Origin of the sequence: Streptomyces sp. cg40 (assembly GCF_050320165.1) — a bacterium.
Classification (GTDB): domain Bacteria; phylum Actinomycetota; class Actinomycetes; order Streptomycetales; family Streptomycetaceae; genus Streptomyces; species Streptomyces hokutonensis.
On record NZ_CP190128.1, the window covers coordinates 9,606,231 to 9,718,500 of the forward strand.

Sequence of the window (112,270 nt, forward strand, 5' to 3'; positions counted from 1 at the left end):
CCTACGGCGTGGCGGTCGCTTGCGGCGAGCGGAGCACGAGCAGGGTGATCTCGCTGGGGGCGAAGACGCGGAACGGCGGGCCCCAGAAACCGGTGCCTCGGCTGGTGTAGAGCAGCGTGCGCGTGCCGTGGCGGCTGAGGCCCGCCAGGGCGGGCTGGTCCAGGCGGACCAGGTGGTGGAAGGGCCAGATCTGGCCGCCGTGGGTGTGCCCGGAGAGCTGGAGGTCGATGCCCGCGGCCGCCGCCCGGTCGACGAACTTGGGCTGGTGCGCCAGGAGCAGGACCGGCAGGTCGGGGTCGGCGCCGTCCAGGGCTCCTTCGAGGTGGGCGCGGTGGCCCGCCAGGCCGGAGGACTCGGCGGTGACGTCGTCCACCCCGGCGACCACCAGGGTGTCGCCGTCGCGTTCGAGCAGCACATGGCGGTTGCGCAGCGGCTCCCAGCCCAGCTCTCCCATCAGGTCGACCCAGCCCTGCGCCTCGCTGTAGTACTCGTGGTTGCCGGTGACGTAGACCCGGGCCTTGGTGGCTCGCACGGTGCCGAGCGGGACGGCCTGCGCGCGGCGGCGTTCGGCGGTCCCGTCCGCGATGTCGCCGGTGTGGCAGACCAGGTCGGCCTCCAGCGTGTTCACGGTCTCGCACACCCGCTCCGACCAGCGGGCGCGGTCGAGCGGGCCGTAGTGGGTGTCGGTGATGAGGGCGACGCGGGTGCCGTCCAACCCGGCGCCCAGCCGGGGGAGTCGGACGTCGAGGGTGCGCACGCGGGGCACGCGGCGGGCCTCGGCGTATCCCCAGCCGAGCAGTACGGCGGTGGTGCCGAGGACGGCCCAGGCGACGATGCGGGCCCGGTCCTGGCTGTCGCCGACGCCGGCCACGGTCAGGGCGAGCCGCAGCAGGACGCCGAGCAGGACGGACCAGGTGAACAGGATCCAACTGCCGCCGAGGAGGGTGTCACCGACGATCGCCGCCCGGTCCTGCTGGCGCCGGCCGTGGCCGCGCCCCATCGCCAGCGGCATCCCGACCAGACCGAGGACGAACAGGGCGGTGCCGGTCAGCGTGACGGGCAGCGGCCAGTGCTGGCCGGTGTACAGGAGCACCCCGCACGGCACCGCCCACAGCAGGACCGGGGCGATCAGTGGGAGGTAGCGCATCAGGCGGAGCAGGGGGCTCCGCCGTGGGGCGTGCGCCTCGCTGTCGGCGGGGAGGGTGTCGCTGGTGTCGGTCACTCGTCCACTTTAGGTAGGGCCACCGCCACCGGACACGCCCAGGGTGATGTCGTCGGCGTGGTAGTCGCCCTGCGCGTACCAGCCGTGGACGTAGATCGTCGCGCTGGTCTGGGACGGGCCCGTGGTGAAGGAGACGGTCAGGAGGCTGTAGCCGGCGGGGGAGTCGGTCCAGGTGGACGTTCCGCCGTTCACGCCCAGGTAGACGTAGGACCCGCGGACCCAGCCGCTGAGCGAGTAGGTGGTGTCCGGCCGTACGGCGACGGTCTGGTCGCACTGCGCGGTGTCGCTCGAACTCACCGTCCCCTTAAGGGCTTTCGAGCCCGAGTGGACGGGGGAGGAGACGATCGAGCCCGGGGTGCCGGTGCAGTTCCACGGTGAGACGGCACCCGACTCGAAGCCTGGGTTGGTGAGCATGTCGGAAGTCCCGACCGCACTGGGGGCGGCGGACGTCGGGGCGGTCGACGCGCTCGGCGAGGGTGCGACCGGGGCGGTGGCCGCGCTGGAGCCGGGGATCAGGAGGGAGCACCCGAAGCCGGCGACGGCCGCCGCGGCGACCGCGATCAGCACGGCCGCCCGGCGCTGTCCGGGGCCCAGGCGCGGGCGGACCGCGGGGAGTTGCTCGGTCCTGCGGCCGGGGACGGGCGGAAGTTCCTCCGTCTCGCCGTCGGGAGCGGTGTGCGGGACTGGCGCGGTCTCGGTCGCGTGGCCGCGGTAGTGCTCGTCCTGGCGTATGTCGTCGAGGAGTTGGGCCAGCGCGGAGGTGCTGCGCGGGCGCAGCACGCGAATGGGCTCCAGCGCGGTGCGGTCGTCCGCCGAGTCGGACGAGGGCGGTGTGGGCACGGCGCTCTCCTTACGTCACATCCCGTGGCAGAGACCGGAGTTGTCCCTGCGGATGGATACGCAACGTCCGCCACGGAGGTTCAGCAGGGATCCCCCGCCTCCGCCGCACGGGCCGCGCCCACCGGCGCGGCGTCGCCCGCACTGCACGGGCGTGGCGCCGAAGGCGGACAACGCGGTCGCCGGTGCGAGCCCGGTCGTCGCGCTCGTCTCCGTGATCGCCTTCAGACTCCGGCGTTGGAAGGCCCGGCGGCGGCATCCTCGAATGTGACCGCGGCGTGGCTGTCGACTGTCGCGCTCGCCGCTCACTCGCCCAGGCGGTTCAGGAGGCCGGGTGAGGGACGTTGGGCCGGAGCTTCGGTGCGGTGATGAGCAACGGTTCTCTTTCCGGCCGCACCATCCGGCTCATCCCGCTGTCCGTCGATCACATGGTGCGGCAGGACGGCCGGGACTTCGGCCGTGTCATCCGTTGGACGGGCCCTGGCGCAGGGCGGCGGCCATCCACTCGCGGACGGCCGCCGCCCGCTCCGGGTCCGGCTTGGGGGTGCCGTTGATCGTTGCCACCAGGGAGTGGTATCTGGTCAGCAGTTGCAGGCCGGTTGAGCCGGCCAGCTTCTGCGCCGAGCTGCCGTTCGGGTCGAAGTCGACGATGTGGCGCCTGGCCTTCGCGGCGTCGTATCCGTGGTCCCCGGTCATCGCGGTGACCAGCCTCGCCGAGTCGGCGGCCACGCGCTCGGCGATGTCCCGTGCCTGCGGTGAGTCCGCCGGTACGCCCGCCTGTTGGGAAGCCTGCGCCTCCAGGAAGAGCTGCCGATGCCGCTCGATGCGGGCCATCATCTCCGGCGACGCGATCAGCCGCCCCTGCTCGGTGCCGAAGGTGCGGTGCAAGAAGTCCCGCAGCGCTGTGCGGAACTCCAAGTCCCTTACGATCTCGGCGAGTTCGATCCAGGCCTCCAACTGCTCGGTGGACGGTTCCTCGGGCAGCCGCGGCCGTCTGCTGCGCAACTGCTCGATGTAGGTGGGATGGACGTCCAGGCCCTCGGTCACGTAGTCCCAGAACTCGCCGACGATCCGGTCGCGGTCGTCGTCGGACATCGACACCAGCTTGTGCATCAGGCTCACCTGTTCCGTCGTGGTGTGCTGCCGCACGATGGTCCGCAGCACGGCCGAGCGCGCCCGGAACTGCCGTAACCGGTCCTCGACCAGCCGCAGATGAGCGACCGCCAGATCGTGCAGGGTGGTCTCGGCGCCGAGTACCCGGCGGATGTCGTCCAGGCCGGCGCCCAGGTCGCGCAGGGTCCGCACGAGTTCGAGCCGGGCGATGGCGTGCACGTCGTACTGCCGGAAGCCGCCCCCGGTGACCCCGGTGGGTGCGACGACGCCCTCGTCGGCGTAGAACCGGATCGCGCTCACGCTCAGGCCGGTGCGGCGGGCGACGTCTCCGATGGAGTAGAGCTCGTTCATGCCGATCACTATGGGATCTCAAGCGGCTTGAGAGTCAAGGGGGAGCGGTCGGAGTGCGCGGGCGCTTGGGCCGATGGATGGATCGCTGGAATTTTCGTATAGTGATTGGACTGACTGTCTAAGTTTGAGAGAGGGGAAGCGTGGACGGCGACCCTGCCCTGGACGCCCAACGGGACGCGATCATCGGTGCGTTGGGCTCCGTCGTCGAGGGGATCGCGGCCACCTTCGGGCCGGTGTGCGAGGTGGTGCTGCACGACTACCGGCACCCGGAGAAGTCCGTGGTCGCCGTCGCCGGAGCTGTCACCGGGCGCTCGGTGGGCGGTGCGATGAGTGAGATCGGGCTGCGGGTGCTGGCGCGCGGGGACGAGGCCGGCGACGAGTTGAACTACCTCACCCGGACCAAGGGCGGTCAACTGCTCAAGTCGTCCACGATGGTGCTGCGCGACTCGACGGGCGCGGTGTTCGGCGCGCTGTGCGTCAACGTCGACGTCACCGCCGTACAGCAGGCGCAGGCCGTGCTCACCGGGCTCGGCGCGGGAGCCGGGACCGGGACGGGAGCCGGGACCAGGACGGGCGAGGCGTCGGGTACGACCACCTTCGGCAACGACATCGACTCCGTCGTCGAGGCCATCGTCGACGCCCATCAGCTGCGGCGGAGCGGGACCTGGGTCCAACTCGGCCGCGCCGAGCGGCTGGAGCTGTTCCGCAGCCTCGACGAGCACGGGGTCTTCGCCGTGCGCCGGGCGGTCGAGCAGGTCGCCGCCCGGCTGGGCATCTCCCGCGCCTCCGCCTACACCTACCTGTCCCAGGCCCGCGCCACGACCGGCACACAGGCCGCCCCATCCGACTCCGCTCCTTCCGATGGAGGACCCGCGTGACGACCACCATTCCGCCCATCACCCTCGACGACGTCCGCGACGCCGCCGCGCAGATCAAGGGTGTCGCCCACCGCACACCAGTGCTGCGCTCGCGCACTCTTGACGAACTCGTCGGCGCCCAGGTCTTCCTGAAGTGCGAGAACTTCCAGCGGATCGGCGCGTTCAAGTTCCGCGGCGCCTACAACGCGGCCTCCCGGCTGACCCCGGAGCAACTCGCCCGGGGCATCGCCGCCTACTCCTCCGGCAACCACGCCCAGGCCGTCGCCCTCGCCGCCCGTGAACTCGGCACCACCGCGGTGATCGTCATGCCCGAGGACACCCCGGCCTCGAAGCTGGCCGCCACCGCGGGCTACGGCGCCGAGATCGTCACCTACGACCGCTACACCGGCGACCGGGTGGCCATCGGCGAGGCCCTGGCGACCGAGCGCGGACTCTCCCTCATCCCGCCCTACGAGCATCCGCACGTCATGGCCGGACAGGGCACGGCGGCACTCGAACTCGTAGAGGAGGTGGGGGAGTTGGACGCCGTACTGACGCCCGTGGGCGGCGGCGGGCTGATCGCCGGGACGGCCACCGCCGTCAAGGGGCTGAACCCGGGCACCCGCGTGATCGGCGTCGAACCGGAGGCCGGGGACGACACCAAGCGGTCCCTGGAGGCGGGCCGGCGCGTGACCATCCCGGTGCCGCGCACCATCGCCGACGGGCAGGCGGCCGAGACGCCCGGTGAGCTCACCTTCTCCGTGAACCGGCGGCTGGTCGACGAGATCGCGCTGGTGAGCGACGAGGAGATCAAGGACGCCATGCGGTTCGCCTTCGAGCGGCTGAAGATCGTCGTCGAGCCGAGCGGCGCCACCCCGCTGGCCGCGCTCCTCGCCGGCCGTGCGGGCCCGGTCACCGGCCGGGTGGGAGTGATCGTCTCGGGCGGCAACATCGGCGCCGAGCGGTTCGCGCAGCTGTGCGCGAGCGGTTCGGCGTGACCGTGCCCCGGGGCCGGTGATTTCCCGCGGCCCGATCCGCCGGACCGGCCCCGGCCTCCGTTCCCCCGAATGGCGCTCCCGGGTGGACAGGCAGACGATGGAGTGGTGGGGCGCGGCCCCCGCCGGAGCGCCGGTGCCGTTCGGGGTCGCCGGGAGACGGAGACCGGCCCCGGTCGTGCTGTGCGCGGCCGGAATGGAGGCACCCGTCATGCTGGAAGTGAAGACGGTCGAGAAGCCGGACGAGCGGCGTGACTTCCCCCGCGGCCACCTCGAAGCGGTCCACCTGACCGGACTCGACTTCGCGGTGGGCACGTTCGAGCCGGGCTGGCGCTGGTCCGAGTCCGTGGCCCCGATCGCGGGCACCAAGAGCTGCGAGATCCATCACAACGGTTATGTCGTCCAGGGGCGGATGCATCTCCGCATGGACGACGGCGGCGAGAGCGAAGTCGGCCCCGGTGACGTCTTCGTGTGCCCGCCGGGACACGACGCGTGGGTCGTCGGCGACGAACAGGTCATCGTGTACGACTTCGCCGGCGCCATGGCCACGGACTACGCGAAGGCTCCGTAGCCCCTCCGGACGTACGCGCCCCGCGGCCCGCACCCGCCGGGCGCGTATGTCATGCCCGGTACTCGACGACCTGCCCCTCCGCGTACGCGACACCCTCCCCGTGTCCGAAAAGGCCGGGCAGTCCGCCCGTGTGCACGAACACCGTCCGCTCGCCCGGCCTGATGTCACCGTCCCGGACGGCCGCGATCAGACCGGCCATCGCCCGTCCCGTGTACGTCGGGTCGAGTACGAGCCCGGCGGTGCGGGCGGCCAGCGTGAGCGCTTCGGCGGTCGGCGCGGTGAGCGAGGCGTAGCCGTCGCCGACCTGGTCGTGTCGGATCCGCAGTCCCTCCGTCGTGGGCAGATCCGCGAACTCGCTTACGGCGGCGGCCGGTTCGGGCAGCGCGCCCACGTCGACGCCGAGCACCGACGAGGCCCCCAGCGCGATCACCAGCCCCGCCATCGTGCCGCCCGAACCGAGCGCGACCACGGCGGTACGGAGATCGGGGAGCCGCTCGCGCAACTCCTCGCCGCAGTGCGCGTACCCGCGTGCGCCGAGCGCGCTGGAACCGCCGAACGGGATCAACGCCGGCTTGGCGCCGGTGCCGCGCAGTTGCTCGAAGACCTCGGCCGCCGCCCGGTCCAGTCCGGCCTGGTCCACCTCGCCGGCCCAGGCGACGCGGGCGCCGAACAGCCCGTCCAGGGCGAGGTTCCCCGAGCGCGAGACACCCGGTGATCCGCGCAGCACCAGCACCACGGCAAGGCCCAGCCGGGCTCCGGCGGCGGCCGTCAGCCGGGCGTGGTTGCTCTGCGGGGCGCCCGTGGTGACCAGGGTGTCCGCGCCCTCGGCGAGCGCCGCGCCCACGGTCCACTCCAGCTTGCGGATCTTGTTGCCGCCGCCTCCGAGGCCGGTCAGGTCGTCGCGCTTGATCCACAGGTCGTCCGGGCCGAGCCCGATCGCGGCGGCCAGCCGGGGCGCCGGTTCGAGGGGGGTGGGGAAGGTGGCCAGGTCCACGCGGGGGTCGCTCATGGCGTACATCATCGCGCGTTTCGGCGGCATGCCCGCTTGTGGTCCGGCCTGCGGGCTTGCCCATGGAAACCGATCGGTTTACTGTGGTCGACGTGAGGAAACCGATCGGTTTCCGCATCTGTCGGGTGCTCTGCGGCATCCCCTCATCCCGGAGATCTCCATGACGAACATCGAAGGTTCCGTCGTCCTCGTCACCGGCGGCAGCCGTGGCATCGGCCGCGCACTGGTGGAGGCCCTGTACGAGCGCGGCGCCAAGAAGGTGTACGCCACCGCCCGCGACCCGAAGACGGTCACCCACCCGGACGCCGTACCGCTGGCGCTGGAGGTCGGCGACCCCGCGTCCGTCGCGGCGGCGGCCGAGCAGGCGCAGGACGTCACGATCCTGATCAACAACGCGGGCGCGTCCGTGAACGCGAACTTCCTGGACTCGCCGGTCGAGGACATCCGCCGCGAGTTCGAGACCAACTTCTACGGCCCGCTGCTCGTCACGCGCGCCTTCGTGCCGATCATCGAGCGCAACGGCGGCGGCCACATCCTCAACTTCCACTCGGTGCTGTCCTGGGTCGGCATCGCCGGCTCCTACAGCGCGTCCAAGGCAGCCTTCTGGTCGCAGACCAACTCCCTGCGCCTGGACCTGAAGCCGCGCGGCATCGAGGTCACCGGACTGCACGTCGGCTACGTCGACACCGACATGGCCGCACACGTCGACGGGCCCAAGTCCACCCCCGAGAGCGTGGCGGCACAGGCCCTCGACGGCATCGAGTCCGGCGCCTTCGAGGTGCTGGCCGACGAGCTGACCCGCCAGGTGAAGGCAGGGCTGTCCGCCGAAGGGGGCGCCCTCTACCCGCAGTTGACCGCTGTCTAGTTCAGATCGGCAGCAACCGCCCGACCAGCGCGCTGAGTTGCTTCGCGTTCCGGCACTCGTGCATCTCGACCAGTTCAGCGTAGTCCGGCGCTGCCGAGTCGCCGGTGCCCCACTGGGAGCGCTGCTCGGGGTTCAACCAGTAGACCCGGCGGGCCCGTTGGGCGATGTGCCGGACGGCCGGGAGATTCGGGTCGCTCATGTTGGTGCGGGCGTCGCCGAGCACGAACACGGTCGTGCGCGGGCCGACCGCGTCGCCGTAGCGCTCGGCGAACTCGCCCAGGGCGACGCCGTAGTCGCTGCTTCCGTGCCAGCCGGTGAGGGTGGCCTCGGCGCGGATGCGGGTGCCCAGGCCCTCGGGGTCGGCCGTGCCGTGCGCGAGCAGCCCGGTCACCTCGTCGAGGCGGTTGACGAAGGCGAACACACGGACCTTGCTGAACTGGTCGTGCAGCGCCTGCACCAGCAGCATCGTGAAGTCGGAGAAACCCGACACCGAGCCCGACACATCGCACAGCAGCACCAGTTCGGGCCGGACCGGCCGACGTCTGCGCAGCACTGGCCGCATCGGAACCCCGCCCGTGGACAGCGAACCGCGCAGCGTGCGGCGCAGGTCGATCGTGCCCCGGGAGGCGCGACGCCGGCGGGCGGCGAGACGCGTGGCGAGCTTCCGGGCCAGCGGCTGAACAGCCCTCCGCAGTTCGGCGAGTTGGGCCCGTCCGGCGAACAGGAAGTCGACGCGGTCGGCCGTCGGCGCCACCGCCCGCCGGGCGATCCGGTCCCGGCCGCGCCGCTCGGCGACCCGGCGCCGCGCCTCCCCGGCGACCTGCCGCCGGAAGCCCTCGATGCGCTGCCGGATCTCGTCGTCCAGCAGCCGGTCGGTGAATCCGGCGTCCCCGCCCTGCGCCCGGATGCTCGTCCGCACCCGGGCCAGCAGCGTCTGCGGGCGCAGCCACTCCAGCGTCTGGTGCGAGGACCAGCCGTCCGTGGTGGGGGAGTTGCCGTAGCCGCCGAAACCGTCGACGGCCTCCGCCGCCAACTGCCCCATCAACGCCCGGTCGTTGGCGGCCAGCGCCGCCGCGAGCCGGTCGCGGAGGTCGTCGCGGCCGGTGGCCTCGCCCTGGGGTGCGCCGATGCCGCGCGGGAAGTAGAGGTCGAAGACCGGGTCGAACACCGGGCGTTGGGTCGTCCCGTGCAGCAGCGTCGCGGCCAGTCCCTCGCGCAGCAGCTCCCGGTCCGTGAACCCGAGGGCCTCCATCGCCAGTGCCGCGTCGACGGTCTCGCCGGTCCCGATCCGCAGACCGTGCGCGCGCAGCGCCGCGACAAGGCCCGTCAGCCGCTCGGCGACATCGGTGACCCCGGCGGCGGTCACACCGCGTCCAGGTCGAGCTTCGCCGCCGCCCTGAGGATGTCGTCCTGGTGCTTGAGGAGCACGCCGAGGGTGTCCCGTACGACCGTCTCGTCGAGCGTGTCGGCGCCGAGGGCCAGGAGGGTGCGGGCCCAGTCGATGCTCTCGGCCACCGACGGCACCTTCCGCAGCTCCATCTCCCGCAGCGCCCCGACCACCCGGACCACCGACTCGGCCAGCGTCTCGCCGAGCCCCGGCACCTTCAGCCGTACGATCCGGCGCTCCAACTCCTCGTCGGGGAAGCCGATATGGAGGAACAGGCAGCGGCGGCGCAACGCCTCGGAGAGTTCACGGCTCGCGTTCGAGGTGAGGACGACGAAGGGGCGGCGGGTCGCGGTGATGGTCCCCAACTCCGGGACGGTGACCTGGAAGTCGCTGAGCACCTCCAGCAGCAGGCCCTCGACCTCGACGTCCGCCTTGTCGGTCTCGTCGATCAGCAGGACCTTGGAGTCGTCGCCCCGGATCGCCGTGAGCAGCGGGCGGGGGAGCAGGAACTCCTCGCTGAAGATGTCGGTGCGGGTCTCGTCCCAGCTCTCGTCGCGGCCCGCGCTGATGCGCAGCAGCTGCTTGGCGTGGTTCCACTCGTACAGCGCGCGGGACTCGTCGACGCCCTCGTAGCACTGGAGCCGGACCAGCTCCGCCCCGGCGACCTCGGCGACGGCCTTCGCCAGCTCCGTCTTGCCGACGCCGGCCGGGCCCTCGACCAGGAGCGGTTTGCCGAGGCGGTCGGCGAGGAACACGGTCGTGGCGACGGCGGGCGAGGCCAGATAGCCGGTCTCGGCGAGGCGCGCGGCGACTTCGTCGACGGAACGGAACAACGGGGCCTCCGGCGGATCGGGAGCGGTGCGTCGAGGACATCGAGGACGGCGCATCGACATCCCAGCTCATCCAGCTATATGTCTAAGCGCTTGTTCACCTCCACTGTCGCCCGTGATCGGGCCGCCGCGCAAGCCTGTACACCGATCGGTTTCCTCTCGGCTTCCGGCGCGGTAACCTCGCGGTATGGCCACGACAGACAAGGCGTCCCCCCGAGACCGGCTGCTCGACGCGGCGGCCGAGCTCTTCTACCGCGACGGCGTCTCCATCGGCGTCGAGGCGCTGTGCCGGTCCGCCGGAGTCTCTAAACGGTCGATGTACCAGCTCTTCGACAGCAAGGACGAGGTCCTGGCCGCGAGCCTGGAGCGCCGCGCCCCCGGTTACGCGGCGCGGCTCATGCCCATCCCGGACGACGCCGGTACGCCCCGCGAACGCATCCTCCACGTCTTCGAGCAGGCGGAGAAGGCGTCGGCCGAACCCGAGTACATGGGCTGCCCCTTTCTCGCCGCACTGGTCGAGCTGAAGGACCCCGAGCATCCGGCGAGCGTGGTGGCCCGCGCCGCGAAGGAGTCGTTGCAGGAGGCGTTTCGAGGCCAGGCTGAGTTGGGGGGCGCGCACGATCCCGCCCTGTTGGCACGCCAGTTGATGCTGATCTTCGACGGCGCGAGCGCCCGCGCCGGAGCGAGGTTGGAGAGGCTGGACGGGCTCACCCTGGAGACGGTGACGATACTGCTGGACGCGGCCGGCGTCGCCTGAACGCCGGTCGCTATGGCGGCTGCCCCGTTCTGCGCGCCCTGAAGGGGCGCGGGGAACTGCGCGACCAGCCACGACGGCGCCGCGGACAAGCGACAGCCCGACTGCCCCTGACCCGTCCGGCAGGACTCACGCCGCCAACCCCACCGCCTCCACCGCCGGCGTCCGCAGCACCCGCCGTGCCGTAAGCAAGCTCGTCCCCAATGTCACCGTCGCCGCCACCGCGACGACCGCCAGCCAGATGCCGAGCCCCTGGTGCGGCAGCACCGAGTCGCTCCGGACCATGGTGAACGGGATGATCCCCGCCAGCGCGGTCACCGTGCCGGACAGCACTCCGGTGATCGTGAGGATCGCGGTCTCGGTGCCCACCGTGCGCAGCACCTGTCCCGGAGTCGCGCCCGCCAGGCGCTGTCCGCCGAACTCCCGGGCCCGGTAAGTCGTCGCCGCGTACAGGGAGTTGACGAGCATCACGCAGACGAAGACCACGATGATGCCGACGACCGTGAAGTTGAGCGTCTCCAGGTTCTTCGCGTCCACCGACTTCGTCAGCCCCGAGGCCGTCACCGCGTCGCTCTCCACCGCCTGCATGTAGAGCGTCGCCGTGGACACCGCAGTGAACAGGATGAGCGACATCAGGATCCCGGCCGACTCGGCGGCCCGCTCGCGCAGGTTGCGGACGGCCAACCAGCCGCTCGCGCCCGCCAGTTCGAGGCGGTCGAGCAGCGACTTCAGCAGCCGGGGCGCCAGTAGCGCCAGCCCCACCGAGAGCAGGATCGCCCCGTACGCCGGTGCCGCCATCAGCGCCGCGTCCGTCGCGGAGAACGCGAAGGTCGACGACACCGACAGCACACCCGCGACCAGCGCGCCGTACGCGAGCAACGTCCTTGCCCGGCCCGGCTGTCGACGCCCGCGCGTCGCCCGCCGTACGGCCAGGAACGCGGCGCCCGCCGAGGCGAGCAGGGTGATGCCGAGGCCGGACTGGAGGGCGAAGGGACCGAAGGAGTAGTCGACGGACCGCGCCACCTGGCCGCTGTCCTGGAACACCCCGAACAGTGCCCGTCCGCCGAGCATCGCCGGACCGACGGCGAGCAGCGCGCCCAGCAGGGCGACGGCCACCGCCTCACCCACGACCATCCGCCTGAGCTGCGCCGGGGTCGCCCCTGAGCGGCGCAGCGTCTCCAACTCCCTTGACCGCTGTCGCACATTGACCGTCAGCGTCGAGGCGACGGCGAAGAACACCAGCAGCGTGCCGTAGCCGCCGACGACACTCGCCGACGTGGACAGCGTCTCGGCGCTCACCGAGTCGATGCCGTGCTGTGCCGCCGTGTCGTGCAGCGAGTTGAACGTCATGATGATCGCCGCGCCGAGGAACGCGGCCAGCAGGGTCGCCAGGAACCGCCCCGGCCGCTGCCGGACCGAACGCATCGCCAGTACGAACATCGCTCACACCCCCACCGTCACGTCGTCGCCCAGGTGCGCCAGCCGCTCGGCGACCGCGTCGACGGTCGGCGCGTGCATCCGGCCGGCGAGCCTGCCGTCCGCGAGGAACACCACCGAGTCGGCGTACGAGGCCGCGACCGGGTCGTGCGTCACCATCACCACGGTCCGCCCGTGCACCCGCACCGCCTCCCGCAACAGCAGCAGCACGTCCCGCGCGCTGCGCGTGTCCAGGGCGCCGGTCGGCTCGTCCGCGAAGATCACCCGGGGCTCGGTGACCAGCGCGCGGGCGATCGCGACCCGCTGCCGCTGACCGCCGGAGAGCTGCTCGGGGCGGTGGCCGAGCCGGTCCCCGAGACCGACCGCCGTCAGCACCTCCCGGACCCGCGTACGGTCGACGCGCCGCCCGGCCAGCTTCAGCGGCAGCACGGTGTTCTGCGCCACGGTGAGCGTGTCGAGGAGGTTGTACTGCTGGAACACGAACCCGATCCGCCCCCGCCGGAACCGCGTCAGCTCCGCCTCGCTCCCGCCCGTCAGCTCCGCGCCGTCGACCATCACGATCCCGCTGTCCGGCCGGTCGAGCCCCGCCGCGCACTGCAACAGCGTCGACTTCCCGGACCCCGAGGGCCCCATCACCGCCGTGAAGGTGCCGCGCTCCAGGCTCAGCGTGACCCCGTCCAGCGCGGTCACGGCGCTGTCGGCACGGCCGTAGGTCCTGCTGACCTTGACCAGCCGCAGCGCCTCGGCTGCGGGTCCCTTGTCGTGCGTGCGTCGTGCGGTGCGAAACATCGCCATCACCCTCCGTGCGGCACGCCCTGTGCCTCGCCCACGACGCTACGGAGCGGGCGGGCGGCGCACATTGGGCGCAGAACCCGTATCGAGGGGTGTACCCAGCGACACCCCGTACGGGTCAGCAGAACGAGCCGCCCACCGGCCCGCCCGATGCAATGGTGGGGTGACCGCGCCCCCGGACGACTGCCTCGCCCGCAACGAGTGGATCTGCGGCGAGTATCTGAGCACCCGCCGCCACATCCTCCTCGACGCGGTCGGCCAGCACCTCCAGCTCACCGCGATGTCGGTGCTCATCGGCCTGGCGGTCGCCCTGCCCCTCGCGGTCGTGGCCCGCCGCTGGGGCTGGGCCGCGGGACCCGTACTCGCCGTCACGACGATCCTCTACACGATCCCGTCCCTGGCGATGTTCTCGCTCCTGCTTCCCGTCTACGGCCTCTCGGCCACCCTCGTGGTCGCCGGACTGGTCCTGTACTCACTCACCCTGCTCGTCCGCAACATCCTCGCCGGCCTGCGCGCCGTACCCGAGGAGACCCGACAGGCCGCACGCGGCATGGGCTACGGCCCGATCCGCCTCCTCCTCACCGTCGAACTGCCCCTCGCCCTCCCCGCCGCGATGGCCGGCCTGCGCATCGCCACCGTCTCGGCGGTCTCGCTGGTGACGGTCGGCGCGATCGTCGGCTTCGGCGGTCTCGGCAACCTCATCTACGCGGGCATGAACACCTACTTCAAGGCACAGGTGCTCACCGCGTCCGTGCTGTGCGTGGTGATCGCGATCGTCGCCGACCTGCTCCTGCTGCTCGTACAACGGCTGATCACCCCCTGGACCAGGGCGGTGCGCGGATGAACACCCTCACCGACGCCTGGCACTGGCTCACCGACTCCGCCCACTGGAGCGGCGACGACGGCATCTGGCACCGCCTCGCGCAGCACCTCGTCCTCACCGTCGTCTGCCTGGTCATCAGCTGCCTGATCGCGCTCCCGGTCGCGCTCGTCCTCGGCCACCTCGGCAAGGGCGGCGCGCTCGCCGTCAACATCTCCAACATCGGCCGCGCGGTACCCACCTTCGCCGTCCTGGTCCTGCTGCTCCTGACCCCGATCGGCAACTGGGGCGAGGGGCCCACGGTCGTCGCCCTCGTCCTGTTCGCCGTACCGCCGCTGCTCACCAACGCGTACGTCGGCATGCGCGAGGTCGACCGCGATGTGGTGCGGGCCGCGCGCGGCATGGGGATGACCGGCCGTCAGATGCTGTTCCGCGTCGAACTGCCCCTCTCGCTCCCGCTGTTGCTGAACGGCGTACGGATCGCCGCCGTCCAACTCGTCGCGACCGCCACCATCGCCGCACTCGCCGGCGGCGGCGGACTCGGCCGCATCATCACCGCCGGCTTCAACCTCGCCAACACCGCACAGGTGGTCGCCGGAGCGGTCCTCGTCGCCGTGTTCGCGCTGCTCGTCGAGGGCGTCTTCGAGGTCGCCGAGCGACTGTCGCCCCGCTGGGCGAGGGGAGCGCGATGAGGCGGCACACCGTCGCGGCCGTACTGCTCCTGGCGGCCACCGGCTGCTCGACCGGACCCTCCCTGGAGAACCGGAGCGCCGTCACCGCGCCACCCGGCGACAGCCACCACCTCACCATCGGCTCGGCCGGATTCACCGAGAGCGACCTGCTCGCCCAGATGTACTCGCTGCTGCTGAAGCAGGCCGGCTACAAGACGTCCCTGCTCACCGTCGCCAACCGCGAACTCTACGAACCCGCCCTGGAATCAGGGCAGATCGACGTCGTACCCGAGTACGCGGCCACCTTCGCCGACTGGCTCAACGCGAAGACCAACGGCCCCGACGCCCCGGCCGTCGGCTCACCGAATCTCGCGGTCACGATGAAGGCACTGCGCCAACTGGCCACCCCACGCGGGCTGACCGTCCTCGACCCCGGAAAGGCCGTCGACCAGAACGCCTTCGCCGTGGCCCGCTCGTACGCGCGGGAACACCACCTCAAGACCCTCAGCGACCTCGGCGCGTCGGGACTTGAGGTACGGCTCGCGGCGGGCGACGAGTGCGTGCAACGGCCTTACTGCGAACCGGGGTTGAAGAAGACCTACGGCATCGACGTCACCGCCGTCGACCCCAAGGGCGTCGGCACGACCCAGGCCAAGAGCGCGGTGCGGAGCGGCCAGGACCAGATGGTGCTGACCACGACCACCGATGCCACCCTCGACGAGTTCGGCCTGGTCCTCCTCGCCGACGACAAGCACCTCCAGAACGCCGACTACGTCGTCCCGGTCGTCAACCGCTCCCGTGCGGGGAGTCCCGGCGTGACCAAGGCGCTGGGGAAACTCAACGACGTCCTTACCACCGCCGATCTGGCATCGATGAACCAACAGGTCGACAGCTGGCGGCGGTTGGCACAGGACGTGGCGCGGACGTATCTGAAGGACAAGGGTCTGTTGAAGTGAGGTTCGGGCCGTTGTCAGTGGCGGGTTGTAGCTTTCGGGCATGGGTGTCTATCTGATCGATGTCGGTGTTGGAGAGTGGCTGCGTGAGGACACGGGGGAAGGGGGGATGGGGGCGATCGCCAAGGGGCTCGACGCGGAGTTGACCCGGCGCGGGCTGCCGCCTTACGCGGCTGAGGCGGAGCGGGAGGGGGCCCTGGGCTTCGAGGAGAAACTGAGCCCGCCCATGAAGGGTTTCGACGCGCTCTGCCGCGCTCGGCTGACGCCTGAGGAACGTGCGTTGATCGGCGACTGGACGGTCCTGGTGCCGGTCTCGCTCGACGCGGAGATACGGCTGCCGATCGGCTCCGCGTACACGGACGAGACGGTGATCGCGGGAGCGCCCCAGGTGCTCGCCCTCGCCGAACGGCTGGCGGCGGCCCTGGAGTTGCCCGCCGAGGTACCGGAAGCGACCGAGAACCTCGCGCTCACCTTCTGGTTCCTGGAGGGCGAGGCGGAGGAACTGGCCGCTGCCCGCCCCGGCCGCTGGAGCGAGGACCTGGACACGGCCTTCTACGTGGCCCTGTACCTGCGAGCCGCCCAGCACTCGCTGCGACAGGGCTGCCCCATCACCTACTCCTGAGCCCTCCTGGGCCGGGAGCCGACCCTCACGCGTCCGCAACCGAGTCGAAGTCCACCTGTCCGCGCGGCACTCCGAGGGCGTCCGCGTCCACGGAGCGCCGCAAGGCCTCGTGCAGCTTCGCCGGAGTCAGCACACCGAGGAAGCGCGCACCGTCCAGCACGGCGACCCACCCGGCATCGTGCTGGAGCATCACACCGAACGCCTGCTTCAGCGGGGCGCCCACCGGCACCCACGCGTTCATCCGGTGCGCGCGTTCCCCGACCGTGCCGCCTGCCGTGAGTTCGTCGGCCTTGACCCACCCCTGCAATTCGCCCTGCGCGTCGAGGACCACGGCCCACCGCGCGCCCTCGACCCGCAGCCGTTCCGCTGCCCGAAGGGCCGGTTCGTCGACGCGAGCCACCGGCGGCTGCTCCAGGTCGTCGGGCTCGATCGCGGTGACCGACAGCCGCTTCAGCCCCCGGTCCGCGCCCACGAACGACGCGACGTACGGCGTCGCCGGCTTGCCGAGCACCGCGCCCGGAGTGTCGTACTGCTCGATCCGCCCCTGCCCGTACACGGCGATACGGTCCCCGAGCCGTACCGCCTCCTCGATGTCGTGCGTGACCAGCAGCACCGTCTTGCGCACAGTGGCCTGCATCCGCAGGAACTCGTCCTGCAACTGCTCCCGCACCACGGGGTCGACGGCACCGAACGGCTCGTCCATGAGCAGCACCGGCGGATCGGCGGCCAGTGCCCGCGCCACCCCGACCCGCTGCCGCTGACCGCCCGACAACTGCTCCGGGTAGCGCGACCCGTAGGTCTTCGGGTCCAGGCCCACCAGATCGAGCAGCTCGGCGGCCCGCGCCCGCGCCTTGGCCCGCTTCCAGCCGACCAGGGACGGCACGGTCGCCGTGTTGTCGAGGACCGTGCGGTGCGGGAAGAGCCCCACCTGCTGGATGACGTATCCGATACGGCGCCGCAGCTGCACCGGGTCGACGGAGGCGATGTCCTCGCCGTTGACGAGGATCCGGCCGGAGGTGGGCTCGATGAGCCGGTTGACCATCATCATGGTCGTCGTCTTGCCGCAGCCGGACGGGCCCACGAGCGTGACGAGTTCGCCCTCGGACACCTCGAAGGACAGCCCGTCCACGGCCGTCGTACCGTCCGGATACCGCTTGCCGACCTGCTCGAACCGGATCATGACCTCACGCTAACGGCGCCGGTCCGACACCGCCCATCAACGGGGGCCTACTGGCTGGTGACGTGCCCGCTCCGGTTTTGAAATGTTTCAAATCGTGTGCTGTCGAGGAGGTGGACACACGTTTTTCACCGCACTATTTTCGACCATCGAACGCACTGAACCGATACAACTCCGTCTCTCGGCGGGTCGAAGGGACAGGGCATGAACGACGCAGTCGCCGTTGCCGGCACCACCGTCTCGGGCCTCACGGTGGAGCACCGCACCGACCCGCTCGGCGTGGACGCGGAACACCCGAGGTTCGGGTGGCGCATGACGTCCGGCGCGCGTGGCCGCCGCCAGACCGCGTACCGCGTCCAGGTCGCCTCCTCACCCCGCCACCTGGCCGACGACCGGACCGACCTCTGGGACACCGGACGCGTCGACTCGGCGGACTCGGTCGCGATCCGCTACGCGGGCCCCGGACTCCACGCCTCGACCCGCTACCACTGGACGGTGACGGTGTGGGACGAGCACGGCCGGGCCACCTCCGCCACCGCCCACTTCGAGACCGGCCTCCTCAGCACCGACGGAGTCACCGGCTGGGACGGCGCGCGGTGGATCGGCATGGCCGGCAAGCGGCCGAACAGTGCGGGCGCGCCCCTCCTGCGCCGCCGGGCCGAACCGACCGGCGAGCGGGTGAGCGAGGCCCGGCTGTACGTGTCCGCACTCGGCGTGTACGAGGCCTACGTCAACGGCCGCCGGGTCGCGGTGCCGCACGGCGACGGCACGACCCACGAACTCCTGACCCCCGGCTGGACCAACTACGAGACCACCGTCGACTACTTCACCTACGACGTCACCGACCTGCTGACGGACCCGTCACAGGACCCGTCCCAGATCACCCTCGCCGCCGTACTCGGCAACGGCTGGTACAACAGCCGCATCTCCGAGAACACCCCCTACTACGCGGTCGACGGCAACTCCCTTGCCCTGAAGGCGAAACTGCTCATCCGCTACGCCGACGGCTCCACCCAGACGATCGTCACCGCACCAGACGACGAATGGCGAGCCACCGACACCGGCCCCTACCGCGCCGACGACATCTACGACGGCCAGACCTACGACGCCCGCCGGGAACTCCCGGGCTGGACAGCCAACGGCTACGACACCACCACCTGGTCCGCCGTCGAGGAGCTCAACCACCCCTTCCCCGAAGCCCGGTTGGTCGCCCACCCCGGTGAGAGCGCCCGCCTGGTGCCGAGTTGGGACCGCGAGCCGTGCTCGGTCACCGTCTACACCGGTGTGACCGACGAAGAGGGCAGCGCGAACGGCCGCGGCCGGATCGTCATCGACCCGGCCCGCACGGTGACCGACCCCGACCTCGCGGCCACCGCCTCCGTCACCCTGCACCCCGGCGACACCGCCGTCATCGACCTCGGCCAGAACCTCGTCGGCGTGCCCCGCTACACCGTGCGCGGCCCGGCGGGCGCCCAAGTGGTCTGCGCACCGGGGGAGATGCTCAACGACGACAGCGCGGGCGCGGACGGACCCGTCGGCTCGGTCTACCGCGCCAACCTGCGCACCGCCCGGGCGACCAGCACCTACATCCTCAAGGGCGACCCGGCCGGCGAGACCCACCAGGACTCGCTGACCTTCTACGGCTTCCGCTACGTCTCGGTCACCACGACCGACACCGTCACCCTCTCCGAGCTCACCGGCAGGGTCGCCACCTCCGCCCTCCGCGACATCGGCACCGTCACCACCGACGACACCGACGTCAACCAGCTGATCAGCAACGTCCGTTGGGGCCAGCGCGGCAACTACCTCTGGATCCCCACCGACTGCCCCCAGCGCGACGAACGCCTCGGCTGGACCGGCGACACCCAGCTCTTCGCCAACACCGCCCTCTGCAACGCCGATTCGGTCACCTTCCTCAGCCACTTCCAGGACACCCTGATCGACTCACAACGCCGCTACGGCGCGGACGGCGCCCAGTTCCCCTGGGTCGCCCCCGGCAACCGCTACAGCCAGCCGCTCCCGGCGAGCGGCTGGGCGGACTGCGGAGTGGTCCTGCCCTGGACGGTCTGGCAGCTGACCGGCGACACCACGATCATCGACCGCAGTTGGGCGGCGATGACCCAGTACGTCGACTGGATCCGGGACCGTACCGGCGACACCCACGCCGGTCAGGGCGCGATCTTCGGGGACTGGCTCGCCTTCCAGATCACCAGCACCCAGCTCATCAGCGACGCCTACTACGGCTACAGCGCCCGCCTGATGGCCGACATGGCCCACGCCACCGGCCGCACCGCCGAAGCCGCCGCCCATGAGGAACTCTTCACCCGCATCAAGCGCGCCTTCATCACCAAGTACCTTGCCACCGACCCCGGTTCGGGCCGCATCACCGTCCGCTCCAGCCTCGGCGAGCCACCGCCGTACACACCCGGCAACAGCGCGGGCAAGACCGAGGACGACACCCAGACCGCCCTGCTCTGGATCCTCAAACTCGGCTTCTACGACACGGAGGACCAGCGCCGCCAACTGGTCGCCCTGCTCGCCGACAACATCGGCAACAGCGAGGCCTACAAGGCGGCCCACCCCGACAGCACCCGCGTCCAGTACGCCGAGAACACCCTCTCCGTCGGCTTCCTCGGCGTGAACGTCATCGCGCCCGTCCTCACCGACGAGGGCCGCGTCGATCTGGCGTACCAACTCCTCCACCAGAAGGCGATGCCGTCCTGGCTCTACTCGGTGGCCAACGGCGCCACCACCGTCTGGGAGCGCTGGAACTCGTACTCCGAGGAAGACGGCTTCGGTCCGGTCGACATGAACTCCTTCAATCACTACTCCTACGGCGCGATCATGGAGTGGATGTACGAGAGCATGGCCGGCATCGCCAAGGACCCGGCCCACCCGGGTTTCCGCCACTTCTTCCTCCGGCCGCACCTCGACCCCACCGGCAGGATCACCCGGGTGACCGGCTCGCATCTCTCGCCCTACGGCGAGATCGTCAGCGAATGGAGCGTGCGGGAAGAGGAGTTGACGTACCGGGCGGTCGTCCCCGCCAACAGCACGGCGACCCTGCGGATCCCCGCCGCCGACCCGTCGGCCGTCCGCGAGCACGGCACGCCCCTGGCGGAGGCGGCGGGCGTGCGGTTCCTCGGCTTCGCGGACGGCATCGCCTCCTTCGAACTCCCCTCGGGGAGCTACGAGTTGACCTCCGCGATCGGCTGACCGGTCACCAGCACCACCTCCAGGGTGCGCGGACCGTGCACCCCCTCGACCCGGTCCAGCTCGATGTCGCTGGTCGCCGAGGGACCGGAGATCCAGGTCAACGGGCGGGCGGGGTCGAGGCGTTGGAGCGCCTGGGGCACCGAGGAGACCACCTGGTCCGGCACGCGTACGACACAGATGTGGTGGTCCGGGATGAGGGTGATCCGGCGGCGGCCCTGGTCGGGGCTGCCGTCCAGGACGATGGTGCCGGTCTCGGCGGCGGCCACGGCGCACGCAGTGACCACACTGTCGACCTGGTCCAGCTCGTGCGGGGTGGTCTCGGCCCGGTCCTCGATCCGCTCGACGTCGGCCGCCGCGAGCCAGGAGGGCTCCAGACCCGGCGGCACGACGACCGTCCCGGCACCGCGCTCGGTGAGCAACCGCCCGATGACGGCGGCGAGTTCGGCCTCCGCGCACCGGTGCACGATCGCCCGGTAGTCCGCCAGGTTCTCGGCCAGCAGCTCGACCGTCTGCTCGACGGTCCGGTTCCCGTGTTCCGTCAGATAGTCCCGCCGAACCGCCTGTCCGTACGGCGTCTCATCCTTACGCACATCCGCGAGCGCGCGCTGCACGCGGCCCAGGATCCGTTCCCTGCTGCTCACTCGGCACCGTCCTTTCCGCCGTGCGTGCGCTGCCACCAGTCGCGGAACGGCTCCGCGGGCACGGTCGGCAGCTCCCGGGTACCGCTCCACGCCTTGCCCGGGCCGGGCAGCGTCCGGGGATGGAAGCGGCGGGTGCGGGAGGCCAGCCGCTGGCCTGCGCGCAGGGCGCCCGGGTGGGCGAACGTCCAGCGTGCCGCCCGCATGGCGGCCCGCTCGGCGGCATGCCCCTTCGCTGGCCGCAGCACCACCTTGTTGCCCTCACGGGTCACCGGCCCGCCCTCCACGACCCGCTCCCGCAGATGCACGAGCACCTCGGGGATGTCGATGGCGACCGGGCACACCTCGTAGCAGGCGCCGCACAGCGACGAGGCATACGGCAGCGAGGCGTCGATCTCGCTTGCGGTGCCCCGGAGTTGGGGGCTGAGGATCGCGCCGATCGGGCCCGGGTAGACCGAGCCGTAGGCGTGGCCGCCGGCCCGCTCGTACACCGGGCAGACATTGAGGCAGGCCGAGCAGCGGATGCAGCGCAGGGCCTGGCGGCCGACCTCGTCGGCGAGGGTGTCGCTGCGGCCGTTGTCGAGCAGCACCAGGTGGAAGACGCGCGGGCCGTCGCCGTCGGTCGTGCCGGTCCAGGTGCTGGTGTACGGGTTCATGCGCTCGGCGGTCGAGGAGCGGGGGAGGGTCTGAAGGAACACCTCCAGGTCCTGCCAGGTGGGCACGATCTTCTCGATGCCGACGACCGAGATCAGCGTCTCGGGGAGGGTGAGGCACATCCGGCCGTTGCCCTCGGACTCGACGACGACGAGGGTGCCGGTGTCGGCGACCATGAAGTTGGCGCCGGAGACGCCGACCTTGGCGCGCAGGAACTTCTCGCGGAGGTGCAGGCGCGCGGCCTCGGCGAGTTCGGCCGGGGTGTCGGTCAGACCCTCCGGTGCGGGGCGGCCCCACTCGCTCATCTCGCGGGCGAAGATCTCCCGGATCTCACCGCGGTTGCGGTGGATCGCGGGCACCAGGATGTGCGAGGGCCGGTCCTTGCCCAACTGCACGATCAGCTCGGCGAGATCGGTCTCGTAGGCGTGGATGCCCTCCGCCTCCAGCGCCTCGTTGAGCCCGATCTCCTGTGTGGCCATCGACTTGACCTTGACGACCTCCGACTCGCCCGTCTCCTGGACGAGTTGAACGACGATCCGGTTGGCCTCCTCCGCGTCGGCGGCCCAGTGGACGACACCGCCGGCGGCCGTGACCGACTCCTCCAACTGGACCAGATAGCGGTCGAGATGACGGAGCGTGTGGTCCTTGATCTGCTTGCCGGCCTCGCGCAGCGCGGCCCAGTCCGACACCTCGGCGACGGCCTTGGCGCGTTTGGCGCGGATCGTGTGGGTGGCGTGCCGCAGATTTCCGCGCAGGGTCTGGTTGTTGACGGCCTCGTGCGCGGCCACGGGGAAGGCGGGCATCCCCACGAACGTCCCGCTCATGCTGTCGGCTCCTCTTCCGTGGCGGCCAGGATCTCGGCGATGTGGACGGGCCGCATGTCGGTGTGGAGCCGGGCCATCGTGCCGCCGATGTGCATCAGGCAGGAGTTGTCCGCGGCGCACAGCACCTCGGCGCCCGTCGACTCGGCGTTGCGTACCTTGTCGGCGCCCATCGCCGCCGAGACGTCGGCGTTCTTCACGGCGAACGTCCCGCCGAAGCCGCAGCACTCGTCTGCACCCGGCAGCTCGACCAACTCCAGCCCCTTGACGGCCTGGAGGAGCCTGAGCGGCCGGTCGCCGAGTCCCAGGCTGCGCAGCCCGTGGCAGGTGGGGTGATAGGTCACCCTGTGCGGATAGCAGGCACCCACATCCGTCACCCCGAGCACGTCCACGAGGAACTCGGTCAGCTCGTACGTCTTCGGCACGACCGGTGCCAGCGTGGCCGCGAGGGCGTCGCCGCGCCCTTCCGCCCGGGCCCGTTCCCCCATCCGGGGATACAGTTCCCGCACCATCGCCCCGCACGACCCGGACGGCGTGACGATCGCCTCGTATTCCCCGAAGACATCGGAGAAATGCCGGGCGAGCGGCTCGGCCTCATGGCGGTAGCCGGTGTTGTAATGCGCCTGTCCGCAACAGGTCTGCGCCATCGGGAAGTCGACCTCGACGCCCAGTCTGGTCAGCAGTTTCACCACGGCGCGCCCGGTGTCCGGATACAGCGTGTCGTTGACGCAAGTCAGGAACAGGGCGACACGCATCGCGGCTCCTTAGTGGTCGATCATCGGATGGATGCAGCGTAGTCGGAGGGCACCGTCTGGGGGAGCCCCCACTTCAACGGGCGGCGAGCCGGGCCTGTGCCGCCCGCCACCGGGCCGTGTCTCCCTGGGGCTCGTACCGGGTCGACGGCTGGGTACGGGCGAGCAGCCCCCGCATCCCGGCCAGGTCACCGACGAGCCCGTGGGCCCGCGCCTGAACGAGCACATTGCCCAGCGCGGCGGCCTCCGTGGGCCCCGCCACCACCGGCAACCCGCAGGCGTCGGCGGTCAGTTGGCACAGCAGCGCGTTGCGCGTACCGCCCCCGACGATGTGCACGACGTCGACCGGATGATCGGCGAGCGCCTGCGCCTCATCGACCGCCCGCCGATGAGCGAGCGCGAGCGAGTCGAGAATGCACCGCGTGATCTCGGCGCGGGACTCCGGCACCGGCTGCCCCGAGCCACGACAGGCGTCCGCGATCCGCTCCGGCATCCGCCCCGGTGCCAGAAACACCGAGTCACCCGCGTCCACCACCGACCGCAGCGCCGGCACCCTGGCCGCCTCGCGCAGCAACTCGCCCAACTCCGGCTCGCCCCAGGCCCGTACACACTCCTGAAGCAGCCACAGCCCCATGATGTTGCGCAGATAACGGACCGTGCCGTCGAGCCCCAGCTCATTGGTGAAGTTGGCGGCCCGACTGGCTTCGCTGAGCACGGGCGCATCGAGCTCCAGCCCGGCCAGGGACCAAGTCCCGGTGCAGATGTAGGCGAACCGCTCCGCCACGGCCGGAACGGCGGCGACGGCGGAGGCCGTGTCGTGGGACCCGACCACCGTCACCGGCACGGGCCCGCTCAGCCCCGTCTCCTCCAACACCTCGGCCCGCAGCACACCCGCCGGATCCCCCGGCTGCCGCAGGGGCGCGAACAGCCCGAGGTCGATACCGAGCCGCGAGGCGATGTCGTACGACCAGTCGCGCGTCCGGGGATCGACGAGTTGGGTCGTGGAGGCGTTGGTCAGCTCGGTGCCCTGCTCCCCGGTGAGCCAGTACGACAGCAGATCGGGGATGAGCAACAGCCGTGCGGCGTTGGCGAGTTGAGTCGAATCACGGGCGGCCGTCAGTTGGTACAGGGTGTTGAAGGGCGCGTACTGCAACCCGGTCGACGCGTACAACTCACCCGCCGGCACGGTCGCCCACACCTTCTCGGCGACCCCCTCCGTGCGGGCGTCCCGATAGTGCACGGGGTTGCCCAGCAGCGCCCCGTCCGCGTCCAGCAGGCCGTAGTCCACGGCCCAGCTGTCGATACCCACGGAATCGATCCGGCCACCGGTGGCCGCTCCCGCCGCCCGGAGTCCGTCGAGGACCCCCGCGTACAGCGCGAGGATGTCCCAGCGCAGCCCTTCCGGAGTCCGGACGGGCCGGTTGGGAAAGCGGTGGGCCTCCGCCAACTCAAGGGAGTCCGGTCCGACACGGCCGACCATGACCCGCCCACTGGACGCGCCGAGATCGACCGCCGCGTACGCCTTCACGTCGGCGCTCACCGAAGGAAGGCTGCCGCAACGCCGGCGTCGACCGGGACGTGCAGCCCGGTGGTGTGCGTCAAGTCCCCACCGGTGAGGGCGAAGACGGCGCCCGCGACATGCTCCGGCAGCACCTCCCGCTTGAGGATGGTGCGTTGGGCGTAGAACTCGCCGAGCTTCTCCTCCTCGATCCCGTAGGTAGCCGCCCGCTGCGCGCCCCAGCCGCCCGCGAAGATGCCCGAGCCACGTACGACACCGTCCGGGTTGATCCCGTTGACCCGGATCCCGTGCTCGCCCAACTCGGCTGCCAGCAGCCGTACTTGGTGGGCCTGGTCGGCCTTGGTGGCGGAGTAGGCGATGTTGTTGGGCCCGGCGAACACGGCGTTCTTGGACGCGATGTAGAGGATGTCGCCGCCGAGCCCCTGCGCGATCATCGCCCGCGCGGCCTCACGCGAGACGAGGAACGATCCACGGGCCATGATGTCGTGCTGAAGATCCCAGTCCCGCGCCGAAGTCTCCAGCAGGGGCTTGGAGATGGAGATCCCCGCGTTGTTGACGACGAGATCGACCCCGCCGAAGGCGAGCAGCGCGGCCTTGAAGGCGTCGGCGATCTGCCCTTCGTCCGTTACATCGACAGTCACGGCGACAGCCTTGTCGGGCCCGCCCAGTTCCTCCGAAACGGCCTGCGCGCTCTCGGAGTTGAGGTCAGCGACGACGACACAGGCCCCCTCGTCGACGAGTCGCCGTGCGATGGCCTTCCCGATCCCACTGCCCGCGCCGGTCACGAGTGCGATGCGCGTGGCGAGCGGCTTGGGCTTCGGCATCCGCCGCAACTTGGCCTCTTCCAGGGCCCAGTACTCGATGCGGAACTTCTCCGACTCCTCGATCGGCGCGTACGACGACACGGCCTCGGCCCCGCGCATCACGTTGATGGCGTTGACGTAGAACTCCCCGGCCACCCGCGCCGTCTGCTTGTCCTTGCCGAACGAGAACATGCCCACACCCGGGATCAGCACGATCGCCGGGTCGGCGCCGCGCATCGCGGGGGAGTCGGGCACGGCATGCCGCTCGTAGTACGCGGCGTACTCCTCGCGATAGACGGCGTGCAGTTCCTTCAGTCGCGCGATCGCCTCGTCCAGCGGAGCGGTGGGCGGCAGATCGAGAACGAGCGGCCTGACCTTGGTCCGCAGAAAGTGGTCGGGGCACGAGGTCCCGAGCGCCGCGAGCCGGGGATGCTCGGCCCGCGCGAGGAAGTCGAGCACGACATCGGAATCGGTGAAGTGCCCCACCTGCGGCCGGTCTTGAGAGGCGACGGCACGAACGTACGGCGCGAGCGCGGCGGCCCGTTCCCGCCGCTCATCGTCGCCGAGCGGACCGTACCCCTCGACGACTGGCCCGAAGGGCTCGGGCCTCCCACGCTCGACGAGGAACGCCTCGGCGGTCCGGATGATGTGCAGCGAATTCCGCTCGCACTCCTCGGAACTCGCCCCCCAGGCGGTGATCCCGTGCCCCCCGAGCACACACCCGACGGCCTGCGGATTGGCCTCCTTGACGGCGGCGATGTCCAGCCCGAGCTGGAACCCGGGCCGCCGCCAGGGCACCCACACGACCGTGTCCCCGAAGCACTCGGCGGTCAGCTTCTCCCCGTCGGCGGCACAGGCGAGCGCGATCCCGGAATCGGGATGCAGATGATCGACATGAGCCGCGTCCACGAGCCCGTGCATGGCGGTGTCGATGGAGGGCGCCGCACCCCCCTTGCCATGCAGGCAGTAGTCGAACGCGGCGACCATCTCGTCCTCGCGATCCACACCCGGGTAGACGTCGACGAGCGCGCGCATCCGGTCCAGGCGCAACACGGCGAGCCCCGCCTCGGTGAGCGTCCCGAGGTCACCCCCGGACCCCTTCACCCACATCAACTCGACATCACCCCCGGTGACGGGGTCAGTGTCCACGCCCTTGGCGGAAGCGTTCCCGCCGGCGTAGTTGGTGTTACGGGGATCAGCGCCAAGCCGATGGGAACGGGCGAGGAGAGAGGCGGCTTCGGGATGCGGTGCCATGAACGTCCAGTCCTTCTGTGAGAGAGGGTGACTGCATTCCTTTAGGGGCGCGGGGAACTGCGCGACCAGCCACAACGGACCCGCACCCGCAAACAACGAATTCTCGGCAGACGCTCAGGCGCCCCAACCCGCCTGCTGCCCCCCAACCCGCTCAGCCACAATCCGCTCCTGCCACCCACTGGCGCGATACGCCGCGATCGGATCAGGACTAAGCCCCTGCTCCTCCCGCAACTCCCGCAGCAACGGCCGCACATCCGTGTTGTACGCGTCCATGACCACGGCGTTCGCGCCCAGCACGTCCCCACTCCGCTGCGCGACACCCAACGCATCCCGATCCACGAGCAACGCCTTGGCCGTGGCTTCCTGCACATTCATCACCGACCGAATGATCGCCGGAATCTTCGCCTCGATGTTGTGGCACTGATCGAGCATGAACGCCACATCAGGAGTGAACCCCCCACCCCGGATCACCTCGTACATGATCCGGAACAACTGGAAGGGATCCGCCGCCCCCACCATCAGATCGTCGTCGGCGTAGAACCGCGAGTTGAAGTCGAACGCCCCGAGCTTCCCCTCCCGCAGCAGCGTCGCCACGATGAACTCGATATTGGTGCCGGGAGCGTGATGCCCGGTGTCGACCACGACCTGCGCCTTGGGCCCGAGCTTCAGGCAGTGGGCGTAGGCCGTCCCCCAGTCGGGAACATCGGTCGCGTAGAACGCCGGCTCGAAGAACTTGTACTCCAGCAGCATCCGCTGCCCGTCCCCGAGCCGCGTGTACACCGCCGCGAGTGCCTCGGCCAGCCGGTCCTGGCGCGCGCTCAGGTCATCCTGCCCGGGATAGTTCGTCCCGTCGGCGAACCACAGCTTCAGGTCGGCGGACCCCGTCGCGTCCATGATGTCGACGCACTCCAGCAGATGGTCGAGCGCCTTGCGCCGCACCGCCGCGTCGGGATGGCAGACGCTGCCCAGCCGGTAGTCGTCGTCCTGGAAGGTGTTGGAGTTGATCGCGCCGAGCTTCAGCCCGTGGTCGTCCGCGAACTTGGCCAGCGCCCCGAAGTCGTCGACCCGGTCCCAGGGAATGTGCAGGGCCACCGTCGGCGCCACGCCCGTGAACTCGTGGACCTTGGCCGCGTCCTCCAGTTTCTCCTGCGGGGTCCGCGGCACACCCTCCTGGGCGAACACCTTGAACCGGGTCCCGGAGTTCCCGTACGCCCACGACGGCGTCTCGACTGCCTGGGTCCTGAGCGCGGCCTTCACCGCGGCGAGATCGGTCACTTGTGGGCTCCTGTGACATGCGACGAAACGATGTGTGTATGAAACGATTCAGAGAGCGAAGTTATGAGCCTCCCGAAGGGGTGTCAAGCCCTACGGCGAAGCCTGTGCTCCGTGACTTCAATGTGACCTTTGGCTATCGAAAGTTTTTCGATGCGGACCCATTGACGTGACAAGGCTGGCGAGCCTAACGTCCCGGCAACCAAGTTGAAACCTTTCACGACGTCGTGGCGGCTCACCGCCGACGTCGTCGAGGAGCCCCTCATGACCCACCCGTCAGACGCGGGTCCGGCCCCGGTGCTCGCGCTCAAGGGCATCTCCAAGTCCTTCGGCGCGGTACGCGCCCTGCGGGACGTGTCCCTCGAACTGTTCCCCGGTGAGGTGCACGCACTCGCCGGTGAGAACGGCGCGGGCAAGTCCACTCTCATCAAGACCCTCGCCGGTGTGCACCGGCCCGACGCCGGCCAGGTGCTGCTCGACGGCGAACCCGTCCTCTTCCACGGCCCCGGTGACGCCCGCGACGCGGGTATCGCCGTGATCTACCAGGAACCGACCCTCTTCCCCGACCTGTCGATCGCCGAGAACATCTTCATGGGCCGCCAGCCGCGCCGCGCGCTCGGCCGGATCGACCACAAGGCCACGCACGCGGCGACCGCCGAGCTGATGAAGCGGCTGGGCGTGGAACTGGACCCCGACCGCCCGGCGCGCGGCCTGTCCATCGCGGATCAGCAGATCGTGGAGATCGCCAAGGCGCTCTCCTTCGACGCCCGGGTCCTCATCATGGACGAGCCGACGGCCGCCCTCACCGGCAGCGAGGTGGCCCGCCTCTTCGGTGTGGTCCGCACCCTGCGCGAACAGGGCGCGGCCGTCCTGTTCATCTCGCACCGCCTGGAGGAGATCTTCCAGATCTGCCGGCGGGTCACCACCCTCCGTGACGGCGCGCTGATCTCCAGCGAACCGCTCGACGGGATGACCGAGGACGATCTCGTCCGCCGCATGGTCGGCCGCGATCTCGACGAGCTGTATCCCAAGCAGGACGTCGAACCGGGTGAAGTCGCCCTGAGCGTCAAGCGGTTGACCCGCGAGGGCGTCTTCACCGACGTTTCTTTCGACGTACGGCGCGGGGAGATCGTCGGTCTCGCCGGGCTCGTCGGCGCCGGCCGTACCGAGGTGGCGCGAGCCGTCTTCGGCATCGACCGGTGGGACGCCGGCGGCGTCGAGGTCGACGGCAAGGCGCTGACGAACGGCGCTCCTTCCACCGCGATGGCCGCGGGCCTCGCCCTGGTCCCCGAGGACCGGCGCGCCCAGGGCCTGGTGATGGACATGTCGATCGAGCGCAACATCGGACTGACCGGCCTGCGTACGACCGTGAAGGCGGGCCTCGTCGATCGCGGCGCCGAGCGCAGCCGTTCGCTCGACTGGGCGGTGAAGCTGCACGTCAAGTACGCGCGGATCGCCGACACCGTCAACACGCTCTCCGGCGGCAACCAGCAGAAGGTCGTCCTCGCCAAGTGGCTCGCCACCGGGCCCAAGGTGCTGATCGTCGACGAGCCGACCCGTGGCATCGATGTCGGGACCAAGGCCGAAGTGCACCGGTTGCTCAGCGAGTTGGCGGCCGACGGGGTCGCCGTCCTGATGATCTCCTCCGATCTGCCCGAGATCCTCGGCATGGCCGACCGCGTGCTGGTGATGCACGAGGGCCGGCTCACCGCAGAGATCCCCCGTTCCGAAGCCACCGAGGAATCCGTGATGGCCGCAGCCACCGGGAGGGCCGCCGCATGAGCCCGGCCTTCATGACGATCGAGTCCTTCGGGAGGGCCGCCCTATGACGGTCACCGCGCCCAATCCCGCGCCCGCCGCCGAGGCCCCCGAGTCGAGCGGCACCCGGCTGGTCGACCGGGTCTTCAAGATGCGCGAACTCGCCATCCTGGTCGTCTTCCTGGTGATGATCGGCATCACCCAGGCGGGCAACAGCGAGTTCCTGTCCGAGCAGGGCATCAAGGACCTGCTGCTCAACGCGACCATCCTGGTCCTGGTCGCCACCGGCCAGTCGCTGGTCGTCATCACCCGCAACGTCGACCTGTCGGTCGGCTCCACCCTCGGCATCACCGCCTTCGCCACCGGCGACTACCTCCACAGCGGCGGCAACGCTGTCGTCGCGATCCTGCTGGCAGTGCTCCTCGGTGTCGGACTGGGCCTGGTCAACGGGCTGTTGGTGAGTCTCGGGCAGGTACCCGCCCTCGTCGTCACGCTCGGCACGCTCTACATCATCCGGGGCGTCGACTCCATCTGGGTCGGCTCCCGGCAGATCACGGCCGCCGATCTCCCGGGCGGATTCGTGGACTTCGGCTCCGGCGGACTGTCGGCGGTGCCCTGGCTGGCGCTGATCGCACTCGCCGTACTCATCGCCACCGCCTACTACCTCAAACACTTCGGCAGCGGACGGGAGTTGTACGCCCTCGGCTCCAACCCCGAGGCCGCGCGGCTCGCCGGCATCCCCGTCCGCAAGCGGATCCTCGCCGCGTACACCTTCTGCGGCGGCCTGGCCGGACTCGCCGGCGCGATGTACCTCGCCCGCTTCGGCAACGTCGACTCCGGCACCGGCACCGGCTACGAACTCACCGTGGTCAGCGCGGTGGTTGTCGGTGGAGTGGTCTTCACCGGCGGCTCCGGCAGCGTCTACGGCGCGGCCCTCGGCGCCCTCCTGCTGACCTCGATCAACAGTGTGCTGCCCGCCCTCGGCGTCAGCTCCGTCTGGGTGCTCGCCATCAACGGCATCCTGCTCATCCTCGCCATCGCCGTCGACCGGATCGTCGCCCTGCGCGTGGCCACCGCACTGAAGAAGAGGAACGCCCGCCATGCCTGAGTCGTTGACGCGCGCGATCCGCTGGGACACGGTCGTCGGCGCCCTCCTCGTCGTCCTGCTGCTGTTCTCCTTCACCTCCGTCGACGGTTTCGGCAACGCGCTGAACCTGTCGTTCCTGATCGGCAACACCCTGCCCATCGCCCTGATCGCGCTCCCGATGACCCTGCTGGTCGTCGCCGGCGAGATCGATCTGTCGGTCGCCTCGACGGCCGGCCTGTCGGGCGCGGTGATGGGCAAACTGTGGAACGACGGCATGGCGATCGAGACGATCATCCCGATCTGCCTGCTGCTGGGCCTGGTCTGCGGCCTCGTCAACGGGCTGCTCGTCACCCGGCTCGGACTGCCGTCCCTCGCCGTCACGATCGGCACGCTGGCCGCGTACCGGGGCATCGCGCAGATCGTGCTCGGTTCCGACGCGGTGACCGACTTCCCCACGCAGTACCTGGACTTCGCGGCGGGACGGCTCGGCAACACGTTCCTTCCGCGAGCCTTCCTGCCCTTCCTGGTGCTGCTCGCCATCGCCGTCGTAGCGCTGCACGCCACGCCGTTCGGGCGGTCGTTGTTCGCGATCGGGGCGAACGAGGAGGCGGCGCGGTTCGCCGGTATCCGGGTCAAGCGGCAGAAGCTGATCCTGTTCACGGTGACCGGGTTGATGGCCTCGCTCACCGGGATCTTCTGGGCGCTGCACTACGCCAGCGCTCGCTATGACAACGCGACCGGGCTCGAACTCTCCGTAGTGGCCGCGGTGTTGCTCGGCGGGATCGACTTCGACGGCGGGAAGGGGACGTTGGGCGGGGCGGTCGCGGGTGTCTTTCTGCTCGGGGCGTTGCAGAACGTGATGAGTCTGCTGAATGTCTCCGCGCAGTCGCAGATCGTCGTGACCGGTGTGTTGCTCGTCGTCTCCGTACTCGGCCCGCGGGCCGCACGGCAGATCTCCATCGCAAGGGCGGGGCGTAGAGCCGCCGCGACTCCGACCTCATAACTCCGTTCTCCCGTAAAGGACTTTCACCATGCGCAAAGCATCCCTTCGTCGTGCCTGTGCGGCCGTCGTCGCCGTCACTTCTCTCACCCTCGTCGCCACCGCCTGTGGTGGTACCACCAAGAAGGATGTGAAGGACGAGAACACCGGGTCGGCCGTCACCGGGGGCAAGGCGGACCCGAACGCCGCGCTCAAGAAGGGGCTCACCGTCGGGTTCCTGCCCAAGCAGGTCAACAACCCGTACTTCACCACGTCGGACAAGGGCGGCGAGAAGGCCCTCACCGAACTGGGCGAGAAGTACAAGGAGGTCGGCCCGAGCAGCGCCACCGACACGGCGGGACAGGTGAGTTACGTCAACACGCTCACCCAGCAGCAGGTGAACGCGATCGCCGTCTCCGCGCAGGACCCGGGCGCCCTGTGCACCGCGCTCAAGCAGGCGATGAGCAACAAGATCAAGGTTGTCACCTACGACTCCGACACCAACCCCGACTGCCGCAACGCCTTCGTCTCGCAGGCCAGCGCCGAGGACCTCGGCCGCACCCAGGTCCAGCTGCTCGCCCAGCAGATCGGCTACAAGGGCGAGATCGCGATCCTGTCGGCCGCGCAGACCGCGACGAACCAGAACACCTGGATCGGTTTCATGAAGGACGAGCTGAAGGACCCCAAGTACAAGAACATCAAGCTGGTTAAGGTCGCCTACGGCAACGACGACGCCCAGCAGTCCTTCCAGCAGACCCAGGGCCTCCTCCAGCAGTACCCGGACCTGAAGGGGATCATCTCCCCGACCACCGTCGGCATCAAGGCCGCCGCCCAGTACCTGTCCAGCTCCAAGTACAAGGGCAAGGTCAAGCTCACCGGTCTCGGCACCCCCAACGACATGCGCAAGTACGTCAAGAACGGCACTGTCGACGGCTTCGAGCTGTGGGACCCGGCGAAGCTCGGCGCCCTCGCCGCGCAGACGGCGGTCGCGCTGGTGTCCGGGCAGATCACCGGCAAGGAGGGCGAGACCTTCAAGGCCGGCGGCACCTCGTACACCATCGGCAAGGACGGCGTGATCAGCCTCGGCAAGCCGACCGTCTTCGACGCGAAGAACATCGACCAGTTCAACTTCTAGTCCCCGAAGTTCCTTTCGTCCAAGGGGTGTTGATGCAGCGCGTGTGCTTCCTGCTGAAGGTCCGGGCGGACCGCCTCGACGAGTACCGCGAGCGGCATGCCGCCGTGTGGCCCGAGATGCTCGACGCACTCTCGGCCACCGGCTGGCACAACTACTCGCTCTTCCTGCGCGAAGACGGCCTGCTGGTCGGCTACTTGGAGACCGAGGACTTCGCCGCCGCCCAGGCCGGCATGGAGGCCACCGACATCAACTCCCGCTGGCAGGCGGAGATGGCGCCGTTCTTCGAGTCCCTGGACGGCGCCCGTCCCGACGAAGCGATGAAGCCCCTCACCGAGGTCTTCCACCTCGCGTGATCCCCCCCACAGGAGCCGCTCACATGAGAAGACGTGCCGTGCTCGCCACCGCCATACTCGCTGCCGTGGCAACGCCGGGAATCGCACGGGCGGCCGACCCCGGCCCGTCCGTCACCAAGAAGAGCACCACCCAACTGGACGCCCAGGCTGTCTACTTCGTCTCCTACGACGGCCTGGTCAACAACAACTCGTTCCAGAAGAACGGCCTGTTGACCTACAAGGGCTACCAGTACGCGGCCTGGTACACGTCCACCAAGTACGCCGTCGTCGCCCGGCGACTCCTCGGCGCCACCACCTGGTCGACCATCACCCTCTCCCATCAGCTCAAGAGCGACGACTCCCACAACGTCATCTCCATGGGCGTGTCCAAGGTCGACGGCCGGCTCCACCTCAACATGGACTCCCACAGCGACGGCTTCTTCTACGTCAAGTCCGTCGCCGGTCTTCTCGACAATCCGGCGTCCACCGCCTGGAGTTCGGCCGTCCTCGGCGCCGTACAGACCTCACTGGACGGTGTGGCACTCACCTCGCAGTTCACGTACCCGCAGTTCATCGCCACTCCCGAGGGCAGGCTCCAGCTCAGCTACCGCGTCGGGATCTCCGGCAACGGCCGCAACGCCCTCGCGGAGTACGACGGTTCGGCCTGGACCGCGCTGGGGGAGTGGAGCAGTTCCACGGGCACGTACACCAGCACGCACGGCTCCAGCACCGCCCGCAACATGTACCTCCACGGCATCGACTACGACGTCAACGGCCGACTGCACTCCTTCTTCACCTGGCGCGAGCAGTCCGCCGCCGTGATGTGCAACAGCGGCGGCATCACCAACCACGACACCGGTTACGTCTACTCGACCGACCGGGGCCGCAGTTGGCGCAACGACGCCGGAACTGTCGTAGGAACAACGGGTAGTTCGGACACCGTCGCTGTCACGGACGGCGGGTTGGTCGTCGACTCCCTCAACCCCGACCACTCCCTGATGAACCAGGAGAGCCAGTCCACCGACTCCACCGGCCTCCCGCACGCGATCATCAGCTACGTCCCCGGCCGCTTCGGCCAGTGCACCACCAACTACGTCACCGACCGCACCGCCAACGGCCGCGCCTTCCACGTCCGCAAGAACTCCGCCGGGACCTGGCAGAAGACCGAGATCCCGATCGCCCTGAACTCCAGCCAGCGCACCAAGCTGGTCCTCGACAAGTACGACAACGCCTACGCGGTCCTGCCCTACGGCCGTATCGCCGGCGCCTCGAAGGCGTCCGGGTACTCCGACTGGGCGCTGCTGTACGACGCGAGCGACCTGAACGCGTTCGGCGAGGTGGTCGTCGACGAGCTGCGGGTGAAGGCCGACAACGTGCTGTCGGTCATGTACCAGGAGAAGTCGAGCGGTACGACCCCCTCGGCACTCCACGTCGTCGACTTCGCCCTGCCCGCGTGAGTGGGGCCGCCGCCGGAGTCGGCAAAGGTCATGACGGTAATGTGAAGGCCTTCCCGCCGCCCCACGTCACCCTGGAGGTCTCCGCCTGATGGCCCAGCCGGTGGGTATCAAGGACGTCGCCCGCGCCGCCGGAGTCTCCGTCGGCACGGTCTCGAACGTCATCAACCGCCCGGACACCGTCGCCACGGAGACCCGGGCCCGGGTGCTGTCCGCGATCGACCGCCTCGGCTATGTCCGCAGCGAGTCCGCACGCCAGCTGCGCGCGGGACGCAGCCGGATCATGGGGCTGCTCGTCCTCGACATGGGCAACCCGTTCTTCGTGGACGTGGCCCGCGGCGCCGAGCGGGCCGCCCGCGAGTCCGGGCTCGGCGTGATGGTCTGCAACAGCGCGCAGAGCCCCGGCGAGGAGGCCGAGTACCTGTCGCTCTTCGCCGAACAGCGGGTGCGGGGCGTGCTGTTGACCCCGGCCGACGCGACCGGACGCAACATCGAGTCGTTCCGCAGGCACGGCATCCCCTTCGTGCTGGTCGACCGGGTCGCCGAGGGCACCACCGAGTGCTCGGTCTCCGTCGACGACGTCGCCGGCGGCGCGCTCGCCGTGCGGCATCTGATCGACGCGGGGCACCGCTCCATCGCGTACGTCAGCGGTCCGCCCGGTTTCAACCAGGTGCGGGACCGCCGTACGGGTGCGAAGAACGCGCTCGCGGAGGCCGGTCTCGACCCCGGCACGCTGCGCGAGCTGCCCACCGACCGGCTCGACGTGGCCGCCGGGAGGGACGCCGGCGCCCGCCTGCTCGGCCTCGCCGACCGGCCCACCGCCGTCTTCTGCGCCAACGACCTGCTCGCCCTCGGCGTGCTCCAGGCCATGTTCGCCGCCGGGGTCGGTGTCCCGGACGACCTCGCGATCGTCGGCTACGACGACATCGAGTTCGCTGCCGCGGCCGCCGTACCGCTCACCTCGGTCCGGCAGCCCGCCGTCACCATGGGCGCCCTGGCCGCCGAGCTGCTCCTGGAGGAGACCGAGGCGGAGGCGGACCCGACGGCCCGCCCGCACGAGCACCGGCGGGTCGTGCTCCAGCCGGAACTGGTGGTGCGCCGCTCCAGCCTCGCCGCCCGCTGATCGGTCGGTCAGTAGGATTTCATGATCCAGGGGGTCGGATATCGGACGCACATGTGCTGGACTGTGACGCGGCCCGTCATTCGTCCGTACCAGGAGTCGCGTTGTCCGTCAGCTACCGCCAGCCCGGCGTCGTCCTCACCGACCGCCGCTTCACCGTGCCCCTCGACCACGAGGACCCCGCGGGCGAGACCATCGAGCTCTACGCCCGTGAGGTCGTCGCGAGCGACAAGGCCGGCCGGGAGGACCTGCCGTGGCTGCTCTACCTCCAGGGCGGACCCGGATTCGGGGCGAATCGTTTCGTCGGCCGACAGGCCTGGCTCGACCGCGCGCTCGACGAGTACCGCGTGCTCCTCCTCGACCAGCGGGGCACCGGCCACTCCACCCCGCTCAACCGCCAGACCCTCCCGCTGCGCGGCGGCCCCGCCGAGCAGGCCGAGCACCTCACGCACTTCCGCGCCGACTCGATCGTCCGGGACTGCGAGACCATCCGCCCGGCTCTCACCGGCGGCGCCCCCTGGACCGTCCTCGGCCAGAGCTTCGGCGGCTTCTGCACGGTGAACTACCTCTCCACCGCCCCCGAAGGCCTGCGCACCGCCCTCCTCACCGGCGGCCTGCCGTCCCTCGACGCCCACGCCGACGACGTCTACCGCGCCGCCTACCCGCGGATCGAGCGCAAGGTCGTCGCCCACTACGACCGCTACCCGCAGGACGTCGAGCGCGCCCGCCGCATCGCCGAGTACCTGCTGCGCCACGAGCCGGTCCTCCCGAACGGCTACCGCCTCACCGCCGAGGCCTTCCAGTCCCTCGGTATCGTGCTCGGCGGCAGCGAGGGCAGCCACCGCCTGCACTTCCTCCTGGAGAACGCCTTCGTCCGCACCCCGCAGGGCTTCGAGCTCTCCGACGCCTTCCAGGAAGAGGTCCAGAACTCGCTGTCGTACGCCGGGCACCCCCTCTACGCCCTCGTCCACGAGGCGTGCTACGCCCAGGACGACCGCCCCACCGCCTGGTCGGCGGAGCGCGTCCGCGGCGAGTTCCCGCAGTTCGACGCGGCCAAGACCCTCGCGGGCGACGGCCCCCTCCTCTTCACCGGCGAGACGATCCACCCCTGGATGTTCGACTCCGACCCCGCGCTGCGCCCGCTGCGCGAGACCGCCGAACTCCTCGCAGCCCGCACCGACTGGCAGCCGCTCTACGACCCGGCGCGTCTCGCCGCCAACGAGGTCCCGGTCGCCGCGGCCGTCTACCACGACGACATGTACGTCGACGCGACCCACTCCCTCCGGACGGCCCGCGCCATCCGGGGCCTGCGCACCTGGGTGACCGACGAGTTCGAGCACGACGGCGCACGGGCCGGCGGCACCCGTGTCCTGGACCGGCTGCTGGCCCTCACGCGCGACGAGGTCTGAGCCCGGGGTCGGGAGGCGGCCCGGCGACGAGATGTGACTCGGTAATTTCCGACATAAGGTTCATTTCGATGAATACCAAGTCACTCCGCCGGGCCCGCCCGGCCGCCCTGGTCCTCGCCGTCGTCGCGGCGAGCACGGTCGCGCTGGTCTCCTGCGGCGACGACAACAACAGCTCCGGCAGCAGCTCGCAGGCCCCCACCCCCGACAAGGCCTCCTTCTCGGGCATGACACCGTCGGCCCTGAAGTCGGCCGCCTCCTCGGCGATCGCGTCGGCCCAGGCCCGGGCCTCCGCGGCGGCGTCCTCCGCCTCGGCCGCCGCGTCCTCCTTCGAGGCCTCCGTGTCGGCCGAGGTCGCCCGCGCGGCCAAGGACGCCCAGAACGAACTCAAGAACGTCACGGGCCAGGGCAACGCGATGTCGGAGGTCGCCCTGACCGGCAAACCGCGCGCCCAGACCGGCGGGCTCCTCGCCGCCCTCGTCACCATCACCAACAAGACCGACAAGAAGGCGAACTACGCCGTCCAGGTCGACTTCCTAGACTCCTCGGGGAAGGTGGTGGAGACGCGCTACGTCGGCGCCGAGAACCTCGCACCCGGCGCGAAGGCCCAGCCGGTCGCCATCAGCACGAAGCCGCCGGAGCCGGTGCTGACCCCCAAGTTGGCGAAGGCGCAACGCTATTGAGCGCGTTCGTCGGCAACGGGCTCTTCAGTGTTCGGAGTTGAGTGTGTCCACCGCTCCGCCCGCATCCCCGATCGTCGCGTAGTCCACGGCGACGAAGTTCACCGGCCGGCCGCGTTCCCGCTCGCAGCGGTGGACGCGGTCGAGCACGAACCGGCGGGCGTTGACCTCCCCCGCGTCCAGTCGGCTGCCGCCGTCGATGGTGATGAAGTGGTTGAGCAGGAACAGCCGTTTGTCGCTGCCGCCGCGATGCGGTACGCAACTCATCGCGTCCGGCGTACGGAACGCGAACGGCGTCTCCATGCCGTAGTCGTAGAAGTTGCGGTACCAGGACGCCGGACCGTCGGCCTGCTCGGCGAAGACGACCAGTCGGCGCCCGCTGTCGATCAGCTCGCCCAGCGTCGGCCACGGCTTCGCGGGATCGGGGTCGGAGGTGTGGACGAGGTCGCTCAACCCGGCCTGTGCGAAGGCCCGTTGGGTGTCCGCGCCGCTGATCGCGTCCTGCACGATCAGGGTGATCACCTCGGTCGGATGGGCGCGCATCCAGTCACCGATCTCGCGCAGCGCGGGCACCAGGGCGATGGCACCGGCCCGGCACACCGAGTGGCACAGCCACAGCCCCTCGCGCGGCGGGTTGACCTTGTTGACGGCCGCGGCGACGAACTTCCGCTGTTCCGGGGTGAAGTCGGACTCGGCGAGCCGCGCGGTGATCTCGTCCGGGCGCTCCCACCGGTAGGTGTCGATCTGGAGGGCGCGCACCCCGTCGTCCAACTGGGCGGTGATTCCGGGGTCCTGGAGCGGGCCGATGAACCGGTCGACGGTCGTCGACATCGCGTTGTGCGAGGTGAGGTAGGCGACCTCGTCGTAGGACCGGTCGCAGAGATCGGCGCTGCCCTCGCAGGTGCGGGACGCGGTGGGTGTGACGGCGTACGGGATCAGCAGGACGCCGGCGACGGCGGCGCCGCCCGTGGCGAGCGCGAGCCAGCGGAGGCGGGGGAGGGCGGGGACGTGCGGCCGGACCTGGAGGGCCCAGCCCACGCAGGTCAGGAGGGCACCGGCCAGGACGGGGACCAGGGCGGTCGTCAGGGCGGTGGTCGTGAGCCGGTCCAGGGCGGTGCGCTGGACGTCGTCGACCAGCCGGGCCAGGCTCGGCGGCCAGGAACCCGGCGGATCGATCACCCGCCCGCCGCTGACCAGCCGGACGAGGACGGCGACGAGTCCGGCCAGCAGTCCACCGCCCGCGAGTGCCCAGCCCACGGGGAGGAGTCGGCGGCCCGGAGACATCGAGGCGCCGCCGATCCACAGCACCGCCAGCGCGGCGACGAGGAGCGCGGAGGACAGGGCCTCCGTGAGGCCGAGGCCGACCGCCGTGTAGGTGCGGGCGCGGTGGAGCGGGGCCAGGTCGAGGGTGTTCGTGAAGTTCCAGGTGCCGCCACCCACGCTCGCCCGCAGTCGGTCGGCGGCCGCACGGGTGTGGTCCGACACGGCGGCGGGGGCCACGGTGGCGAGCGCGGTCGCCACATCGCCGTCCCGCAGCGCGGCCTCGACCGCCGGGCGCAGGGCGTCCCGGTCTGTGGCGGGCAGCCCGCTCACCAGTGTCCCGGCCGCCTGCTCCGCCTGTGCCTCGGTGAGCGGGAGGGAGGGCAGGCCGTTCGGGATGTGCCCCGCGGTCACGGTTTCCAGGGCGGTGGACAGGTCGGCCGAGAAGCGGTCGAAGTCCGGCTCGGATCGGTTCTGGACCGAGGCGACGAGATCGCCGAAGTAGATCTGCGCGAGGTCGTTGAGGTTGGCGAGCACCGGTCGCAGATCGACCTTGAGGACCAGCGAGTCGCGCTCGCCGCCGAGATAGCCCACCACGGCGTCGATCTGCTGCTCGGTGAGATCACGGACCGTCTCCGGCGGCAGCACCAGCTTGAGATTGGAGGTGACCTGCGCCTCCGGCACCGGCAGCCGGGCCAGCAGCCCCCGGGTGACGGCGGCCGTCCGGGGATCGACCAGCACCTGGCTGTAGAGCCGGTCGTAGGCCCGCTGCTCGTCGAGTGCGGAGCGGTAGAAACCCGGTGAGACCACGGTGGAGCGGGCCGTGGCCGCGAGGGTGAGGACCGTCGTCGCGAGGACGGCCAGGACCAGCGCCGCGACACGCGGCAGTCTGCGGGACGCGCTGCCGACCGGGTCCATGATTCCCCATCGTCGTCCCGCCCCACTTGCCCCGCAAACGGACACGGGACGCCGAAAATGGCATGCCCGTGGCGGGGGTGGACGTGTTGGGTGGGCGGTATGAACGACACGGAACTCCTGGCGGACCGCTTCGAGGAACACCGGGGCCGGCTGCGCGCGGTGGCCTACCGCATGCTCGGCTCGCTGCCGGAGGCGGAGGACGCCGTCCAGGAGACCTGGCTGAAGCTGAGCCGCACCGACGCGGACGGCATCAGGAATCTCGGCGGCTGGCTCACCACGGTCGTCGGCCGGGTCTGCCTCGACCTGCTGCGCGCCCGCACCGCGCGCCGCGAGGACCCCATCGACGAGACCTTCGTCCCGGACCCGCTGCTCAGACCCCTGACGGACCTGGACCCCGAGGAGGAGGTGCTCCAGGCCGACTCGGTGGGCCTCGCCCTCCTCGTCGTCCTGGAGACCCTGGAGCCCGCCGAACGGCTCGCGTTCGTCCTGCACGACCTGTTCGCGGTGCCCTTCGACGACATCGCCCCGATCGTGGAACGCAGCTCCGCCGCGACCCGCCAGCTGGCCAGCAGGGCCCGCCGCCGGGTCCAGGGCGCGAGCCCGTCGACCGACCCGGACCTCGGCCGGCAGCGCGAGATCGTCGAGGCGTTCCTCGCCGCCGCGCGCGAGGGCGACTTCGACGCCCTGGTCGCACTGCTGCACCCGGACGTGGCACTGCGCGCCGACTCCGGTGCCCTGGTGCGGGGCGCGGCGGCCTCCAAGGCGCTGCGCGGAGCACGCGCGATCGCCGAACAGGCCCTGATGTTCGCCCCGTTCGCCCGCCTCGCCCAACTCGCCCTGGTCAACGGCTCGGTGGGCGTCGTCAATGCCCCCGAAGGGCAGATCGTCTCCGTCATGGGCGTCACGATCGCCGACGGCCGGATCACTGGGATGTACATCCTGTCCGACCCCGACCGGCTCGCCCGCCTCGACGTGAACGGGTCAGTACGCTGAACGCCATGGAAGATCACATAGCGGACCGGGCCGAGCTGCGCGGCGACTGCGAGCGGTGTTTCGGGCTGTGCTGTGTCGCGCTGCCCTTCGCCGCCGCCACGGACTTCGCGATCGACAAGGCCGCGGGGACACCGTGCCCGAACCTCCGGGATGATCACCGCTGCGGAATCCACGCGAAGCTCCGGCAGACGGGCTTCACCGGCTGCACGGTCTACGACTGCTTCGGCGCCGGCCAGAAGGTCTCGCAGGTCACCTTCGGCGGACGGGACTGGCGCACGGTCCCGCAGGCGGAGTCCCGTCGGATGTTCGACGTCTTCCCCGTCGTACGGCAGCTGCACGAACTGCTGTGGTACCTGACCGAGGCGCTCACCCTGCCGGCCGCGGCGCCCGTCCACCCCGCGTTGCGCGAGGCGCTGCGGGCGACCGACGCGCTCACGCGAGGCACGCCCGAGGAGCTGGGCGCGCTCGATGTGGGCGAGCACCGGCAGGAGGTCAATGTGCTGCTGCTGAGGACCAGCGAGCTGATGCGGGCCGGGGCGAAGGGCAAGAAGAAGGACCGGCGCGGTGCCGATCTCATGGGGGCCCGGCTCAAGGGCGCCGATCTGAGCCGGGCCAATCTGCGCGGTGCCTACCTCATCGCCGCCGATCTCACCGGGGCCGACCTGCGCGGCGCGGATCTGATCGGCGCCGATCTGCGGGACGCCGATCTCACGGACGCCGATCTGACCGGCGCGTTCTTCCTCACCCAGCCCCAGGTCAACGCGGCCCGGGGGAGTGCGGGCACCAGGCTGCCGGGGTCAGTCGTCCGCCCGGTGCACTGGGCAGCGGGCGTCTGAGGGGGCCTCGTCCGGGACCGCGACCGGCGCGTTCGCCGTCCCCGACGGGCTGCGCCGGTCGAGGTGGAGCCGTAGACCCTCCGGCATCAGCGTCAGGCGCTCGGCCACGCGCAGTCGGTAGGCGGGGTCGGGGCGCAGTTCGTAGCGGCGCAGCAGCAGGCCCAGGACGAGCGTCGCCTCGTGCAGCGCGAACTGGCGCCCGATGCACGCCCGCGCCCCCGTCCCGAACGGCTTGAAGGTGTGCGGGACGCGGGAGCGGACGGCCTTGGCGTCGAAGCGGTCCGGGTCGAACTCCTCGGCGTCGGCGCCCCACACCTCGGGGTCGCGGTGCAGCATCGGCGTGAGGATCAGTGCCCAGGCGCCCCGCCGCACCGGGTGGATTCCGGCGACCTCGGTGTCGCGGGTGGCCTCGCGGGCGTAGGCGGGCGCCGTCGGCCACAGCCGCAGCGACTCGTCGAGCACCCGGCGGACGTAGCGCAGCTTGGCGATCTGCTCGTAGCCCGGCACCTCGGCGTCGCCCCAGACCTGGTCGATCTCGGCGCGGGCGCGGGCCGCGATGTCCGGGTGGCGGGCGAGGTAGTGCAGCGCGAAGGACAGGGAACCCGAGGTCGTCTCGTGACCGGCGACCAGGAAGGTGATGACCTGGCGGCGGACGTTCTCGGCGGAGAGCCGCTCGCCGGTCTCCGGGTGGGTCGTCTCCAGCATCCGGTCGAGCAGGTCGCCGTCACCACCACTCGTCGTACGGCGGGTGCGCACCATGGCGTCGACCGTCCGGTTGAGGTAGGCGATGTCGGCCTCGTTGCGCCGGGTCGCGGTGCGCAGCAGGAGCGGGGCCAGCGGTGCGGGTACGGAGTTGAGGCGCTGCGCGTAGCTGAGGGTGCCCACCATCGAGGTGACGAAGGGGTGCGCGCGGTCGCGCTCGAAGGAGCCGAAGTCATGGCCGAAGCCGGTGCGCGCGATCGTCTCCAGGGTCAGCTTGGTCATGTCGCCGGGCACGTCGACCGAGCGTCCGGCGGCCAGTTCGCGGTCCCAGTGGTCCGTCAGGCGCTCGGCCACGGCGAGCATCATCGGGTGGTAGCCGGCCATCGCCTCGCGGCTGAAGCCGGGGGCCAGGACGTCGTGCGCCAGCTGCCAGTTGGGCTCGTGGTTGTACGCCGTGAACAGCCCGTCCCCGGCGACCGGCCGCAGATTGGCGATGCCGAGGCCGACGTGTTTGGCGAACCGCGTCTCGTCCGCCATGTCGGCCACCAGGTCGGCGCCCCACACGAACACGAACTCCTTGCCGAAGGCCTTCCGGCGGAAGATCGGGCCGAGTTGGCGGGCGTAGCGCAGCGAGTCCTGGACGGGGGTGCGGCGGTCGGCGCCGATGATGTCGCCGAGGAACGGGATCCGGCGCGGGGGATGCGGGATGCGGTCGAGCTGGGGCCAGCCCTGCTCGGCGCCCCGGAATCCCTTCGGCAGCGCGGTCGGCGTCACCGTCGTCGTCTCCGCCATGACGCGATCTCCCTTGATCCACTCGCGGGTCGAGCCTGTTGTACGTGGGTTCAATAGCGGGTTTCAGTGTGATCCCGCTGTTGAACCGGCGTCAAGTAAAGTGCGGGAATGGCCGCCAACCAGGGAGAGCGCACACGCCGCCGGCTCAGCACCGGCGAGCGTCGGGAGCAACTCCTCACGGTGGGCGCGCGGTTGTTCTCGGAGAGCCCCTACGACGAGGTGTGGATCGAGCAGGTCGCCGAGATCGCCGGGGTCTCCCGAGGTCTGCTCTACCACTACTTCCCGACCAAGCGGGACTTCTTCGCGGCCGTCGTCGAGCGCGAGAGCGAGCGGATGCTGCGGATGACGGCGGCCGTACCGGGCGTACCGGCCCGCGAACAGCTCGCCGCCGCCCTCGACACCTATCTGGAGTACGTGCACGCCCACGCGCACGGCTACCGCGCCTTCCACCGCGCCGACGCGGCCGGGGACCAGACCGTACGACGCGTCTATCAGCGGGCGTTGGCGGCGCAGGAGCGGCAGATCCTGGCCGCGCTCGCCGCCGATCCCGAGTTCGGTCCTGCCGTGGAGGAGCGGCCCGACACGAAACTCGCGGTGCGCGGGTGGCTGGCCTTCACCACCGCGGTCTGTCTGGAGTGGCTGCGGGGACCGGAGTTGAGCCGCGAGCAGGTGCGCGATCTGTGCGCTCGGGCTCTGTTGGGCGTCCTCTCGCCCTGAAGTGCTGTCCTGGAATTTACATGGCGTGGTTGGCGTGCGCCCCGATCTTCGGTAAGTTAGGCAAGGCTTACCTAAGGAGGTTCAGGGATGGGTGACAGCCAGACGTGGACGGCCGTGCCTGCCGCGGCCGAGCGGGCCCGCTCGGTGCTCGCCGCCGCATGGTCCTGCGCGGTGACCGCGGAGGGCGGTCGCGAGGAGTTCGTCGGCGCGCACAGCGTGGACGACGACGGCCGGGTACTTCTTCAAGTGCCCGAGGACAGCGCCCTGTTGGCCGCCGCGATCTGCGCGCCGCGCGGTGAGCCGTCCGCGGTCCTGGAGTTCGCGGACGTCGCGCCCGTCCCCGTGCGCAACCGTATCCGGGCCCGGGTGTGGCTCGCCGGCTGGTTCGTCCCCGAGGACGGACAACTGGTGTTCAGTCCCACGCGCGTGGTGCTGCGTCCGGCGACCGGCGCGGTGGTCATCGACCTCGACGAGTTCGCCGCCGCCGAACCCGACCCGCTGGCCCTCGCCGAGGCCCAGCTGCTGACCCACCTCGCCGACTGCCACTCCGACGCGGTCGAGCGGCTCACCCGCCTCGTCGAGCCCGACAGCCTGCACGGCGCGGTCCGCGTCCAGCCCCTCGCCGTCGACCGGCACGGACTGACCCTGCGCATCGAGCGCGCCCGCGCCCACGGCGACGTACGACTGCCGTTTCACGCGCCCGCCGACACGGTCGCCCATCTCACCGAACGGATGCATGTGCTGCTCACCCAGGCCAGCGCCGCGTCCTGCCCGCGTCCGCTACAGCGGCAGCGCACAGACGGCGACCGGTGACGCGAACGGCGCGCCCGCGAGCCGCAGTTGACCGGTCGCGGCGTCCACGAGGAACACACTCACCGTGCTCGACCTCTGGTTCGCCGTGAACAGCAGTCTCCCGTCCGGCGAGAAGGCGATCTGCCGGGGGAAGTCACCGCTGACCGGCACGGTGCCGAGCAGCCTGAGCCGGGCCCCGTCCGCCTCGACGGCGTACCGCGCCAGGGTGTTGTCGCCCCGGTTGGCGAGATAGGCGTACGAACCGTTCGACGTCACCAGGATCTGCGCCGGGTAGTTGGTCGTGCTGCCGGTGCTCCCGCTGGACTGCGGGTCGCCGATCGACAGGGCGCCCGTGGCCGCGTCGTAGGTGCACACGGCGATGGTGTCGTCGACCTCGTTGGCCAGGTAGGCGTACTTGCCGCCGGGGTGGAACGTGAGGTGGCGCGGGCCCGCGCCCGCGCGGGTGTGCGCCTGGGAGACCTCGGTGAGCGTGCCCTTCGTGGTGTCCAGGCGGTAGGTGTAGACCGTGTCGGTGCCCAGGTCGACGGCGAGGACATGGCCGCCGTCGGGACTGGTCACGAACTGATGCGCGTGCGGGCCGTCCTGGCCCGGACCCGGCTGCGGACTGGAGTGCTTGACCAGAGCGGTGCGTTCGCCGAGCGCGCCCGAGGTACCGATCGGGTGCACGGCCACGCTGCCGGACGTGTAGTTGGCGCTGAGCAGCCAGCGCCCGCTCGGATGCACCGACAGATGGCAGGGGCCCGCGCCGCCGGTGCTCCGCGCGCCGAGCACCTTGCGGTCCGCCAGGCGTACGGCGGTGACGGCACCGGCCGTCTGCTCGTCGACCGCGTACAGCGTGCGGCCGTCGGGGTGCGCGGCGAGGTACGACGGGTCGGCGACTCCGGTGAGCGTTCCGGCGCCGGTGATCTTGCCGGTCGCCGGGTCGTAGGTGGCCAGGCCGATGCCCGTGCCGCCGTCGTCGACCGAGGTGTAGGTGCCGACGTAGAGGGGGCGGGGGCCGGCGGCCTTGCCGGTTCGGTGGGTGCTGGGGGCGGGCGCCGGTGCCGGGGGCGCGACAGGAGTGGATTCGGGGTCGGCCGGGGCCGCGGCCGGTGCGGGGACCGCGACCACGGCCGCGGTTCCGCCCAGGGCGCCCAGGAAACGGCGCCGACTCCAGCCGCCCTGTGCCGCGTCCGCACCACTGCTCATGCCCACACCCTCAGGTCGTCGCTCACCTCGGTCGTCACAGCAACCTTGGCGTGGACGGCCCGTCGAGCGCAAGAACGGCAACGCATGTTGCGCAGGGCGCAATGGGTGAGTGGTCTACCAGTCGCCGTCCTCCACCGGCTTGCCCTTGGCGTCCTTCAGGGGCTGCACCTGGCCGGGCGTGGGCTGCTGCCAGGGTTCGTGGTCGTCGCCGAGCCAGTCGCCGACCGGTTTGACGGCGCCCAGGGTGTCGGTGGGGGCGAGGTCCTCCGCGTCGTGGTCGTAGTAGTCGAACCAGGGGAGCCCCGCCTGGGTGTACGCGGCGCGGTCCACCGGTGACGGCGGCGGCTCCTCGCCGGTGATGCGGCGCCACTCCGGAGGCGTCACGAGGTGCACGAAGACCCGCCCGGCCGGCTCCTTCGCCCACGCCGTCGGCGAGCGGTCGTCCTCGTAGACCTCCTGGCGCATCGAACCGCCGACACCGAGACCCATCCGGGGAGAGGCCCCCGGAGCGCTGCGCATGGGAGCGGCGGGTGCGGCCATCGGCATGGGAGGCGCGCCGTAACCCCCGACCGGCATGGTGATCGCGCGCGCCCGCTCCGAGCGGCGGCGCTCGTCCTCGCGCCACTTGGTCAACTCCCGCTCGGTGAGCGGGAAGGACTGCAACTGGACGCCGCCCCACACCTCCTCGCCCGTGACCTGCCCCTCGACGGTCGCGCCCAGGCCGAGTGGGACCGCCACGAACTGGCGGACCGTGCCCTTGCCGGAGTTGATGCCGTCGAGCCAGGGCTGACGCGGAAGCACGACGTAGTTCTGCGGGTCGCGGGACAGCCGGTCGCTCCACGGCTTCCCGGAAACCGCGCACACCTTGCCCACCCCGACCTGGAGGGCGGCGGGCTCGGCCGTGCCCGCGAAGCTCAGCCACATCGCCTCACGCAGATACACCGGCAGCATCACACCGCCCCGCGCCCGCCAGTCCGCAGGCACCGTGTCCGGGAAGTCCGCGACCCGGCGGACCGGGAACTCGCCGAGCCCCGGCGGCAGCGGATGGGTGCCCGTCTCGGGCAGGCGCAGGGTGCGGATGAACCGCACCGCCACGCCACCGGGCAGCCGCAAGGTGTTCCCGTCGATCCGTACGGTGCTGTCGGTCATGCGTCCGCCCCCATCGCCGCGCTGCCGGAGGCTGCCCGCCCCCATGGCTGTGCTGTGTCCGGGGACGGTCCGCCCCCAGGTGACTCCGTCACCTAGAACGTTCGGCGCCCGTGCCCCGGTTCCTGCGCAACCGCTCGGGTACACCCACCCGCTCCCGCAGCCAGATCAGCCACGGCAGGCGGGTGCGCTGCTCACCGGCGCACCGGTCCAGTTCCTCCAGCAGCCGGCGCGAGCGGTGCTCGGTGTCCAGCTCGTCCAGCATGCGGTTGACCTCGGTCAGCATGGCGCCCAGCAACTGCCACTGGGCCGCGTCGCGCTGGACCTCCTCCAGGAGCAGCTGCGCCAGCTTGTCGCGGGTCGCGGCGGCCGTGTGCAGCTCGGCGGTGAGCCGCGACTCCGCGGACTCGGCGCTCACACTCACATCGGTGGTCACCAGCACCGCGAAACTGACCACGGCGTCCCCGATCTCGGCCAGCAACTGCTCTACGGCGGCGCCTGTCGGCGGGGCGAACAGTGGCTCGGGGTCGCGCTGTTTCGCCAGGTCGGTGAAGGTGCGCGCGAGGACACGGAGCACGACCGTGCAGATCTCCAGGGTGTCCAGACCGGTCCGCAGCACGACCCGGTGCAGCAGCCCCTCCCGTACGCGCGGGTTGAGCCGCAGGCTGTCCTCGGCCTGCCGCAGGGCCGCGTCGACCTCGACGATGTCGTGGTCGAGGCGGCGGGCCTCGTGCAGCCGTGCGGTGGCGTGGTCGACGGGGGTGTGGCCCGCGGCCTCCTCGCCCATGCGCCGCATCAGCCGCCGCAGCCGACGGGCCAGGCCCTCGATGGACTCGCCGGCCTCGTCCACCCACACCGGGGGAGCCAGCAGCAGATTGCAGCCGAAGCCCACGACCGCGCCGATCAGGGTCTCCACCACGCGTGCCCAGGCCGTGTTCCCGACCGTGGTGACCCCGAGGACCAGCATCGCGCTGATCGCCACCTCGGGTACGTACTCGTCAACTTTGACCAGCCGCCCGACGACCAGCGAGGCGACGATCAGCAGCGCCAGGCTCCACCAGGTCAGCCCGACCAGCAGACTGAACGCGATGGCGACGAGCACGCCCGCGACCACGGCGTTCACCCGGCGGATGCCGTTGGTGAGGGTGGCGTAGAGCGTGACCTGGACGACGAGGAGCGCGGTCAGGGGAGCGGTCAGCGGCGCGGGCTCCGGGCTCAGACGCAGCGCGACGACATAGGCGATCGTCGCGGCGGTCGCCGACCGCAGCGTCTGGACGATCACCGGGTCCCGGTGCCGTCCCACGAACCGCACCAGTGGCGCGGTCCACTCCCGGACATCTCGCATCCTTGGCCTATTCCCTTCGCGCGGATGCGCCGAACGTACTCATTGAGGACCGTAACTGTCCGCATGGCCTCCTAGATTGTCATCACCGGACAGGACGAAGGGGAGGCCGACGGGCATGACGAACACCCAGGGCATCGAGGTACTGATCCGCTCCCACGACTACCTGCGCGAGGTGATCGCAGCCGTGCCGGAGAGCGCGTGGTCGTCACCCACGCCGTGCAGCGAGTGGACCGTGCGCCAGGTCCTCAACCACGCCCGCATCGACCAGCAGGCCTACGGCCTCGTCCTCACCGGCGACCGGCCCGACTCCGACCCCTTCCACCCCGCGGACGCCCTCGCCGGGGACCCGGTCGCCGAACTCGACAAGGTGCTCCGCGCGGTGGCCGCCGGATACGCCGCACTGCCCGCCGACGCCGACCAGGTGCCGACCCCGCTCGGCCCGATGCCTCTCCCGCTCGCCGCGGCGACGGCCGCCATGGACGCGGCCGTGCACGCCTGGGACATCGCGGTCGCCACCGGCCAGAACCGGCCACTGACGCCGAACCTGGCAGACGGCATCTGGCCGGCCGCGGACCGGCTCGTCGATCAACTCCGCGACGCCTACCGGGTGTTCGCCCCCGCCCGCGAGGTGACGCCCGACTACGACCGCGCCGAGACCCTCCTCGCCTTCCTCGGCCGCGACCCGCACTGGACGCCCGCCGCGTCCTGACCCGACCTCACTTGGTCACGGCCGCCCGGCTCCGCGACCGATAACCCGCGATCTTCGCGAGGTTCCCGCAGCGGTCCATCGAGCACCAACGGCGGCGGCGGGCCTGGGAGTCGTCCAGGAAGAGCAGGGAACACTCAGGGTTCTCGCACTCCTTGACCCGCTCCAGCAGGGGACCGCCCACCAGCAGGACACCGTCCCGGGCCACCGTCGCCAGTGCCGCGCGCGCCGGATGCGCCGACTTCCAGCGCCGCTCGCCCAGTTGGGGCGCGAGATCGGGACGCGCGGCCACCTCGTTGACCCGCTCGACATCGGCCACCGCCGGTTCCCGCCCGGCCATCGCGTCCCGTACGACCCGGTAGAGAGCCTCGCGCAGGGTGCGCGCGTCCGTCAGCTCACGGGTCGTGACGCGCACCGGTTCGGTGTCCGTCGACAGCTCCGCCTCCGTGATCCAGGAGGCCAGGGCGGACGGATCGGGGAGCCGTTCGACGGGGGTGGCGTGCCGTTTGCCCAGCGTCGCCACGAAGTTCAGGCACGGGCGTCCGCCGATGAACGGGAAGACGGGCGGAGTGGTCATGGCGTCGAGCTTACCTCGTGCACACCGGTTCATGTGGTGTGCACGAGGAGTGCCGACATGCCTTGACACCGGTTCGTCCGGTGTCGCATGGTGACACCAGTTCAAACGGTGTCGGCCGGGTTCGGGGGCCGCGACAGGGAGCGGGTAGCGGTATGCGTGCGGTACGGATCGACGAGTTCGGCGGGCCCGAGGTGCTGGCGCCGGTCGAGGTGCCCGACCCCGTCGCGGGTCCGGGGCAGGTGCTGGTGCGGGTCGCCGCGGCGGGCGTGAACCGCGCGGACGCCCTGGTCAGGTCGGGGAACTACCACCGGGCCGGGCGCCCGCCGCTGATCCCGGGAGTGGAAGGGGCCGGTACTGTCGCCGCGTTGGGGGAGGGTGTCACCGAGTTCAAGGTCGGCCAGCGGGTTGTGGCCCTCGACGGTGTGAACTCACCTGGGTTCTATGCGGAGTTGGCGGCCGTGCCGGCCACTCAGGTGGCCGCCCTGCCCGACGGCATCGAGCTGACGCACGCCGCCGCGCTGCCCGTCGCCTGGCTGTCGGCCTGGTACTGCCTGCGGCACCTCGCCCGGGTCACCAAGGAGGACACGGTGCTCGTGAAGGCCGCCGCGAGCGGGGTCGGCAGCGCGGCCGTGCAGATCGCGGCCGAGGCGGGTGCCCGGGTCGTCGCCCTCGCCGGATCGCCCGAAAAGGCCGCCTGGGCAGGGGAGTTCGGCGCTCACGCGACCATCGACACCTCGGCGCACCCGGACGACGCCGAGGTCGACGAGGTGCTGAGGCTCACCGGCGGACGCGGCGCGGACGTCGTCCTCGACACCGTCGGCGGCCGGGCCTTCGGACGCAGCCTGCGCGAGATCGGACATCGCGGCCGGGTCGTCGCCCTCGCCAATGTCGCCCTGGAGCCGAGCACCGTCGACACCCGCGACTTCTACCCGAAGAACGCCTCGGTCCTCGGCTTCCAGCTCACCAACCTCCAGGTCCACGGCGGCTACGACCCCCGCCCCGACCTGCGCGAACTGGCCGAGCGGGTCGCCGCCGGCACCTACCGCGTGCCGATCGAGACCGTCGTACCTCTCGCCGAGGCGCGTGCCGCCCACGAGCGGCTGGAGCAGCGCGACAACCGGGGCAAGATCGTCATCGCGGTGCCCGGGGAGTGACGTCGGACGTTCGGCTCGGGGGCTGAGCTCAGACGTACAGCTTGTCGAGGAAGGCGGTCAGATTGCCCACCGTCCGCTCGATCTGCTGCTCGACAGTGAGGCTCTCCTCGATACGGATGCCCGACTCGGGGATCCTCCTGCCGCGCACATAGAGGGAGCAGGCGAGGTCGGTGCACATGTACAGGCCGACCGAGTTGCCCTCGCGGCCCGCCGGACCCGCCTTGCGCGCGGTCATCAGGGAGACCCCGCCGCCCGGATGGGTCGTCACGCACAGCGAACACATGCTCCGGTGCAGAAAGCCGCGCTGCGCGGACGGGAACCGCAGGGTGACCCCGACCGGCCCGTCCGCCCGCTCGGCGACCAGATAACTGCGGTCCGGCGCCCCCGGATCCCGCCAGCCCAGGAAGTCCAGATCGTCCCAGGGGCGGCTGTCGAGATCGCGGGGGACCGCCAGCCGCTTCGCCTCGCCCTTCGAGCAGTTGACAAATGAGTTGCGGATGTCCTGCTCGGTGAGTGATCTCATGGGGGAGTCTCCTGGGGCGGTGGCCGTATCCAAAACCTAGGGGGTCTAGGTTTTGGTCCAGGGTAGTGAGGCGAGCGATGGGGGAGCCAATGGATTTCGGGGACGTCGGGGCACACCAGGCACGGGCGCTGCGCCATGTCGCGGCCAGGTCGTCGGGTCCGGCCGTCGACCCGCGACTGCGCATCACCCTCAACTTCCACCCCGACCGTACGGCGGCCGGACGCGCGATCCTCGACGCGCTGGCCCAGGACGGCACGTACCACTCGCAGTTCGTGACCGGCACCAGCAACGGCGGCCTCACCGCCCACCCCGGCGGCGACCGCCGGCGCTGGGAGAGCCGGATCTTCGCCGGGGCCTACGACGGTGCCCCCGCCGCCGAGCGGCCGGTCTACGGCGCGCTGAACTTCCGGCGCCAACTGGTCGGCGCCGCCCCGAGGTTCGGCTCCTCGCACCTCCGGCTGACCGGCGACGCCCTCGCCCGCGCCACCTTCTGCTACCCCGACAGCGCGGCCGAGCCGACCGACTTCGGCGTCGCCGCCGGCATGTCCCTGATCGCGCTCGCCGAGGCCGACGAGCAGGACGCCCTCAACGACTACATCGAGGCACAGGTGCACGGCGGAGTCGACCTCGCCCGCGACGCCGAGGCCCTCGTTCTGGACGCGAGCTACCGCGGCACCCCGGTCGAGACCGCCGCCCGCCGACTGCCCTGCCCCGTCGAATGGCATCCCGGATATCGGCTCACCGTGGGTGAGTTGAGGCGGCACGCGGACTATCGAGGGCAGGAGTACGCCGATCTCGGCGCCCGTATCGCGGAGAAGGGCGTGCTCGACCCCCGGATCATCGGCGACGCGGCCCGCACCGGCCGCCATGAACTCCAGGACCTGAAGATGGTCTGGCACACCCTGGCCCGCTTCGGGGCGCCGGCGGGGGCCGGGACGGCGGTGGACGGCCGCGGTCGGCCGGTGGCGTGGAGGGGCTGAACTGCACGCGGGCGACGAGGACTTCAGGCTCCGAGCCGCGCGGTCAGGAACCGTCCGGCCCGGTCCGGCGCGGCGCCGGCCGCGTCGAGGACCACCACGCGCGGTGCCGCCACCCCGGCCTTGGCGGCGCCCCCGCCAGTACTCGATCTCGTCCTCGCCCGCCGTCGACCCCGGCCACGCGGACCTGATGGTCTCCCTGCTGGAGGCCCCGGCCCGCTCGGGCAAGGGCGTGTACCGGGGGACCGGTTCCGGGCGCCTCGCCAGCCTCGCACCGGGCGACACCGTGTACGCCCGCGTGCAGCCGTGCCGCGAAGCCTTCCGCATCCACGGCTCCACCCCGGTCGTGGTGATCGCGGCGGGCACCGGCCTGGCCCCGTTCCGCGGCACCATCGCCGAGCGTACGACCGCCCTCGCCACAGGCGCTCAACTCGTCCCGGCCCTCAGCTACTTCGGCTGCGACGCGCCCGACGCGGACTACCTCCACGCCGACGAACTCCGCGCCGCCGAGCGCGCCGGAGCCGTCTCGCTGCGCCCGGCCTTCAGTGCCGCTCCTGAGGGCGGAGCGACCTTCGTCCAGCACCGGATCGCCGCCGAGGCGGACGAGGTGTGGGCCCTGCTGGAGGCGGGCGCCCGGGTGTTCGTGTGCGGCGACGGAGCCCGCATGGCACCGGGGGTGCGGGAGGCGTTCCGTACTCTGTACCGGGACCGCACGCCCGGCACCGACGAACCGTCGGCCGGGCGGTGGCTCAACGGACTGATGGCGGACGGGCGTTACGTCGAGGACGTGTACGCCGCCGGCTGACCGAAGGGAAGAGGTGGGCGCACGGTGGCGGACTCCTGGGAGCGGGCCCGGAAGATCCTCGGCTCGGCGGGCATCCCGCCGGACCGCCTCGCCCACCTCCGCCCGATGGGCGGCGGCACCTACAACACCGTCGAGGAACTCACCCTCACCGACGGCACCCGCTATGTCCTCAAGACCGCCCCCACGGCCCCCGGCCTCGCCCACGAGCGGCAACTCCTCGTCTCCGAGGCCGAGTTCTACGGCGCCGCCGCCAAGGCCGGGGTGGCGGCACCGCGCGTGGTGGTCCTGGAGGGCGACACCCTGCTCATGACGCTCTGCCCGGGCGAACCCTGGGACGACTCCCTCACGGACGCCGAAGTACCCGTCCTGCGCACGGAGTTGGGGCGACAGCTGGCCCGCCTGCACGAGATCACCGGCCCCGGCTTCGGCTACCCCTCCGGCGCCCTCGGCCCCCTCGCCCCCGCCTGGCGGACCGCGTTCACCACGCTCTACGACGCCGTCCTCGACGACGCCCGCCGCTACCGGGCCTGGCTGCCGCTCCCCGCCGACGACATCGCCCGCACGGCCCGCTCCGCCTACGCCGCGCTGGAGGAGATCACCGTTCCCCGGGCCGTCCACTTCGACCTCTGGCAGGGCAACATCCTGGTCGACCGCACGAGCGGAACGCCCCGGATCGGCGGACTCATCGACGGCGAGCGCATGTTCTGGGGCGACCCTCTCGCCGATTTCGTCTCCCTGGCGCTGCTCGGCGACATCAGGAAGGACGACGCGTTCCTCGCGGGCTACCGGGAAGCGGGCGGCCGGGCCGAGTTCGACCGGTCGGCCGGCCTCCGCTACGCCCTCTACCGCAGCTACCTCTACCTGATCATGCTCGCCGAGGCGGTCCCCAGGGAGTTCGGCGCGGAGGAGAACCGCTGGCGGCGCGAGCGGGTCGGCCCCGAGCTGCTCGCCGCCCTCGGAGAGATCGACGGGACGGCTTCCACCACGTAGTGTGCATTCCAACGCCCCTTAGTTCAGGGCGTGAATTAAGAGGGTGCAGGGTTCGGAGGGAACCACATGGCGGGGCGGAACGGGCGCACGGTACGCGACCTCAGGCGGGCCAACCGCACGGCCGTGCTGCAAAGGCTGTACTTCGACGGACCACTCAGCCGCTTCGAACTGGGCCCGGCGACCGGACTCAGCTCCGGCTCGGTCAGCAATGTCGTCGCGGACCTCGTCGCCGACGGCCTGGTCGAGGAGGCCGGCAGCGTCGACTCCGACGGCGGCCGTCCCCGCACCCTCCTCCAAGTCGCCCCGCACAGCGGCCACATGATCGGCGTCGACGTCGGCGAGACCCGGGTCCGCGTCGAGCTGTTCGACCTCACCCTCACGGAACTCGCCCGCGCCGAACGCCCGTTGGAGCAGCAGCGGTACGAGGTCGAGGTCATCGTCGGCCACATCCGCGACGGCATAGCCGAAGTCCTCGCCGCCGCCGACATCGCACCCGGACAGCTCCTGGGCGTCGGCATCGGAGTGCCCGGCATAGTCGAACACACCCCGGACCACGGCGCCGTCGTGTACGGCCAGACCATCGGCTGGGACGCGGTCCCCCTCGAAGAACTCCTCCGCTCCACCTCCCAACTCCCCGACGCCGTCCCGTACTTCATCGACAACGGCGCCAAGACCCTCGGCCAGGCCGAGATGTGGTTCGGCGGTGGGCGCGGCGCGCGCAACGCGATCGTCGTCCTCTTCGGCTCCGGCGTCGGCGCCTGCCTCGTCACCCCCGAGGTGGAGAACGGCCGGGCCGTGGAGTGGGGTCATCTGACCGTACGGGTCCGCGGTCGCCGCTGCCGTTGCGGGGCCCTCGGCTGTCTGGAGGCGTACGCGGGCGCCGAGTCGCTGCTCGACCGCTGGCGCGAGCAGGGCGGGCGCCCGCCCGAGGGCACGGACGAGGAGACCGCGATGACCGCGCTGCTCGTCGCCGCCTACCCGGCGGAGGGCGCCGAGGCCGACCCCATCGCCCTCGCTGTCCTGGAGGAGACCGCCGAATACCTCGGCGCGGGCCTCTCCGACCTGATCAACCTCTTCCAGCCCGAGCGCATCCTCATCGGCGGCTGGGCCGGACTCCAGCTCGGCTCCCGCTTCCTCCCCGCAGTCCGCCACCACGCCTCGGCCTACGCACTGCGCCACCCCGCCGGACGCGTGACGATCGACCTGGGCCGTCTCGGCCCCGACGCGGTCACCGTCGGTGCCGCGATCCTCCCGCTCGCCGACTTCTTCGCCCGCGGCGGCCGCCGCGCCGAGCCCGAACCGGAGGGCCCACCGCCCGCCTGGCGCACGGCGCTGGAGGAACGCGCACCGCACTGACGCGCACCGCGGCGAGGCATGACTTCGGAGGTAATCGACCCGATCCCGGCCTCCCGGAACCATGAAGGGCGTACCCACTCGCCCCGCCACCGGATTCCGGGAGATTCCCCATGCCGTACTTCGCCAGCCCCGTCGACGCCGCCCGACTGCACTACGTCGACTACGGCCCCGCCGACGGGCCGGTGCTGTTCTTCGTCAACAGCGCCTATGTCGGTACCGAGATGTGGGAGTTCCAGATGCTGCCGCTGGCCGAGGAGGGCTACCGCTGCGTCGGCTTCGACCGGCGCGGGCACGGCAGGTCGCAGGACACGTGGGGCGGCTTCGACCTGGACAGCCTCGCCGACGACCTGCACGGACTTCTCGAACTGCTCGACCTGCGCGAAGCGACGCTGGTCGGCCACTCCATGGGGAGCTTGGAGATCGTGCGCTGCCTGACCCGGTACGGCGCCGGGCGGGTGGCCCGGATCGCCTTCGTCGGCGGCATCGCCCCGGGCGTGGTGCGCACGGCCGACAACCCCGACGGCCTGGACCCCGACCTCGTACGCGGGGCCAACGAGCAGTGCCGGCGCGACCGGGCGGCCTTCTTCGCCGCCGGAGTCGACGCCTTCTTCGCCGTCGACCGACCGGGCAACGACGTCTCCGCCGCCTACCGGCAGTACATCGTCGAACGCGCCCTGACCTCGACCGCCCACTCGACGGCCGCGGTCCAGGCGCTGGTCGCCGCCGTGGACGTCGCCCCCGAGCTGCCGAAACTCGACGCACCGCTGCTCGTCGTCCACGGCACGCACGACACCTCGGCTCCCCTGGACCTGACCGCCCGACGCACGGCCCGACTCGCCCCCGACGCCACGCTGAAGGTCTACGACGACGCAGGCCACGGCCTGTTCGTCACCCACGCCGGTCAACTCAACGCGGATCTGCGCGAGTTCGCGGGATGATCACCGCATGCGCGAGATCATCCTGATGTCAGACGCCCGGGTCGCCGCCGTCCCCGTCGAGGAGTGCGGCGAGCCTCTCGTCGACGTGAGCGGCGTACTGCTGGTCGACGACCGCAAGAACGAGGACTCCGACGGCGCGCAACTCCACTTGCGCCAGGGCGTGTTGGACCGGCTCGCCGAAGCGGAGGCGCTGTTGCCCGATCGATGGACTGCGTCTGCTGTTCGTCGCTAGGTGTCGCCGCCCGAGATCGCCCCGCACACCGCCGGCGCGGCCGTCGACCTGACCCTCGTTGGCGCAGACGGCCGTGAAATCGATCTGGGCACCCCGATGAACGCCAACCCGGAGCAGAGCGACGGGGCCTGCTACACCGACGCCGCCAACATCACCGCCGAAGCCCGGGCCAACCGCGTCGTGCTGGGCCGGGCGCTCGGCGTGGTCGGGCTCGTCAACTACCCCACGGAGTGGTGGCACTGGTCGTACGGGGATCGGTACTGGGCGCTGACGACCGGTGCGCCCGCCGCCCTGTACGGGCCGAAGGAGGCCCCTTGGAAACGGTGTGCTCGGGACTAACCCGCGAAAGCGTTCACACCAGTTAGGTCGGCAGACAGCTTCCAGAGACGTGCCGCCTGCTCCGGGTCGGTCGCCCAGGACTTGACGCCGGAGCGCTCCTCGCCGTCGGGGGCGGGCTCCGCGATGTCGCAGTCCTCCAGGTAGACGCCGCCCATGTCGGCGAGCTGGGGCGAGGTCGCGGCCCAGACCTCGGTGGCCGCGCCCTGCTGCGGGGTCTTGAAGCCCTCGGGGTTCAGCACGTTGCCCTGCTCGTCGATCCAGCCGCGCTCGACCATCTCCGCCTTGGGGAGGTGGCGCTGCAACGGGGTGATGATGCCGCCGGGGTGGAGCGAGAAGGTCCGGACACCGCGGTCGGCGGCGAGCCTGTCGAGGTGGACGGCGAAGAGGACGTTCGCGGTCTTCGCCTGGCCGTACGCCTCCCACTTGTCGTAGCCGTGGGTCCACTGGACGTCGTCCCAGCGCATCCCGGAGAAGTGGTGGGCGCGCGAGGACACCGAGACCACACGGGCGCCGCCCGGTTCGATGGCCGGCCACAGGCGGTTGACGAGGGCGAAGTGGCCGAGGTGGTTGGTCGCGAACTGCGCCTCCCAGCCGGGCCCGACGCGGGTCTCCGGGCAGGCCATGATCCCGGCGTTGTCGATCATGTAGTCGACGGTGCGGCCGGAGGCGAGGAACCGCTCGGCGAAGCCGCGCACGCTCTCCAGGTCGGCGAGGTCCAGCTCGTCCACCTCGACGCCGGGCAGTCCGGCCACGGCCTCGCGGGCGGCGTCGGGGCGGCGCGCGGGGACGACCACCCGGGCGCCCGCCTTGGTGAGCGCCCGGGTGGCCTCCAGGCCGAGACCCGAGTAGCCACCGGTGAGGATCGCGAGCTTTCCGCCGAGGTCGAGGCCCTCCAGGACGTCGTCGGCGGTGCTCTTCGCGTCGAATCCGGAACCGATCTTGTGCTGTGCAGTGGTCATACCTGGAACGCTACGAATTGAAGTGCGCTCGAAGTCAAGCGGAGAAGCCGCGCGGCCCCGGACATGGGGAAGCCCCGACCGCGACGGGGGAATCACGGCCGGGGCGGCCAGGTGGTGGGCACGGAAGGCGGTCGCCTCGCGGCGAAAGGCTCCACAGGGCTTCAGCCGAACGATCTTCCCTGTGGGCGGAGGTTGAGGCCCGGGGACTCTGTTCCCTCCGCACCCACGGTCTGTTCAACGGCGAACTACCGGCGAGTGTTCCTGTGGGGGGCGCCGCACCCGGTGATGTGCATCACTTGCCAGTGGTCCAGTCCAGTAGCTCGTCCGCGGACCAGGTGGTCAGCACCCGTTCGGCGGGCACCCCGCACTCCTCGGCCCGCGCGCAGCCGTTGATCTGCCAGTCGAGCTGACCGGGCGCGTGCGCGTCGGTGTCGACCGAGAACAGCACCCCCGCGTCCACGGCCTTCCGCAGCAGCCGCCTCGGCGGATCGAGCCGCTCCGGACGGCTGTTGATCTCCACGGCCGTGCCCGACTCGGCACATGCGGCGAACACCTCGTCCGCGTCGAACGCCGACTCCGGCCGCGCGGCACCCCCGTCCCGCCCGATGAGCAGCCGCCCGGTGCAGTGCCCCAGGATGTCCGCGTGCGGATTCCGTACGGCGGCCACCATGCGGCGGGTCATCGCGCGGGCCTCCATGCGCAGCTTGGAGTGCACGGAGACCACCACCACGTCGAGCCGCTCCAGCAGCTTCGGGTCCTGATCCAGCGAGCCGTCGTCGAGGACGTCGCACTCGATGCCGGTGAGCAGCCGGAAGGGCGCCCAGGTCTCGTTCAGCGCGGCCACCACGTCCAGCTGCTCGCGCAGCCGCTCGGGGGAGAGTCCGCGGGCCACGGTCAGCCGGGGCGAGTGGTCGGTCAGTACGGCCCACTCATGGCCGAGCAGGGCCGCCGTACGGCCCATCTCCTCGATCGGGCTGCCGCCGTCCGACCAGTCGGAGTGGAGGTGGCAGTCCCCGCGCAGCAGGGCCCGCAGCGCTTCGCCGCCGGGGCCGGCCGGGGCGGGGGCCTCGGCCTCCAGCTGCTCCAGATAGGCGGGGACCCGTCCGTCCAGGGCCTCGCGGGCCACCTGCGCGGTCTTCGGGCCGATGCCCTTGAGCGACTCCAGCGTCCCGGCCGCCGCGCGTTCGGCGACCTCGCCCTCGGGGAGCGCCGCCAGGACCCTGGCCGCCGTACGGAAGGCGCGTACGCGGTAGGTGGGGGCCAGGGAGCGTTCCAGCAGGAAGGCGATCCGGTCCAGTGCCTGCACGGGATCCATCGAGCCTCCTCCCTCGAGCGGCCCCTGGCCGGGCGCCTTGGACCACTCGCGACCGCGTGATGCGTTCTAGGCTCTATTGCATGACCGAAATCGCCAGCCCGCACATCTCGACCCCGCGGATCATGGTGCTCAAGGTGCAGCCCGGTACCCCGCCGTTCCGCATCGTGGAGATCGACGGGGAGATGGTCTGCGAGGCCCGGGGGATCACCGACGTCCTGCAGGTCGCGGCCGTGTGCGGCATCACGGTCCGCGACCTGGACGACCCGGACGTGGTCCGCTGGGTCGGCGGGGACAAATTCACCTGGCTGCCGCACTAGCCCCTACGGAATCAGCCGACCGTCCACTTCTGGTTGGCGCCGCCCGAGCAGGTCCAGATCTGCAGCGGGGTGCCGTTGGCCGAGTTGTTGCCGGTGACGTCCAGGCACTTGTTGGCCTGTGGGTTGACGATGTCGTTGGCGGAGCTGACGGCCCACTTCTGGGCCGCGGTGCCGTTGCAGTCGTAGAGCTGGACCTTGGTGCCGTCGGCGGTGCCGCCGGCGTTCACGTCCAGGCACTTGCCGAGCGCGCGGATCGTGCCGTCGGAGCCCACGGTCCACTGCTGGGCGGCCGAGCCGTTGCAGTCGTAGAGCTGTACGGCGGTTCCGTTGGCGGAGTTCGCGCCGTTGACGTCGACGCACTTGCCGGCGAGGCCCCTGATCGCCACCCCGGTGGCCGTGTCGCTCGTGGTGACCGACACCGAGTCCACCACCAGCTGGGCCGGGAAGGCCGTGGCGCTGTTGGGGTCGCCCGGCCAGTCGCCGCCGACCGCGAGGTTGAGGATCAGGAAGAACGGCTTGTTGAACGCCCAGGTGTTGCCGCCCACGTCGGCGGGCGTGCGCGTCTCGTAGACGACACCGTCGACCGACCACTTGATCGAGTTCGGTGCCCAGTCGACCGCGAACGTGTGGAAGGCGTCCGCGAAGGCCGCGCCGTTCGCCAGCGTGTAGGCGGCGCCTATCCCGTTGGCACCGGAGTAGCCGGGACCGTGGATGGTGCCGTGGATCGTGGAGGGCTCGAAGCCGACGTTCTCCATGACGTCGATCTCACCCGAGTTGGGCCAGCCGACCGAGCCGATGTCGGTGCCGAGCATCCAGAACGCGGGCCACATGCCCTGCCCGCGCGGGATCTTCATCCGGGCCTCGACATGACCGTACTGCGCGCTGAACTTCCCCGACGTGTTGAGCCGGGCCGAGGTGTACTGGCAAGTGCCTTACCAGCACTGGTAGTTGGCGGGGTTCTCCTTCTTGGCCGTGATCACCAGGTGGCCCTGGCCGTCCAGGGCCGCGTTGTTGGTGCCGGACGTGTAGTACTCGCGCTCGTGGTTGTTGACGTTGTCGCCGGTCTCCTGCGTCCACTTCGAGGAGTTGACGGCACTGCCGGCCGCTCCGTCGAAGGTGTCGGAGAACGTGACGGCGTCGGCCTGGGCGTCCGACGTGGAGGCCGCCTGTGCCGGACCGATCGCCGCGGACGCGACCAGTGCGGCGGACAGGGCGGCGAACAGACATCTGCGGAGGAATCGTGGGGAGGCCACGGCATTCCCTTCTGTGCGGCGGACGTGGGGACCGACACGCCGACTGAGGTGGGGGGTGAAAGCGTCGCCTCTTGATTTAAGAAGTGAGATAAGGGCAGCGTCAATACCTTGGTACGGACCAGTAGTTGAACGCTACGGGCCAGTAGTCGATCGTTACGAGGCGGCCTTCGGTGCTTTGGACGCCTTCGCCGCCTTCGAGGTCCTTGCCGCCTTCGCGGCGGGCTTCCGCGCGTGGACCGCCCGGCCCAGCCGCCGACCCAGCAGCAGCCAACCCACCAGTGCGCCAGTGGTGTTGAGGATGACGTCGTCGATGTCGAAGGCCCGCCCGGTGATCAGCGTGCCCTGCGCGAACTCCACCAGGAGCATCACGGTCGCGGTCAGCAGCAGCACCTTCAGGATGCCGCGCGCCCGGGGTGCGAACACGGGCACCAGCACGCCGAACGGGATGCCGAGCACGATGTTCCCGCCGATCTGCTTCACGGCGTCCCGCATGGCCGGCTGGTCGAGGTAGGCCTTCAGGGAGCGGCCCGGGTGCAGATTGGTGTGCACGAGCGCCTTCGACGCGGGGGACGGCTCCAGGGTCAGCTTGGCCAGTGCGACGGCGAACCCCACCATGAGGGCGAAGCCGAGCAGCATCGACAACACGCGGAGCGGGAGGGGGAGTTGGTAGCGCTGGGGAGGTGCGGGCTTCGGCCTGCGCGTCGGGCGGGCCGCTTTCGGCGCGGCCTCGGTCGTGGGCTCGGTCGTGGGCTCGGTCCTGGTGCGGCGCAGACGTGCGGCGGTACGGCCCATGCGTGAGGTCCTCCGGTCTTCAACTTCCCTGTGTGCTAAGCCGGTTACCCCCGATTCGGCGGAGGATGCCGTGGCGGCGGACGGAACCCGTGTGCGGTGTGGACGTGCCCGCACACGGGTCTCCGGCGGCCGCTCAGGACGCGTACGAGATGGTCACCGTCGTGAAGCCCAGCGAGCCGAGCAGGCCCTTGAGCATGTTGGTGGTGTTGGTCTCGGCGCGGGTGGTCAGACCGCTGGTCTTCGCCGCCTCGGCGATGTGCTTGGAGGCGAGTTTCTGCACGGCCTGCTCGCTGTTGGGGTTGTCGGAGAAGATGTCGCCCAGGCGGTCCAGCAGCCCGCGCTGCTTGGAGACCGTGTACGAGTGGTCCGGGTCCAGCGCCGGCTTGCCGAGCGTCGCGTGCGGCAGCCTGATGGTGGCCGACGTGCGGTCGTCGTTGACCGTCACGTCCTGCTTGCCGAGCCCGCCCAGGTCGACATAGCCCTCCACGGTGCCCGCGCCGACGTACAGCGTGCGGGTGCCGCGGATCGCCTGGGGCAGGAACTTGGCGTCCTTCTCCAGGTCCACGACGACCTGGAAGTTGCCGGAGGCCGCGTCGTAACGGCTCATGTCCTGGATGGACTTGAGCAGCGCCGGACCCGAACGGTCGTGGGTCTCGGTGCCGAAGATGTCCCGCAGTCCCGGGAGCACGGCAAGCCTCAGCCCGGCGAACAGCACGGCGATCACAACGACGACGGCGGTGAGCACCTTCGCCCAGCCCGGCATGCGCCGGGGTATACGGCTGATGGAAGTCGTCATGGGGACGGCCCTCCCTTCCTCGGTATCCGCATGCCCCCCAAATGCCCTGTCAGACCGACGCGTTGGTGGAACGGTCGCGCCGACGGGGGCACGGAGGGCGCACGGGCGTGAAAAGTCACTGTTCGGACCGCCAGAAGCCCTGGTCGACCGCGCAGACAGCATTTCCCGGCCGCCCCGCCCCATGCGTCCCGTGACCTTTCCGGATCACGGTCCGCTCCATGTTGTGACACTGTCCGCGAACGCCCCAACACACCTCAGTGCGACCGCAGTTCACGGTCGCCGGACGGACGCGACCACCACACCCCCTCACCGTGCGTGAGCCCGGGCAGGGCCGACTCCACGTCCCGCACCCGCCGGGCCGGCAACTCCCCGGTGATCAGCCAGGAACCGACGCCCCCGGTGGTCCCCGTGAACTCGGCGCGACAGGAGGCGAGTCGCGAGGTCACCGGCGCGAGCGCGTCCCGCGGGACCTCCGTCTCGAACGCGACGTACGGCTCGTACAGCCGCGTCCGCGCCAGCCGCAGCGCCCGGCGCAGCACGATCGGGGTGAGAGCCCTGAAGTGGGCCGCCGTGCTGAGCGGGCCGACGAACCCGGACCGGGTGAGGGTGACCCGGTAGTCCGTCACCGGTGCGCCGTGCAGCCCGCTGAGCAGGGTCGTGTGGACCGTGTCCTCGACGGCCTGGTGGAACGCGCGGGGGAGCGCGCCGAGTTCGGTCTCGTACGCGAAGACCCCGCCCGAGCCGCGCTCTCCCGGTTCGACGCGCAGCCCGATCGTCGCCCAGTAGCGGGCGCCGTCGTGCCACGGCAGTTCGTCGCAGGCCTCGCTGGTCCCGGCCGGGCGTTCCAGGAACCGCACCCGGCTCGGCTCGAAGTCGGCCTCGACGCCGAAGTCCTGGACCAGGGTTGCCGCCAGGACCTCCTTCTGGACCTCGCCGTACAGGAGCAGCACGGTCGCCCCGGAAGCGGTGGGCCGCGCGTGCAGCAGCGGGTCCTGGTCGGCCAGCGCCAGCAGCGCCGAGCGCAGCGCCGCCGCCTGTTCGGGACACCGGGCCCGTACGACCGTCTCCAGCGTCGGCGGCGCGAACTGCGGTGCCCGCTCGGTGAGTTCACCGAGCCGGTCGCCCACCCGGATGTCCTTCGGGCCGGTCAGCGCGCCGATGTTCCCGGCGGTCAGCGGGCCGGACCGGCCGATCACGTCGAGTCGCGTGACCCGTCCGGAGACCTCGACGGCCCGCCCGTCCGCCCCGTGCCGGCGGAACGTGAGCTGCTGCTGAGCGGCCACCTCACCGTCGTAGAGCCGCAGATACGCCGTCCGTTCGCGGCCGGGACCGGGGCGGACCGCGAACACCGTGCCTCGCGGGGTGCCGGGGCCGGTCGGCGCGGGCGGGATCAACCGGACGATGTTCTCGACCAGTTGGGGGATTCCCTGGCCGCCGAGGGCCGAGCCGAAGAGGAGCGGGTGGATCGAGCCGTCGGCGGTGCGGGTGGCGAGGGACTTGCTCAGGTCGTCCGGGGTGGGGTGCGGGCCGTCGACGACCGCCGCGAGGACGGACGGGTCGACGTCGGCCAGTGCCTCGGCCAGGTCCGGGTCGCCGGGCGGGCGGGGCAGTACGCGGGCGGCGGGCGTGCCGAGGCCCGTGACATGCGTCAGCGGTACGACGTGCGGGGTCAGCCGGCGCCGGATGTCCGCCACGAGGTCGTCCGCGCGGGCACCCGCCCGGTCGATCTTGTTGACGAAGACGAGCGTGGGCAGCCGTAGCCGTCGCAGGGTTCGTAGCAGGACCCGCGTCTGCGCTTGGACGCCCTCCACGGCGGACAGCAGCAGGACCGCGCCGTCGAGCACCTCCAGGGCGCGCTCGACCTCCGCGACGAAGTCCGCGTGGCCGGGGGTGTCGATCAGGTTGATCTGGGCGTCGCCGGACGTGAAGGCGGCGACGGCCGAGCGGATGGTGATCCCGCGCCGGCGCTCGATCGCGCCGTCGTCCGTACGGGTGTCACCGGTGTCGACGCTGCCGAGCCGGTCGATCGCGCCGTGGTCGAACAGCAGCCGCTCGGTGAGGCTGGTCTTACCGGCGTCGACGTGGGCCAGAATTCCGATGTTCAGGGTGTGCATGCGTGGTCGAGTCCTCGAGAACCGTCGTCCAGTGGGGAGGCTGGTGGATTCCGAGGAGTCGGCGCATGTGAGGGTTCCTGACGGGAGGCGGGCACGGACGCGGTCATCATGACGTGCGGCCGCCGGGCGTCCGCAACCGGTTTTCCGGGTCAGTAGCATGAGGCACGGCCGGGAATGATCATGCGAGGAGCCGTTCGTGCGAGACATCGCCGTGTTCAGCGGGAGTGCCCACCCCGAGTTGGCGAAGGAGGTCTGCGCGCATCTCGGTGTACCGCTCAGCCCGACCCGGGTCAGCCGGTTCGCCAACGACTGCCTGGAGGTGCAGCTCCAGGCCAACTGCCGGGAACGGGACGTCTTTCTGATCCAGCCGCTGGTCAAACCGGTTCAGGAGAACCTGGTCGAGCTGCTGTTGATGTGCGACGCGGCGCGCGGCGCCTCCGCCGGACGGATCACCGTCGTCATGCCGCACTACTCCTACGCCCGCTCCGACAAGAAGGACGCCCCGCGCATCTCGCTCGGCGGACGGCTGGTCGCCGACCTGATGGTGGCGGCGGGCGCGAGCCGTGTCCTGGCCATGACGCTGCACTCGCCGCAGGTGCACGGTTTCTTCTCGGTGCCGGTCGACCATCTGCACGCGCTGCGCGAACTCGCCGCGCACTTCCGGCAGTACGACCTCTCCCGCACCACCGTCGTCTCCCCGGACCTCGGCAACGCCAAGGAGGCCGCCGCGTTCGCGCGCTTGATCGGCGCCCAGGTGGCGGCCGGCGCCAAGCAGCGCTACGCCGACGACCGGGTCGTCATCAGCTCGGTGATCGGTGACATCGCGGGCCGGGACGTCATCGTCCTGGACGACGAGATCGCCAAGGGCAGCACCGTGCTCGAACTCCTCGACCGGCTGCGGGAGTTGGAGCCGCGCTCGATCCGGGTCGCCTGCACGCACGGCCTGTTCGCGGCGGGTGCGCTCAAGCGGATCGGCGAGCAGCCCGACGTACTGGAGATCGTCTGCACCAACACGGTGCCGGTGCCCGAGGAGGAGCGCACCGACAAGCTGCGCATCCTCTCCATCGCCCCGGCGCTCGCGGAGGCCGTACGCCGCATTCACAACGGTGAGTCCGTCAGCGCCCTGTTCGACGCGCCGCCGAACGAATAGACATGAAGGGACGGAGCAACTCGGCAGCACCGAGGTGATCAGGAGGACTCGCCGTGGCGAAGGCGAAGTTCGAGCGGACCAAACCCCATGTGAACGTCGGCACCATCGGGCACATCGACCACGGCAAGACCACCCTCACGGCGGCCATCACGAAGGTGCTGCACGACCGCTTCCCCGGCCTCAACCCCTTCACGCCGTTCGACCAGATCGACAAGGCGCCCGAGGAGCGGCAGCGCGGCATCACGATCTCCATCGCCCATGTCGAGTACCAGACCGAACGCCGCCACTACGCGCACGTCGACTGTCCCGGGCACGCCGACTACATCAAGAACATGATCACCGGCGCCGCCCAGATGGACGGCGCGATCCTGGTCGTCGCGGCCACCGACGGACCCATGCCGCAGACCAAGGAACACGTCCTGCTGGCCCGGCAGGTCGGCGTGCCGTACATCGTCGTCGCGCTCAACAAGACGGACATGGTCGACGACGAGGAGATCCTGGAACTGGTCGAACTGGAGGTGCGGGAGCTGCTCACCGAGTACGAGTTCCCCGGCGACGACCTCCCGGTGGTCAAGGTGTCCGCGCTCAAGGCCCTCGAAGGGGACCCGGAGTGGACCGCCTCGGTGCTCGAACTCCTCGACGCCGTCGACGAGTTCGTGCCCCAGCCGGTACGGGACGTGGACCGGCCGTTCCTGCTGCCGATCGAGGACGTCTTCACGATCACCGGGCGCGGCACGGTCGTCACCGGCCGGATCGAGCGCGGGGTGCTGAAGGTCAACAACGAGGTCGAGATCATCGGTATCCACGAGCAGAAGACCAAGACGACCGTCACCGGCATCGAGATGTTCCGCAAGCTCCTCGACGAGGGCCGGGCCGGCGAGAACGTCGGACTGCTGCTGCGCGGGGTGAAGCGCGAGGACGTGGAGCGCGGGCAGGTCGTCATCAAGCCCGGATCGGTCACCCCGCACGTGGAGTTCGAGGCCCGCGCCTACATCCTGTCCAAGGACGAGGGCGGCCGGCACACGCCCTTCTTCCACAACTACCGGCCGCAGTTCTACTTCCGCACGACGGACGTGACCGGTGTGGTGACCCTGCCGAAGGGCACCGAGATGGTCATGCCGGGCGACAACACGACCATGCACGTCGAGCTGATCCAACCCATCGCGATGGAGGAGGGGCTGAAGTTCGCGATCCGGGAGGGCGGCCGGACGGTGGGCGCCGGTCAGGTCACCCGCATCGTCAGGTAGGGGTGGTCTCCGCCTGCCCCAGGGCCGCGTCCAGCGTCGGCTGCGGCGGCAGCAGCCGGCTCAGACCGGTGACCCGCAGGATGCGCAGGGTCAGCGGGTGCGTGCAGACGAGATACAGCCTGCCGTCCCGCTCCAGCATCCGCTGCCGCGCCCGGTAGAGCAGGCGCAGCCCCGAGCAGTCGAAGAACTCGACCTGCCGCAGATCGATCACGATCCGCGCGCACGGCCGTCCCGTCACCCGGTCCAGGGACGGGAGGATCTCCATCGCCGCGACGATGTCGATCTCCCCGCGGAACTCCAGGACCGTGAACCCACGGTCCTGGTGGATCCGCAGATGCCGGGTGAGCGGCGCGGGTTCCTGCTGCACGACCACATCCCCTCCAACCGGCCCTCGGTGAAGCGGGGTTGAGCACAAAACCGTTCCCCGCCCTGCAAGTTACCCTCGATGGAGTGAATTTGAGCATGTTCGATTGACATATGTCTTCGAATCGAGCCAGAGCTTTCTGAGATGTTCCAGGTAGCACTACGACAGCGCGTGCCAGGCCTTGGAAAGTGCCTGGCGGAACTGCTCGCTCTGGTGCGCTGTGAGCTCGCGCACCATCCGCTCCTCCAGCTCCCGCACCGGCCCCGCGCACCCCGCCAGCAGCTCGCGCCCCTCGCCGGTCAGCAGGATCAGCAGCTCGCGCCGGTTGCGCGGATTGCGCTCGCGGCGGATCAGCCCGCGGCCCTCCAGTGAGCGCACGAGGTCGGCGATGGACTGCGCGGTGACGAAGGAATCGCGGGCCAGCTGTGCCGCCGACAGGCCGTCGTGTCGCTCCAGGACCGTGAGCGCGGTGTACTGGAGTGCGGTGACGCCATACGGCCTGACCAGCTCGTCCAGGCGCGAGCGGACGACCAGCTCCACCTGCTTGACCATGTACAGCAGGGACGGGAGTGTCTTCGTCGCTTGGGCGCCAACCAGGGATTCAGCCATGGATTCACCCTAGAGCATTGACAGGAAACCTGTCTGTAATGAGACTGCGGACCAGACGAGGAACCAACAGGAATCCTGTTGGTTGAAATCTTGGCAACGATGCTGAGGAGTGGCGATGACCGCCTTCGAGATCGAACCCGGCCGCCTGTTCGTCGGGGGGCAGTGGCGCGAGGCAGCCGACGGAGCGCGCACCGAGGTGGTCGACCCGTCCCGGGGCCGGGTCGTCACCACGGTCGCCGAGGCCGGCCCTGCCGACGTCGACGCGGCCGTCCGCGCCGCCCGAGAGGCCTTCGACAGTGGCCGCTGGTCCGGCCTCAGCGGTCGCGAGCGCGGCCGGATCCTGCACCGCGTCGCCGAACTCATCCGCGAGAACGCCGACGAACTCGCGCGGTTGGAGAGCCTGGACGTAGGCAAGCCCATCACCTTGTGCCACGCCGTCGACGTCACCAACGCGGCCAACGACTACGAGCACTACGCCGCCCTGGCCTTCTCCTTGGACGGCTCGACCCGCGACACCCCGCTCAACGCGCTCGCCTACACCAAGCGCGAGCCGCTCGGCGTGGTCGCCGCGATCACCCCGTTCAACTTCCCCCTGATCCTCGCCGGTTCGAAGCTCGCCCCCGCCCTGGCGGCCGGCAACACCGTGGTCCACAAGCCGGCCGACGAGACCCCGCTCAGCGCCCTCTACATGGCCGGACTGCTCCAGCGGGCGGGCGTCCCGGACGGTGTCGTCAACGTCGTCACCGGCTCAGGACCGGTCGCCGGCGAGGCCCTCCTGCGGCACGCGGGCGTCGACAAGATCGCCTTCACCGGCTCCACCGCCGTCGGCCGGCACGCGGCGAGCGTCGCCGGCGAGAACCTCAAGCCCGTGACCATGGAGCTTGGCGGCAACGCGGCCCACATCGTCTTCGAGGACGCCGACCTGGAGAAGGCCGTCGGCGCGGTCATCAAGGGCTTCGTCTTCAACACCGGCCAGTTCTGCATGGGCGGCCCCCGCCTCCTGGTCGCCCGCCCCGTCTACAGCACCCTCCTCAACATCCTCGCCGACGCCGTCCCCGGCGTACCGCTCGGCGACCCCCGGCTGCCCGAGACCGTCGTGGGCCCGATGGCGGGGGAGAAGCACCTGCGCAAGGTCGAGGAGTACGTCGACCTCGCCCGCAAGGAGGGCGCCCGCATCGTCTGCGGGGGCGAGCGCCTCGACCTCGACGGCGGCTACTACTACAAGCCCACCGTCATCGCCGATCTCGCGAACGACTCCCGGGTGGTCCAGGAGGAGATCTTCGGCCCGGTCCTCACCGTGCAGCCCTTCGACACCGAGGACGAGGCCGTCGAACTCGCCAACTCCACGCCCTACGGCCTGGCTTCGGGTGTCCAGACCGGCAACCTCGCCCGGGCCCACCGCATCGCGGACCGCCTCCAGGCGGGCATCGTCTGGATCAACGACTGGGCGATGCTCGACCCCAACGTCCCCTTCGGCGGCGTCAAGGACTCCGGCTTCGGCCGCGAGTACGGCCCCGAGGGCCTCGCCGCCTACACCCGGACCAAGTCCGTCGTCGTCTCGCTCGACTGACCCCGCCCATGTCTCGCACATCTCGCTCGACCGACCATGCACACAGAGGAGTTCGTACGATGTCCACCACCACGCGCGCGGCCGTCGTCGAGTCGGGCGGCGCGCCCTTCACGCTCGGCGACGTCGAACTGGCCGAGCCGGGTCCGCACGAGGCGCTGGTCCGCGTCGTCGCAACAGGCCTGTGCCACACGGACCTTGGAGTGGCGAGCGGCGGACTGCCCTTCCCGCTCCCCGGAGTTCTCGGCCACGAGGGCGCCGGTGTCGTCGAAGAGGTCGGCTCCGCCGTCACCGGAGTCGCGCCCGGCGACCATGTCGTGCTGTCCTTCACCTCCTGCGGCGACTGCCGCAACTGCCAGGGCGGGCACCCCGCCTACTGCGCGACCTGGCTCCCGCTGAACCTCATCGGCGGTCGCCGCGCCGACGGCAGCAGCACCATCAGCCGGGACGGACAGCCCCTCGGCGGCCACTTCTTCGGGCAATCCTCCTTCGCCGAGCGGGCGTTGGTCGACGAGCGGAGCCTCGTCAAGGTCGACCCCGACGTACCGCTGGAGTCGATCGCCCCGCTGGGCTGCGGAGTCCAGACGGGGGTCGGTGCCGTCTGGAACGTCCTCAAGCCCCGGCTCGGCGACACGGTCGTGGTGCTCGGCGCCGGGGCGGTCGGCCTGTCCGCGGTGATGGCCGCCGCGCTCACCCCCGCCACCCGCATCATCGCCGTCGACAAGGTGACCGAACGACTCTTGCTGGCAAAGGAGTTGGGCGCCACCCACACCGTCGACGCGGGGGAGGCCGACCTCGGCGAGACCCTCGCGGTGCTGACGGACGGACAGGGTGCCGACGGAATCGTCGAGACCACTGGCAGTGTCGCCGTCCTCCGCCAGGGCGCCGACGCGCTCGCCGCCCGGGGCACTCTGGTCGTTGTGGGAGCGCCGCCGTTCGGGAGTGAAGTCGCCCTGGACGTCAACGGGTTGATCCCCGGGAGGCGGATCGAGGGCCTCACCCTCGGGGACAGCGAGACGCATAGTTTCATCCCCGCGCTCGTGCGGCTGGTGAAGGAGGGGCGGCTCCCGCTGCACCGCCTGATCACGACCTACCCGTTCGCGGACATCGACCAGGCGGTACGGGACATGAGCGCGGGCAAGGCGATCAAGCCCGTGCTCACGTTCTGAGCCGACCCTCTCAGTCGACCGTCAGCACCAGCTTGCCCGAAGTCCGGCCGGTGCCGCCGAGCCTGTGTGCCTCGGCGGCCTCGGCCAGCGGAAACGCCCCGGCGATCGTCGCGCGCAGCTTCCCCGTCTCGACGAGTTCCGCGATGGCCTCCATGTCGGCGCGATCGGCGTCGACGAGCATCCGGACCGCCCGCACACCGAGCCGCTCGGCCTCCTCGTAGAAGTCGTCCTTGCCGATCGGAATGATCGACACCACGACCCCGCCCGGCCGCAGCACCCGCAGCGACCTGAGTCCGGTCTCGCCGCCGAGCGTGTCCAGGACCACGTCGACGTCCTTCACGGCCTCCGCGAAGTCGGTCTCCCGGTAGTCGATCGCCTCGTCCACGCCCAGCTCGCGCAGGAAGTCGTGCTTGCCCGCGCTCGCCGTACCGATCACATGGGCGCCGCGTGCCTTGGCGATCTGCACGGCCACATGCCCGACCCCGCCGGCCGCCGCGTGCACCAGCACCCGCTGCCCCGGCTGGACGTCCGCGTTCTCCACCAGCGCCTGCCACGCGGTCAGCGCGACCAAGGGCAGTGCGCCCGCCTGGACATGGTCGACAGCGGCCGGCTTGTGCACGAAGGCGCGGGCCGGGGCGGCGACGTACTCGGCGTGCGAGCCGTGGCCCCACGGGTAGGACAGCATCCCGAAGACCTCGTCGCCGGCCTTGAAGCGGGCTACGCCCACACCGACGGCCTCGACGACCCCGGAGACGTCCCAGCCGAGGACGAAGGGCGGCTCGCCGAGGAATCCGCCGGTGGCGCGGTGCTTCCAGTCGGTGGGGTTGAGGCCGGCGGCCCGCACCTTGACCAGGATCTCGTTGGCGCGTGGCGCGGGCCGTTCGACCTCGGCCACTTCGAGGACCTCGGGACCGCCGAGGACGTGCTGGGTGATGACGCGCATGGTGTTCACAGTGCTCATGGTCGACCAGCCTGCCGGGAGTCGCCCGACAAGAAAATGGCATGATGGCCAACCTTCGATAGAATCGTGCCATGCAGCATGTGGAACGGGTCGTTGTCCTGGCGCTCGACGGCGTCTACCCCTTCGAGCTGGGCATCCCCAGCCGCATCCTCGGCGCCGCCGACGGCCGCTACGAGGTGCTGACCTGCACGGTCGACGGCCGCCCGGTGCGCACCGACGCCGACTTCTCGATCGCGGTGGAGCACGGGCCGGAGATCCTGGAGACGGCGGACACGGTCGTGGTCGCCTCCATGGCCACCCCGCGCATCCCCGAGGGCCTGCCCGCCGAGATCGCCGCCGCCCTCGCCCGGATCCGGCCCGACGCACGCATCGTCTCCATCTGCACCGCCGCCTTCGTGCTCGCCGCCGCCGGACTCCTCGACGGCCGCCGCGCCACCACCCACTGGCAGGTCGTGGACCGCTTCCGGGCCCTGTATCCGCAGGTCGAACTGGACCCCGACGTGCTCTTCGTGCACGACGGCCGGATCCTCACCTCCGCGGGCGCGGCCTCCGGAGTCGACATCTGCCTGCACATCGTCCGCACGGACCACGGGAGCGAGCTCGCCAACACGGTCGCCCGCCGCTGCGTCGTCCCGCCCTTCCGCGACGGCGGTCAGGCCCAGTACATCCAGCAGCCGGTACCGGACTCCGGTGCCACCAGCACGGCCGCCACCCGCGACTGGGCCCTCGGCCACCTCGACGAACCCCTCGCCCTGAACGACCTCGCCCGGCACGCCGGCATGAGCCTGCGCACCTTCGCCCGCCGCTTCAACGACGAGGTCGGCCTCAGCCCCGGCCGCTGGCTGATCCAGCAGCGGGTCGCCCGCGCCCGCGACCTCCTGGAGGCCAGCGACCTGTCGGTCGACCAGATCGCCGGCCGCGTCGGCTTCGCGACCGGCGCGTCCCTGCGCCAGCATCTGCACGCGGCGATCGGGGTCTCCCCACAGGCCTACCGGCGTACGTTCCAGGAAGCCCGCTGAATCCAAACGTTTCGGCCCGCCCCCGCGTCGTAGGAACGACACACGAGGGGGAGAGCATGCGCAGAGGGCTCACGGCGGTCGCCGTATTGGCGGCCGTGACGGCGGTGGGGTGCGGTGACAGCGGGGACGGGAAGGACGTCGTGGTCGCGGGCAGCCCGCCGGCCACGCCCTACAGCGGACCGCTGTACGCACCGGCCACCGGCGCCGACAAGCCGGGTGCCGCCGGCCGGGCGCTGGAGTGCGACGGGGCGATGTACGAGAGCGGCGGCGCCGACGCCTGGAGCGAGGGCGACGGCGGCAAGACCCCCGAGGGCGGTCTGCGGGCGTACTTCGACATGGAGCAGCCGGACGTGCCGCGCACGGGCTACCGCGTCGAGCGCAGGTCGGACGGGCGCGTGCTGTTCTCCTACGACGTCGACGGCCGCACGAAGGTCGCCGTCGTCGTCGCCAAGGACCGCAAGAACAGGCCGGGTTGGGGTCCGGAGTCCAGCGCCTCCTGCGATCCGGCCGAATTCCCGGCGGGCTTCGCCGAGGCGCACGGTTACGAGATCTGGACCGACCGGGACGGCCGTCGCGTGCCGACCACGGTGCTGAGCAGTTCGGCCGGGGCAGCGCACTGCGACTCGCAGACGGCGCACTTCCTGCAGATGGGTCGGCGAGCGGACCGCAGGACGTATGTCCGTGATCCCGAAGGGCTGTTCTCGACGGACACGCTCTCGGCCCCCTACAACGGAGACGTCCGCATGCCCGAGGGGGCGCGCGACACCGGATACCGGTTCCACGACTGGCAGTTGTGGTTCACTCCGGACCGGTCGACGGCGTACGTCCGTACCTCCGACGGCGTGGAGGCCTGGCCTTCGGTACCGCTCGGCATCGGCTGTCAGTGAACCGTCGTCACCGGCTCATGTGCAGCGCGACCAGCAACTGCCACACCTGGTCGGCGATTTCCTCCGCCGTGCCCTCCAACAGCCCGTGCAGCCAGTCGGCCAGCACCCCGCCGAAGGTCCCGGCGACGGCCGAGGCGACCAGCGGGGCGTCCGCCGCGCCCGCGAGTTCGCGCTCGCGGAGGCTGTAGGCGCGCAGGTCCCGGTGCAGCACGCGGCCCAGCGGGCCACCGCCGCCGGGGCTCAACAGGGCGCGGTACAGGGCCGCGTGCGGGAGCAGCCCGGCGAAGAACTCCGGCAGCGCGGGCGGCGCGTGCACCGGATCGGGCCGCCCCCGCCAGGCGTGCAGTGCCTCCACCGCGTCCCGTACGACATCCGCGCAGGCGTCGACCGCGAGCGCCTCCAGGCTGTCGTAGTGGACGTAGAACGTGGCCCGGCCGACCCCGGCCCGGCGCACCAGGGCGGCGACACCGACCTCCTCCAGGGGGTGTTCGGCGCACTCGGCGAGAAGGGCCTGGCGCAGCCGTGCCCGGGTGCGGGCGGCCCGCGGGTCCTCGGGCTCGGCGCGGTTCACCGGGAGACGAGCACGGCCGCCAGGGCGAGCGCCCCGGGCAGCGCCTGCGCGAACAGGATCCGGCGGTTCGCCGTCACCGAGCCGTAGACGCCCGCGACCACGACACAGCTCAGGAAGAACACCTGGGCGCGGAAGCCGGTCGGGTCGGCGGCGATCAGGCCCCAGATCAGACCCGCGGCGAGGAAGCCGTTGTACAGCCCCTGGTTGGCGGCCAGCGGCGCGGTGGCTCTGGCCATGTCGGGGTCGAAGCCGTGCAGGCCGCGCCCGGGCTTCTTCTGCCACAGGAACATCTCCAGCACCAGGATGTACAGATGCAGCGCGGCCACCAGGCCCACCAGCACGTTCGCGAGCGTTTCCACGATCAGCCGACCCCTCGTCGTCTTGGACAGGTGTCCACTATAACTGGACACCTGTCCATGAACGACATCAGGCCCCGTCGGCCGCGTACACCTCCGCCCCTCCCACGTAGGTGTGCGCCACCCGCGTCCGTGCGATCTCCTCCGGCGGAGCGGCGAACGGATCACGGTCCAGGACCACCAGATCCGCCAGCGCGCCCACCGCGACTCGTCCGGTGTCGTCGAGATGGTTCGCGTACGCCGACCCGGCCGTGTACGCCGTGAGCGCCTCGGCGAGCCCGATCCGCTCGCCGGGCAGGAACACCGGCCCGGTGCTTCCGGGTTCGACCCGGTTGACCGCGACATGGATGCCGTGCAGCGGATCGGGACTGCTCACCGGCCAGTCGCTGCCCGCCGCGAGGGTGGCGCCGGAGCGCAGCAGCGCCCCGAACGGGTACTGCCACAGGGCCCGTTCGGGCCCGAGGAACGGAATCGTCAGCTCGTCCATCTGCGGTTCGTGCGCCGCCCACAGCGGCTGGATGTTCGCGACCGCGCCGAGCCGCGCGAACCGTGCCACGTCGTCCGGGTGCACCACCTGAAGGTGCGCCAGATGCGGCCGGGTGTCACTCGGCCCGTTCGCCTCCCGCGCCGCCTCGACCGCGTCCAGCGCGCTCCGTACGGCCCGGTCGCCCAGCGCGTGGAAGTGGCACTGGAAACCAAGGGCGTCCAACTCGACAACGTACTTCGGCAGTTGCTCCGGGTCGATGAAGCTGGTGCCCCGATTGCCCGTGACACAGCCGCACTTGTCGAGGTACGGGTCGAGCAGGGCGGCGGTACCGGTCTCGGCGACCCCGTCCAGCATCAGCTTCACGCTGCCCGCCCGGAACCGCCCGTGGCTCAACTCGGCCCGCCGCTCGACGAGTTCGGGGATCTGCTCGGCCCCGCGCTCCCGGTCCCACCACAGCGCGCCGACCACCCGTGCGGTGAGCGAGCCCTCGCGGGCGGCCGTCAGATACGCGTCCGAGGGATCGGCCATCCCCGCGAACTTGCCGACGATCGCGTCCTGCCAGGCCGTGATGCCGAGCGCGTGCAGATGCCGCTGGGCGTGCAGGAGCGCGGCCAGCCGGTCGGCGGGTGTGGTCGGTGGCGTGAGCCTGCCGACGAGCTGCATCGCCCCTTCTTGGAGCGTTCCAGCGGGCTCACCCGACGCGTCCCGCTCGATCCGCCCGTCCGCCGGATCGGGCGTGTCCCGCGTGATGCCCGCCAGTTCCAGGGCCCGGCTGTTGACCCACGCGCCGTGATGGTCCCGGTTGGGCAGATACACCGGCCGGTCCGGTACGACCGAGTCCAGCAGCTCCCTCGTCGGCGTACCGCCCTCGAAGGCCTCCATCGACCACCCGCCCCCGGTGATCCACTCCCGCTCCGGGTGCGCGTCCGCATAGGCGCGCACAGCCGCGAGCGTGTCCGCCGCCGTCTTCGTTCCCGTCAGATCGCACTGGGTCAGCTCAAGCCCCGCCGGCACCGGATGCACATGCGCGTCCTGGAACCCGGGCAGCAGCAACCGCCCCGCCAGATCGACGACTTGAGTGCCCGGCCCGGCGAGGTCGTGCACCTCGGCATGTCCTACGGCCGTGATCCGGTCGCCGGTGACGGCCACGGCGGTCGCCGTGCGGCCCTCGGGGGTGAGGACATGGCCGTTGGTGAAGAGGAGGTCTGCTTGCATGGTCCGTTTCCTTGCGGGGGTCATGAAGAGGTGGCGAGCAGCTGCGGTGCGTCGGCGTCGGTGCCCTCCCCGGACTTGAAGTAGGGCGACTTGCGTACCCATTTCGCCCAGGCGGCGGCCACGAAACCCGACGCGATCATCACGGCCGGGGTGAGCAGCAGGAACCAGCCGTTGTCCGCGCTGACTTCGAGGTGGTCGGTGGAGGTGTAGAAGGACCAGGCGAGGTAGCCGCCGAGCCCCAGCAGGGCCAGGGCGCTCAGTGTGGGCAGAACCACCGCGCGGATTCCCTGCCGCCAGTTCTCGCGGAGGAGGGAGCGGAAGCGTACGGCGGCGGCGAGGGCGGTGAGCGCGTAGGAGAGGGCGACGACGATGCCGACGGCGTTCACCGTCGCCATGATCATGTCGGCGAGGCGGGGGATCACCAGTGCCAGGGCGGCAACCGCCGTCGCCAGCGCGCCGATCAGCAGGGTGCCGAGGGCCGGAGTGCCGTAGCGCGCACTGACCTTGGACCAGACGGGTCCGAGTGTGCGGTCGCGGCTCATCGCGAACATGCCGCGTGCGGTGGGGATCACGCCCGCCTGGAGCGAGGCGACCGCCGAGAACATCAGGGCGACCAGGGGGAGTGCGGCCAGCGGCTGGGAGGCGAGGCGGTCGCCGAAGTACGCCAGACCCTGGGCGCCGTGGCCCGCCAACTCGCCCTCGGACAGCACCCGTTGGAAGGCGATCGAGCCGAGCAGGAACAGTCCGAGCATGGTCACCAGGGTGATCAGTCCGGCCCGGGAGGCGTCGCGCGGGTCGCGCACCTCCTCGTTCACGGTGAACGCGGCCTCGAATCCCCAGTAGCAGAACACCGAGAGCAGCAGGCCCTGCGCGAGCGCCGAGGCCGAGGGGATCGCGAAGGGGTCGAACCAGCTCAGGCTGAAGGAGTGCGGGCCGGTGACGATGCCGTAGCCGCAGAAGCCGAGCAGGACGACGTACTCGAAGATCAGGAGTCCGGTCTGGAGACGGGCGGCGGTGCGGACGCCGGTGACGGCGGTCAGGGTGACGGCGACCAGGACGACGATGCCGACCGCCGTCGTCTGCGCCGTCGAGCCGGGGTCCAGGGCGAGGCCGGCGAGCCGGTGCAGTCCGGCCTCCCCGGCGAGCTGGATCATCGCCGAGCCGGTGACCGCCGTGGTGTACGCGAGGAACGCGATCGTCGCGACGATGTTCACCCAGCCGACCAGGAAGCCGAGCCACGGGGTGAGTGAACGGCCCACCCACACATAGCCGTTGCCCGCGTTCGGCTCGACCTTGTTGAGGCGGGAGTAGGCGCCCGCGATGCCCAGGATCGGCAGGAACGCGAGCAGCATGATGGCTGGGAGATGGAGCCCGACCACGCCGGCGGTCACCCCCAGACCGATGCCGATGCTGGTGGTCGCGGCGGTGCTGGACGCGGCGATGGCGACGCCGTCCAGCAGGCCGAGGGACTTGCGCAGTGCGGGCCCCGACGGGGGCGGCGTGTCGATCATGGCGTGCTCTCCGCTCGCACCGGGGGGCCCGAACGGCCCCGGTGAACGCACATGAAACTGCGCGGGCCCTTAACAGGTCAACGGTGTTGTCATAAGGTGCGGGTACCCGGAACCGAGCAGCGAGGAGGTGCCGGATGAGCGAGCGTGTCGTTGCGGCCGCCGACCGACGGCGCAGACGCCCCACCAAGCAGGGCGTGGTCCTGTCCGAGGAACTGATCGTCGAGACCGCGCTGAGGCTGATCGAGGAGCACGGCGCCGAGGCCCTCTCCGTACGCCGCCTCGGCCGCGCCCTGGGCGCCGACCCCAGCTCCCTCTACCGCTACTTCCGGCACACCGACGACCTCATGCTGGCCGTCGCCGACGAACTGATCGGCCGCACCCTGCGCACCTGGCACCCCACCGGGGACTGGCTGGCCGACCTGCGGGACCTGGGCCTGCGCATGCACGCGGGTGCCCTCGCGCACCCGAGAGCGGCCATGCTCAGCTCTTACCGGGTGACCGGGCGGGTGTACGAGATCCAGGCCGTGGAGACCATCCTCGGGGTGTTGCGCGGGGCCGGTTTCCCCGACGCCGACGCGGTGCGGATCTACCACGCCTACGTCGACCAGGCCCTCGCCTTCGGCGCCCTCGACTCCGCGAACACGGCCCTCCCGAAGGCCGCCCGCGACGCGGAGGCCGCCGTATGGCGGGCGATGTACGCCCGGCTGCCCGCCGACACGCACCCGCACATCGCGGCGACGGCCCGCCATCTCGTGGCCACCATGCGGCACAGCTCCTACCCGGCGGCGCAGGACCTGCTGCTGAGCGCGGCGGCGGCGCGGCTCGCCGAGATCCGCGCGTCGTCGTGAATGTCGGCATCAACCGGCCGATCGGGGATACCCGTTGAGGGCGTGGCAACCGAACTCGACGCTTGCGCGCCGCAATCCCCGGAGGAACCATGGCACTCGTGACCGCAAGCTTCGTGGTGCTCGACGCGGTCGAGCCGGAGAAACTCGCCGTGTTCTACACGGAGTTGCTCGACGGAGAGCAGACGGACATCTCGCTCGACCAGGTGGAGATCAGGGGCGCCGACGGCACCCGGCTGGCGTTCCGCCGCGACGCGAGTGCCACTCCGCCGAGCTGGCCCCGCGCCGAGAACAACCAGCAGGTCCACCTGGACTTCCTGGTCACGGACCTGGACGAGGCGGAGCGCCGGATCGTCGGACTCGGCGGACGCCCGCTGGAGACCAAGGACATGCCGGGCCCGTACGAGGAGCGCGTGTACGCGGACCCGGCCGGCCACTCCTTCACTCTCCGCCCGGTGCAGGGCTGAGGCCCCTCAACTCCCTTGCTCCGGGCCGCCCTTGTCCTTCACCGGCCAGACACCGGTGGACCTCTCGATGACCTTCGCCCCGGAACGGTCCGCCGCGCTGCGCGCCACCGCGAACAGGGCGCCCTGGAGCGCGGCGGCGAACAGGATCTCGCCCCAGCCGCGGTCCCGGTCCAGCGGATCGGGGGCGTCCTCCTCGTGCCGTATCGCCTTCCACGCGGTCCGGAAGGCGCGGCCCGCGAGGGCGCCGCTCACGATGCCCAGGACAAGACCGACGGGCTGGTAGACGAGGGGGAGTTTCTTCTTCTTGCTCTTGGCCACGAGGGTCTCCTTCTGCGCACGTGCCGGTCGGCACCCTGACGGTGCCATTGAAACCGGGGGTGCGGAAGAGGGGCCGGCAGGCAGCGGAAAGCCCCGCCGCGACGGGGGAGCGCGGCGGGGCCCGAACGTCGGGTGCCCGGCGGGCACCGGTTCATGCGCCTCGGAACAAGAATTTTCCCGGCGGACGCGGAACGGCTCCCGGCGTCAGCTGCCGTCGGCCGGTTCGAGGACGAACACGGGGATCTGCCGGTCCGTCTTCGTCTGGTACTCGGCGTACGGGGGGTACGCGGCGACCGCCCGCTCCCACCACGCGGCCTTCTCCTCGCCGGTGACCTCGCGAGCCGTCAGGTCCCACTTCTGCGGGCCGTCCTGAAGCTCCACCCGGGGGTCGGCCTGGATGTTGAAGTACCAGACCGGGTGCTTGGGCGCACCACCCTGCGAGGCGACCACCGCATACCGGCCGTCGTGCTCGACCCGCATCAGCGGGGTCTTCCGGATCTTCCCGCTCTTGGCGCCCACGGTCGTCAGCAGGATCACGGGCATCCCCGTGTCCATCAAGGTCGTCCCCTTGGTGCCACCCGAGCTCTCGTACAGCTCGACCTGGTCGCGCACCCACTGCGACGGGCTGGGTTCGTACTCGCCCTCAAGAGGCATGGCATTCGTCCCATCTCGCGTTCTACGGCTGTCTCGCACCCGGATTCAACACCGGCGGGCGCGCGATTCATCCACTCCGCGACTCTCTTCGGCCACGCGTTCGGGTCCGGCGAGATCCGGCTGACGGTCGGGTCGGCCGGACGGCCCTATCGCGCCAGATTCGCACCGTGCCGCTTCGTCCGGGAGGGATCGATCGTCCGTCACCACGTGTACGGGGACCGGGACCACGCGAACCGGACCCTCAGGTTCAGCCAGATTGTAGGGACCACCGATCTGGCCGAACTTGAGGTGGCTCCATAGGTGCCTCGGGCATCTAATGAAGATCGGCACGACGCAACCTTCGTCTGCGAGGTCTTCCATGACGGATCTGACGGATCTGACAGCTCCGACCGACCTGACCGAACCCGTCGCCTTCCCCCAGAGCCGTACCTGCCCCTACCACCCGCCCACCGGCTACGACCCCCTGCGCGCCGACCGTCCGGTCACCCGCGTCACCCTCTACGACGGGCACCAGGCCTGGCTGGTCACCGGTCACGCCACCGCCCGCGCGCTGCTCGCCGACCAGCGCCTGTCCTCCGACCGCACCCGGCCCGGCTTCCCCGCCACCACCCCGCGCTTCGCGGCGTTCCGGAACCGTACGGCCGCACTGGTCGGCGTCGACGACCCCAAGCACCGCACCCAGCGCCGCATGATGATCCCCGGCTTCACCGTCAAACGTGCCACGGCGATGCGGCCCGACATCCAGCGGATCGTCGACGGGCGGCTCGACGCGATGACCGCCGGGGGTGGGCCCGCCGACCTGGTCCCCTCGTTCGCGCTCCCCGTGCCCTCGATGGTGATCTGTGCGCTGCTCGGCGTCCCGTACGCCGACCACGACTTCTTCGAGGCGCAGTCCCGGCGGCTGCTGCGCGGCCCCACGGCCGAGGAGAGCCAGGACGCGCGTACGCAACTCGACGACTACCTGGGCGAGTTGATCGACCGCAAACAGCGGGAACCGGGCGAGGGCCTGCTCGACGATCTCGTGCGGGAGCAGTTGAACGAAGGGGCCCTGGACCGGGCCGAGTTGAGCGCCCTCGGTCTCATCCTCCTGGTCGCAGGGCACGAGACGACGGCGAACATGATCTCCCTCGGCACGTTCACGCTGCTGCGCCATCCCGAGCGGCTGGCCGAACTGCGGGCCGATCCACGGCTGTTGCCCGACGTGGTCGAGGAGCTGATGCGGTCGCTGTCGATCGTGGACGGGCTGATGCGGCTGGCCGTCGAGGACATCGAGGTGGACGGCATCACGATCCGGGCCGGCGAGGGAGTGCTCTTCTCGACCTCGGTCGTCAACCGCGACGAGGCCGTCTACACCGAGCCGGACGCCCTGGACTGGCACCGGCCCGCCCGCCACCACATCTCGTTCGGCTTCGGCATCCACCAGTGTCTCGGCCAGAACCTGGCCCGCGCCGAACTGGAGATCGCCCTGCGCAGCCTTTTCGAGAGGCTGCCCACGCTGCGTCTGGCCGCACCGGCGGAGGAGATCCCCTTCAAACCGGGCGACACGATCCAGGGGATGCTGGAACTCCCCGTGACCTGGTAAGAGGCTGCGTTCCATGCACACCGAAATCCACATCGACAAGGACCTCTGCATCGGGGCGGGCCAGTGCGCCCTGGCCGCCCCGGGCGTCTTCACCCAGGACGACGACGGCTACAGCACGGTGCTGCCCGGCAAGGAGGACGGCGCCGGCGACCCGATGCTCCGCGAGGCGGCCCGCGCCTGCCCGGTCACCGCGATCACGGTGACCGAACCGGTGGCGGGCTGAGAGGGGGGCGGCCGGGGCGCAGCGGGCCGCGGGGCCGCGCGGCTCCGTTGTACGGAGTGCCGTGGCCGTGAGGGTTCCGTCGCAAGGCAGTGCTTGGCCCGAGCGGCTTCGTTCGCCTTGGGCGGCTGAGTCGGCCGGGTCGCGCGGCACCGCGGTACGACCCGGTCAGCCCGCGGCCCCCAGCATCGCCACCTCGACACCCCGCAACCGCCCCCGATCCGCGATCACCTCGTACGCCGCGACCCGCCAGCCCTCGACGGTCACCCGCAGAGCGAGCAGCAGTCGCCCGCCCGGCGCGACCACGATGCCCACGTCCCCGTCGACGAGGGCGAGCGCGGCGAACCGGGTCCGGGCGCGCAGCAGCACCGTCCCCTCGGCGACCGCCCGCGCCCCGCGCAGCTCGGCCGGGACGCCGGGCGGCAGCGCGGCGGGCTCGGCGTGCCGGACCACATCGGGGGCGAGGACGTCGAGCAGCGCGCCCAGATCACCGCCCCGCGCGGCGGCGAGGAAGGCCGCGACGACCTCCCGGTGCCGGTCCAGTTCCGCGCCCGGCACCACCGGTGTGCCCCGCACCTTGTGCCGGGCCCGGCTGGCGAGCTTCTTCGCGGCGGGCAGCGAACGGTCCAGCACCGCCGCGATCCGGTCGAACGGCACCGCGAACAGATCGTGCAGCACGAACGCGACCCGCTCGGCCGGCCCCAGCGTGTCCAGCACCACCAGCAGCGCGAGCCCCACCGAGTCGGCGAGCACGGCCTCGTCCTCGGGCAGCTCACCGGCGCTCGGCTCGGGCAGCTCGTCGCCGTACGGGTCCTCCCGCCGGGACGCGCGGGTGCGCAGCAGGTCGAGGCAGATACGGGAGACGACCGTCGTCAGCCAGGCGGCGAGGTTGTCGATGCCGTCGCCGCCCGCGCGGCTCAGCCGCAGCCAGGCCTCCTGGACCGCGTCGTCCGCCTCGGCGAGCGAGCCCAGCATGCGGTAGGCGACCGCCCGCAGCCGCCCGCGCTCCGCCTCGAACCGCTCGGCCAGTTCGTCGTGCCCGTGCATGGGTCACCTTTCCTCGTCGTGCTCCGTCACCTCTCCGACGCACCCGAACCGACCGAGGTGACCACACCATGCTGCTCCACATCGACTCCAGCGCCGACACCACCGCCGACTCCGTGACCAGGCAACTCACCGAGACCTTCGCGCGAACCCACGGCCCGGCGGACCACCGCCGCCGCGACCTGTCCGCCGAACCGGTGGCGCCGATCACCCCCGCCTACACCACCCTCGGCCGCCGCGTGGAACGCGAAGGCTTCGTCCCGCCGGCCAAGGTCCCCGCACTGATCGAGAACGACGACGAGCAGCGGGAGTGGGACCTGACCCTGCCGTTGGTCAGCGAACTCCTCGCGGCCGACACGGTGTTGCTCGGCGTCCCGATGTACAACTTCTCGATCCCCGCGAGCCTGAAGGCGTGGATCGACCGCGTCACCTTTCCCGGCGCGCTCACGGACCCGGACACCGGGGAGAGCCTGCTGCGCGACACCCGGGTCGTCGTGGTCATGGCCCGCGGCGGCGGTTACGGCCCCGGCACCCCGCGCGAGCACTTCGACTTCCAAACGCCTCATCTGCGGGCCTACTTCGGCAACCTGGGCGTACCGCCGCAGCGCCTCCACCTCGTCGCCGCCGAGCTGACCCGGGTCGACGTGATGCCCCACCTGGCAGGCCTGGAGGACCTGGCGGCGGCCTCCCTCGCCCGGGCCCGCGCCACGCTCACGACCCTCGCCGCCGTCTGACCTCAGGCGGCCCGCAGCAGCGACCGGACCGCCTCGCGCGCCTCCGCCGCCGGCTCCGCGCTCCCGGTGATGCCCGCCGTGACCATGGCACCCTCGGCCAGCAGGAACACCTGCCCGGTCAGTACGGCGGGCAGTCCGGCGTCCGCCACGAGAGCGGCCAGATAGTCGCGGAACTCCCGCTTGTGCGACCGGACTTGGGCCACCACGCGCTCCGAGGTCGCGCCGAGTTCGCCGTAGGAGTTGATCCACGCGCAGCCCCGGAAGTCGGCCTCGCCGAACCACTCCTCCAGCCAGTCGAAGACGGCCGGAATTCGTTCCTGTGGATCATCGTGGCGCTCGACGTGTTCGGCGAGGCGCCCGCGCCAGCGCAGGTCACGCCGTTCGAGGTACGCCTCCACCAACTGGTCCTTCGCCGGGAAGAGTTGGTAGAGCCGCTTGAGGGAGAGCCCGGAGGCGGTGCGGACGGCGTCCATGCCGACGGCCTGTATGCCCCGCCCGTAGAACAGCTTCTCGGCGGCGTCCAGCGCCTGTTCCCGGGCGACTGCGCTGTCCATGAGACGACCCCTCCTTGACGTGAGAACGACCGTTCTCTACGTTAGCAGTCGTCCGGAGAACGCTCGTTCTCGCTCAGCTCCCCGCCCTGGAGACGACCATGGCCGACCGCCCGCCCCTCCCGCCCTTCACCCGCGAGACCGCCGCGCAGAAGGTGCAGGCCGCCGAGGACGCCTGGAACACCCGTGACCCGCACCGGGTCGCGCTCGCCTACTCGCAGGACTCCGTCTGGCGCAACCGCGACACCTTCGTCACCGGCCGCGCCGAGATCGTCGAGTTCCTCACCGCCAAATGGGAGCGCGAGCACGAGTACGCCCTGCGCAAGGACCTGTGGGCCTACGACGGCAACCGCATCGCGGTCCGCTTCCAGTACGAGTGCCGGGACGCCGACGGGCAGTGGTGGCGGTCGTACGGCAACGAACTGTGGGAGTTCGACGAGCACGGCCTGATGACCCGGCGCGAGGCGAGCATCAACGACACGCGCATCAAGGAGAAGGAACGGCGTCTGTCCGGGCCGCGCCCGGAAGCCGAACGCGGGCGGTCGTTCCCGCTTCAGTAGGGTTCCCGGATGACCGAACCCGACGGAAAACCCTTCCTCTACGTCGTCGTCTGCGCCGCCGGTGTCGCCGTGGACGTCGGCAGGCTGATAGCCGCCGCGCAGGAGCGGGGCTGGGAGGTCGGGGTCTTCGCGACCCCGGTCGCGATGGGTGGCTTCTTCGACACGGCCGCCGTCGAGGCGCGGACCGGGCGGCCGATCCGTTCGGCGTGGCGAACTCCCGGCGATCCGCGCCCCTTTCCGCCCCCGGACGCCGTGATCGTCGCGCCCGCCACCTTCAACACGATCAACAAATGGGCGTCCGGTACGGCCGACACCCTCGCCCTCGGCACCCTCTGCGAGGCGTACGGCCTCGGAGTCCCGACCGTCGTACTCCCTTGTGTGGGCGACGCGTTGGCCGCCCACCCCGCCTACCGGGCGAGCCTGGCCCGGCTGCGCGAGATGGGCGTCCGCTTCGCGGAGCCGTACTCCGGCGCGGCCCAGGAGGACGGCGGGCGGCCGGAGTTCGGCTGGACGCAGGCGCTGGACCTGCTCTAGGAACAGGTCACGGTCGGCCCGGCCAGCATGCCCCCGGTGTAGAGCGTCTGACCCTGGGGCATCCAGTAGCCCAGCTTCGAAACGACCGTGGAACAGCGGGACTTGAGGGCGACTTGGACCACCACGGTGTCCGGGTGCCCCGGCTGGAGATCGGTGAGCGCGCAGTCGAGGGCGTGCGGGAGCCGGTCCTGCGCGGGGTGCCGGCCGATCAGCGGATTGACACAACGCGCGTCGCTCGTGGTCAGTTCGGCCCCCGTGCCCTCCTCCGCGATGAGCCCGAACCGCGCGCTGCCGTCGCCCTCGTCGCTGGCCCGCTGGACCGTGTACGTCAGCGTGGTCACGGAGTTCGGCGCCAGCGTGCTCCGGTCGACCTCGATGCCGTGCGTCGCCTTCGGCCGGGGAGCGGTCAGCGTGAGCGTCGCGCGGACGGTGCCCCGCACGTCCACTCCCTCGGGCATCGAGCGGACGTGCACGTCGGCCGTGAAGTCGTAGGTCCCCGGCCCCGGATACTGCCCCGACCCGGGCAGCGTGCCGGACGCGACCGTCTCGCCGTCCCGCCGCGCGGTCCAGGTGCCCGAGGTGCGGCACGCGTAACGGACGGTCGCCCGGAGCTGCCGGCAGGTCGCGGGCGCCGAGACCGCCATCGTCGGAGTGCCGCTGCCCGCGCAGAGACTGACCATGGCATGCGCGCCGCGCGGGCCGTGCAGGGTACCCGCGGGCGCGCACAGCGTCGACGGCGGCTCGGGCGGGGGCGGCGCCGGGTCCGTGTCACCCCACGCGGGCGACACCAGGGCCAGCGGCAGCACGGCCGCCCCCAGCAGGCTCCTCAGTCCGGTCCGACGTCTCTGCATCGCGTTCCTCCCGTACGGCCACGACCGGCCGGGCGCCGGTCGTCCGCACCGAGGATGCGCACCGGCGAGGGCCGCCCGACCGCTCCCACGCCGCGCGGCGGGGGGCGGTCACACCAACGCCGGACGCAGGTCGGTGCCCGAGGAGGGCACCACTCAAGGCGCCAGCAAGAGGTCGTCGCGCAGGCCCCGGCCCCGCTCGACCGGCGCCGCGTGCCCGATGGGGTGCGGCTCGCCGTCCAGGGTCGCCCGCACCGCGAGGCCGGTGACGGAGGCGCGGGCACCGTCGAGGGCCGCACGCAGGCCCGCCTTCGAGCACTGACGAAGTCGTACGCTCCAAAGCGGTACCGAACTCGAAGGCAGGAGCAGCAACGATGCAGTACGTGAAGCTCGGTTCGACCGGCCTGGACGTCTCGCGGATCTCTCTGGGCTGCATGACCTACGGACTCCCGGACCGCGGCACCCACGAATGGACCCTCGACGAGGAGGCCTCGCGCCCGCTGATCCGGCAGGCGCTGGAGGCCGGGATCAACTTCCTCGACACCGCGAACGTCTACTCCGACGGCACCAGCGAGGAGATCACCGGCCGGGCAATGCGCGACTTCGCCCGCCGCGACGAGGTCGTGCTCGCCACGAAGGTGCACGGCCGCACCCGCCCCGGGCCCAACGGCGCCGGGCTCTCGCGCAAGGCGATCATGTCCGAGATCGACCACAGCCTCGCGCGTCTCGGCACCGACTACGTCGACCTCTATCAAATCCACCGCGCCGACCCGCACACTCCCGTCGAGGAGACCATGGAGGCGCTGCACGACCTGGTGAAGGCGGGCAAGGTCCGCTACATCGGGGCGAGTTCGATGTTCGCCTGGCAGTTCGCCAAGCACCAGCACATCGCGGAGCGGCACGGCTGGACGAAGTTCGTGTCCATGCAGAACCACTACAACCTCCTCTACCGCGAGGAGGAGCGCGAGATGCTGCCGCTCTGCGCGGACCAGGGCGTCGGCGTGCTGCCCTGGAGCCCGCTGGCGCGGGGCCGCCTCACCCGGGACTGGGGGACCACCACCGAGCGCAGCAGCACCGACAACTTCGGCAACCGCCTCTACCAGGACGGCGACCGGACGATCGTCGAGGCGGTCACCCGGATCGCCGGCGACCGGGGTGTCCCGCGCGCCCAGGTCGCCCTCGCCTGGCTGCTGCACCAGGGCACGGTGGCCGCACCGATCATCGGCGCGGCCAAGCCGCAGCACATCGAGGACGCCGTCGCCGCCGTCGAACTGGAGCTGAGCGACAAGGAGATCGAGGAACTGGAGCAGCCCTACACTCCGCACGCGATCAGCGGCCACTCCTGACGCATCGTCAACAGACTTGGCTTCAGGCTGAGTTGATACGGAACGTCAGTGCGGGCCGTGCGGTGCGAACTCCGTGCCGCACGGCCCCGCTCCGGCACTCTCCGCCAGCGGCACTCGTTCGCCGCTCATCGTGATCGTGCGGTAGAAACCCCCGATCCGGTCGGCGGAGCGGCCCACGTAGTGCCCGATGAACGAACGGCGGAAGCGGTCCGCGCTGCGATTGGGCTGCGAGCCGTGCACCAGGCTGCCGTTGAAGAACAGGACGTCCCCGGGAGCCATGTCGACCGGCACGGCGGAGAGCCCGGGCGGCGGAGGAACGTACTCGCGGGCGAAGGAGACCCCGGGATCCGCCTCCTCCGGGCAGAACACGTCCATGCGATGGGTGCCGGGCACGACCTCCAGGCCGCCGTTGTCCCGGTCGATCTCGTCGCAGGCGATCCACGCGGCCACACAGGTGCCGGGCTCGGCCCGCAGATAGAAGTTGTCCTGGTGCAGCGCCTGGCCCCGGGCCCCGGGCGGCTTGAAGTAGAACATGCTCTGCGCGGCCAGCACCTCTTCGCCGAACAGGGTCTCCAGGACGTCCCGCAACCGCGGGTCCAGCAGGAAGCGCAGGGCGAGGTCGTCGATCTCGTGCGGGTGCATCACCCGGGGGTACGCGAGCAGAGGATCGCCGCTCGGGCGCGGCGCGAAGTGGCCGGGCACCGGACCCGCCGCGTGCAGTGCCGTGAACCGCTCGCAGAGCCGGTCGATTTCGTCGTGACTGAACAATCCGCGCGCGACCGTGAACCCGTCCTCCTCGAACGCGCCGATGTCCGTGGCTGTCATGCGGGACCTCCTCGGTGTGGTGTCACTCCACAGTGTCAGGCGGCCGGGCGCCCGCCTATTGGTTGGTCGTGAACGCTCTCGTCGGTGCGGGGGTGGCAGGTGTCAACTCCCGTGGCGGGACCGTCCGGTCGGGCAATGGCCCCGGCGGCTCGAACATGACCTGGGAAGACGGCGGGAGGGGCGGTGCGCCCGCCCTGTGTGCCGGACGCACCCGGCTGCCCCCGGCCAATGGTTTTGGGATTTCCCGTGTGGATACGGTGGCAATCCCATAACGGACCCCATTGACGAATCGTCAAATGAAGGGTGCCGGAACGCAATGCACAAAACCGAGGAAGACCTTGTTCCGTCTCGCTGACCTGTGCAAAGGTGTGCCTGTCGGCGTGCGGACATTAGATGATTCCCCTCTGCGCGCACGAGGCCGCTTCCGTACGCCACCCCCCTTGCTTCAAAAGAGCTGCCCCAGGCGGATGTTGGAGTTGGCGTCAATCGGACGGGCGGACCCTGTCGGCTCGTCGGCACAGTCGCATACCCGCCGGTATGGACTATATTCCGCGTTTCACCTGGAGGAATGCAGCCGTGACGGACCCAGGTCCCTCGAATTCCCCTTCCGCTCACCACTTCGAAGTGACCGACGAGCAGCTCAGCGCCGAGCTGAAGAAGTGGACGGGGACGACGCCAGCGCTGCAACCGGTCGGCGAACTGCTGGACCGGCACTGGGAAGCCGCCTTCGCCTATGCGGGGCTGTGCACCGATGGTCCGCACCATGCCGGAATGCTCACCACGGCCGCTTTCACCCGGCTCTTCGGGGAATCCCTGCGGCAGTCCGGACCGACTGCGGCCTGGCGACCCCAGGTGCTGGTCACCGTCCGCCGTATCGCCGCGGAATGGGACACCGACCGCCGGCAGGAAATGCTCCACCCGGATCTGCGCTCGGCGGCCGGCGACGGCGACCGCGTCGCGGCCCGACTGCTCCCGGTGCCCGAACGGCGTCTGCTCTCCCGGGCGTTCCAGCGGCTGCCCCACACCGCGCGCACCCTGCTGTGGCACCTTGAGGTCGAGAACGAGCCGACCGCGACAGCCGCCGGACTTGTCGGCCTCGACGAGGAGGGCGCCCGCATCGAACTCGGCCGCGCCGTCGTCCGCCTGCGCGAGGAATGCCTCCAGGTCCACCGCGAACTCGCCCACGACGACGAGTGCCAGCTCTACATACGGCTGCTGGACGTCACCTTCCGGCGCGGCGGCGCGGAGGTCGATCCGGACCTGGGCATGCACCTCACGGTCTGCAAGCACTGCCGGCACACGGCCGACCAGCTCAACCAGTTCAACGCCGGACTCGGCGTGGCGCTCGCCGAAGCGGTGCTCGGCTGGGGCGCACGCGCCTACCTGGAGGTCAGGGCCGGCAGCCGCAACCTGCCCGCGCAGGTGTCGTCCACCTCGACCGAAATCGCCCTGCGCTCCGGCCCGCGCCGCGGCGAACTCAGATCGGCCCACAAGGCGGCCCGCCGTGTCCGCCGCCGCAACCTCACCGCGGCCGTGCTGACCGTGAGCGGACTGGTCGTCCTCCCGCTTGTCCTGTGGTCCGCCGGCGGCTCGGGCGACTCCAAGAGCACCACCGGGAACCAGGCCACCGGTGCCTCCGGCACCGGCAAGGAGTCCGCCAACCCCTCCTGGGTCGGCGCCAACGACACCACGCAGGGCACGCTCAGCGGCCGGCTGCACAACGTCGACTCCGGCCTGTGTATCGGCATCGAGGGCAACAAGCCCCTCAAGGGTGCCGAGGCCGAACTGCAGACCTGCTCGTCGTCGGCCGGCCAGCAGTGGTCGTACGAGACCGACGGACAGCTGCGCAGCACCGCAGACCCCGGCCTCTGCCTCGACTCCCACCTCGCCTACGAGGTGACGCTCGCCCCCTGCACGAGCGCGTCCTCGGCGACCGCGAAGAACATCCGCTACGACTTCACCCTCCAGGGCATCCTCGTACCGCGCTGGAACCAGGACCAGGCGCTGACCCCCGCCTCCACCGACGGCGGCGGCGCGCTCGTCCTGAAGACGCGCGCGGACGGCACGGCCCAGCGCTGGGTCTTCGACACGTCCAAGGCCGACCCGCAGATGCAGGTCGTCAACTGGGACACCGACAGCACCGACGCACCGGTCACCACCAAGAAGGCCGGCCCCACGGCCACGCCCACCCCGTCGGCGACACCCACCCCGACACCGAGCGCGTCGACCCCGCAGTCCACGCCGACGACCGCCGCGCCGACCGACTACTGCGACTACTACCCGACCTACTGCTCGGGAGGCGGCCAGGGCGGCTGGGGCGGCGGATACGGCGGTGGGTACGGAGGCGGGTACGGCGGTGGGTACGGCAGTGGTGGGTACGGTCACTGAGCCTCAGCGCGGAGGGTGCGGAGGTGGCGGCGGCAGGGTCGAGATGCCCGGCGCCGCCTCCGGCCACACCAGCAGCACCGGACAGGGCGCGTGATCGACGGCGAACCGGACGGCGGGCCCGAGACTGTGCGGGCCCAGCCGGGCCCGGTCGCCGTCGCGGGCCAGTACCAGCAGATCGGCGTCCCCGGCGGCGGCCACCACCTCCCGCTCGACCCGCCCGGCCCGCTCCACCCGCTCGCACGGCCGCCCCAGCCGCTCGGCCGCCGCGTCCAGCAGCTCCGCCGCGGACGTGCTGCCCAGATCCTCCAGCCGGGTTCCCGGATCACGCGCCGGACCACCCCGCCCGAGCAGCCCCGCGAACGCCCCGTGCGCGAGACCGGACACATCGGGCCCGCTGACATGCAGCAGCACCACCTCGGAACCCTCCGGCGCATGCGTCCGTACGGCGTCCACACAGGCGGGCCAGGTGCCCTCGACCAGCCAGGCGATCACACGCATTCGGTCTCCCTCGGTGTCAGAGAACCTGGAGCGACAACCACAGTGCCACCGTCGCCGGGACGAGCGCCGACGGCACGGCGAGCAGCCCCAGCTTCGTGAACTCCTTGAGATCCACGCCGTGTTCGTGCTGATGCACGATCCGCCGCCACAACAGCGTCGCGAGCGACCCGGCGTAGGTCAGATTCGGCCCGATGTTCACCCCGAGCAGCACCGCGAGCACGGCCCCCGGCCCGGACTGCGCGGTCAGCGGCAGCAGCACCAGCACGGCCGGCAGATTGTTGATGAGATTCGCCAGTACGGCGGCCAGCGCGGCGATCCCGAGCAGGGCCGCGATCCCGGTCCCGCCGGGCAGGACATGGCCGAGCGCGTCGGAGAGCCCGTTGTCCACCACCGCCCGCACCACGATCCCGAGCGCCAGCACGAACGCCAGGAAGGACGGAGCGGCGGCCCGCACGACCGTCATCGGGGTCGCCTGCCGCCGCAGGAGCCCCCGGCCGGCCATGACGAGCGCCCCCGCGAACGCGGCCCACGCCGGGTCGATGCCGATCGCCGAGGTCAGCACGAACCCGGCGAGCGTGCAGGCGACGGTGGCCAGCGCGAACACCGGTAGCCCGGGCGTGTCGCCGGAGGCGGGGGAAGGCGCGGCTGCCGCGAGGTCGCGGGCGAAGAACTTCCGGAACACCAGGTACTCGGCGCCGATCGCGACCAGCCAGGGCAGCGCCATCAGGCCGGCGAACCGGGTGAAGCTCAGACCGCTCGCCGCGAACGCGAGGAGGTTCGTGAGGTTGGAGACCGGCAGGAGCAGCGAGGCCGTGTTCGACAGGTGCGTGCACGCGTAGACGTGCGGTTTGGGACGCACGCCCATCCGGGACGCCGTCGCGAACACGACCGGTGTCAGCAGCACGATCGTGGCGTCGAGGCTGAGTACGGCCGTGATCGCGGAGGCCAGTGCGAACACCGCCGTCAGCAGCCGCCCCGGGCTGCCCTTCGCCCACTCGGCCATCCATGCCCCGCAGGCCCGGAACAGGCCCTCCACGTCGCAGAAGTGGGCGAGCACCAGCACCGCGGCGAGGAAACCGACCACCGGGCCGAGCTGCTCGGCCTCCGCCCGCGCGTGGTCGAGCGAGATCGCCCCGGTGGCCACGGCGACCCCGGCGGCAGGGACCGCCATCACCGCCTCCGGCCACCCGAAGGGACGGACGACGGCCCACACGAGGACGGCGACGAGCAGGACGACGGACAGGGTTTCGGCGAGCGGGGTGTTCAGGGGACGGTCCTCCGGGACGCGGGCAGCGGTGCCCGCACCATGTAACCAGGCCCCGGCGCGAAGCCCGCGCTCAGGCGCCCGTGCCCGCGCTGAACACCGTCAGCCGCACCGAGGACGAGTTGCCGGACACCGGCACCGCGCCGTTCGTCCACGTCACCTTCAGCGGGTCCTTCTCGTCGGGCGGGGTCACCACCAGCGTGGCGGGGGTGGCCGTCTTCGCGCCGCTGATCTCGGGGTTGGAGAAGGTCAGGCCGGCCCAGGCGCTCTGGCCCGGCTTCAGCGTGACGGTGGTGGCGGTGCTGCCCGTCTCGCGCACGGGGTTCGGGCCCAGCTGGGTGCCGGACGCGTTCACGAACGCGGCGCCGGGAAAGCCGCGCACCGTGCAGGTGCGGCCGGACACGTTGGTGAGGACGATCGGGAAGTTCTCCTGTCCGGCGCCCGGATCGTTGCCGCCCACCGTGGCCTTCAGCTCGGAGGTGTGGCACCGGCTGCTGCTCGCGGTGGAGGTGCTGGAACCCGTGGCGGTGGACGAGGAGGTCGAGGAACCCGACGAGTTCGAGTCGGACCCGGTGGCGGTGTCGGAGCCGCCCGACGAGGTGACCGGCGTGCCGGACCCGTCGGCCGAGGCGTCGCCGCCGGCGGGCGCGGCCGTACCCGACTGGGTCTGCGGGCTGCTCACCGTGCCGCTCCCGTCGCCGCAGGCCGTCGTCAGGCCCAGTACGGCGACCGCGCTCACGAGCAGGGCCGCCCGGCGCAGGGACTGGGACGTGTTCGCCATCTTCAACACTCCTGGAAGTTCACCCCTACAGCGCCTCGCGCGCTGTCACAGGGATCCGATGCGCGTGCGCACCGAAAGGTTCGCGGGATCGACGACTTCTTTTGCGACAGTGACCAGGACAGTGGATCAGGTGACCCGGAGCGAGCGCAGTATCCGCGAGGTCGCGTCGCCGCTGTGCTGCCGTATCTGCACGTAGACCTGGGGCTGCGCGGCGCCGCCGACGAGGCGCAGCGCGGTCTCCGAGAGGGTGCCGGTGCCGCCCGAGCAGTCGCTCCAGGTGCGGATCGTGCCGCGCCAGGTGGCGCTGGAGTAGGCGCGGCTGCCGTCGTAGTGGCAGCCGGAGTGGGCGATGCCGTCCACCTTCGTCGCCACGCTGCCGTGCTCGCTCAGCCCGACGAACACGCCGTTCACGTCGGCCGAGAGGTCCGGCCACTTCGCCAGGTCGTCGGCGACGGCCAGCCCCGGTTCCTGCCCGGCCGTCAGCCCGATCGCGTGCGGATCCCAGCCCGAGTCGCGCAGCTGTCGGCCCCAGGAGCCCGGCACCGCGACCACCACCCGCCCGGTGCTGTCCTTGACCGTCAGGTCCGAACTCCTGGACGACGACGGCAGGTTGAGCACGGCGACGCCCGTCCCGGCGGCCACGACAACGAACAGCCCCGCCATCAGCGCGACCCCCCGGTGCCGGCCGTGCGGCCTGTGCACCGGGGTGGCCTCGGCGGCCAGCCGCTCCAGCTCCGCCGCGAACGCCCGCGCCGTCGGCCAGCGCCGCTCCCGGTCCGGTTCCAGCGCCCGCAGCAGGGCCCGCTGCACCTCGGGGGAGAGATCGGGCCGCAGCCGGTCCGGCCGTACGACCTGACCGGGCGTGCCCGGAACCGTGCCGGTGGCCAGCTCGTAGCCGAGCGCGCCCAGGCTGTACACGTCGGCCCGCTCGTCGATGCCCGAGCCGGGCTGCGCCTGCTCCGGCGGTTGATAGCCGGCCGAACCCGCGGCCAGGGTGAGACCCGAGGCCTGCGCCAGGCTCTTCGCCAGGCCCAGGTCGGCGAGCAGGACCCGCTCGGTGCCGTCCGGGGCGGTGCGCAGCAGTACGTTCGTCGGCTTGATGTCCCGGTGCACGATCCCCGCCTCGTGCAGCGCGGCGGCGCCCCGGGCGGCCAGCGCGGTCAGCCGCAGCACCTCGGGCACGGGCAGCGGACCGGCGGCGAGCAGATCGGCGAAGGTGCCGGCGTCGGCGTACTCCATCACGAAGTACGGCCGCCCGTCGGGCAGTTCACCGATGTCGTAGACCTGCACCACGCGGTTCGAACCGGCCCTGCGCAGCAGCCGGGCCTCGGAGAGGAAGCGCTCGCGGACGTCCATGCGGTGCGCCCAGTTCTCCGCGAGGACCTTCACGGCGACCGGGGCCTCGAGCTCGTCGTCGTGCGCGAGCCAGACCGTGCCGAACGCGCCGCTGCCCAGGCGGCGTTTAAGGCGGTAGCGGCCGATCTGTTCGACGTGGTGCATGGGACTATCATGCCTGCTCGGAGATCGAGGCGGAGGAGTGGATCCAGTGCAGGACAGGGCGCCGACCGAGGAGCTGGCCAGGCGCGCGGCAGCCGGTGATCCGGCCGCGCTCGACGCGCTGCTCAGGACGATCCAGCCCGACGTGGTACGGCGGTGCGGGCGGTTCCTGCCGTGCCGGGAGGACGCCGAGGAGGCCGCGCAGGACGTACTGCTGCAAGTCGCCCGGAAGATCGGCACATTCGAGGGCCGCAGCCTCTTCAGCACCTGGCTCTACACGGTCGTCGCCAACGGCGCCCGGCAGAAGTACCGCGAGCTGAAGCGGCGGGCCGCCGAGCAGCCGGCCGTGATCGACGTCTCGCAGCATGTCGACCCGCGCACCACGAGCGTGATCGCCGGGTCGAAGATCGACCTCCTGGAGGCGATCGAACGCCTGGAGCGGGAGTCGCCGCACCTGGTCGAACCGCTGGTGTACCGGGACATCTGCAAGCTGGAGTACGCCGAGATCGCCGAGCGCCTCGGCATCCCGCTCGGCACGCTCAAGTCCCGGCTGCACGAGGCCCGCCGCCAGGTCAGGCCCTGGCTGACCGACCTGTCCTGACCCGGCTCAGACCTCGTCGAACAGCGACAGCTCCGCCCAGATCGTCTTGCCGTCCGCCGTGTGCCGGCTGCCCCAGCGCTGGGTGAGCTGGGCGACCAGCAGCAGCCCACGCCCGCCCTCGTCCCAGGTCTTGGCGCGGCGAAGGTGCGGAGCCGTGTGGTTGGTGTCGGAGACCTCGCAGATCAGCGTGGCCGCATCATGGATGAGCCTGAGCCGGATGGGGTGCGCGCCGTAGCGGATGGCGTTGGTGACCAGCTCGCTCACCACCAGCTCGGCCGTGAATCCGGCCTCGCTGAGGTTCCAGGCGTCGAGCTGCTCGACGACCTGCTTGCGGATCGGGGCCACCAGTGACGGGTCGGCCGGGATGTCCCAGGTGGAGACCTGCTCGGCGGGCAGGCCCTGGGTGCGGGCCAGCAGCAGCGCCACGTCGTCGGCGGCACCGCCCGGCGGGAGCACGGCGTGCAGGATCCGGTCGCAGGTCTCGTCCAGGGAGTCCGAGGACGCGTACAGCGCGTCGAACAGCAGCCGGTGATTGTCGTCGAGGTCCCGCTCGCGGTTCTCGGTCAGCCCGTCGGTGTACAGCGCGAGTACGGTGCCCTCGGGCAGCTCGAACTCGGCCGACTCGAAGGGCAGTCCGCCCAGGCCCAGCGGCGGGCCCGCGGGCAGGTCGATGTGCTCGGGCGGGCCGCCGGGCCGGAGCATGATCGGCGGTGGATGTCCGGCGCGGGCCAGCGTGCAGCGCCGGGACACCGGGTCGTACACCGCGTACAGGCAGGTCGCGCCGACCTCGCCCGGGCTGCCCTCGCCGCCGGCCTCCGCGGAGAGCCGTACGACCAGGTCGTCCAGGTGGGTCAGCAGCTCGTCCGGGGCCAGGTCGATGTCGGCGAGGGTGCGGACGGCCGTGCGCAGCCGGCCCATGGTGGCGGAGGCCTGGATGCCGTGGCCGACGACGTCCCCGACGACCATGGCGACCCGCATCCCGGACAGCGGGATCACGTCGAACCAGTCGCCGCCGACCCCGGCACGCGCCGCCGGCAGATAGCGCGAGGCGGCCTCCAGGGCGGCCGTGCTCGGCAGTTTGCGGGGGAGCAGGCTGCGCTGGAGGGCCAGCGCGGTCTCGCGTTCGCGGGAGAAGCGGCGGGCGTTGTCGATGCAGACGGCGGCCCGGGCGGTGACCTCCTCGGCCAGCAGCACGTCGTCCTCGCTGAACGGGTCCATGCGCCGGTACCGGGTCAGGACCGCCACGCCGAGGGTCACGCCCCGGGCCTGGATCGGTACCGCCATCGAGGAGTGGATGCCGTACTCCTGGACACGTCTGGTGCGGGTTTTGTCCCAGGCCAGCCAGAGTTCGAGGGCCCGGCCCGAAGCCACCAGGGTGCGGCCCGCGACCAGCGCGTCGGCCTGCGGGGACTGGTCGGGATACAGGTCCGACTGGCCCGGCTTGGCGACGGCCTCCGGGCTGCCCTGCTGCACCGAGGCGTGCGCGGCCCGGCGCAGCCGCACCGGCGCGACGATCGCCGTCGGGAGCTCACCGCCGTGCTCCTGCGGGTCCAGCAGGTCGATGCTGACGAAGTCGGCCAGGGCCGGCACGCAGACATCCGCCAGCTCCTGGGCCGTACGGGTGACGTCGAGGGTGGTGCCGATGCGGACGCTCGCCTCGTTGACCAGTTGGAGCCGCTCGCGCGCCAGGTAGTTCTCGGTGAAGTCGTGCGCGGCCAGACACACGCCGCGCACCTGTCCCTCGGCGTCGGTGATCGGCGCCATCCGGGCCAGCCAGGCGTGCGCGGCGTCCTCGCCGCCGGTGCGCATGTAGATCTGGAAGTCCTGGGCCGTGCCGGAGGTGAGCACGCGCAGCATGTACTGCTCCAGCTCCGCGCTCTGCGTCTTGCCGCCGATCTCGGTGATCCGCAGGCCCTGGATGCGCTCCTCGGGCAGACCGATCACCTCGGCCATCGCGTCGTTGACCCGGCTCAGCCGCAGATGCTCGTCGTAGACCGCGATGGCACACGGCGACTGGGTCAGCGCGGCGGTCGCGAGGGGGTCCTCGTCGGCGCGCGGCCCGCCGCCCTCCAGCGGCGTCACGACGAGCCAGTCGCCCGGCCCGCCGTCCCGGGGGCGCCGGTGGTGGGCCAGCAGCCACACCGGCACGGCCCGGCCGTCCCGGTGCCACAGCGTGACCGTGCCGTCCCAGCGGGCACTGGTGGGAACCGGCAGGGCCCCGGTGCCACCGGCCAGCAGCCGCACGGCCGGGCGGCCCACGACCTCGCCCGCGGTGTGGCCGAGGAGCCGCTGTGCCCCCTCGTTCCACTCCACCAGAGTTCCGGCATCGTCGATGACAACCCGCGCCGTCGCGGCATCGTCGAACGGGTAGACCGGACTCATCGTCGCCACTCCATCGCGCGCACTCACAGTGAACAACCAGGCCACTTGTGTTCCAGCCTAGTGCGTCACAGTCCCGAGCGGACGAGAACCCCCGGGCCCGGGGAACCGGGCGGTCAAGGGGGAAATCCGGTCGAAGTGCCGCCCGGGACGGTTGGCCGCCCCCGCACCCTTGACGTCCCGGCGTGGCACCCCGTCAGAATCTGTTCGGTCACGATCAGTTGTGAGTACTTCTGGGCCCTGATGAGGGAGAGCCGCCATGACGGTCACTCGCAGATCGGTTTTGATCGCCTCTACGGCCGCGCCGACGGCCGCATCACTCCTGGCCGCCCCGGCCGCACGCGCCACCGGCGCCACGGCGGGCGCGTCCGGCCGGCGCACCGTCGCGCTGCGGGACGGCTGGCGCTTCGCGCTGGTCGATCCGGGCGGGATCACCGACCCGACCGGCGCCTACACGGACGCCGCCGCACCGGACTACGACGACTCCGCCTGGCGCGAGGTCGCGGTCCCCCACGACTGGAGCATCGAGCAGACCCCCACCACCGAGAACGGCACCACCAGCGGCACCGGCTTCTTCCCCGGCGGCCTCGGCTGGTACCGGATCGCCTTCACCCTGCCGCCGGCCCTCACGGGCAGGCGGATCTCGGTGGAGTTCGACGGCATCTACATGGACTCGTACGTCTATTGCAACGGCACGCAGGTCGGCCGACACCCGTACGGATACACGGGGTTCGCCCTCGACCTCACCGATCTGCTGCACACCGACGGCAGCACGGAGAACGTCGTCGCCGTGAAGGTGCAGAACCAACTGCCCAGCAGCCGCTGGTACTCGGGCAGCGGCATCTACCGCGAGGCCCGGCTGGTGATCACCGAGCCGGTGCACGTCGAACGCTGGGGCACGTACGTCACGACACCGGACATCACCGCCGAGCGGGCCGTCGTCCGCGTGCGGACGTCCGTGCTGAACGAGTCGGGGGCCGCGAGCGAGGTCGAGATCGGATCGCGGATCGTCGACCCCGGCGGCCGGACCGTGGCCCGCGCCACCTCGACGGTCGGTGTCGCCGACCGCACCACCGAGACCCATGAACTCACCGTCCCCAAGCCGAAGGTGTGGGACATCGAGACCCCCGACCACCGCTACACCCTGGAGACCGAACTACGTGTGGGCGGCCGGACGGTCGACACGTACCGCACGGCCTTCGGCATCCGCAGCTACCGCTTCGACCCCGACGAGGGCTTCTCCCTCAACGGAACTCCCGCCAAGATCAAGGGAGTCGACCTCCACCACGACCAGGGCGCCCTCGGTTCCGCGATCAGCCTCGACGCCGTGCGCAGGCAGTTGAGCATCATGAAGTCGATGGGCGTCAACGCCTTCCGCACCTCCCACAACCCACCCTCGCCGCAAATCATCCAGGCCTGCGAGGAGTTGGGCATCGTGATGATGGTCGAGGCCTTCGACTGCTGGCACACCGGCAAGACGACCTACGACTACCACCGCTTCTTCGACACCTGGTGCGAGTCGGACGCCACCGAGATGGTCCGCGCCGCCCGCAACTCGCCCGCCGTGGTGCTCTGGTCCATCGGCAACGAGATCCCCGACTCGACCTCCACCGCCGGGCTGGCCATGGCCGACCGCATCATCGGCGCGATCAAGTCGGCGGACGACACCCGCCCGGTGGTCATCGGCTCGAACAAGTACCACGGCGTTCCCGCCAAGGGCTCCGCCGCCGACCTCATGCTCGCCAAGCTCGACGGACTGGGCCTCAACTACAACACCGCCAAGTCCGTCGACGCCCTGCACGCCGCCTATCCGCACCTGTTCCTCTTCGAGTCGGAGTCCTCCTCCGAGACCTCGACCCGGTCCACCTACCAGGAGCCCGAACACCTCAACACCGGCGAGAACCACACACCCGGCAGACGCGCGACCTCCTCCTACGACAACAACCTCTCCTCCTGGACGATGAGCGGCGAGTACGGCCACAAGAAGGACCGCGACCGGAAGTGGTTCGCGGGCCAGTTCCTGTGGTCCGGCATCGACTACATCGGGGAGCCCACGCCGTACGACGTGTTCCCGGTCAAGGCGTCCTTCTTCGGCGCGGTCGACACGGCGGGCTTCCCGAAGGACATGTACCACCTCTTCCGCAGCCAGTGGGTCGATGAACCCATGGTGCATCTGGTGCCGATGACCTGGAACCACGAGCCGGGCGACACGGTCGAGGTCTGGGCCTACGCCAACGTCGACACCGTCGAACTGTTCCTCAACGGAGAGTCCCTGGGGACCCGGACGTTCGACACCAAGAAGACCACCGACGGCCGCACCTACCTGGAGACCACCGAGGCCACGGGCGACGACAAGACCTTCACCACCGGCCCCTACCCGGGCAGTTACACCAGCCCCAACGGCAGCGCGGGCAAACTCCACCTCGGCTGGAAAGTGCCCTACGAGCCGGGCGAGTTGAAGGCGGTGGCCAGCAGCGGCGGCAGGACGGTGGCGACGGACGTGCTGCGCACCGCGGGTGCCGCGCATGCCGTGCGCCTCACGGCCGACCGCAGGTCCCTTGCCGCCGACGGCCGTTCACTGGTCTTCGTGACCGCGGAGATCGTCGACGCCCACGGTGTCGTGCTGCCGGACGCCGAAGATCTCATCGCCTTTGCGGTGAAGGGCGGTTCCCTGGCCGGGCTGGACAACGGGCGGGAGGAGAGTGCCGAGCGCTACCAGGCGAGCACTCGAACCGCCTTTCACGGCAAGGCACTTGCGATCGTGCGGTCCGGGACACGGGCGGGTGCGCTGAAGGTGACGGCGCGGGTGCAGGGGCTGCGGAGCGGTACGGTCGCTGTCCGTACGACACCGGCCCGGGACGTGGCCGCGACACCGGCACCGGGCTTCGCGGCCGACTACCCGGCACCACCGAACTACCCTTCGGCGGACGCCAGTTACTCGGGCCGACCCGACACCCTCCCGGCCGCCGTGCTCGACGGCGACCCGGCCACCGGCTGGTCCAACGCCTTCGCCAAGTCGGCCACGGCCCTGCTGCCCGCCTTCGGCGGCGCCCGCGAGATGGACTGGGTGTCGGTGGACTGGGGGAGGACGCGGTCCTTCGACCGGGTGGAGGTGTCGTTCACCGTGGACGCGACGCACAGTCTGCCCGCGGCGGTCGCGGTCGCGGTGTGGGACGGCGGTGGGTGGGTTCCGGTCGAGGGGGCAGTCGTCGACTGGGCCGCCACCTCGGACAGCCCGACTGTCGTCACCTTCGGCGCCGTGCGCGGCTCCCGGCTGCGGCTCACCTTGACGAGTAGCCGTCCTGGGGCGGCCCAAGGGGCGGTGCGGATCAGCAAGTTGGAGGCTCCCGCCGGGTAGCGGGCAGGTGATCGGTCACGGTCCGGACGGGAATCTGGCCTGTCCGGACCGTTGACGAGATGTCATGTCTCGAACAGCATGACCAGGGTCCCGTACCCCTGGGAGCGCTCCCATCACGTGTCGTGCGACGCGTCGCCGGAGTGCGCTCCGCCTCCCCGAGGGAGCCCAGACGTGAAACGACGCAGAACGACCCTGCTCGCCGCCACGGCCCTCCTCGCGGCGGCCCTCACCGCCCTGCCGGCAAGTCCGGCCGGAGCCGACGAGATCGAACAGGTCAGCAACGGCACCTTCGACACCACCACCGCACCCTGGTGGACGACGGCCAACGTCGCCGCAGGCCTGTCCGACGGACAGCTCTGCGCGGACGTGCCCGGTGGCACGACCAACCGCTGGGACGCCGCCGTCGGCCAGAACGACATCACGCTCGTGAAGGGCGAGTCGTACAAGTTCGCGTTCACGGCGTCGGGTTCGCCGGCGGGGCACGTGGTGCGGGCGATCGTGGGGCTGTCGGTGGCGCCGTACGACACCTACTACGAGATCAGTCCCGAGTTGAGCGAGACGGGCAACTCACTTGCCTACACGTTCACTTCGCCCGTCGACACCACGCAGGGGCAGGTCGCCTTCCAGGTCGGCGGGAGTGCGGAGGGCTGGCACTTCTGCATGGACGACGTGTCTCTGCTGGGCGGTGTACCGCCGGAGGTGTACGAGCCGGACACCGGGCCGCGCGTGCGGGTGAACCAGGTCGCGTATCTGCCGGACGGGCCGAAGAACGCGACGCTGGTGACCGCGTCGACGGCCGTGCTGCCCTGGGAGTTGAGGAACTCGGCGGGTGCGGTGGTCGCGCACGGGCGGACCGTGCCGCGCGGCACCGACGTGGCGTCCGGGCAGAACGTGCAGTCCATCGACTTCGGTGCGTACCGGGGGCGCGGTGAGGGCTTCACGCTGGTGGCGGACGGGGAGACGAGCCGGCCCTTCGACATCGGGACGGCCGCCTATGAGCGGCTGCGGCTCGACTCGCTGAAGTACTACTACACACAGCGCAGCGGCATCGCGATCCGCGACGACCTGCGCCCCGGGTACGCCCGTCCGGCCGGTCACCTGAACGTCGCCCCCAACCAGGGCGACGCGAACGTGCCCTGCCAACCCGGTTTGTGCGACTACACACTTGACGTCACCGGCGGCTGGTACGACGCGGGCGACCACGGCAAGTACGTCGTCAACGGCGGTATCTCCACCTGGGAGTTGCTCAGCACCTACGAACGCTCGCTGCTGGCCCGCACCGGACAGCCGGGCAAGCTGCGCGACGGAACGCTCGCCATCCCGGAGAGCGGCAACAAGGTCCCTGACGTGCTCGACGAGGCGCGCTGGGAGCTGGAGTTCCTGCTGAAGATGCAGGTGCCGGACGGACAGCCGCTGGCGGGCATGGCCCACGACAAGGTCCACGACGAGCAGTGGACGGGACTCCCGCTGCTCCCGAGCCAGGACCCGCAGAAGCGAGAGCTGCACCCGCCGACCACGCAGGCGACACTCAACCTGGCGGCGACGGCGGCCCAGGCGGCCCGCCTGTACCGGCCCTACGACCGGGAGTTCGCGGCGAAGGCGCTCAAGGCGGCGCGGAAGGCCTGGGCGGCGGCGCTCGCACACCCCACGGTCTACCCGGACCCGAACGACGGCACGGGCGGCGGCGCCTACCCCGACGACAACGCCACCGACGAGTTCTACTGGGCGGCGGCGGAGCTGTATCTCACCACGGGGGAGAGGCAGTTCGCCGACCACGTCGTCAACTCCCCTCTCAACACGGCAGACATCTTCGGCAGCCTCGGCTTCGACTGGGCACGGACGGCAGCCCTCGGCCGCCTCGACCTCGCCACCGTCCCCAGCCGCCTGCCCGGCCGCGACAAGCTCCGCCGCTCGGTGATCGAGGCCGCGGACACCTACCTCGCCACGCTGCGGACGCAGGCCTACGGCATGCCGTACGCACCGCCCGGCAACCTCTACGACTGGGGCTCCAACAGCCAGATCCTCAACAACGCGCACGTCATCGCGACCGCGTACGACCTCACCGGCGCCACGAAGTACCGTGACGGCGCGCTCCAGAGCATGGACTACATCCTCGGCCGCAACGCCCTCAACATGTCCTACGTCACAGGCTACGGCGAGGCCAACTCCCACAACGAGCACAGCCGTTGGTACGCCCACGAACTCGACCCGAACCTCCCGAACCCACCGAACGGAACCCTGGCGGGCGGCCCCAACTCCTCCATCCAGGACCCCTACGCACAGAGCAAACTCACCGGCTGCGTCGGCCAGTTCTGCTACATCGACGACATCCAGTCCTGGTCGACGAACGAGACGGCGGTGAACTGGAACGCGGCGCTGGCGTGGATGGCCTCGTTCGTGGCGGATCAGGGCTGACGTTCCCGCTCGACCAGTTCCCTCGGGCGTTTGTGCGCGGTGAGTGTGTGGAGTTCCGCTTGGCTCAGTGGCTGGTGGACCTCCACGTACTCGCCGTGCGGCAGCCGTTTGATCACGCCCGTCTCGCGGCCGTGCATCACCAGTTCCGCGTCCCGGAGTTGTAGGCCCAGGCAGATGCGGCGGGTGACGGCGAACGCGAGGACCGGGACGGCGAACACCGCGACCCGGACCGTCCACGTCACCGTGTTGATCGACAGGTGGAGGCGGGTGGCCACGATGTCGTTTCCGCCGCCCGCCAGGAGGATCAGGTAGAGACTGATCCAGGCGACGCCGAGGCCCGTGCGGTTGGGGCGGTTGCGGGGGCGGTCCAGGAGATGGTGCTCGTGCTTGTCGCCCGCCCGCCAGGACTCCAGGAACGGGTACGCGCCGATGAGGACGAGGAGCAGCGGGAAGACCACGATCGGGATCAGTACGCCCAGGACCAACGTGTGGCCCCACAAGGTGACTTCCCAGCCCGGCATCACACGGACCAGGCCCTCCGCGAAGCCCAGGTACCAGTCGGGCTGGGCGCCCGTGGAGACCTGGTCGGCGCGGTAGGGGCCGTAGGACCAGACGGGGTTGATGGACGCCACCGCCGCGAGGACGGTGAGCGCGCCGAAGACCAGGAAGAAGAAGCCGCCCGCCTTCGCCAGGTAGACCGGCATGAACGGGGTGCCCACCACGTTGCGTTCGGTGCGGCCGGGGCCCGCGAACTGGGTGTGCTTGTGGTGGACGACCAGGATGAGGTGGACGACCACGAGGGCCGCCATGACGCCGGGGATCAGCAGCACGTGCAGTGAGTAGAAGCGGGACACGATGTCGTGGCCGGGGTACTCGCCGCCGAACAGGAACATCGACAGGTACGTGCCGACCACCGGGACCGAGAGCAGCGCGCCGTCGACGAAGCGCATACCCGTGCCCGACAGGAGGTCGTCCGGGAGCGAGTAGCCGAAGAGGCCCTCGAACAGGCCGAGGAACAACAGGGTCCAGCCGAACAGCCAGTTGAGCTCGCGCGGCTTGCGGAACGAGCCCGTGAAGAAGTGCCGCATCATGTGCGTGAGCATCGCGGCGATGAACACCAGCGCCGCCCAGTGGTGCAGTTGCCGGACGAGCAGCCCGCCGCGCACGTCGAAGCTGATGTGCAGCGTGGAGGCGTAGGCGTCGGACATCCGGATGCCGTTCAAAGGGACGTAACTCCCGTGGTACGTCACCTCGTTCATGGAGGGATGGAAGAAGAGGGTCAAATACACGCCGGTGAGGATCAGTACCACGAAGCTGTAGAGGCAGATCTCGCCGAGCAGGAACGACCAGTGGTCCGGGAACACCTTGCGCAGATACCGCTTGCCGAGGGTGTGGATGCCGAGCCGGCCGTCGAACCAGTCGGCGACGCGCTCGCCCCGCGAGGAGTCCGAACGGGTGGTCACTGGTCCTCCTCGTCGTCCTTGTGCACATGCGTGAGCTTCTCGGGGTTGGTCACGATGTAGACCCCGGACACCTGGTCGCCCTCGGGCGTGAGGTCCATGACCATCACCGCGTACGGCGCGTCACCCTCGAAGACGACCGCCGCGTCGTCGCCGTTGACGCGCCGGTAGCGCAGGTCCAGGTTCTCGGGGGCGTGCCGGGCGGCGAACTGTCCGATGAGGCGGACCGCCTTGTCCCGGCCGTGCACCGGGCGCAGCCCCGCCGGCTTCCGGTTGCCCCCGCTGTCCGTCCAGACCGTGACGTCCGGCGCGAGGATCTCCATCAGCGAGGCGATGTCCCCGCCGATCGCGGCCCGCACGAACCGTTCCGTCGCCTCCCGCCGCACCCGGGGATGCGCCTCGTACAGCGGCCGCCGCGCGTGCACATGGGCCCGCGCCCGGTGCGCGAGCTGCCGTACGGCGGCCGGGGTGCGCTCGATGATGTCCGCGATCTCGGTGTGGGCGTACCCGAACACCTCGTTGAGGACGAACACCGCCCGCTCCAGCGGGCTCAGCGACTCCAGGACGACCAGCATGGCCAGCGAGACGGACTCGGCGCGCAGCGCCGGGTCGACGGGGTCGTCGGCCGGGCCGAGCAGGGGTTCCGGCAGCCACGGACCGACGTACGTCTCGCGGCGGCGGCTGATCGCGGCGCGGCGCCGCAGCGCGTGGTTGACGGCGATCCGGACGAGATAGGCGCGCCGGTTGGTGATGGTGTCGAGCGGGGAACGGCGGGCGCGCGCCGTCCAGGACAGCCAGGTCTCCTGGAGGACGTCGTCGGTGTCGGCGACGCTGCCCAGCATGTTGTAGACGAGGCTGAACAACAGCTCCCGATGGTCCATGAAGTCATCGGTCGCCTCTTCGTCGACAGCGGTCTCGGACATACCTGCGCCTCCCCGGTGCGTGCTCACTACTGCGAGGGGTGCCGGGGGCCGGAATGTGACAGCGGAGGGCGTGAATGTGACGTACGTCTCTGCGTAGGCGCGCCGTGTCACACCCGCCGACCGCCCCGGCCTCTTGACCGCGAGTCCAACGAAAGGAGACCGACATCGTGTTCGAGAAGTGGCACGGCAACCCCCGACTCGGAGAAGACCTCGACGCGTCCCTGGACGAGATCCTCCGGGGCGCCAACGCCTGCACGCCGACGCCGGCCGAGTCCGGACCCGACCTGGAGGAAGCCGCACGATGACCATCGACTTCACGCCCATGTACGCCTCGCACGACGCCTTCCGGCGCGACCTCGAGCGGCTCGCCGGGGCGGTCGCGGACGGCAGGGCGCACACCGGCCCGGTCCTCGCCGGGTGGGAGAACTTCAAGCACCAACTCCACGTCCACCACACGGCCGAGGACGGCGACCTGTGGCCGCGGGTCCGGACGCGGGTCGCAGGACGCACGCGGGACCTCGGGATGCTGGACGAGATGGAGGCCGAACACGCCCGTATCGACCCGCTGTTGGCCGCCGTGGACATCGCGCTCGCCGACCGGGCCTTCGAACTCCCCGATCTCGTACGGGCGTTGCGGGCCACCCTCGACGATCACCTCAAGCACGAGGAGGACAGCGCGCTGCCCTTGATGGGGGAGGTGCTGACCGACGCGGACTGGGCCGCCTTCACCGGGCGGCTGCGGGAGACACAGGGGCTGCGCGGGGCCGCGGTGTTCGTGCCGTGGCTCGTCGACGGGGTGTCGGCGGTGGACCGGGCACGGTTCCTCGGCGCGTTCCCGCCGCCGGTGCGGGTGCTGAACCGGGTCTTCTGGGAGGGGAGCTATCGGCGCAGGGGACTGTGGTAGCCGCGCTGGGAGGTGCTGGCCGGTACCGCCTGGTGTACCTTCTGACCTGGCGGTATTTACGGGTAAGTACCCGAGCGGTACCGTGAGGTCATGCCAGCTCTCAACGTGGAGTTCAGCGATCGCGAGCTAGAGGACCTGCGGCAGATCGCCAAGGAGCGCGGTACGTCGATGAAGGCCCTCGTCCGGGAGGCCGCCGCCGCCGACATCGCCCGGCACCGGGCGCTGCAGGAGGGCGCGGAGGCCTTCCGCCGTTTCTTCGCGACGCACGCCGACGAGTTCGCCGCGGCCTTTCCGGAGGACGAACCGGCGGCCAAGGGCGAGGGGCGGGTCGCCTGACGCATGCCCGCCCTCCACATCGACGTGCCGTGGCTCCTCCAGCGCCATGAGGAAGTGCTCCCGGATCAGCCCACCATCAACGACTTCTCGGCGTTGGTGGCGGCCGTCGCCCGGCACCGCGTCGACCCGCCCCGCCTCGGTGTCGACTCCGACCCGGCCTGGCGGGCCACCGCCCTGCTGCACACCCTCGCCCTGCTCAAGCCCCTGCCGTCCGCCAACGCCCGCTTCGCCTGCGCCACGGCGGTCGCCTACATGTTCGTCAGCGGCGTCGGCATCGATCCGCCGTACGGCGCGCTCGTCGATCTGACCCGCGACCTGATCTCCGGGAAGACGGACGTGTACGGCGCGGCGGAACGGCTGCGGTCCTGGCAGATCTGAGCGTCACCGGTCCTCGTGCGCCGGTGACGTCTCCCCGGACACGCCGTCGCCGGACGCGGCGAGGCTGCCCAGCAGACCCAGCAGTTCCGCGCTGCGGCTGCCCGGCTCGGCGTGGAAGACGACCACGCTCAACGCGTCCGTGCCCGGGATCTCGAACTTGTTCGACCGCAGCTCGAAGTCTCCGACCAGCGGATGGCTGAGGAGACTGATCCGCCCGACCATCGGCCGTACCTCGTGCCGGCTCCACAGCAGCCGGAACCGCTCACTGCGCACGGACAGTTCGCCGACCAGCTCCACCAGCCGTGGATCGTCGACGTCCGGACCGATGTGACCGCGCAGCGTCGCCACGCCCTCGGCGGTCAACTCCGCCCAGTCGCGCCGCAGTTCGTGCTCGGCCGGGTCGAGGAACACCGCCCGCAACAGGTTCACGCCCGGCACGTAGTTCGGGGACAGCGCCCGGCACAGCGTGTTGGCCGCGAGACAGTCCGTGAACCGGTTCTGGACGTAGGCCGGATGCGCCGACCAGGTGTCCAGCAGCTCGCGGACGCCCGCCGGCACCGCCTCCGGCTTTCTGGCCCGCCTGCGCGACGCGGCCGGCCGCTCCGGCTGCGCCAGGCTCAGCAGATGGGCGCTCGCGGCGGCGTCCAGGCGCAGCACCCGGGCCAGTGCCTCCAGCACCTGGGCCGACGGGTTGCGGTCCCGGCCCTGCTCAAGGCGGAGGTAGTAGTCGGAGCTGATACCGGCCAGCAGGGCGACCTCCTCCCGGCGCAGCCCCGGCACCCGGCGCAGCCCGCCGCCGCTCAGACCCACGTCCTCGGGCCGGACCCGCTCCCGGCGGGCCCGCAGAAACTCACCGAGCGCGTTCTTGGCGTCCACACCCACCACCGTAGATCCGAATCCCCGCAGGTGGGTGTCCCCGTCACTACCAGGAACATCCGGGTACTGCCTGCCCGGCCCCGACGAGCGCAGAGTCGGTCACAAGACGCCCCACCTACCGAAAGGCGCGCCACCATGGCCGACACCGTCTCCGGCGGCACCCTCACCCCGGCCGAGGGCCTCACCCTCACCCGCATGGGATACGGCGCCATGCAACTGGCCGGCCCCCACGTCTTCGGCCCGCCGAAGGACCGCACCGAAGCGGTGGCCGTCCTCCGCGAGGCCGTCGAGCGGGGGATCACCCACATCGACACCAGCGACTTCTACGGCCCGGTCGTCGTCAACGAGATCATCAGGGAGGCCCTCCACCCCTACCCCGACGGCCTGCACATCGTGACCAAGGTCGGCGCCCGGCGCGGCCCCGACGGCAGCTGGATCATGTCCCGCCACCCCGAGGACCTCAAGGCGCAGGTCCACGACAACCTCCGCAACCTCGGGCTCGACGCGCTGGACGTGGTCAATCTCCGGCTCGGTACGCAGGACACCGCCGACGACGAGTCGATCGGTGAGAAGTTCGGCGCGCTGGCCGAGTTGCGGAAGGCGGGGCTGATCCGGCACCTCGGGCTCAGCACGGTCTCCGCCGCCCAACTGGCCGAGGCGCAGGCCATCGCGCCGGTCGTCACCGTGCAGAACCTCTACAACCTGGCCAACCGGCAGGACGACGCGCTCGTCGAGCGGTGTGCCGCGGAGAACATCGCGTTCGCCGCGTACTTCCCGCTCGGCGGGTTCACCCCGCTCCAGTCGAAGACCCTCGCCGAGGTCGCCGCCCGGCTGGACGCCTCGCCCCAACAGGTCGCCCTGGCCTGGCTGTTGCAGCGCTCGGCCACCACTGTGCTGATCCCGGGCACCTCGTCCCGCGCCCATCTGCGCGAGAACATCGCCGCCGCGGACCTGGTGCTGCCCGCCGACGCGATCGCCGAACTCGACACGATCGGCGACGAGACCCAGGCCCGGTGAAGGGAGGGCGGGGGTGGGCCGCCCCCGCCCTCGGGGCCGCCGACCGAGGGCGGGAGGAGCAGGGTCGGCGGCCGTTTGGCGCGGGAGAGCCACCGTCCAGCGCGTGGCCTCCGAGAAGGGCCGATTCCAGTGGACCGCGCGGCGGAGTGCGCCGGGAGCGTGCGCGACGCACCGGAGTGTGCGCATGGTTCACACGGGGCGCATGGAAAGCCGAAAGCCGGTGCCGGGGAACCGAGTTGCCGACACATCTGACTTTCTTTCAAAGGTATGGATGTTGCCCAAGTGCCTTGTTGGGGTCAGTGGGTTGTGCAAGGGTGAAACGCCCGCGCGAGGGTAATGCCCGGGGCTCATTCACCTGTTGATGAACCGAATCCGAGGAATCCACTCCGTGTCCATCCCTCCCCCTCCTCGTCCTCCTTACCCTCCGCCGGACGGCGGGGCTCCCGAGGAATCCGACGAGACGCTGGCCGCCCGGCTGCGGGGCCGCCCGGAGGGTGAGGCAGCGCATTCCGTCGCGCTGCTGATGGCGCGGCACTGGCAGCCGGTCCAGGATTACGCGGAAGTCTGCCTCGCCGCCACGGGCAGTGTCCCCGCCATGGCCACCGCGGCCGCTTTCCACCAGGTGTTCGACCGGCTGACGTTCGGCGAACACGGCGTGGCACTGCGCCCCCGGCTGCTGCTGACCGTGCGCGACACGATCCGGGAGTGGGCGGCGGATGAGCGAATATCCGGTGTTCTCCCGGACCTGGAGAAACCCTCCGGGGGCCGCGCGATGCGTTCTGCCAAGTCCATGACACCCGAAAATCGCAAGCTCGCCGAGCGGTCTTTCCAGACCCTTCAGCCGTTCGCCCAGTGCCTGCTGTGGCACACCGAGGTCGAGGCCGAGCCGATAACGGTGCCGGCGGCACTGCTCGGCATGGTTACCGACACCGCGTCGGCCGCTCTCCAGCAGGCGCACGAAAAATTCCGCGAGGGCTGTGTACGCGCCCACCGGGAACTCGCGCCGACCAAGGATTGCCGCTTCTACAACCGTCTCCTCGACGTCCCCATTCGACGCGGCGGCACCCTGCTGCCCGATGTCCAGCAGCATCTCGCCCAGTGCCGCTACTGCCGATTCGCCGCCGAACAACTGAGTTATTTCGAGGGCGGGCTGGGAGGCCTCCTCGCGGAGGCGGTCCTCGGCTGGGGAGCCCGCTCCTACCTCGCCTCGCGCCCCGGCCGCGCCCGCCCCGACACCCGGACGCGGACCGCCGCCCGGCACGGCGGACACAGCGGCGGCACGGGACGGCACCGGCTGCTCTCCCGGCTCCCCGCCCCCGGCCGCCGCATCGTGGACGCCGCCACGTCGGCCGGGTCCGGTCGGTCGTCCCGCTCGTTCTTCGTCGGTGCCGGACTGATCGGAGCCGGAGTGGTCGCGAGCGTCGTCGCCGTCAGCCTGTGGCCGGACCACGGCGGCACCGCCGACCCGGTCGCCTCCACCAGCGGGAGCGGACACGTGTCAGCGTCGGCGCCCGGAACCGCCCGGCTCCCCGTCGTACCCCGGCAGACGAGGCTGCGGAACGCCGCCGCCGACCTGTGCCTGGACATCCGGGGCGCCGTGAAGGCCGGCGCCGACACCGTGCTCGCGACCTGCTCATCCGCCGAGACCCAGGAGTGGTCGTACGGTACCGACGGGCTGTTGCGCAGCGCGGCGGACTCCGGGCTGTGCCTGGACTCGCACGTCGACGCCGGTGTCGTCGTCCTCGGCACCTGCGCGGACGCGAAGGCCAAGCGCGGCAACGATGTCCGCTACGACCTCACCGTGCAGGGCGAGTTGCTGCCCCGCTGGGACTCCGGGCTCGCGCTCACCTCGACCACCAGGGACCCCGGCGCCGACATCGTCCTCAAGATCCGCGACGGTTCCGCCTCGCAGCGGTGGCTGACCGACTCGGTGTCGGCCAGCCCCGGGTCGTTGTCGATCGCCGGCACGGGAGCCCCGTCACCGCGCCCCGCGCACAACGCGGACCGGCTCAGCTGACGACATCACCCGGCCGCTGACCCGTCAGGAAACCGGCCGCGTTCTGCACGGCGGCCAGCGCGATCCGGACGACGGTCTCCCGGGTCACACCGCCGACGTGCGGCGAGAGCACCACGTTCGGCGCCTTCAGCAACCGCAGTGCCGGGGTGGGCGGTTCGGGATCGAAGACGTCGAGTCCAGCACCGGCCAGCGCGCCCGCTTCGAGGGCGTCCGCCAGGGCGTCCTGGTCGATCAGGGCGCCCCGCGCGGTGTTGACGACGAACGCGGTCGGCTTGAGCAGCGCGAGCCGCTCGGCGTTCAGGAGGTTCCGGGTCTCGTCGGTGAGCGGTGTGTGCAGGGTGACGTAGTCGGAGAGGCGCAGCAACTCGTCGAGCGGGACATGGCGGGCGCCGCCGAGCCGCGCCGTCGTCTCCTCGGGGACGGGGCGCCGGCCGGCGTAGACGACGGTCATGTCGAACGCGGCCGCCCGGCGGGCGACCTGCTGTCCGATGGCGCCCAGTCCCACGATGCCGAGGGTCTTGCCGGACAGCTCGGTCAGCGA

General features: G+C 71.0%; 104 protein-coding genes and 3 pseudogenes (1 of these 107 running past the window's edge). 56 read left to right on the forward strand and 51 right to left on the reverse strand.

The features are described 5' to 3' along the window. Position 1: 1 nt before the first annotated feature. From ACQHII_RS43355 to ACQHII_RS43365, 3 genes are all read right to left on the reverse strand, one after another. Positions 2-1,222 carry a metallophosphoesterase gene (locus ACQHII_RS43355; RefSeq protein ID WP_427924415.1) on the reverse strand — a complete coding sequence of 407 codons (1,221 nt, stop codon included), beginning with the start codon at positions 1,220-1,222 and terminating at the stop codon, positions 2-4. Between the two features lie 9 nt (positions 1,223-1,231). Beyond that, positions 1,232-1,738: a carbohydrate binding domain-containing protein gene (locus ACQHII_RS43360; RefSeq protein WP_427925534.1), complete on the reverse strand. Its 507-nt coding sequence runs from the start codon at positions 1,736-1,738 to the stop codon at positions 1,232-1,234. 783 nt (positions 1,739-2,521) lie between these two features. Next, positions 2,522-3,523 carry a MerR family transcriptional regulator gene (locus tag ACQHII_RS43365; protein WP_427924416.1) on the reverse strand — a complete coding sequence of 334 codons (1,002 nt, stop codon included), beginning with the start codon at positions 3,521-3,523 and terminating at the stop codon, positions 2,522-2,524. 140 nt (positions 3,524-3,663) lie between these two features. On the opposite strand from ACQHII_RS43365, the gene ACQHII_RS43370 reads away from it, so the two are divergent. The 3 genes from ACQHII_RS43370 to ACQHII_RS43380 all read left to right on the forward strand — a co-directional run bounded on the left by ACQHII_RS43370 (position 3,664) and on the right by ACQHII_RS43380 (position 5,946). Continuing rightward, the gene (locus ACQHII_RS43370) at positions 3,664-4,401 is read left to right on the forward strand and encodes a helix-turn-helix transcriptional regulator (protein ID WP_427924417.1); all 738 of its coding nucleotides are present in this window, start codon (positions 3,664-3,666) and stop codon (positions 4,399-4,401) included. Beyond that, positions 4,398-5,378 carry a threo-3-hydroxy-L-aspartate ammonia-lyase gene (locus ACQHII_RS43375; protein WP_427924418.1) on the forward strand — a complete coding sequence of 327 codons (981 nt, stop codon included), beginning with the start codon at positions 4,398-4,400 and terminating at the stop codon, positions 5,376-5,378. Before ACQHII_RS43370 ends, ACQHII_RS43375 begins: the two co-directional genes overlap by 4 nt. Before the next feature lie 208 nt (positions 5,379-5,586). Beyond that, positions 5,587-5,946 carry a cupin domain-containing protein gene (locus tag ACQHII_RS43380; protein ID WP_427925535.1) on the forward strand — a complete coding sequence of 120 codons (360 nt, stop codon included), beginning with the start codon at positions 5,587-5,589 and terminating at the stop codon, positions 5,944-5,946. 49 nt (positions 5,947-5,995) lie between these two features. Here ACQHII_RS43380 and ACQHII_RS43385 read toward each other — a convergent pair whose 3' ends face one another. After that, positions 5,996-6,955, reverse strand: a complete 960-nt coding sequence (locus tag ACQHII_RS43385) for a pyridoxal-phosphate dependent enzyme (RefSeq protein WP_427924419.1) — start codon at positions 6,953-6,955, stop codon at positions 5,996-5,998. 160 nt (positions 6,956-7,115) lie between these two features. On the opposite strand from ACQHII_RS43385, the gene ACQHII_RS43390 reads away from it, so the two are divergent. Further along, complete coding sequence (locus ACQHII_RS43390) at positions 7,116-7,820, forward strand: SDR family oxidoreductase (protein ID WP_427924420.1); 705 nt, start codon at positions 7,116-7,118, stop codon at positions 7,818-7,820. Position 7,821: 1 nt separating this feature from the next. On the opposite strand, the gene ACQHII_RS43395 is transcribed toward ACQHII_RS43390, so the two are convergent. Further along, positions 7,822-9,186: a vWA domain-containing protein gene (locus ACQHII_RS43395; protein WP_427924421.1), complete on the reverse strand. Its 1,365-nt coding sequence runs from the start codon at positions 9,184-9,186 to the stop codon at positions 7,822-7,824. Further along, entirely contained in the window at positions 9,183-10,040 is an 858-nt protein-coding gene (locus tag ACQHII_RS43400; protein ID WP_427924422.1) for an AAA family ATPase, read from the reverse strand. The genes ACQHII_RS43395 and ACQHII_RS43400 overlap by 4 nt, the downstream gene beginning before the upstream one ends. 184 nt (positions 10,041-10,224) lie before the next feature. On the opposite strand from ACQHII_RS43400, the gene ACQHII_RS43405 reads away from it, so the two are divergent. Next, a complete protein-coding gene (locus tag ACQHII_RS43405; protein WP_427924423.1) occupies positions 10,225-10,794 on the forward strand; it encodes a TetR/AcrR family transcriptional regulator in 570 nt (189 codons plus the stop codon). 126 nt (positions 10,795-10,920) lie between these two features. Here ACQHII_RS43405 and ACQHII_RS43410 read toward each other — a convergent pair whose 3' ends face one another. Further along, complete coding sequence (locus ACQHII_RS43410) at positions 10,921-12,231, reverse strand: FtsX-like permease family protein (protein WP_427924424.1); 1,311 nt, start codon at positions 12,229-12,231, stop codon at positions 10,921-10,923. Between the two features lie 3 nt (positions 12,232-12,234). After that, positions 12,235-13,017, reverse strand: a complete 783-nt coding sequence (locus tag ACQHII_RS43415) for an ABC transporter ATP-binding protein (protein WP_427924425.1) — start codon at positions 13,015-13,017, stop codon at positions 12,235-12,237. A 166-nt stretch (positions 13,018-13,183) separates the two neighbouring features. Between ACQHII_RS43415 and ACQHII_RS43420 the strand changes: the two genes are divergently transcribed. Genes ACQHII_RS43420 through ACQHII_RS43435 form a run of 4 tightly spaced genes read left to right on the forward strand, consistent with a single transcriptional unit; the run spans position 13,184 to position 16,086 of the window. After that, positions 13,184-13,864, forward strand: a complete 681-nt coding sequence (locus ACQHII_RS43420; RefSeq protein ID WP_427924426.1) for an ABC transporter permease — start codon at positions 13,184-13,186, stop codon at positions 13,862-13,864. Next, positions 13,861-14,532, forward strand: coding sequence for an ABC transporter permease (locus ACQHII_RS43425; RefSeq protein ID WP_427924427.1), 672 nt, complete (start codon positions 13,861-13,863; stop codon positions 14,530-14,532). The genes ACQHII_RS43420 and ACQHII_RS43425 overlap by 4 nt, the downstream gene beginning before the upstream one ends. Next, positions 14,529-15,467 carry an ABC transporter substrate-binding protein gene (locus ACQHII_RS43430; RefSeq protein ID WP_427924428.1) on the forward strand — a complete coding sequence of 313 codons (939 nt, stop codon included), beginning with the start codon at positions 14,529-14,531 and terminating at the stop codon, positions 15,465-15,467. Before ACQHII_RS43425 ends, ACQHII_RS43430 begins: the two co-directional genes overlap by 4 nt. A gap of 40 nt (positions 15,468-15,507) precedes the next feature. Then, the gene (locus ACQHII_RS43435) at positions 15,508-16,086 is read left to right on the forward strand and encodes a hypothetical protein (RefSeq protein WP_427924429.1); all 579 of its coding nucleotides are present in this window, start codon (positions 15,508-15,510) and stop codon (positions 16,084-16,086) included. A 25-nt stretch (positions 16,087-16,111) separates the two neighbouring features. Here the strand turns inward: ACQHII_RS43435 and ACQHII_RS43440 are convergent, their stop codons facing one another. Further along, positions 16,112-17,266, reverse strand: a complete 1,155-nt coding sequence (locus ACQHII_RS43440; protein WP_427924430.1) for a betaine/proline/choline family ABC transporter ATP-binding protein — start codon at positions 17,264-17,266, stop codon at positions 16,112-16,114. Positions 17,267-17,467: 201 nt separating this feature from the next. Here ACQHII_RS43440 and ACQHII_RS43445 point away from each other — a divergent pair, with 201 nt between their 5' ends. Then, entirely contained in the window at positions 17,468-20,479 is a 3,012-nt protein-coding gene (locus tag ACQHII_RS43445) for a family 78 glycoside hydrolase catalytic domain (protein WP_427924431.1), read from the forward strand. On the opposite strand, the gene ACQHII_RS43450 is transcribed toward ACQHII_RS43445, so the two are convergent. The 6 genes from ACQHII_RS43450 to rhaI all read right to left on the reverse strand — a co-directional run bounded on the left by ACQHII_RS43450 (position 20,452) and on the right by rhaI (position 28,195). After that, the gene (locus ACQHII_RS43450; RefSeq protein WP_427924432.1) at positions 20,452-21,120 is read right to left on the reverse strand and encodes a LutC/YkgG family protein; all 669 of its coding nucleotides are present in this window, start codon (positions 21,118-21,120) and stop codon (positions 20,452-20,454) included. The two genes, ACQHII_RS43445 and ACQHII_RS43450, sit on opposite strands and share 28 nt — an antisense overlap. Further along, complete coding sequence (locus tag ACQHII_RS43455) at positions 21,117-22,595, reverse strand: LutB/LldF family L-lactate oxidation iron-sulfur protein (protein ID WP_427924433.1); 1,479 nt, start codon at positions 22,593-22,595, stop codon at positions 21,117-21,119. The genes ACQHII_RS43450 and ACQHII_RS43455 overlap by 4 nt, the downstream gene beginning before the upstream one ends. Then, positions 22,592-23,347 (reverse strand): (Fe-S)-binding protein, encoded by a 756-nt coding sequence (locus ACQHII_RS43460; protein WP_427924434.1) that lies wholly within the window; start codon positions 23,345-23,347, stop codon positions 22,592-22,594. The genes ACQHII_RS43455 and ACQHII_RS43460 overlap by 4 nt, the downstream gene beginning before the upstream one ends. A gap of 73 nt (positions 23,348-23,420) precedes the next feature. Then, a complete protein-coding gene (locus ACQHII_RS43465) occupies positions 23,421-24,872 on the reverse strand; it encodes a rhamnulokinase (protein WP_427925536.1) in 1,452 nt (483 codons plus the stop codon). An 8-nt stretch (positions 24,873-24,880) separates the two neighbouring features. Further along, the gene (locus ACQHII_RS43470; protein ID WP_427924435.1) at positions 24,881-26,920 is read right to left on the reverse strand and encodes a bifunctional aldolase/short-chain dehydrogenase; all 2,040 of its coding nucleotides are present in this window, start codon (positions 26,918-26,920) and stop codon (positions 24,881-24,883) included. A 114-nt stretch (positions 26,921-27,034) separates the two neighbouring features. Beyond that, positions 27,035-28,195: an L-rhamnose isomerase gene (gene rhaI / locus ACQHII_RS43475; RefSeq protein WP_427924436.1), complete on the reverse strand. Its 1,161-nt coding sequence runs from the start codon at positions 28,193-28,195 to the stop codon at positions 27,035-27,037. Between the two features lie 261 nt (positions 28,196-28,456). Between rhaI and ACQHII_RS43480 the strand changes: the two genes are divergently transcribed. The 9 genes from ACQHII_RS43480 (at position 28,457) to ACQHII_RS43520 (ending at position 38,146) form a co-directional block, all read left to right on the forward strand. Further along, positions 28,457-29,974 carry a sugar ABC transporter ATP-binding protein gene (locus tag ACQHII_RS43480; RefSeq protein ID WP_427924437.1) on the forward strand — a complete coding sequence of 506 codons (1,518 nt, stop codon included), beginning with the start codon at positions 28,457-28,459 and terminating at the stop codon, positions 29,972-29,974. A gap of 43 nt (positions 29,975-30,017) precedes the next feature. Then, positions 30,018-31,058, forward strand: coding sequence for an ABC transporter permease (locus ACQHII_RS43485; protein ID WP_200710116.1), 1,041 nt, complete (start codon positions 30,018-30,020; stop codon positions 31,056-31,058). After that, complete coding sequence (locus ACQHII_RS43490; protein WP_427924438.1) at positions 31,051-32,040, forward strand: ABC transporter permease; 990 nt, start codon at positions 31,051-31,053, stop codon at positions 32,038-32,040. The genes ACQHII_RS43485 and ACQHII_RS43490 overlap by 8 nt, the downstream gene beginning before the upstream one ends. Positions 32,041-32,068: 28 nt before the next feature. Further along, positions 32,069-33,151 (forward strand): rhamnose ABC transporter substrate-binding protein, encoded by a 1,083-nt coding sequence (gene rhaS / locus ACQHII_RS43495; protein WP_427924439.1) that lies wholly within the window; start codon positions 32,069-32,071, stop codon positions 33,149-33,151. Between the two features lie 32 nt (positions 33,152-33,183). Beyond that, positions 33,184-33,504 (forward strand): L-rhamnose mutarotase, encoded by a 321-nt coding sequence (locus ACQHII_RS43500; protein WP_033278944.1) that lies wholly within the window; start codon positions 33,184-33,186, stop codon positions 33,502-33,504. A gap of 23 nt (positions 33,505-33,527) precedes the next feature. Next, on the forward strand, positions 33,528-34,940 hold the full coding sequence (locus ACQHII_RS43505) for a BNR repeat-containing protein (protein ID WP_427924440.1): 1,413 nt from the start codon (positions 33,528-33,530) through the stop codon (positions 34,938-34,940). Positions 34,941-35,028: 88 nt separating this feature from the next. Continuing rightward, positions 35,029-36,060, forward strand: a complete 1,032-nt coding sequence (locus ACQHII_RS43510) for a LacI family DNA-binding transcriptional regulator (protein WP_200710120.1) — start codon at positions 35,029-35,031, stop codon at positions 36,058-36,060. 101 nt (positions 36,061-36,161) lie between these two features. Further along, positions 36,162-37,466, forward strand: coding sequence for an alpha/beta fold hydrolase (locus ACQHII_RS43515; RefSeq protein ID WP_427924441.1), 1,305 nt, complete (start codon positions 36,162-36,164; stop codon positions 37,464-37,466). A 68-nt stretch (positions 37,467-37,534) separates the two neighbouring features. Continuing rightward, positions 37,535-38,146: an FxLYD domain-containing protein gene (locus tag ACQHII_RS43520; protein WP_427924442.1), complete on the forward strand. Its 612-nt coding sequence runs from the start codon at positions 37,535-37,537 to the stop codon at positions 38,144-38,146. Positions 38,147-38,170: 24 nt separating this feature from the next. On the opposite strand, the gene ACQHII_RS43525 is transcribed toward ACQHII_RS43520, so the two are convergent. Beyond that, positions 38,171-40,321 (reverse strand): hypothetical protein, encoded by a 2,151-nt coding sequence (locus ACQHII_RS43525; protein ID WP_427924443.1) that lies wholly within the window; start codon positions 40,319-40,321, stop codon positions 38,171-38,173. A 99-nt stretch (positions 40,322-40,420) separates the two neighbouring features. On the opposite strand from ACQHII_RS43525, the gene sigJ (ACQHII_RS43530) reads away from it, so the two are divergent. Together sigJ (ACQHII_RS43530) and ACQHII_RS43535 are read left to right on the forward strand one after the other, a co-directional pair. Next, positions 40,421-41,314, forward strand: a complete 894-nt coding sequence (gene sigJ, locus ACQHII_RS43530) for an RNA polymerase sigma factor SigJ (protein ID WP_427924444.1) — start codon at positions 40,421-40,423, stop codon at positions 41,312-41,314. A gap of 5 nt (positions 41,315-41,319) precedes the next feature. After that, the gene (locus ACQHII_RS43535) at positions 41,320-42,150 is read left to right on the forward strand and encodes a pentapeptide repeat-containing protein (RefSeq protein WP_427924445.1); all 831 of its coding nucleotides are present in this window, start codon (positions 41,320-41,322) and stop codon (positions 42,148-42,150) included. Here ACQHII_RS43535 and ACQHII_RS43540 read toward each other — a convergent pair. After that, positions 42,112-43,644: a cytochrome P450 gene (locus ACQHII_RS43540; RefSeq protein ID WP_427924446.1), complete on the reverse strand. Its 1,533-nt coding sequence runs from the start codon at positions 43,642-43,644 to the stop codon at positions 42,112-42,114. The two genes, ACQHII_RS43535 and ACQHII_RS43540, sit on opposite strands and share 39 nt — an antisense overlap. A 108-nt stretch (positions 43,645-43,752) precedes the next feature. On the opposite strand from ACQHII_RS43540, the gene ACQHII_RS43545 reads away from it, so the two are divergent. Both ACQHII_RS43545 and ACQHII_RS43550 read left to right on the forward strand, forming a co-directional pair. Next, on the forward strand, positions 43,753-44,361 hold the full coding sequence (locus ACQHII_RS43545; protein WP_019068479.1) for a TetR/AcrR family transcriptional regulator: 609 nt from the start codon (positions 43,753-43,755) through the stop codon (positions 44,359-44,361). 87 nt (positions 44,362-44,448) lie between these two features. Further along, positions 44,449-45,174 (forward strand): DUF2470 domain-containing protein, encoded by a 726-nt coding sequence (locus ACQHII_RS43550; RefSeq protein ID WP_427924447.1) that lies wholly within the window; start codon positions 44,449-44,451, stop codon positions 45,172-45,174. On the opposite strand, the gene ACQHII_RS43555 is transcribed toward ACQHII_RS43550, so the two are convergent. The 3 genes from ACQHII_RS43555 to ACQHII_RS43565 form a co-directional block, all read right to left on the reverse strand. Beyond that, positions 45,142-46,362, reverse strand: coding sequence for a lactonase family protein (locus tag ACQHII_RS43555; RefSeq protein ID WP_427924448.1), 1,221 nt, complete (start codon positions 46,360-46,362; stop codon positions 45,142-45,144). The two genes, ACQHII_RS43550 and ACQHII_RS43555, sit on opposite strands and share 33 nt — an antisense overlap. A 114-nt stretch (positions 46,363-46,476) precedes the next feature. After that, complete coding sequence (locus ACQHII_RS43560; RefSeq protein WP_427924449.1) at positions 46,477-47,511, reverse strand: hypothetical protein; 1,035 nt, start codon at positions 47,509-47,511, stop codon at positions 46,477-46,479. An 88-nt stretch (positions 47,512-47,599) separates the two neighbouring features. Beyond that, positions 47,600-48,853 carry an FUSC family protein gene (locus ACQHII_RS43565; protein WP_427924450.1) on the reverse strand — a complete coding sequence of 418 codons (1,254 nt, stop codon included), beginning with the start codon at positions 48,851-48,853 and terminating at the stop codon, positions 47,600-47,602. A gap of 115 nt (positions 48,854-48,968) precedes the next feature. Here ACQHII_RS43565 and ACQHII_RS43570 point away from each other — a divergent pair, with 115 nt between their 5' ends. Further along, positions 48,969-49,562, forward strand: coding sequence for a TIGR03086 family metal-binding protein (locus ACQHII_RS43570; protein WP_427924451.1), 594 nt, complete (start codon positions 48,969-48,971; stop codon positions 49,560-49,562). Positions 49,563-49,569: 7 nt separating this feature from the next. Here the strand turns inward: ACQHII_RS43570 and ACQHII_RS43575 are convergent, their stop codons facing one another. Then, complete coding sequence (locus tag ACQHII_RS43575; RefSeq protein ID WP_427924452.1) at positions 49,570-50,136, reverse strand: CGNR zinc finger domain-containing protein; 567 nt, start codon at positions 50,134-50,136, stop codon at positions 49,570-49,572. Between the two features lie 152 nt (positions 50,137-50,288). On the opposite strand from ACQHII_RS43575, the gene ACQHII_RS43580 reads away from it, so the two are divergent. Beyond that, positions 50,289-51,290: a quinone oxidoreductase family protein gene (locus tag ACQHII_RS43580; RefSeq protein WP_427924453.1), complete on the forward strand. Its 1,002-nt coding sequence runs from the start codon at positions 50,289-50,291 to the stop codon at positions 51,288-51,290. Between the two features lie 28 nt (positions 51,291-51,318). Here the strand turns inward: ACQHII_RS43580 and ACQHII_RS43585 are convergent, their stop codons facing one another. Next, on the reverse strand, positions 51,319-51,813 hold the full coding sequence (locus tag ACQHII_RS43585) for an FBP domain-containing protein (protein ID WP_427924454.1): 495 nt from the start codon (positions 51,811-51,813) through the stop codon (positions 51,319-51,321). 89 nt (positions 51,814-51,902) lie between these two features. On the opposite strand from ACQHII_RS43585, the gene ACQHII_RS43590 reads away from it, so the two are divergent. The 6 genes and pseudogenes from ACQHII_RS43590 (at position 51,903) to ACQHII_RS43615 (ending at position 57,450) form a co-directional block, all read left to right on the forward strand. Then, entirely contained in the window at positions 51,903-52,793 is an 891-nt protein-coding gene (locus ACQHII_RS43590; RefSeq protein ID WP_427924455.1) for a DUF3626 domain-containing protein, read from the forward strand. A 127-nt stretch (positions 52,794-52,920) separates the two neighbouring features. Beyond that, a pseudogene (locus ACQHII_RS43595) lies at positions 52,921-53,595 on the forward strand (reductase); the annotation flags it as partial. 24 nt (positions 53,596-53,619) lie between these two features. Next, entirely contained in the window at positions 53,620-54,585 is a 966-nt protein-coding gene (locus ACQHII_RS43600) for a phosphotransferase family protein (RefSeq protein WP_427924456.1), read from the forward strand. A 66-nt stretch (positions 54,586-54,651) separates the two neighbouring features. Next, positions 54,652-55,941 (forward strand): ROK family protein, encoded by a 1,290-nt coding sequence (locus ACQHII_RS43605; protein WP_427924457.1) that lies wholly within the window; start codon positions 54,652-54,654, stop codon positions 55,939-55,941. Between the two features lie 110 nt (positions 55,942-56,051). Beyond that, on the forward strand, positions 56,052-56,879 hold the full coding sequence (locus ACQHII_RS43610) for an alpha/beta fold hydrolase (protein WP_427924458.1): 828 nt from the start codon (positions 56,052-56,054) through the stop codon (positions 56,877-56,879). Between the two features lie 7 nt (positions 56,880-56,886). Further along, positions 56,887-57,450, forward strand: a pseudogene (locus ACQHII_RS43615) (M15 family metallopeptidase). Here the strand turns inward: ACQHII_RS43615 and ACQHII_RS43620 are convergent. Both ACQHII_RS43620 and ACQHII_RS43625 read right to left on the reverse strand, forming a co-directional pair. Then, complete coding sequence (locus ACQHII_RS43620; RefSeq protein ID WP_427924459.1) at positions 57,447-58,409, reverse strand: SDR family NAD(P)-dependent oxidoreductase; 963 nt, start codon at positions 58,407-58,409, stop codon at positions 57,447-57,449. The pseudogene ACQHII_RS43615 and the gene ACQHII_RS43620 overlap by 4 nt on opposite strands. A 292-nt stretch (positions 58,410-58,701) precedes the next feature. Beyond that, complete coding sequence (locus ACQHII_RS43625) at positions 58,702-59,724, reverse strand: PHP domain-containing protein (protein ID WP_427924460.1); 1,023 nt, start codon at positions 59,722-59,724, stop codon at positions 58,702-58,704. Positions 59,725-59,804: 80 nt separating this feature from the next. On the opposite strand from ACQHII_RS43625, the gene ACQHII_RS43630 reads away from it, so the two are divergent. Beyond that, positions 59,805-60,041 carry a hypothetical protein gene (locus ACQHII_RS43630; RefSeq protein WP_427924461.1) on the forward strand — a complete coding sequence of 79 codons (237 nt, stop codon included), beginning with the start codon at positions 59,805-59,807 and terminating at the stop codon, positions 60,039-60,041. Between the two features lie 11 nt (positions 60,042-60,052). On the opposite strand, the pseudogene ACQHII_RS43635 reads toward ACQHII_RS43630, so the two are convergent. From ACQHII_RS43635 to otr(A), 4 genes and pseudogenes are all read right to left on the reverse strand, one after another. Further along, positions 60,053-61,294, reverse strand: a pseudogene (locus ACQHII_RS43635) (lectin). Between the two features lie 153 nt (positions 61,295-61,447). Next, a complete protein-coding gene (locus ACQHII_RS43640) occupies positions 61,448-62,086 on the reverse strand; it encodes a VanZ family protein (RefSeq protein WP_427924462.1) in 639 nt (212 codons plus the stop codon). A 133-nt stretch (positions 62,087-62,219) separates the two neighbouring features. Then, positions 62,220-62,882 carry a DUF4230 domain-containing protein gene (locus tag ACQHII_RS43645; RefSeq protein ID WP_427924463.1) on the reverse strand — a complete coding sequence of 221 codons (663 nt, stop codon included), beginning with the start codon at positions 62,880-62,882 and terminating at the stop codon, positions 62,220-62,222. Positions 62,883-63,136: 254 nt separating this feature from the next. Then, on the reverse strand, positions 63,137-64,996 hold the full coding sequence (otr(A), locus tag ACQHII_RS43650; protein WP_427924464.1) for a tetracycline resistance ribosomal protection protein Otr(A): 1,860 nt from the start codon (positions 64,994-64,996) through the stop codon (positions 63,137-63,139). Between the two features lie 196 nt (positions 64,997-65,192). Between otr(A) and ACQHII_RS43655 the strand changes: the two genes are divergently transcribed. Further along, positions 65,193-66,146, forward strand: coding sequence for a ribose-phosphate diphosphokinase (locus tag ACQHII_RS43655; protein WP_427924465.1), 954 nt, complete (start codon positions 65,193-65,195; stop codon positions 66,144-66,146). Positions 66,147-66,199: 53 nt separating this feature from the next. Further along, a complete protein-coding gene (tuf, locus tag ACQHII_RS43660) occupies positions 66,200-67,393 on the forward strand; it encodes an elongation factor Tu (protein ID WP_427924466.1) in 1,194 nt (397 codons plus the stop codon). On the opposite strand, the gene ACQHII_RS43665 is transcribed toward tuf, so the two are convergent. Both ACQHII_RS43665 and ACQHII_RS43670 read right to left on the reverse strand, forming a co-directional pair. Next, positions 67,386-67,766, reverse strand: a complete 381-nt coding sequence (locus ACQHII_RS43665) for an anti-sigma factor antagonist (protein ID WP_427924467.1) — start codon at positions 67,764-67,766, stop codon at positions 67,386-67,388. The two genes, tuf and ACQHII_RS43665, sit on opposite strands and share 8 nt — an antisense overlap. 150 nt (positions 67,767-67,916) lie before the next feature. Further along, positions 67,917-68,366, reverse strand: coding sequence for a MarR family winged helix-turn-helix transcriptional regulator (locus ACQHII_RS43670; protein ID WP_019068512.1), 450 nt, complete (start codon positions 68,364-68,366; stop codon positions 67,917-67,919). 115 nt (positions 68,367-68,481) lie between these two features. On the opposite strand from ACQHII_RS43670, the gene ACQHII_RS43675 reads away from it, so the two are divergent. Beyond that, on the forward strand, positions 68,482-69,936 hold the full coding sequence (locus ACQHII_RS43675) for an aldehyde dehydrogenase family protein (RefSeq protein ID WP_427924468.1): 1,455 nt from the start codon (positions 68,482-68,484) through the stop codon (positions 69,934-69,936). Between the two features lie 59 nt (positions 69,937-69,995). Then, positions 69,996-71,102, forward strand: a complete 1,107-nt coding sequence (locus ACQHII_RS43680; protein ID WP_427924469.1) for an NAD(P)-dependent alcohol dehydrogenase — start codon at positions 69,996-69,998, stop codon at positions 71,100-71,102. Between the two features lie 10 nt (positions 71,103-71,112). On the opposite strand, the gene ACQHII_RS43685 is transcribed toward ACQHII_RS43680, so the two are convergent. Next, a complete protein-coding gene (locus tag ACQHII_RS43685; RefSeq protein ID WP_427924470.1) occupies positions 71,113-72,063 on the reverse strand; it encodes an NADP-dependent oxidoreductase in 951 nt (316 codons plus the stop codon). 71 nt (positions 72,064-72,134) lie between these two features. Between ACQHII_RS43685 and ACQHII_RS43690 the strand changes: the two genes are divergently transcribed. Both ACQHII_RS43690 and ACQHII_RS43695 read left to right on the forward strand, forming a co-directional pair. Next, entirely contained in the window at positions 72,135-73,082 is a 948-nt protein-coding gene (locus ACQHII_RS43690) for a GlxA family transcriptional regulator (RefSeq protein ID WP_427924471.1), read from the forward strand. A gap of 56 nt (positions 73,083-73,138) precedes the next feature. After that, a complete protein-coding gene (locus tag ACQHII_RS43695; RefSeq protein ID WP_427924472.1) occupies positions 73,139-73,969 on the forward strand; it encodes a hypothetical protein in 831 nt (276 codons plus the stop codon). A 7-nt stretch (positions 73,970-73,976) separates the two neighbouring features. Here ACQHII_RS43695 and ACQHII_RS43700 read toward each other — a convergent pair whose 3' ends face one another. The 4 genes from ACQHII_RS43700 to ACQHII_RS43715 all read right to left on the reverse strand — a co-directional run bounded on the left by ACQHII_RS43700 (position 73,977) and on the right by ACQHII_RS43715 (position 78,109). Continuing rightward, positions 73,977-74,540 carry a TetR/AcrR family transcriptional regulator gene (locus tag ACQHII_RS43700; protein ID WP_427924473.1) on the reverse strand — a complete coding sequence of 188 codons (564 nt, stop codon included), beginning with the start codon at positions 74,538-74,540 and terminating at the stop codon, positions 73,977-73,979. Further along, complete coding sequence (locus ACQHII_RS43705) at positions 74,537-74,899, reverse strand: DUF1304 domain-containing protein (RefSeq protein ID WP_427924474.1); 363 nt, start codon at positions 74,897-74,899, stop codon at positions 74,537-74,539. Before ACQHII_RS43705 ends, ACQHII_RS43700 begins: the two co-directional genes overlap by 4 nt. 67 nt (positions 74,900-74,966) lie before the next feature. Beyond that, positions 74,967-76,598, reverse strand: a complete 1,632-nt coding sequence (locus tag ACQHII_RS43710; RefSeq protein WP_427924475.1) for an amidohydrolase — start codon at positions 76,596-76,598, stop codon at positions 74,967-74,969. Between the two features lie 20 nt (positions 76,599-76,618). Next, the gene (locus tag ACQHII_RS43715) at positions 76,619-78,109 is read right to left on the reverse strand and encodes an APC family permease (protein WP_427924476.1); all 1,491 of its coding nucleotides are present in this window, start codon (positions 78,107-78,109) and stop codon (positions 76,619-76,621) included. 134 nt (positions 78,110-78,243) lie between these two features. Here ACQHII_RS43715 and ACQHII_RS43720 point away from each other — a divergent pair, with 134 nt between their 5' ends. After that, positions 78,244-78,957, forward strand: coding sequence for a TetR/AcrR family transcriptional regulator (locus ACQHII_RS43720; protein WP_427924477.1), 714 nt, complete (start codon positions 78,244-78,246; stop codon positions 78,955-78,957). Between the two features lie 89 nt (positions 78,958-79,046). Beyond that, a complete protein-coding gene (locus ACQHII_RS43725) occupies positions 79,047-79,421 on the forward strand; it encodes a VOC family protein (protein WP_427924478.1) in 375 nt (124 codons plus the stop codon). A gap of 6 nt (positions 79,422-79,427) precedes the next feature. Here ACQHII_RS43725 and ACQHII_RS43730 read toward each other — a convergent pair whose 3' ends face one another. Further along, positions 79,428-79,739 (reverse strand): DUF4235 domain-containing protein, encoded by a 312-nt coding sequence (locus tag ACQHII_RS43730; protein ID WP_427924479.1) that lies wholly within the window; start codon positions 79,737-79,739, stop codon positions 79,428-79,430. 204 nt (positions 79,740-79,943) lie between these two features. Next, a complete protein-coding gene (locus ACQHII_RS43735; RefSeq protein ID WP_427924480.1) occupies positions 79,944-80,393 on the reverse strand; it encodes a nitroreductase family deazaflavin-dependent oxidoreductase in 450 nt (149 codons plus the stop codon). Between the two features lie 358 nt (positions 80,394-80,751). Between ACQHII_RS43735 and ACQHII_RS43740 the strand changes: the two genes are divergently transcribed. After that, entirely contained in the window at positions 80,752-81,975 is a 1,224-nt protein-coding gene (locus ACQHII_RS43740; RefSeq protein ID WP_427924481.1) for a cytochrome P450, read from the forward strand. Positions 81,976-81,988: 13 nt separating this feature from the next. Further along, the gene (locus ACQHII_RS43745) at positions 81,989-82,198 is read left to right on the forward strand and encodes a ferredoxin (RefSeq protein WP_427924482.1); all 210 of its coding nucleotides are present in this window, start codon (positions 81,989-81,991) and stop codon (positions 82,196-82,198) included. 165 nt (positions 82,199-82,363) lie between these two features. On the opposite strand, the gene ACQHII_RS43750 is transcribed toward ACQHII_RS43745, so the two are convergent. Next, positions 82,364-83,242 carry a sigma-70 family RNA polymerase sigma factor gene (locus ACQHII_RS43750; protein WP_427924483.1) on the reverse strand — a complete coding sequence of 293 codons (879 nt, stop codon included), beginning with the start codon at positions 83,240-83,242 and terminating at the stop codon, positions 82,364-82,366. Between the two features lie 68 nt (positions 83,243-83,310). Between ACQHII_RS43750 and ACQHII_RS43755 the strand changes: the two genes are divergently transcribed. Further along, positions 83,311-83,973 carry an FMN-dependent NADH-azoreductase gene (locus tag ACQHII_RS43755; protein WP_427924484.1) on the forward strand — a complete coding sequence of 221 codons (663 nt, stop codon included), beginning with the start codon at positions 83,311-83,313 and terminating at the stop codon, positions 83,971-83,973. 2 nt (positions 83,974-83,975) lie between these two features. Here the strand turns inward: ACQHII_RS43755 and ACQHII_RS43760 are convergent, their stop codons facing one another. After that, positions 83,976-84,527, reverse strand: a complete 552-nt coding sequence (locus tag ACQHII_RS43760; protein WP_427924485.1) for a TetR/AcrR family transcriptional regulator — start codon at positions 84,525-84,527, stop codon at positions 83,976-83,978. A 98-nt stretch (positions 84,528-84,625) separates the two neighbouring features. Here ACQHII_RS43760 and ACQHII_RS43765 point away from each other — a divergent pair, with 98 nt between their 5' ends. Both ACQHII_RS43765 and ACQHII_RS43770 read left to right on the forward strand, forming a co-directional pair. Continuing rightward, positions 84,626-85,084 carry a nuclear transport factor 2 family protein gene (locus tag ACQHII_RS43765; RefSeq protein ID WP_427924486.1) on the forward strand — a complete coding sequence of 153 codons (459 nt, stop codon included), beginning with the start codon at positions 84,626-84,628 and terminating at the stop codon, positions 85,082-85,084. A gap of 9 nt (positions 85,085-85,093) precedes the next feature. Then, complete coding sequence (locus ACQHII_RS43770; RefSeq protein ID WP_427924487.1) at positions 85,094-85,618, forward strand: flavoprotein; 525 nt, start codon at positions 85,094-85,096, stop codon at positions 85,616-85,618. Here the strand turns inward: ACQHII_RS43770 and ACQHII_RS43775 are convergent. Both ACQHII_RS43775 and ACQHII_RS43780 read right to left on the reverse strand, forming a co-directional pair. After that, positions 85,615-86,469 carry a hypothetical protein gene (locus ACQHII_RS43775; RefSeq protein ID WP_427924488.1) on the reverse strand — a complete coding sequence of 285 codons (855 nt, stop codon included), beginning with the start codon at positions 86,467-86,469 and terminating at the stop codon, positions 85,615-85,617. The two genes, ACQHII_RS43770 and ACQHII_RS43775, sit on opposite strands and share 4 nt — an antisense overlap. A gap of 153 nt (positions 86,470-86,622) precedes the next feature. Next, complete coding sequence (locus ACQHII_RS43780) at positions 86,623-86,838, reverse strand: hypothetical protein (protein WP_427924489.1); 216 nt, start codon at positions 86,836-86,838, stop codon at positions 86,623-86,625. A 2-nt stretch (positions 86,839-86,840) separates the two neighbouring features. On the opposite strand from ACQHII_RS43780, the gene ACQHII_RS43785 reads away from it, so the two are divergent. Next, positions 86,841-87,812, forward strand: coding sequence for an aldo/keto reductase (locus tag ACQHII_RS43785; RefSeq protein WP_427924490.1), 972 nt, complete (start codon positions 86,841-86,843; stop codon positions 87,810-87,812). Between the two features lie 45 nt (positions 87,813-87,857). Here ACQHII_RS43785 and ACQHII_RS43790 read toward each other — a convergent pair whose 3' ends face one another. After that, positions 87,858-88,637: a phytanoyl-CoA dioxygenase family protein gene (locus ACQHII_RS43790; RefSeq protein WP_427924491.1), complete on the reverse strand. Its 780-nt coding sequence runs from the start codon at positions 88,635-88,637 to the stop codon at positions 87,858-87,860. A 576-nt stretch (positions 88,638-89,213) separates the two neighbouring features. Here ACQHII_RS43790 and ACQHII_RS43795 point away from each other — a divergent pair. Next, entirely contained in the window at positions 89,214-91,025 is a 1,812-nt protein-coding gene (locus ACQHII_RS43795; protein WP_427924492.1) for a ricin-type beta-trefoil lectin domain protein, read from the forward strand. 3 nt (positions 91,026-91,028) lie between these two features. Here ACQHII_RS43795 and ACQHII_RS43800 read toward each other — a convergent pair whose 3' ends face one another. The 4 genes from ACQHII_RS43800 to ACQHII_RS43815 form a co-directional block, all read right to left on the reverse strand. Further along, positions 91,029-91,523: a universal stress protein gene (locus ACQHII_RS43800; protein WP_427924493.1), complete on the reverse strand. Its 495-nt coding sequence runs from the start codon at positions 91,521-91,523 to the stop codon at positions 91,029-91,031. A gap of 16 nt (positions 91,524-91,539) precedes the next feature. After that, positions 91,540-92,790 carry an SLC13 family permease gene (locus tag ACQHII_RS43805; RefSeq protein ID WP_427925537.1) on the reverse strand — a complete coding sequence of 417 codons (1,251 nt, stop codon included), beginning with the start codon at positions 92,788-92,790 and terminating at the stop codon, positions 91,540-91,542. A gap of 70 nt (positions 92,791-92,860) precedes the next feature. Then, positions 92,861-93,568 carry a DUF4232 domain-containing protein gene (locus ACQHII_RS43810; protein WP_427924494.1) on the reverse strand — a complete coding sequence of 236 codons (708 nt, stop codon included), beginning with the start codon at positions 93,566-93,568 and terminating at the stop codon, positions 92,861-92,863. Positions 93,569-93,694: 126 nt separating this feature from the next. Next, on the reverse strand, positions 93,695-95,068 hold the full coding sequence (locus tag ACQHII_RS43815) for a serine/threonine-protein kinase (protein WP_427924495.1): 1,374 nt from the start codon (positions 95,066-95,068) through the stop codon (positions 93,695-93,697). A 46-nt stretch (positions 95,069-95,114) separates the two neighbouring features. Here ACQHII_RS43815 and ACQHII_RS43820 point away from each other — a divergent pair, with 46 nt between their 5' ends. After that, on the forward strand, positions 95,115-95,666 hold the full coding sequence (locus ACQHII_RS43820) for an RNA polymerase sigma factor (RefSeq protein ID WP_427924496.1): 552 nt from the start codon (positions 95,115-95,117) through the stop codon (positions 95,664-95,666). Positions 95,667-95,672: 6 nt separating this feature from the next. On the opposite strand, the gene ACQHII_RS43825 is transcribed toward ACQHII_RS43820, so the two are convergent. Next, on the reverse strand, positions 95,673-98,048 hold the full coding sequence (locus ACQHII_RS43825) for a SpoIIE family protein phosphatase (RefSeq protein WP_427924497.1): 2,376 nt from the start codon (positions 98,046-98,048) through the stop codon (positions 95,673-95,675). 256 nt (positions 98,049-98,304) lie between these two features. Between ACQHII_RS43825 and ACQHII_RS43830 the strand changes: the two genes are divergently transcribed. Together ACQHII_RS43830 and ACQHII_RS43835 are read left to right on the forward strand one after the other, a co-directional pair. Beyond that, on the forward strand, positions 98,305-101,403 hold the full coding sequence (locus ACQHII_RS43830) for a glycoside hydrolase family 2 TIM barrel-domain containing protein (RefSeq protein WP_427924498.1): 3,099 nt from the start codon (positions 98,305-98,307) through the stop codon (positions 101,401-101,403). A 171-nt stretch (positions 101,404-101,574) separates the two neighbouring features. Continuing rightward, positions 101,575-103,818, forward strand: coding sequence for a glycoside hydrolase family 9 protein (locus tag ACQHII_RS43835; RefSeq protein ID WP_427924499.1), 2,244 nt, complete (start codon positions 101,575-101,577; stop codon positions 103,816-103,818). Here ACQHII_RS43835 and ACQHII_RS43840 read toward each other — a convergent pair. Continuing rightward, positions 103,809-105,281 (reverse strand): cytochrome b, encoded by a 1,473-nt coding sequence (locus tag ACQHII_RS43840; protein ID WP_427924500.1) that lies wholly within the window; start codon positions 105,279-105,281, stop codon positions 103,809-103,811. The two genes, ACQHII_RS43835 and ACQHII_RS43840, sit on opposite strands and share 10 nt — an antisense overlap. After that, positions 105,278-106,201: an RNA polymerase sigma factor SigJ gene (gene sigJ / locus ACQHII_RS43845; protein WP_427924501.1), complete on the reverse strand. Its 924-nt coding sequence runs from the start codon at positions 106,199-106,201 to the stop codon at positions 105,278-105,280. The genes ACQHII_RS43840 and sigJ (ACQHII_RS43845) overlap by 4 nt, the downstream gene beginning before the upstream one ends. Before the next feature lie 167 nt (positions 106,202-106,368). Between sigJ (ACQHII_RS43845) and ACQHII_RS43850 the strand changes: the two genes are divergently transcribed. From ACQHII_RS43850 to ACQHII_RS43865, 4 genes are all read left to right on the forward strand, one after another. Next, entirely contained in the window at positions 106,369-106,506 is a 138-nt protein-coding gene (locus ACQHII_RS43850) for a hypothetical protein (RefSeq protein ID WP_427924502.1), read from the forward strand. Next, the gene (locus ACQHII_RS43855; protein ID WP_427924503.1) at positions 106,503-107,105 is read left to right on the forward strand and encodes a hemerythrin domain-containing protein; all 603 of its coding nucleotides are present in this window, start codon (positions 106,503-106,505) and stop codon (positions 107,103-107,105) included. The genes ACQHII_RS43850 and ACQHII_RS43855 overlap by 4 nt, the downstream gene beginning before the upstream one ends. 90 nt (positions 107,106-107,195) lie before the next feature. Continuing rightward, positions 107,196-107,441 (forward strand): hypothetical protein, encoded by a 246-nt coding sequence (locus ACQHII_RS43860; protein WP_019068554.1) that lies wholly within the window; start codon positions 107,196-107,198, stop codon positions 107,439-107,441. Positions 107,442-107,444: 3 nt separating this feature from the next. Beyond that, positions 107,445-107,819 (forward strand): toxin Doc, encoded by a 375-nt coding sequence (locus tag ACQHII_RS43865; RefSeq protein ID WP_427924504.1) that lies wholly within the window; start codon positions 107,445-107,447, stop codon positions 107,817-107,819. A gap of 3 nt (positions 107,820-107,822) precedes the next feature. Here ACQHII_RS43865 and ACQHII_RS43870 read toward each other — a convergent pair whose 3' ends face one another. Continuing rightward, positions 107,823-108,695, reverse strand: a complete 873-nt coding sequence (locus tag ACQHII_RS43870) for a helix-turn-helix transcriptional regulator (RefSeq protein ID WP_427924505.1) — start codon at positions 108,693-108,695, stop codon at positions 107,823-107,825. A 135-nt stretch (positions 108,696-108,830) separates the two neighbouring features. Here ACQHII_RS43870 and ACQHII_RS43875 point away from each other — a divergent pair, with 135 nt between their 5' ends. Together ACQHII_RS43875 and ACQHII_RS43880 are read left to right on the forward strand one after the other, a co-directional pair. Continuing rightward, positions 108,831-109,712, forward strand: coding sequence for an oxidoreductase (locus ACQHII_RS43875; protein ID WP_427924506.1), 882 nt, complete (start codon positions 108,831-108,833; stop codon positions 109,710-109,712). 388 nt (positions 109,713-110,100) lie between these two features. Then, entirely contained in the window at positions 110,101-111,729 is a 1,629-nt protein-coding gene (locus tag ACQHII_RS43880) for an RICIN domain-containing protein (RefSeq protein ID WP_427924507.1), read from the forward strand. Here ACQHII_RS43880 and ACQHII_RS43885 read toward each other — a convergent pair. Then, positions 111,722-112,270 carry the 3' portion of a 2-hydroxyacid dehydrogenase gene (locus tag ACQHII_RS43885; protein ID WP_427924508.1) on the reverse strand. It continues 435 nt past the right edge of the window, so the window shows 549 of its 984 coding nt (coding positions 436-984); its start codon lies beyond the right edge, outside the window; it ends in the stop codon at positions 111,722-111,724. The two genes, ACQHII_RS43880 and ACQHII_RS43885, sit on opposite strands and share 8 nt — an antisense overlap.

Excerpts from the sequence above, each read along its gene's own strand:
- ACQHII_RS43535 (WP_427924445.1), top strand. The coding sequence starts at position 41,320 with ATGGAAGATCACATAGCGGACCGGGCCGAGCTGCGCGGCGACTGCGAG.
- ACQHII_RS43865 (WP_427924504.1), top strand. The coding sequence starts at position 107,445 with ATGCCCGCCCTCCACATCGACGTGCCGTGGCTCCTCCAGCGCCATGAG.
- ACQHII_RS43435 (WP_427924429.1), top strand. The coding sequence starts at position 15,508 with ATGGGTGTCTATCTGATCGATGTCGGTGTTGGAGAGTGGCTGCGTGAG.
- ACQHII_RS43390 (WP_427924420.1), top strand. The coding sequence starts at position 7,116 with ATGACGAACATCGAAGGTTCCGTCGTCCTCGTCACCGGCGGCAGCCGT.
- ACQHII_RS43830 (WP_427924498.1), top strand. The coding sequence starts at position 98,305 with ATGACGGTCACTCGCAGATCGGTTTTGATCGCCTCTACGGCCGCGCCG.
- rhaS (WP_427924439.1), top strand. The coding sequence starts at position 32,069 with ATGCGCAAAGCATCCCTTCGTCGTGCCTGTGCGGCCGTCGTCGCCGTC.
- ACQHII_RS43785 (WP_427924490.1), top strand. The coding sequence starts at position 86,841 with ATGCAGTACGTGAAGCTCGGTTCGACCGGCCTGGACGTCTCGCGGATC.
- ACQHII_RS43790 (WP_427924491.1), bottom strand. The coding sequence starts at position 88,637 with ATGACAGCCACGGACATCGGCGCGTTCGAGGAGGACGGGTTCACGGTC.
- ACQHII_RS43485 (WP_200710116.1), top strand. The coding sequence starts at position 30,018 with ATGACGGTCACCGCGCCCAATCCCGCGCCCGCCGCCGAGGCCCCCGAG.
- ACQHII_RS43725 (WP_427924478.1), top strand. The coding sequence starts at position 79,047 with ATGGCACTCGTGACCGCAAGCTTCGTGGTGCTCGACGCGGTCGAGCCG.
- ACQHII_RS43440 (WP_427924430.1), bottom strand. The coding sequence starts at position 17,266 with ATGATCCGGTTCGAGCAGGTCGGCAAGCGGTATCCGGACGGTACGACG.
- ACQHII_RS43685 (WP_427924470.1), bottom strand. The coding sequence starts at position 72,063 with ATGAGCACTGTGAACACCATGCGCGTCATCACCCAGCACGTCCTCGGC.
- ACQHII_RS43555 (WP_427924448.1), bottom strand. The coding sequence starts at position 46,362 with ATGAGCAGTGGTGCGGACGCGGCACAGGGCGGCTGGAGTCGGCGCCGT.
- ACQHII_RS43580 (WP_427924453.1), top strand. The coding sequence starts at position 50,289 with ATGCGTGCGGTACGGATCGACGAGTTCGGCGGGCCCGAGGTGCTGGCG.
- ACQHII_RS43455 (WP_427924433.1), bottom strand. The coding sequence starts at position 22,595 with ATGAGCGGGACGTTCGTGGGGATGCCCGCCTTCCCCGTGGCCGCGCAC.
- ACQHII_RS43585 (WP_427924454.1), bottom strand. The coding sequence starts at position 51,813 with ATGAGATCACTCACCGAGCAGGACATCCGCAACTCATTTGTCAACTGC.
- ACQHII_RS43770 (WP_427924487.1), top strand. The coding sequence starts at position 85,094 with ATGACCGAACCCGACGGAAAACCCTTCCTCTACGTCGTCGTCTGCGCC.
- ACQHII_RS43605 (WP_427924457.1), top strand. The coding sequence starts at position 54,652 with ATGGCGGGGCGGAACGGGCGCACGGTACGCGACCTCAGGCGGGCCAAC.
- ACQHII_RS43710 (WP_427924475.1), bottom strand. The coding sequence starts at position 76,598 with ATGCAAGCAGACCTCCTCTTCACCAACGGCCATGTCCTCACCCCCGAG.
- ACQHII_RS43875 (WP_427924506.1), top strand. The coding sequence starts at position 108,831 with ATGGCCGACACCGTCTCCGGCGGCACCCTCACCCCGGCCGAGGGCCTC.
- ACQHII_RS43630 (WP_427924461.1), top strand. The coding sequence starts at position 59,805 with ATGACCGAAATCGCCAGCCCGCACATCTCGACCCCGCGGATCATGGTG.
- ACQHII_RS43720 (WP_427924477.1), top strand. The coding sequence starts at position 78,244 with ATGAGCGAGCGTGTCGTTGCGGCCGCCGACCGACGGCGCAGACGCCCC.
- ACQHII_RS43560 (WP_427924449.1), bottom strand. The coding sequence starts at position 47,511 with ATGACCGACAGCACCGTACGGATCGACGGGAACACCTTGCGGCTGCCC.
- ACQHII_RS43590 (WP_427924455.1), top strand. The coding sequence starts at position 51,903 with ATGGATTTCGGGGACGTCGGGGCACACCAGGCACGGGCGCTGCGCCAT.
- ACQHII_RS43860 (WP_019068554.1), top strand. The coding sequence starts at position 107,196 with ATGCCAGCTCTCAACGTGGAGTTCAGCGATCGCGAGCTAGAGGACCTG.
- ACQHII_RS43745 (WP_427924482.1), top strand. The coding sequence starts at position 81,989 with ATGCACACCGAAATCCACATCGACAAGGACCTCTGCATCGGGGCGGGC.
- ACQHII_RS43385 (WP_427924419.1), bottom strand. The coding sequence starts at position 6,955 with ATGAGCGACCCCCGCGTGGACCTGGCCACCTTCCCCACCCCCCTCGAA.
- ACQHII_RS43525 (WP_427924443.1), bottom strand. The coding sequence starts at position 40,321 with ATGGACCCGGTCGGCAGCGCGTCCCGCAGACTGCCGCGTGTCGCGGCG.
- ACQHII_RS43490 (WP_427924438.1), top strand. The coding sequence starts at position 31,051 with ATGCCTGAGTCGTTGACGCGCGCGATCCGCTGGGACACGGTCGTCGGC.
- ACQHII_RS43855 (WP_427924503.1), top strand. The coding sequence starts at position 106,503 with ATGACCATCGACTTCACGCCCATGTACGCCTCGCACGACGCCTTCCGG.
- ACQHII_RS43365 (WP_427924416.1), bottom strand. The coding sequence starts at position 3,523 with ATGAACGAGCTCTACTCCATCGGAGACGTCGCCCGCCGCACCGGCCTG.
- ACQHII_RS43545 (WP_019068479.1), top strand. The coding sequence starts at position 43,753 with ATGGCCGCCAACCAGGGAGAGCGCACACGCCGCCGGCTCAGCACCGGC.
- sigJ (WP_427924444.1), top strand. The coding sequence starts at position 40,421 with ATGAACGACACGGAACTCCTGGCGGACCGCTTCGAGGAACACCGGGGC.
- ACQHII_RS43715 (WP_427924476.1), bottom strand. The coding sequence starts at position 78,109 with ATGATCGACACGCCGCCCCCGTCGGGGCCCGCACTGCGCAAGTCCCTC.
- ACQHII_RS43575 (WP_427924452.1), bottom strand. The coding sequence starts at position 50,136 with ATGACCACTCCGCCCGTCTTCCCGTTCATCGGCGGACGCCCGTGCCTG.
- ACQHII_RS43800 (WP_427924493.1), bottom strand. The coding sequence starts at position 91,523 with ATGCGTGTGATCGCCTGGCTGGTCGAGGGCACCTGGCCCGCCTGTGTG.
- ACQHII_RS43425 (WP_427924427.1), top strand. The coding sequence starts at position 13,861 with ATGAACACCCTCACCGACGCCTGGCACTGGCTCACCGACTCCGCCCAC.
- ACQHII_RS43460 (WP_427924434.1), bottom strand. The coding sequence starts at position 23,347 with ATGCGTGTCGCCCTGTTCCTGACTTGCGTCAACGACACGCTGTATCCG.
- ACQHII_RS43470 (WP_427924435.1), bottom strand. The coding sequence starts at position 26,920 with ATGGCACCGCATCCCGAAGCCGCCTCTCTCCTCGCCCGTTCCCATCGG.
- ACQHII_RS43645 (WP_427924463.1), bottom strand. The coding sequence starts at position 62,882 with ATGACGACTTCCATCAGCCGTATACCCCGGCGCATGCCGGGCTGGGCG.
- ACQHII_RS43750 (WP_427924483.1), bottom strand. The coding sequence starts at position 83,242 with ATGCACGGGCACGACGAACTGGCCGAGCGGTTCGAGGCGGAGCGCGGG.
- sigJ (WP_427924501.1), bottom strand. The coding sequence starts at position 106,201 with ATGTCCGAGACCGCTGTCGACGAAGAGGCGACCGATGACTTCATGGAC.
- ACQHII_RS43510 (WP_200710120.1), top strand. The coding sequence starts at position 35,029 with ATGGCCCAGCCGGTGGGTATCAAGGACGTCGCCCGCGCCGCCGGAGTC.
- ACQHII_RS43755 (WP_427924484.1), top strand. The coding sequence starts at position 83,311 with ATGCTGCTCCACATCGACTCCAGCGCCGACACCACCGCCGACTCCGTG.
- ACQHII_RS43815 (WP_427924495.1), bottom strand. The coding sequence starts at position 95,068 with ATGCACCACGTCGAACAGATCGGCCGCTACCGCCTTAAACGCCGCCTG.
- ACQHII_RS43540 (WP_427924446.1), bottom strand. The coding sequence starts at position 43,644 with ATGGCGGAGACGACGACGGTGACGCCGACCGCGCTGCCGAAGGGATTC.
- ACQHII_RS43760 (WP_427924485.1), bottom strand. The coding sequence starts at position 84,527 with ATGGACAGCGCAGTCGCCCGGGAACAGGCGCTGGACGCCGCCGAGAAG.
- ACQHII_RS43415 (WP_427924425.1), bottom strand. The coding sequence starts at position 13,017 with ATGTTTCGCACCGCACGACGCACGCACGACAAGGGACCCGCAGCCGAG.
- ACQHII_RS43625 (WP_427924460.1), bottom strand. The coding sequence starts at position 59,724 with ATGGATCCCGTGCAGGCACTGGACCGGATCGCCTTCCTGCTGGAACGC.
- ACQHII_RS43810 (WP_427924494.1), bottom strand. The coding sequence starts at position 93,568 with ATGGCGAACACGTCCCAGTCCCTGCGCCGGGCGGCCCTGCTCGTGAGC.
- ACQHII_RS43505 (WP_427924440.1), top strand. The coding sequence starts at position 33,528 with ATGAGAAGACGTGCCGTGCTCGCCACCGCCATACTCGCTGCCGTGGCA.
- ACQHII_RS43500 (WP_033278944.1), top strand. The coding sequence starts at position 33,184 with ATGCAGCGCGTGTGCTTCCTGCTGAAGGTCCGGGCGGACCGCCTCGAC.
- ACQHII_RS43565 (WP_427924450.1), bottom strand. The coding sequence starts at position 48,853 with ATGCGAGATGTCCGGGAGTGGACCGCGCCACTGGTGCGGTTCGTGGGA.
- ACQHII_RS43610 (WP_427924458.1), top strand. The coding sequence starts at position 56,052 with ATGCCGTACTTCGCCAGCCCCGTCGACGCCGCCCGACTGCACTACGTC.
- ACQHII_RS43410 (WP_427924424.1), bottom strand. The coding sequence starts at position 12,231 with ATGTTCGTACTGGCGATGCGTTCGGTCCGGCAGCGGCCGGGGCGGTTC.
- ACQHII_RS43775 (WP_427924488.1), bottom strand. The coding sequence starts at position 86,469 with ATGCAGAGACGTCGGACCGGACTGAGGAGCCTGCTGGGGGCGGCCGTG.
- ACQHII_RS43680 (WP_427924469.1), top strand. The coding sequence starts at position 69,996 with ATGTCCACCACCACGCGCGCGGCCGTCGTCGAGTCGGGCGGCGCGCCC.
- ACQHII_RS43380 (WP_427925535.1), top strand. The coding sequence starts at position 5,587 with ATGCTGGAAGTGAAGACGGTCGAGAAGCCGGACGAGCGGCGTGACTTC.
- ACQHII_RS43550 (WP_427924447.1), top strand. The coding sequence starts at position 44,449 with ATGGGTGACAGCCAGACGTGGACGGCCGTGCCTGCCGCGGCCGAGCGG.
- ACQHII_RS43670 (WP_019068512.1), bottom strand. The coding sequence starts at position 68,366 with ATGGCTGAATCCCTGGTTGGCGCCCAAGCGACGAAGACACTCCCGTCC.
- ACQHII_RS43695 (WP_427924472.1), top strand. The coding sequence starts at position 73,139 with ATGCGCAGAGGGCTCACGGCGGTCGCCGTATTGGCGGCCGTGACGGCG.
- ACQHII_RS43765 (WP_427924486.1), top strand. The coding sequence starts at position 84,626 with ATGGCCGACCGCCCGCCCCTCCCGCCCTTCACCCGCGAGACCGCCGCG.
- ACQHII_RS43480 (WP_427924437.1), top strand. The coding sequence starts at position 28,457 with ATGACCCACCCGTCAGACGCGGGTCCGGCCCCGGTGCTCGCGCTCAAG.
- ACQHII_RS43675 (WP_427924468.1), top strand. The coding sequence starts at position 68,482 with ATGACCGCCTTCGAGATCGAACCCGGCCGCCTGTTCGTCGGGGGGCAG.
- ACQHII_RS43520 (WP_427924442.1), top strand. The coding sequence starts at position 37,535 with ATGAATACCAAGTCACTCCGCCGGGCCCGCCCGGCCGCCCTGGTCCTC.
- ACQHII_RS43825 (WP_427924497.1), bottom strand. The coding sequence starts at position 98,048 with ATGAGTCCGGTCTACCCGTTCGACGATGCCGCGACGGCGCGGGTTGTC.
- ACQHII_RS43640 (WP_427924462.1), bottom strand. The coding sequence starts at position 62,086 with ATGGGCCGTACCGCCGCACGTCTGCGCCGCACCAGGACCGAGCCCACG.
- ACQHII_RS43430 (WP_427924428.1), top strand. The coding sequence starts at position 14,529 with ATGAGGCGGCACACCGTCGCGGCCGTACTGCTCCTGGCGGCCACCGGC.
- ACQHII_RS43405 (WP_427924423.1), top strand. The coding sequence starts at position 10,225 with ATGGCCACGACAGACAAGGCGTCCCCCCGAGACCGGCTGCTCGACGCG.
- ACQHII_RS43445 (WP_427924431.1), top strand. The coding sequence starts at position 17,468 with ATGAACGACGCAGTCGCCGTTGCCGGCACCACCGTCTCGGGCCTCACG.
- ACQHII_RS43740 (WP_427924481.1), top strand. The coding sequence starts at position 80,752 with ATGACGGATCTGACGGATCTGACAGCTCCGACCGACCTGACCGAACCC.
- ACQHII_RS43620 (WP_427924459.1), bottom strand. The coding sequence starts at position 58,409 with ATGACCACTGCACAGCACAAGATCGGTTCCGGATTCGACGCGAAGAGC.
- ACQHII_RS43735 (WP_427924480.1), bottom strand. The coding sequence starts at position 80,393 with ATGCCTCTTGAGGGCGAGTACGAACCCAGCCCGTCGCAGTGGGTGCGC.
- ACQHII_RS43570 (WP_427924451.1), top strand. The coding sequence starts at position 48,969 with ATGACGAACACCCAGGGCATCGAGGTACTGATCCGCTCCCACGACTAC.
- ACQHII_RS43690 (WP_427924471.1), top strand. The coding sequence starts at position 72,135 with ATGCAGCATGTGGAACGGGTCGTTGTCCTGGCGCTCGACGGCGTCTAC.